The sequence below is a fragment of the Pluralibacter gergoviae ATCC 33028 = NBRC 105706 genome (assembly GCF_001598855.1).
GTDB lineage: Bacteria > Pseudomonadota > Gammaproteobacteria > Enterobacterales > Enterobacteriaceae > Pluralibacter > Pluralibacter gergoviae.
Map to the genome: position 1 here is coordinate 1 of NZ_BCZS01000017.1, position 113,333 is coordinate 113,333.

Consider the following 113,333-nt stretch of genomic DNA (forward strand, 5'->3'; position numbering starts at 1 on the left):
GGCCAACGCAGTATTAGCGCAAAAGACACAGGACAGAGCACAGGAATTTGCCTGGCGGCAACAGCGCGGTGGTCCCACCTGACCCCATGCCGAACTCAGAAGTGAAACGCCGTAGCGCCGATGGTAGTGTGGGGTCTCCCCATGTGAGAGTAGGGAACTGCCAGGCATCAAATAAACGTGAAAGCCTCATGCGAAAGCATGAGGCTTTTTCGCATTCCCGCTATTCCTTGCATGACTCCTCACTTCATTACCCGTTTCCAGTGGGTAAAATCTGTGTTATATCTCACAAATATAAGGTTAACAATTGTGTAACATGATATTTACCTGTTGTCTGTCTGCGCCTGACGATCCCTGTGCGTTCAGACAGTTCATGTCTTAAGCTGGAGCTATTATTACAATGACAGAAAATACGCTGACTTCCCGGGATTCTCTGACGGGAAGCGATACGCGTCGTCGCGTATGGGCTATCGTGGGGGCATCGTCCGGGAACCTGGTGGAATGGTTTGATTTTTACGTCTACTCTTTCTGCTCTCTCTACTTCGCCCATATCTTTTTCCCCTCTGGAAATACCACCACCCAGCTTCTGCAAACCGCGGGCGTATTTGCCGCCGGCTTTTTAATGCGCCCTATAGGCGGCTGGATCTTCGGACGCATTGCCGATCGCCACGGGCGCAAAAAATCAATGCTGATTTCGGTGTGCATGATGTGCTTTGGCTCGCTGATGATCGCCTGCCTGCCCGGCTACGCGACGATCGGGACCTGGGCGCCGGCTCTGCTGCTGCTGGCGCGCCTGTTTCAGGGGCTTTCCGTCGGCGGGGAATATGGCACCAGCGCTACCTATATGAGTGAGGTGGCGGTTGAAGGACGCAAAGGCTTCTTCGCCTCGTTTCAGTACGTCACGCTGATCGGCGGCCAGCTGATGGCTGTCCTGGTGGTGGTTATCCTTCAGCAGGTAATGAGCAGCGAGGCTCTGCACGCCTGGGGCTGGCGTATCCCGTTTGCGCTGGGCGCGGCGCTGGCGCTGGTAGCCCTCTGGCTGCGCCGCCAGCTGGATGAGACGTCGCAGAAAGAGACCCGCACGCTGAAGGAAGCCGGATCGCTTAAAGGCCTGTGGCGCAATAAAAAAGCCTTCATCATGGTGCTTGGCTTCACCGCCGGCGGCTCTCTGGTGTTTTATACCTTCACCACCTATATGCAGAAGTATCTGGTCAATACCAGCGGCATGAGCGCCGGCACCGCCAGCGTTATCATGACCGCCGCGCTGTTTGTCTATATGCTGGTACAGCCGCTGTTCGGCGCGCTTTCCGATAAGATTGGCCGCCGGAACTCCATGCTCTGCTTTAGCGGGCTGGGCACGCTGTGTACCGTGCCGATCCTGACGGCGCTGCAGTACGTGCACTCGCCGTATGCGGCTTTTGCGCTGATCATGTGTGCGCTGCTGATCGCCAGCTTCTACACCTCGATCAGCGGGATCCTCAAGGCGGAAATGTTTCCCGCGCAGGTGCGCGCGTTGGGCGTTGGCCTTTCCTACGCGGTAGCCAATGCGCTGTTCGGCGGTTCAGCGGAGTACGTGGCGCTGTCGTTTAAGTCGGCGGGATTTGAAAGTGCGTTCTTCTGGTATGTCACCGGGCTCTGCGCCCTGGCATTCGTGGTGTCGCTAATGCTGCACGGAAAAGGGAAGGGGCTACGCCTGTAGCTACTGCTGGGCCAGCTGCCACAGGCTATAGCCTGCGGCAGCGCCCGCGACATCCCAGGTAAAATCCTTCCAGCTCCAGCCGGTCCCGGCGGGGCGGCTGTCCCAGAGTTCTTTCCCGGCGCCGAGACTGACGGAAAACAGCAGTCCGTAAGCGGCGCTGCGGTCGCGGCTGATGCCCTGATGCTGTGCGTATTCATTCCCGGCCGCAGAAAGCATCGCCGAGGCGATAAAGTGCTGGGCCTTGTCCTGCCCGCTCCAGCTGTCGTTCGCCATGTGGCTGCAGCCGGCGAGCAGGAACGGGATAATCATTACTGCACAGCGCATATCGCTCCTCAATAAAGCGCGGCCCGAGCGCTAAAGAATGCGGCTAATCAGCCTGTCGATGCGGATCCGGCGCAGGCGGCGAATAAGCTTACGTACTTTGACCGGATAATCGGCAATGCTCTGCAGTTCGCGATAGTGTTTCACCACCGTCGTGTGCCTGCGGATAAGATCCAGCTCTTTGTCGCGCTTTGCGGCCAGCTGATGCAGCGGATCGTGGATCAGCACCGCATTTTCCAGATCCAGCCGCCAGGCGCGCGGATTAAGATTATTGCCGGTAAGCAGCATCCACTCGTCGTCGACCCACATGCCTTTCAGGTGGTAGCTATTATCGTCGTCTTTCCACAGGCGGACGATAAGCTGATCGTTGTTCACGTAGTACTGCAGGCGGCTCAGAAAGCGGCGCAGGTTAATTTCATAAAGATACGGCAGCGCGCCGATAATCTTAAATGGCTGATCTTCCGGGATATAGAAGTCGTTTGCCGTCTTATCGCCGACGATAATCTCAACCTGCTTGCCCTGGCGCAGCAGGTGAATGATGTTGCGCACCAGCACGGCGGGGAGATTGAAGTAGGGCGTACAGATAGTCAGCTTCTGCTCGGCGCAGGGCATAAGATGAAAAATCGTCTTATTAAGCTGGCTGGACTTGCCGAGGCCGACCAGCGGGGTGACCGCCAGGCAGTCGTTATCCGCATCGCCGTGAAAATGATAGCCGGTATCCCGCAGCTCCTGACGATAGAGGCGAATATCGTTTTTAATTTCCGGGCTTTTCGGCCGCTCGCAGTTATCGAGGCGGTTAACGCCGCGCCCCTGTACCAGGTTCTTGTCCACCCAGCTGAACATAATATCCGCCATCTGCGCATTGCGGATCCACTGATAGCGGTCGTAGCGGTATTTGTCGTGGCGGTGAAGATAGACGTCATTGAGGCTGGCGCCGCTGTAGAGCACCGCATCGTCAATGATAAAGCCTTTGTAGTGCAGGACGCCCAGCGCTTCGCGGGTGTTGATAGGCACGCCGTAAACCGGCACGTCGACGCCGGGGTTTTCAGCGGCCATCCGGCAGTACCAGTCGGCGTTAGTGTTGGAGGCGGCTGCGCCAATGCGGCCGCGCTGGGCGCGGTGCCAGTCCACCAGGATGCGAACGTCTAGCGCAGGACGCTGGCGCTTGGCGTCATAAATAGCCTGCAGCACATCTTTGCCGCCATCATCCTGCTCGAGGTAGAGGGCAATAATGCAGATGCGCCGGGTTGCGCCGGCGATTTTCGCCAGCAGCGTTTCCCGAAAATCGGCGGGAGCATAAAAGAACTCGACATCATCAACTGACTGGGAAAGCTTAGGTAGTTGAGCAAGGTGTTGTTGATGCTTGTTACGCTTGAATTTTGACAACATCACAGTGCGATCTTCTTCTGATTAATCAAATGTCCCCTGGTCGATACAGACGACAGAAGCGGGCAATAATACCATTACTCCCGGCTAATGTGGTCACATTTCCGGTAAGTTGCGGCCTCATAATCTGAGCGTCAGGCCGACGATGCCGTCCTCAAGCTGGATATCAACCTCAAAGCCGAGCTTGCGCGCCAGCGCTATCATGCCGCGATTATTGGGCATTGTAATGCCGTTCAGCTGCTGCAGACCGTGCTCGCGCGTATAATTGATGAGCTTTTCCAGCAGCCTGCCGCCGAGGCCCAGCCCCTTCAGATCCGAGCGCACCAGCACGGCAAACTCGGCGTCGATATTATCCGGATCGGAAATGGCGCGGGTGACGCCGAGGATCTCCGTCCCCTTTTCTGAGGCGTAGACGGCGACAAAAGCCATCTCCCGATCGTAGTCGATCTGGGTCATGTTTGCTAAATCATCGTGGGTGAATTCATTGATTTCACTGAAATAGCGGTAGTAGAGATCTTCTTTCGTCACCCGGGCGATAAACTGCTGCAGCAGCGGCTCGTCCTCCGGCAGGATCGGGCGGAAAAGGCAGCGCTCGCCGTTTTTCATGGTTACCCACTCCTCAAACTGCCGCGGGTAGGGGCGGATCGCAAGGCGGTTTTCGCTGCTGCCGGTAAAAGGGGCTATCTCCAGCGTTACGTCGAGGGCGATAAATTCACTGCCGGAAGCCAGCAGAGGATGAATATCCAGCCGGCGGATCTCCGGACAGTCGACGATAAGGTTAGAGACCCGCACCAGCAGCTGGCTGAGTCCGGCAACGTCCAGCGGCCTGAGCGCGCTGCGTCCGCGGATCTTTTTACGCTTAATCGCCTGAATCACCAGATAGCGGGCCAGGTTCATGTTCAGCGGCGGCAGGGCCACCGCCGCCTGGTTTTCCGCCCGCCACTCCACGCCGCCTTCGCCCAGCATGATCAGCGGACCAAACAGCGGATCGTGTTCCACCACGACCCGCAGCTCCTGCGCGCCGGCGCGGTTCGCCATGCTCTGCACCAGCAGGCCGTGGATCCTGGCCTGCGGCCAGGTCAGCTTCACGCGGTCAATAATGGCGTTCGCCGCCTGCTCAACCTCGGCGGGCGTGCGCAGATAGAGCATCACGCCCTGCACCTCGGATTTGTGAGGAATGTCCGGGGAGCGGAGCTTCAGCGCCACCGGATAGCCAATCTGCTCGGCGATGTGCACCGCTTCGGCGCTGTCGGCGGCAATCCAGGTGGGCAGCGTCTGCAGTCCATAGGCTTTGAGAATGGGCTGAACTTCGTGGGTGTCCAGGGCGCTGGCGCCCTCGGCAATCGCCTGCTGCATCAGCGCGTGCGCCTCGGCGGCGTTGGCGGCGAGGTTGTCAGGCAGCACTGGGGTCTCCCGCAGCTGCTTCTGGTTACGGCGGTACTCCACCATATGCATAAAGGCTGTGATGGTACCTTCCGGCGTGCGGTAGGTCGGGATCCCGGCGTCGCTGAACAGGCGCCGGGCCTCCTGCGAAGAGTGCTCCCCGCACCAGTTGGTCAGTACGGTCACGTACTTGCCGCGCGGATGGTCGCGCAGGGTCTGGATCAGCGCCTGCGCGCTTTCGGTCCCCGGCGCGGCGGCGCTGGGAGCGTGGATCACCAGCAGCGCATCAAAGTCGTGGCTGTCGAGCAGGATACGCAGCGCCTGCTGGTAGTCTCCGGCGCTGGCGTCATCGCGCAGGTCGAGCGGATTCGCCGCCTCTACGCTTGACGGCAGCGCCTCAGCCAGCGCCGCAAGCGTTGCCTCAGCGGGTGCGGCAAGCTTGCCGTTGCGCCGCCAAAGCTCATCCAGCGCCATGGCCGCCGGGGCGGCGCCGTTACTGACAATCATCAACTTTTCGCCGCGCAGCGGGCGCATGTGGCTCAGCGTCTCTACGGCGGAAAACAGCTCGTGGGTATCCTGTACCCGCAGCAGCCCCGCGCGCTGGATGGCGGCATCCCAGGCCGGATCGAGGCCGGCATTGACGTGCAGCAGACGCTGGGCCTCCGGGCTGCGGCCGCTTTTGATAACCAGGATCGGCTTATTGCGCGACGCGCTGCGGGCCGCAGACACGAAGCGGCGGGCGTCGCTGAGGTGCTCAAGATAGAGCAGAATAGCGCTGGTCTTACTGTCGCGGGCGAGGAAATCAAGCAGATCGTCGACGTCGATATCCAGGCTATCGCCAAGCGCGATGAAGTACGAAAAGCCCATTTCGCGCTGCTGGGCCCAGTCGAGGATGGTGTTTGACACGGCGGCAGACTGCGAGATAAACGCCAGCTTGCCCGGGCGGATCGGCACCGGCGAGAAGCTGGCGTTAAGCCCCTGCCAGGGCGCCAGCAGGCCGAGACTGTTCGGGCCGAGCAGCCGCATCTGGTAGCGCGCGGCGCAGGCCTTCAGCGCGCCGGCCTGATCCGGCGGCGAGGAGAGAATAATGCAGGTTTTGCATCCCTTCTCGCCGAGCGCCTCCAGCAGAGTCAGGTTGCGTTTAGCGTGGGTGCAGATCACCGCCAGTTCAGGGGCAAAGGGCAGGCTGGCGACATCCGGCCATGCCAGCACGCCGAGCACGGCTTTCCAGCCGGGCGTTACCGGCAGAACCGGCCCGCTAAAGCCGCCCGCCAGCAGGTTGCGCATCATCAAATAACCCGCGCGCTGGGGCTTCATCGATGCCCCGATCACGGCGATTGATTTTGGTCTCAGTAACGCTTCCAGTCCACGTTGGCTCATCGCAGTCTCCTTGAGTGCCTGCGGATGATTTTAAACGCTTTCCGCCGCCTGCGCTGTGATGCTTCCCTTATGCTGGGTTTTTCCGGCCAGATAGCGGCTGCGAAAGCGGTGAAAGTGCTCGCCCAGCGCGCTGGCCGCTTCGGCGTCGCCCGCTAAATCGAGGAGGGCGACGGCGACTTCCGCCGTGCAGTACTGCCCGTCGGCGTGCGCTTCCCGCAGGCCGTAGGCGGAGACCCGCGACAGATCGACCGAAATCACCGGCAGCGCATCCAGGTAAGGGCTTTTGCGGAACATTTTCCGCGCCTCTGTCCAGGTGCCGTCGAGCATAATAAACAGCGGCGGTTTGCCCGCCGGCGGCGCGCAGAGCACGCTGCGGGTCGCCCCGGCGTAGGAGGCGGGAAAAACCACCATCGGCTGATAGTCGGGGCTGGCGACCAGATCGAGCAGCGCCTGCGGCGGCTCGGTGCGCGACCACTGGAAGGCTTCGGTGTCCGGCAGAATATCGGCGATCAGACGCCCGGTGTTGCTGGGCTTCATCGGTTCGGTATCAAACATCACCAGGCAGAAGCGGCTATGGGCGGCGGCGGGTGAGAGCGTTGCGCAGAGGCACTGCTTAAGCGGCAGCAGGCAGCGCTGGCAGCGGCGAATGCGGTTGCCGCGGGCAAGAAAAGGGCGGGTGGCGCGGGCGAGGCGCTCGGCGCGCAGGCGCAGGACGGCGTTATCAGTCATGGAGGCTACGAAGCAAAAACGCCATTGTCGCAGAGGCTGAGAGGGCGCACAAGCGGCGCCCTCGCGCTTATCAGGCCTGAGTCGCCTCGTTCAGCCAGCTTTCAAACGGCGCTTTGGGGACAGCGCCGTTGAGCATATCGACAACCTCGCCTTTGTGGAAAATCATAATGGTCGGAATGCTGCGGATGCGGAAGCGGGCGCTGAGTTCGCGCTCTGCCTCGGTGTTCACCTTCACGAAGCGCATCTGGCTGCTGCGCGCTTCCGCCACGTCCTCGAAGACCGGCGCAAAGCTGCGGCAGGGGCCGCACCACGGCGCCCAGAAATCGACCACTACCGGCAGGTCGTCTTTCAGCAATTTATCCAGCGTCGCGCCGGTGGCGTTGATAACGTCGCCATCAAACAGATCGTGGCCGCAGCGCCCGCACTTCGCTGCCTCGTTAATGCGATCGTCCGGGATGCGGTTCAGCGCCTGACAGCTGGCACAAACGGTATTCATAGCTAACCTCTGGGTTATCGGTGTGCAATCTGGCCCGGGCGGCCAGGATGTTTCAATAATGTTACATATTATCGTTGTGATTGTTTTAAACGACAAAGTGATTTATTCGATGAATGCGATAGTCGCTGACTTTGGTATGAAATCGTGGCGAAGCCGCACTACATCGGGTAATCTTCGCGCTTCGCGCAGCGCTGGTGGAGACAAAGAATGAGCGACGAACTAAAGAATAAAAGCGGCAAGGTCAAAGTGATGTATGTCCGCAGTGATGATGACTCGGACAAACGCACGCACAACCCGCGTACCGGTAAAGGCGGCGGCCGCAGCGGCACGTCCCGCACCGAAGGAGGACGTCGTCCCGCCCGTGACGGAAAGCCCAGCGAGCGTGGCCCGCGCGACGCGAAGCCGCGCGAGAATTCGCCGTGGCGCACCATTTCCCGGGCGCCGGGCGAAGAGGCGATTGAAAAACCGGATCACGGCGGCATCAGCGGTAAGAGCTTTGTCGATCCGGAAGTGATCCGCCGCCAGCGTGCGGAAGAGACCCGCGTCTACGGCGAAAACGCCTGCCAGGCGCTGTTTCAGAGCCGCCCAGACTGCATCGTCCGCGCCTGGTTTATCCAGAGCGTGACGCCGCGCTTTAAAGAGGCGCTGCGCTGGATGGCGGCGAACCGCAAAGCCTACCACGTCGTGGATGACGCCGAGCTGACCAAAGCGTCCGGCACCGAGCACCACGGCGGCGTCTGTTTCCTGATTAAAAAACGTAATGGCACCAGCGTCCAGCAGTGGGTCAGCGAGGCGGCAGAAGAAGACTGTGTGCTGGCGCTGGAAGATGTCGGCAACCCGCACAACCTCGGCGCCATTATGCGCAGCTGCGCGCACTTCGGCGTTAAGGGCGTAATCGTTCAGGATGCCGCGGTCATGGAGTCCGGCGCCGCAATTCGCACCGCCGAGGGCGGCGCAGAACACGTGCAGCCGATTACCGGCGATAGCGTGCTCGACGCGCTGGCGCAGTTCCGTAAAGCGGGCTATGCCATCGTCACCACCTCCAGCCACGAAGGCACGCCGCTGTTTAAGGCGGAGCTGCCGAAGAAGATGGTGCTGGTGCTGGGCCAGGAGCGAGACGGCCTGTCAGACGCGGCGCTGGACAGCGCGGACCTGCGCGTTGCCATTAGCGGTACGGGTAACGTTGAAAGCCTCAACGTCTCCGTGGCGACCGGCGTCCTGCTCGCCGAGTGGTGGCGGCAGAACAAAGCCTGATCCGCAGATGAAGATGCCGGCCTCGCGCCGGCATTTTTTTTACTCGCTTTCCGCCGGCAGCACCGGCATCCAGTCAATCGGCGCCTCGCCGCGCGCCGCCAGCCATTCGTTGGCCTGCACGAAGTGGTTACTGCCGAAGAAGCCGCGGTGCGCCGACAGCGGCGACGGATGCGGCGCTTTCAGAATATGGTGGCGGTTGCGGTCAATGATTGCGCCTTTCTTCTGCGCGTGGGCGCCCCACAGCAGAAAGACCACGCCCTCGCGGTGTTCGTTAATCAGGGCAATGACTTTGTCGGTAAAGGTCTCCCAGCCGAGGCTGGCGTGCGAGTGCGCCTGGCCCGCGCGCACCGTCAGCACGGTATTGAGCAGCAGTACGCCCTGCCGCGCCCAGCTCTCCAGATAGCCGTGCGCCGGGCGGGTAAAGCCCGGTATCGTAGCCTCAAGTTCCTTGTACATATTCAGCAGCGAAGGCGGGACGGCTATCCCCGGGCGCACGGAGAATGAGAGTCCGTGCGCCTGACCCGGACCGTGATAGGGATCCTGGCCCAGGATAACCACTTTAACGTCGCCCAGCTCGGTAAAGCGAAAGGCGTTGAAAACGTCCTTCTGCGGCGGATAAATGGTGATCCCGGACTGACGCTCGCCAGCGACGGCCCGCAGTGTATTGAGGAAATAGGGCTGTTCTTTCTCTGTCGCCAGCACATCGTGCCAGGTTAACGGCGTCGTCATCGGTCTCTCCTGCGAAAAATTATCCCGGTAGCTTAACGGCTTCTTCAGCCATAATAAAATATTGCCGCAATAAGGCGGCTACCGCGTTCAAAAAAAGTTTATTATTTACAACGATATTTTCGAAAATCGGATGGTGAAAATTGATCTAAAACAACAATTGCTATGCATGGCCACGTTGCATGTGTGGTTTTTATTGATTTTGGTCAATGTTCCCGGCGTGTCTGACTGATATATATACACTCAAGCAACAATGGTTTTACCAATTGGCCAGCGCCTGGCCAGTGAAAATGAATAAGCCTTGGGAGGCATCAAATGATTACAGGTATCCAGATCACCAAAGCCGCGAACGACGATCTGCTCAACTCTTTCTGGCTGCTGGACAGCGAAAAGGGCGAAGCCCGCTGCCTGGTTGCGAAAGGCGGTTTTACTGAAGATCAGGTTGTGGCAGTGAACACGCTGGGTAAAATCGAATACCGTGAAATCCCGGTTGACGTACAGCCTGAAGTGCGCGTTGAAGGCGGCCAGCACCTGAACGTTAACGTTCTGCGTCGCGAAACGCTGGAAGACGCGGTTAAGCACCCGGAAAAATACCCGCAGCTGACTATCCGCGTATCCGGCTATGCGGTGCGCTTTAACTCTCTGACCCCGGAACAGCAGCGCGACGTTATCGCCCGTACTTTCACCGAAAGTCTGTAATTTCTCAGGGGTGGGAAATGAAAAACGCCGGATATTCCGGCGTTTTTTTTACTCTTCAGAAGGCTTCTGCTCAGCGGCAGCGGCGCTCGGCTTGCGGCGTTTGCCGATATTTTTCTTATCGCGATGGCGCTGCTTAACCCGCGGCTTGTCCTTGTCCTGCTCTTTTTTCTTCTCTTCACGCTTCGCCAGCGCTTTCTTCGACGGTTTACCCTTGAGCTTTTCGCTCGGCACGCGCGTTTTCGGGCGCAGTTCGTCGATGACGCGGGGTTTCAGCTGTTCTTCGATGTAGCGGCCGACTTTGCCCAGCAGCAGGTGGTCGTGGGCCTCGACCAGCGAAATCGCGGTACCCTTGCGGCCGGCGCGGCCGGTGCGGCCGATGCGGTGCAGGTAGGTATCGCCGCTGCGCGGCATGTCGAAGTTGAAGACGTGGCTGACGTCGGGAATGTCGATGCCGCGGGCGGCAACGTCGGTGGCAATCAGCACGTTAACCCGGCCGTCGGTCAGGCGCTTAATGGCTTCGGTGCGCTTGATCTGCACCATCTCGCCTTCGAGATAGCAGTTGCTGATGCCGAGATCGCGCAGCCAGCCCGCCAGCTCATGCACGCGCTCGCGCTTGCGCACGAAGACGATGGAGCGGGTAACATCATCCTGCTTCAGCAGGTGGGCGAGCAGGGCGGTCTTATGCTCAAGATCGTCCGCGCGGTAGTACCACTGGTGGATCTTCTTGCGCTCGCGGGTCGACGGCGTGGCGGAGACCTCAACCGGATCTTCGAGCAGGCGCTCGGCAAAATCCTTAATCGCCTCGCCTTCCAGCGTGGCGGAGAACAGCAGGGTCTGCTTGCGCCAGCGGGTTTCCCCGGCGATGGTCTCGATATCCTGGGCAAAGCCCATGTCCAGCATGCGATCCGCTTCATCGAGGATCAGCGTTTCTACCGCGCGGCAGTCAAAGTTCTCTTCTTTAATGTACTGCAGCAGGCGGCCGGTGGTGGCGACCACGATATCCTGGTTTTCGCTAAACACCTCGGCGTGGTTCATATAGGCCACGCCGCCGGTGATGGTGGCGATATCGAGATGGGTATGTTTCGCCAGCTCCCGGGCGTGCTCTGCGACCTGCATCGCCAGCTCGCGGGTGGGCGTCAGGATCAGAATGCGCGGCGGCCCCGATTTTTTGCGCGGGAAGTCGAGCAGATGCTGCAACGCCGGCAGCAGATACGCGGCCGTTTTACCGGTGCCTGTCGGCGCTGAACCGAGGACATCACGGCCTTCCAGCGCAGGCGGAATGGCGGCAGCCTGAATGGCGGTTGGGCGTGTGAAGCCTTTCTCCTGGAGCGAGTCCAGCAGGCTATCGTCGAGTTCAAGTTCGGAAAAAGTCGTTACAGTCATTGTCTACCTCAGTGTGGGGCGCTGATTATAGACGTTATGGCCGCAATCTTCATCTGTTTGTATGGCTAACTGTTCTCGGGTATTGTGCATAGCCCGGCACCTCGGGGATATTTCAGCAAAGGTTGTAGAGAATGAGCCAGTCAAAGCCCGCCCTGCGCCGCAACGGGTTTACCTTCAAGCAGTTTTTTGTCGCCCACGACCGCTGCGCGATGAAAGTCGGCACCGACGGTATCCTGCTTGGGGCGTGGGCGCCGGTCGCCAACGTAAAGCGTATTCTGGATATCGGCACCGGCAGCGGTCTGCTGGCGCTGATGCTGGCCCAGCGCACGCCGGACGCCGTTACTCTGGACGCGGTTGAGCTTGACCCCGACGCGGCGGCGCAGGCCCGCGAGAACGTCAGCGAGTCGCCCTGGGCCGCGCGCATTCAGGTGCACGCCGCCGACATCCTGACCTGGCTCCCGACGCAAAACGGCCGCTACGATCTTATCGTTTGTAATCCGCCCTACTTTGAGCAGGGCGTGGCCTGCGCCACGCCGGCGCGCGAACAGGCCCGCTATACCACCACGCTTGACCACGCGGCGCTGCTGGGCTGTGCCGCTAACGCGGTCAGCGAAGAGGGCTTTTTCTGCGTCGTTCTGCCGGAAAGCGTCGGCAGCGCCTTCACCGCTCAGGCGCTGGAAATGGGCTGGAACCTGCGGCTGCGCACCGACGTGGCGGAAACTGAACAGCGTCTGCCGCACCGGGTGCTGCTGGCCTTTTCGCCGCAGGCGGGGGAGTGCTTTAGCGACCGGCTGACGATCCGCGGGCCGGAGCAGCACTACGCCGAGGACTACACGGCGCTGACCCAGGCCTTTTACCTGTTTATGTGAGCCAGCGGCGACAGCACCGACGGTCCGCTGTTCGCCAGCGGCTCCGGATAGTCGAGGGTGTAGTGCAGGCCGCGGCTCTCTTTGCGCATCATCGCGCAGCGCACAATGAGTTCGGCCACCTGCACGAGGTTGCGTAACTCCAGCAGATTATTAGAGACCCGGAAGCGGGCATAGTATTCGTCCAGCTCCTGCTGCAGCATCTGGATACGCCGCAGGGCGCGCTCCAGGCGCTTGCTGGTGCGCACGATCCCCACGTAGTCCCACATGAACAGCCGCAGCTCGTGCCAGTTATGCTGAATGACCACCCGCTCATCGGCGTCCTCAACCCGGCTCTCGTCCCAGGCGGGCAGGGCCGTAGCCTGACGAATGAACGGCAGCCGCTTTCTGATATCTTCCGCCGCTGACCAGCCGTACACCAGACACTCCAGCAGCGAGTTAGACGCCATGCGGTTGGCGCCGTGCAGCCCGGTATAGCTCACCTCGCCGATAGCGTACAGACCGTCAACATCGGTACGGCCATCATCATCCACCATCACGCCGCCGCAGGTGTAGTGCGCGGCGGGCACGATGGGCACCGGCTCTTTCGTCAGGTCGATGCCGAGCCCCAGCAGCTTCTCGTAGATCATCGGGAAGTGCTGACGAATAAACGCTTCCGGCTTGTGGCTAATGTCCAGATACATGCAGTCGACGCCGAGGCGCTTCATTTCATGGTCGATGGCGCGGGCGACCACGTCGCGCGGCGCCAGCTCGGCGCGCTCGTCAACATCGGGCATAAAGCGCGAGCCGTCGGGGCGCCGGAGGTAAGCGCCTTCACCGCGCAGCGCTTCGGTCAGCAAAAAGTTGCGCGCCTGGGGATGAAACAGCGCCGTCGGATGAAACTGATTAAATTCGAGGTTGGCCACGCGGCAGCCGGCGCGCCAGGCCATGGCGATACCGTCGCCCGAGGAGATGTCCGGGTTGGTGGTGTACTGATAGACCTTAGACGCGCCGCCGGTTGCCAGTACCACCGAGGCCGCCGCGCAGGTTTCCACTCTCTCTTTATTGCGGTTCCAGACCCAGGCGCCGACCACCCTGCGGGTGCCCGGCAGGCCAATCTTATCCGAGACAATCAGGTCAACGGCATTGCAGCGTTCCAGAATGCGAATATTCGGGTGGCTGGTGGCTTTACCGACCAGGGTTGTTTCGACCTCTTTGCCGGTGGCATCGGCGGCGTGCAAAATGCGGCGATGGCTGTGGCCGCCCTCGCGGGTCAGGTGGTAGCTGGCCTCGCCGTTGGGCTGGATCTCTTTATCAAACAGCACGCCCTGATCGATAAGCCACTGCACGCAGTGGCGGGCATTGCTGGCAACGAAGGAGACCGCCCGGCGGTCACAGAGTCCGGCGCCGGCAATCAGGGTGTCATCGACGTGGGATTCAATGCTGTCCGTTTCATCAAACACGGCGGCAATACCGCCCTGCGCATAAAAGGTCGATCCTTCGCTCACCGGGCCTTTGCTGAGTACGATAACGGAACTGTGCTCGGCCAGCCTCAGCGCCAGCGAAAGGCCGGCAGCGCCGCTGCCAATGATGAGTACGTCACAAGAGAAGTCAGGTTTCGTCTGCATGATGTGTTTAATTTACTAAACAAGGTCTGTGAAGATTAGCACCGGGAAGCGATTTTTTGCACATGTTTTTTAAATCTGGTTGCAGAGACTAAACACAGCGGCCGCGGTAAAATAAAACAAATGCGTGAGGTAGCAAATTGTTACCGTCAGATTTTATGATGAAAAAAAAGCTATGGTACGGTACTCTGCTGGCTGATTTCAGACGTTTATTTTCAGCACGGCACTGCATAAAGGACGGGGAGACTTATAATGAGTGATAACGACCAGTCTGCCGTAATGAACTAAAAGCAAAGGCGTAACTGAACTTTACAGCAATGGCGCGCTCTAACCAGGTGCTTGCTCAGAGTGCAGTGCTGGAATGGCGTTCTGATTACGCATGGGAATTGGGTTTGAGGAGACATTACCTCGGATGAGCGAGCAGTTAACGGATCAGGTCCTTGTCGAGCGGGTCCAGAAGGGAGACCAGAAGGCCTTTAATCTGCTGGTGGTACGCTACCAGCACAAAGTGGCGAGCCTGGTTTCCCGCTATGTTCCATCAGGCGACGTGCCTGATGTTGTGCAAGAGTCTTTTATTAAGGCCTATCGCGCGCTGGATTCTTTCCGGGGAGATAGCGCTTTCTATACCTGGCTGTATCGTATCGCGGTCAATACAGCAAAGAATTATCTGGTTGCTCAGGGAAGGCGCCCACCCTCCAGTGATGTTGATGCAAACGAAGCAGAAAATTACGAAAGTGGCGGTGCGCTGAAAGAAATTTCGAACCCTGAGAACTTAATGTTGTCAGAAGAACTGAGACAAATAGTGTTCCGTACTATTGAGTCACTCCCCGAGGATTTACGTATGGCAATTACGTTGCGGGAGCTGGATGGCCTGAGCTATGAAGAGATAGCCGCTATTATGGATTGCCCGGTCGGTACGGTTCGCTCGCGCATCTTTCGGGCGCGAGAAGCTATTGATAATAAAGTTCAACCGCTTATCAGGCGTTGACGATAGCGGAATACTGAAAAGGTATTTAGGCATGCAGAAAGAGAAACTTTCCGCCTTAATGGATGGTGAAATGCTGGACAGCGAGCTGCTCAACGAGCTGACTCGTTCGCCGGAATTACAGAAAACGTGGCAGAGCTATCACCTTATTCGCGACACCCTGCGCGGTGAAACCGCACAGTCGCTGAATTTTGATATCTCGGCAAACGTCATGGCCGCCATTGAGAATGAACCTGTACGTCAGGCGACGCCTCTTATCCCTGAAGCTCAGCCAGCCCCGCAGCAGTGGCAGAAGATGCCGTTCTGGCAGAGAATGCGCCCGTGGGCCAGTTCTCTGACGCAGATGGGCGTCGCTGCGTGCGTATCGCTTGCAGTCATCGTTGGCGTCCAGCAATATAACGGACACTCCGAGGCGAGTTCCCAGCCGGAGGCACCGGTGTTCAATACCATGCCAATGATGGGTAAAGCCAGCCCGGTGAGCCTCGGCGTGCCTGCGGATGCCAACGCTGGTGTCGGCCAGCAGGCGCAGGTACAGGAGCAGCGTCGGCGCATTAATGCAATGTTGCAGGACTACGAATTGCAGCGTCGCCTGCACTCTGAACAGCTCCAGTTTGAACAGTCTCAGACTCAGCAGGCTGCCGTGCAGTCGGTGCCGGGTTATCAAACGTTAGGAACGCAATCGCAGTAATGAAGCAACTCTGGTGTGCCATGTCACTTGTGGCTGGTTGCCTGTTCTTCTCCACCAACGCCTCGGCTGATACCTCGTCCGGGGCGTTGTTGCAGCAGATGAATCTGGCAAGTCAGTCTCTTAATTATGAGCTGTCATTTGTTAGCATCAACAAGCAGGGCGTTGAATCGCTGCGCTATCGTCACGCGCGGCTTAAAAATCAGGCGCTTGCACAGCTGCTGCAGCTGGACGGTCCGCGTCGCGAGGTGGTCCAGCGCGGCAACGAAATCAGCTACTTCGAGCCTGGCCTCGATCCCTTTACGCTAAACGGCGACTACATCGTCGACTCGCTGCCCTCGCTGGTCTATACCGATTTTAAGCGCCTGTCGCCCTATTATGATTTCATCTCCGTCGGGCGTACGCGTATCGCCGACAGGCTGTGCGAAGTGATCCGCGTCGTGGCCCGTGACGGGACGCGCTTTAGCTATATTGTCTGGATGGACACCCAGACGAAACTGCCGATGCGCGTCGATCTGCTGGACCGGGACGGCGAAACCCTCGAGCAGTTTCGGGTCGTCGCCTTCGAGGTGGGTGATGAAATCAGCAGCGGGATGGAGGGGCTGGCGAAGGCTAACCTGCCGCCGCTGCTCTCCGTGCCGGCCGGCGATAGCGTGAAGTTCAACTGGGCGCCAGAGTGGCTCCCGCAGGGATTTGTCGAAGTCGCCGGCAGTCGTCGCACGCTGCCTACCATCAATACGCCGGTCGAATCGCGACTCTACTCCGACGGCCTGTTCAGTTTTTCAATCAATATTAATCGCGCTTCGGCCAACAGCGGCGAGCAGCTGCTGCGTACCGGGCGTCGCACCGTCAGTACCATCGTTCGCGATAACGCCGAAATCACCATTGTTGGCGAGCTGCCGCCGCAGACGGCGAAGCGCATCGCCGACAGCATTCAGTTCAGGGCCGCACAATGATCAAAGAGTGGGCAACCGTAGTCTCCTGGCGCGACGGTCATGCGCTGGTCAGCTGCGATGTGAAATCTTCCTGCAGCAGCTGCGCCTCGCGGGCGGGCTGCGGCAGCCGGGTGCTCAACAAGCTTGGGCCGCAGACGGAGCACACCATCAGCGTGCCGAGCCGCGAACCGCTGAGCGTCGGGCAGAAGGTTGAATTGGGCATCAGCGAGGGCAGCCTGCTGACTTCTGCGCTGCTGGTTTACATGACGCCGCTGCTCGGACTGTTCGTGATGGCCGCCGTATTTCAGCTGCTGTTCAGCAGCGATCTCGCCGCTTTTGCCGGCGGTGTGCTGGGCGGTATCGGCGGCTTTCTCATTGCCCGCGGCCTCTCTCCGCGCCTGGCTACCCGCGATACCTGGCAGCCGGTTATCTTAAGCGTTGGCCTGCCGCCCGATCTCCTGCGCACAGAGACGCCCTCCCCGGATGCCAGCCGATAGGCTTTCACCTTTTATTACATCTGCCTCGCGATCTGCATTCCACTAACCGCTATGCTTGCCGGAAGAGCATTTCCTGGCGGCGGGGTTGTAGTGTAGAATGCGGCGTTTTCGAACGCTTAATCGTCAGGCGCAGACCCGCAGCCTCCAGGAATACGTAAGGCATAACTAACGCTAACTATGAAGAATATACGTAACTTTTCGATCATTGCTCACATTGACCACGGTAAGTCGACCCTTTCGGACCGTATTATCCAGATTTGCGGTGGCCTTTCCGATCGTGAAATGGCGGCACAGGTGCTTGACTCCATGGACCTGGAGCGTGAACGCGGTATTACCATTAAAGCGCAAAGCGTCACCCTGGACTACAAAGCTTCTGACGGTGAAACCTACCAGCTGAACTTCATCGACACCCCCGGCCACGTTGACTTCTCCTATGAAGTTTCCCGCTCGCTGGCGGCCTGCGAAGGCGCGCTGCTGGTGGTGGACGCCGGGCAGGGCGTTGAAGCCCAGACCCTGGCGAACTGCTACACCGCGATGGAAATGGACCTGGAAGTGGTGCCGGTTCTCAACAAAATTGACCTGCCGGCGGCCGACCCGGAGCGCGTGGCGGAAGAGATCGAAGATATTGTCGGCATCGACGCCACCGACGCCGTGCGCTGCTCGGCGAAAACCGGCGTCGGCGTTCCCGACGTGCTGGAGCGTCTGGTGCGCGACATTCCGCCGCCGGAAGGCTCCCCGGATGCCCCGCTGCAGGCGCTGATCATCGACTCCTGGTTCGATAACTATCTCGGCGTCGTCTCGCTGGTGCGGATCAAAAACGGCACCATGCGCAAGGGTGACAAGATCAAGGTGATGAGCACCGGTCAGGTTTACAACGCCGACCGCCTCGGCATCTTTACGCCGAAGCAGGTCGATCGCACCGAGCTGAAGTGCGGCGAGGTGGGCTGGCTGGTGTGCGCCATCAAAGACATTCTCGGCGCCCCGGTCGGCGATACCCTGACCGGCGCCCGCAATCCGGCGGAAAAAGCGCTGCCGGGCTTTAAGAAAGTGAAGCCGCAGGTCTACGCCGGTCTGTTCCCGGTCAGCTCCGACGACTACGAGAACTTCCGCGACGCGCTCGGCAAGCTGAGCCTCAACGACGCCTCGCTGTTCTACGAGCCGGAAAGCTCCACGGCGCTGGGCTTCGGCTTCCGCTGCGGCTTCCTTGGCCTGCTGCACATGGAGATCATTCAGGAGCGCCTGGAGCGCGAATATGACCTCGACCTGATCACCACCGCGCCGACGGTCGTGTACGAAGTGCAGACCACCAGCAAAGAGGTGATCTACGTTGACAGCCCGTCTAAGCTGCCGCCGCTCAACAACATCGATGAGCTGCGCGAGCCGATTGCTGAATGTCATATGCTGCTGCCGCAGGAGTTTCTCGGCAACGTTATTACCCTGTGCATCGAGAAGCGCGGCGTACAGACCAACATGGTTTACCACGGCAAGCAGGTGGCGCTGACCTATGAAATCCCGATGGCGGAGGTGGTGCTCGACTTCTTCGACAGGCTGAAGTCTACCTCGCGCGGCTATGCGTCGCTGGACTACAACTTCAAGCGTTTCCAGGCCTCGAACATGGTGCGCGTTGACGTACTGATCAACGGCGAGCGCGTCGATGCGCTGGCGCTGATCACCCACAACGACAACGCCCCTTACCGCGGTCGCGAGCTGGTCGAGAAGATGAAAGACCTGATCCCGCGCCAGCAGTTTGATATCGCTATTCAGGCCGCGATTGGTAACCACATCATTGCCCGTTCAACGGTCAAGCAGCTGCGTAAAAACGTGCTGGCGAAGTGCTACGGCGGCGATGTCAGCCGTAAGAAAAAGCTGCTGCAGAAGCAGAAAGAAGGTAAGAAGCGCATGAAGCAGGTCGGTAACGTCGAGCTGCCGCAGGAAGCCTTCCTCGCGATCCTGCACGTGGGCAAAGACGGTAAATAATCAATAAGGAGTTGGCATGGCAAACATGTTTGCCCTGATCCTCGTGATCGCCACCCTGGTGACAGGGATTTTATGGTGCGTCGATAAGTTTGTATTTGCGCCGAAGCGCCGCGAAAGTCAGGCGGCTGCCCAGGCAGCAGCGGGAGAATCGCTGGATAAAAAAACGCTCAGCAAAGTCGGGCCGAAGCCCGGCTGGCTGGAAACCGGCGCATCGGTATTCCCGGTGCTGGCGATTGTGCTGGTGGTGCGCTCATTTATTTATGAGCCGTTCCAGATCCCGTCAGGTTCGATGATGCCGACGCTGCTGATCGGCGATTTTATTCTGGTAGAGAAATTTGCCTACGGAATTAAAGATCCGATTTATCAAAAAACGCTGATTGAAACCGGCCATCCGAAGCGCGGCGACATCGTGGTCTTTAAATATCCTAAAGATCCGAGCCTCGATTATATTAAGCGCGCCGTCGGTCTGCCGGGCGATAAAGTGACTTACGATCCGGTAGCCAAAGAGGTGATTATTCAGCCTAACTGCAGCTCCGGGCAGGCCTGCGGCAGCGCGCTGCCGGTGACCTACTCCAACGTCGAGCCGAGCGATTTCGTGCAGACCTTTGCCAGCCGTAACGGCGGTGAGGCGACCAGCGGCTTCTGGCAGCTGCCGCAGGGCGAACGTAAAGAGAACGGCATCCGTCTCGACCAGCGTAAAGAGACGCTGGGCGACGTCACCCACCGTATCCTGACCGTGCCAATTGCTCAGGATCAGCTCGGTGCCTACTACCAGCAGCCCGGCCAGCAGCTGGCGAGCTGGATAGTTCCGCCGGGCCAGTACTTTATGATGGGCGACAACCGCGATAACAGCGCCGACAGCCGCTACTGGGGCTTTGTTCCCGAGGCTAACCTGGTCGGTAAAGCGGTGGGTATCTGGATGAGCTTTGAGAAACAGGAAGGCGAATGGCCGACCGGCGTGCGCTTAAGCCGCATCGGCGGTATCCACTAATTTCCTGCTGCTGTACACGTCGCCGCCGCCGCGGTGGCGACGTGAATTATTTTCCGATATTAATTCCCTCAGACTAACGACATCCCCTGCCGTTGCGTATAGAATATCCCCCCGAAGTTTCAGGCTGGTCCCACAAGGGCTCCACGGCACACGAAAGCGCGTTGGCTTATTTTCAGGTCGGTTTCGTGTGCTGAATTTTTTACGCATTCATCTACTGGTAACGCATGAATCCCATCGTCATTAATCGGCTTCAGAAGAAGCTGGGCTACACTTTTCAACATCAGGATCTGTTGCAGCAGGCATTAACGCACCGCAGCGCGAGCAGCAAGCACAACGAACGCCTTGAGTTTCTCGGCGATTCGATTCTGAGCTACGTTATCGCTAATGCGCTTTATCACCGCTTCCCGCGCGTCGATGAAGGGGATATGAGCCGCATGCGCGCGACGCTGGTGCGCGGCAATACGCTGGCGGAGCTGGCCCGCGAATTTGAACTGGGCGAGTGTCTGCGCCTGGGGCCGGGCGAGCTGAAGAGCGGCGGCTTTCGCCGGGAATCGATTCTGGCGGATACCGTAGAAGCGCTGATTGGCGGTATTTTCCTCGACAGCGATATTCAGACCGTCGAGAAGATGATCCTTAACTGGTATCAGACCCGGCTGGACGAAATCAGCCCGGGCGATAAGCAAAAGGATCCGAAAACCCGCCTGCAGGAGTATTTACAGGGGCGTCACCTGCCGCTGCCATCCTATCTGGTTGTGCAGGTGCGCGGTGAGGCCCACGATCAGGAATTTACTATCCACTGCCAGGTCAGCGGCCTGAGCGAACCGGTGGTCGGCACGGGTTCCAGCCGCCGCAAGGCGGAACAGGCAGCCGCCGAACAGGCGCTGAAAAAACTGGAGCTGGAATGAGCGACGACAAAACTTACTGCGGATTTATCGCCATCGTGGGTCGTCCCAACGTTGGCAAATCCACGCTGCTGAACAACCTGCTGGGGCAGAAGGTCTCCATTACCTCGCGTAAAGCGCAGACCACCCGCCACCGCATCGTGGGTATCCATACGGAAGGCGCGTATCAGGCGATTTACGTCGATACGCCGGGCCTGCATATGGAAGAGAAGCGCGCCATCAACCGCCTGATGAATAAAGCGGCAAGCAGCTCCATCGGCGACGTTGAGCTGGTTATCTTCGTGGTGGAAGGCACCCGCTGGACGCCGGACGACGAGATGGTGCTCAACAAGCTGCGCGAAGCCCGCGCGCCGGTGATCCTCGCGGTTAACAAAGTGGACAACGTGCAGGAGAAGGCCGACCTGCTGCCCCATCTGCAGTTCCTCGGCAGCCAGATGAACTTCCTCGACATTGTGCCAATTTCAGCCGAAACCGGCCTTAACGTTGACACCGTGGCCGGGATCGTGCGCAAGCACCTGCCAGAGTCGATTCACCACTTTCCGGAAGACTACATCACCGACCGCTCCCAGCGCTTTATGGCCTCCGAGATTATCCGCGAGAAACTGATGCGCTTTCTCGGCGCCGAACTGCCGTATTCCGTCACCGTGGAAATCGAGCGCTTCCAGAGCAACGAGCGCGGCGGCTACGACATCAACGGCCTGATCCTCGTCGAGCGCGAAGGGCAGAAGAAGATGGTGATCGGCAACAAGGGTGCCAAAATCAAAACCATCGGCATCGAAGCCCGCAAGGATATGCAGGAGATGTTCGAAGCGCCCGTCCACCTTGAGCTGTGGGTGAAAGTGAAATCCGGCTGGGCCGACGACGAGCGCGCTTTGCGTAGTCTCGGCTACGTAGACGATCTCTGAGCCGAGCCGACGTGGAAGGCTGGCAGCGGGGCTTCGTCCTGCACTCTCGCCCCTGGAGCGAGACCAGCCTTATTCTTGACGTCTTCACCGAAGAGTCAGGCCGCGTCCGCCTGGTTGCCAAAGGCGCGCGCGCAAAGCGCTCAAATCTCAAAGGGGCGCTCCAGCCCTTTACTCCCTTACTGATCCGCTTCGGCGGCCGCGGCGAAGTGAAAACCCTGCGCAGCGCCGAGGCTATCTCGCTGGCGCTCCCCTTAAGCGGTATCGCCCTCTACAGCGGCCTCTACGTCAATGAACTGCTCTCACGCGTGCTGGAGAGCGAAACCCGCTTCTCTGAACTCTTCTTCGACTACCTGCACTGCATCCAGGCGCTGGCAGGCGTTGACGGCACGCCGGAGCCCGCCCTGCGCCGCTTCGAGCTGGCGCTGCTCGCCCATCTCGGCTACGGCGTGGATTACCTGCACTGCGCGGGGAGCGGCGAGCCGGTGGAGGAGGGGATGACCTACCGCTACCGCGAGGAGAAGGGCTTTATCGCCAGCGTCGTGGTGGATAACGCCACCTTTACCGGCCATCACCTGAAGGCGCTGGCCAGCCGGGAATTTCCCGATGCCGACACGCTGCGGGCGGCAAAGCGCTTTACCCGCATAGCGCTCAAGCCTTATCTTGGCGGTAAACCGCTGAAAAGCCGCGAGCTGTTCCGGCAGTTTGTGCCGAAGCGCGGCGCGGACAAAAGTGAATAATCAACATATCGAGGATTGTCATGGCTGAATTACTGTTAGGCGTCAATATTGACCATATCGCTACCCTGCGCAACGCCCGCGGCACCGCCTATCCGGACCCGGTGCAGGCGGCCTTTATCGCCGAGCAGGCCGGGGCCGACGGTATCACCGTCCACCTGCGCGAAGACCGCCGCCACATCACCGATCGCGATGTGCGCATTCTGCGCCAGACCCTCGATACCCGCATGAACCTGGAGATGGCGGTGACCGAAGAGATGATTGCCATCGCCTGCGAAACGAAGCCGCACTTCTGCTGCCTGGTGCCGGAGAAGCGCCAGGAAGTGACCACCGAAGGCGGGCTCGACGTCGCGGGCCAGCGCGACAAGATGCGCGATGCCTGTCGGCGGCTGGCGGATGCCGGCATTCTGGTGTCGCTGTTCATTGACGCCGATGATGAGCAGATCAAAGCGGCGGCGGAGGTCGGCGCGCCGTTTATCGAGATCCACACCGGCTGCTACGCCGATGCGAAAACCGACGCGGAGCAGGCGAAGGAACTGGAGCGTATTGCCCGCGCGGCGACGCTGGCGGTCAGCCTCGGGCTGAAAGTCAACGCCGGCCACGGCCTGACCTATCACAACGTCAAGCCGATTGCGGCGCTGCCGGAAATGCACGAGCTGAACATCGGCCACGCCATTATCGGCCGCGCGGTGATGAGCGGCCTGAAAGAGGCGGTGGCCGAAATGAAGCGCCTGATGCTGGAAGCGCGTCAGTAATGGCGATCGTGGGGATCGGCACCGACATCGTGGAGATCGCCCGCATTGAGGCGGCGACGGCGCGCAGCGGCGACCGGCTGGCGCGCCGCGTGCTCAGCGATAGCGAATGGAAAATCTGGGAGACGCACCAGCAGCAGGTGCGCTTTCTGGCCAAACGCTTCGCGGTCAAAGAGGCGGCGTCAAAGGCGCTGGGTACCGGTATCCGCAACGGCCTGGCGTTTGAGCAGTTTGAGGTTTACAACGATGAGCTTGGTAAGCCGAAGCTGCGCCTGCTGGGCGCCGCTGCCGAGCTGGCGCAGCGGCTTGGCGTCAGGCACATCCACGTTACGCTCGCCGACGAGCGCCACTACGCCTGCGCGACGGTGATTGCCGAAAGCTAAATCTTATCCGCGTGATGCAGCTGAACGAACTTATCCCACAGCTGCTCTTCACTCTCTGTACGTGCCGGATCTTTCGTAATGGTATTGGGGATCGGGCACACCTTCTGGCAGGTCGGGGTCTCATAGTGGCCCACGCACTCGGTGCAGCGGTCGCCGTTAATCTGATAGATGCTCTCACCCATAGAGATAGCCTCGTTGGGGCATTCGGGTTCGCACATATCGCAGTTGATGCAGCGGCGGGTGATGAGTAAAGACATTTCAGTTGTAACCAGTGAAGCTATTCATAATGACAGCACAAGGCGTTTGTGCTGATGGACACGACGAAGGCCGGTCAGGAGCGCATCTTCGTCGAGGTGGCGAACTTTAACACATTAACGAAATAGGCCCAACAGAAAAGGGGCCTTAAGCGGATCCGATGAAAAAAGCGAAAGTGCATTCAGGCAAAGATTATTTTCAGACTGCCCGGCGTTTGGCGAGGTTTGCTGACCACGATTTCGATATCGCGCCCCAGCCGCGTAAGACACTCCAGCATCTTTGCTTCGCTGATCCCGCGAAATTGACCGCGCAGCAGGTTTGACAGTTTTGGTTGCGTAAGGCCAATCAGCTTTGCGGCCTGCTCCTGAGTGAGGCCCCGACTTTTAATGATTTGGCCGATAGCCGCAGCGAGCTGGGCTTTGATCAGCATCTCTTCAGCAGATTTATCACCCAGATCGGTATACACGTTACCGCTGCTTACTTCGATATTATCGCTCATGGTGCGCTCTCCTGGCATGATCCTCTGCGGCTTTCAGTCGTTCATGAATCTTATTCAAATCGCATTTAGGTGTGGCGATCCCTGATGAGGACTTCTTCTGAAATGCGTGCAAAACATAGACCGCATCGGCAAATTTTACGGTATAGACAGCGCGATAGGTGCTGCCGAAAAATTGTTCAACCACCTCCAGCACTCCGGCGCTACCAAAACCTTTCAACACTTTGCTCTGAGAATGTTTACTGCCCGTTTGAGCGAGATACAGGGCATAGCCGAATACATCCTGCACATCATCAGGTAATGACTGGAGATCCTTTCTGCTGCTACCTACCCAGTAGAGAGATTTCTGTGTTATCCGTACACCTTTTTATATCCATATGGGTATAATTTAGCACGCGGCGCCGAGGAATGTATAGCGATGTCGGGCAGGATTTATGACTACACCAGTTTTTTCACCAGCTCCTCGCTGTGCCTGATCCTCTCCGGCGCGTGCTCGAGATCCTGTTGCACTAGCCCCATAAACAGCAGGTCCGTCAGCATCATCTGTGCGCTGGTCGAGGAGATGGCGGCGCTGCGCGTCGCCTGCTCTTCGGCGATGGTGTAGAGGCACTGGCGCGCGCGCTGCTGCAGCGTATTCGGCGAGAAGCCGGTAATGGCCAGGATATTGCCCCCCGCCCGCAGCGCTTCGTCCACGGCCAGGTTGATCTCCCGGCGCTCTCCGGAGTAGGAGATTGCCAGCAGCAGGTCGTCTGCCGACATCGCCTGCACCGTAGCCAGCAGGGCGTGCATATCCTGCTCCGCCACCGCGCTGAGGCCAATTTTGCGCAGCTTCCAGCCAAAGTTTTGCGCCACCAGCCCCGAGGCCCCAATGCCGGTGATAATGATGCGCCGGGCGCGGCGCAGCATAGCGACGCTCTCCAGCAGCTTGTCTTCACTGTTGACGTCGAGCGAGGCGTGCATCGCGGCGACGTTATCTTTTATCAGCTTCTCACCCACGGTGCGCAGCGGATCGTCGCCGCGGATGTGATTATGCACCGGCATAGAATGCGGGTTAGGGTTACTGGCCAGCGCCTCGCTGAGGGCCAGCTTCAGCGCCGGGAATCCTTTAAACCCCAGCTTCTGGGCGAACTTGACGACGCTTGACTGGCTGACGCCGGCCAGGCCAGCCAGCTGCTGCGAACTGAGGTGGCGCGCCCGATCGGGCTCGGCCAGAATAAAGTCAGCCAGCTTTTTATCGCTCTGCGCCAGATTCGGGTAGCGCTGGCGGATGCTTATCAAACAATTCATGAACTCTCCCGGGACGGTTTCCTGCGGCCAGAGGAATAATTTATTCCATTATAGAGGATTATCCCGCTCAACAACGAAGTAATAAAATAAATTGAGGGTTATTTAATCTATTAATTATGCTAATCAATAGGATACGACAGCCGTGCGGCGAGGTGAAGCCGCATCGTTAGCGGTTTTTGGAAATGAGAGGTTTGCCCTGTTACCCTGTTCAACTGGAGCCAGCGTTCGCGTTAAGGAGATAGCTTTGGTAAATGATTCGCGCCGGATCGTATTTTTTGATTTGGATGGCACGCTGCACAGGCAGGATATGTTCGGCAGCTTTATGTTCTATGCGCTGCGCCACCACCCTCTGAATGTGGTGCTGGTGCTTCTGTTACTGCCTGTTTCCCTGGTGGGATTTATGATCCGCGGCTGGGGGGCGCGCTGGCCGGTGAGCGTGCTGGTATGGGGCGTAACCTTTGGCCACAGCGAAAAGCATCTCCGGGCGCTGGAGGCAAAGTTTGTCACCTGGTTTCGCTCTCGGGTTACAACCTTTCCCGAGGTGCACGCGCGCCTGAGCGACTATCTGACCAGCGGCAGCGCCGACGTGTGGCTGATCACCGGCTCGCCAAAGCACCTGGTTGAGCTGGTCTACTTTGATTCGCCCTGGCTTTCGCAGGTGAAGCTGATTGGCAGCGCGGTGGAGCGCCGCTACGGCGGCTGGGTGCTCAGCCTGCGCTGCTTTGGCCATGAGAAGGTGACGCAGCTTACGGGCCGGATTGGCGCTCCGCTGCAGCTCTACAGCGGCTACAGCGACAGCAATCAGGATAACCCGCTGCTTCATTTTTGCGAGCACCGCTGGCGCGTTACGCCGCAGGGCGCGCTGCAGCAGCTTGAGTAACGGATGCAAATAGCCAGGACGGCGCCGGGGCGGCTGTGTATAATGCGCCGCGATTTTTAACCGGAGTAGCCGACGTGTCAGACACTGAACAGCATGAATACTGGATGCGCCACGCGCTGACCCTGGCCCGGCGCGCGTGGGACGAAGGTGAAGTGCCCGTCGGCGCCGTGCTGGTACACGAGGGTAACGTGATTGGCGAAGGCTGGAACCGGCCGATTGGCCGCCACGATCCGACCGCGCATGCGGAGATCATGGCTCTGCGCCAGGGCGGGGCGGTGCTGCAAAACTACCGGCTGATTAACGCCACGCTGTACGTGACCCTGGAGCCCTGCGTGATGTGTGCCGGGGCGATGGTGCACAGCCGCATCGCCAGGCTGGTGTTCGGCGCCCGGGACGCGAAAACCGGCGCCGCGGGATCGCTGATGGACGTATTACATCATCCGGGGATGAATCATCGGGTGGAGATAACCGAAGGCGTGCTCGGCGCAGAGTGCGCCAGTCTGCTGAGCGATTTTTTCCGCCAGCGTCGCGAGCAGAAAAAGGCCCTGAAGCGCGGCTGCTGCTAGCGGCTGCTGGTTTCCGGATGATGCATCCACCAGTACTCGCTTCCGGCATTTCCCGGCGGTGAGAGCAGGCGCAGCAGGCTGCTCTCGCTCCCTACCTTATTCGGCGCTATTTCATCCGGCGCCACCGCCGGGTAGCCTTCGGCAATCGCCAGCGTCTTTGTCGCCTGCTTCTCCTGCTCGACCAGGTAGCCGACCAGGCTTATCTCATACTTGCGAATATTTTCAACATAGGCATAGGCCTCGTGGCCGCGCGCGTAGCCGTAGGTGAGCCGGCTGTAATAAGGTTTCTGGCTGAGCAGCGGCAGGCGCTGCTTTACGTCGGTCCAGCTGTCGGGATTGCCCTTTTGTTTTGCGGTCAGGGCGCGGGCGTCGAGCATGTGCGCGTAGCCCATATTGTAGGCCGCCAGCGCAAACCAGATCCTTTCATCCTCGGGGACGCTGTCGGGCACCTTGGCCATCATATCCTGCAGATAGCGCATTCCGCCGCTGATGCTCTGTTCGGCATCGGTCCGGTCGCTCAGCCCCAGGCTCTGGGCGGTATTTTTGGTCAGCATCATCATGCCGCGCACGCCGGTTGGCGAGGTGGCCTGCGGATCCCAGTGCGACTCCTGCCAGGCGATGGCCGCCAGCAGGCGCCAGTCAATCTGCCGGGCATACTTCTGGAACAGCGGCTGCAGGCCGGGGAGCTGATTCTCAACGGCGCGCAGAAAGGTGCGGGTATCGAAATAGTCAAAGCCCTCGCCGTGGCCGAGATACTTCTCTTCCAGCCGGGCCAGGGTGCCGTCTTCATTGATGGTACTGAAGAAATCGAGCATGGCGGCGGAGAGGGTGTTGTCGCTGTCCTTCGCGCTAAACCAGGTTACCGGCTGCTCGTCGGTGAGATCGAGCGCTACCGCCAGTTCAGGATGCACCCGCTGAAACAGGCCAATCGCCACCGAGTCGGCAATGGTAAAGTCGATTTTGCCGTTTATCACGTCCTCCATCAGCTCGACGCTGCCGCGCCGGGCATCCACCGTCCAGCTCAGCGAGGGGTATTTTTTTGCCTGCAGGGCCTGTAAATCGTTGAGCGCCACGTGCCCGGGGGCGATGACCAGCTGTCCGGGACTGATGTTTTCCAGGGAGCGCGGGCGCAGGCTGCCCTTGCGGTAAACCAGCTGCTGCGATACCGAGTAGTAGGTGGGGCCGGCCTGATAGTTTTTTGTCCGCTCGCGGTTATACACCAGCCCCGCTGCCAGCATATCGGCCCGCCCGGCGTCCAGATCGTCAAACAGCTGGCTGATGTTCTGGCGAACAGTCACCTTAAGGCTGACGCCAAGATAGTCGGCAAACTGGCGGGCCAGCTCATAATCGAGACCGTTATCGCTCTCTTTAATGCTGAAGAAGGTCAGGGGCGAGACGACGGTACTGACGCGCAGCTCGCCGCGGGCCTGAATGGCCGCGATGCGGTTCTCCGGTTTCGTGTACCAGGGGACTGAGGGCCACAGCGCCGCCGCCAGCAGCAGCGTGACGATGCCAATAAACAGATAATTAATCTTTAATTTTTTCAAATAGTTAATTCTCTGTCAGCGGACCGGCCTCAGGCGTCAGTTATCACAGTAAAGGTAAGGGAAACGGCAGTTTGGCGGCATTTTGCTTAACAATGCGCCAGTTCGCAACTTATTCATGCGATTTGTCACACCAATTGATAAACGGTCCTGGCAACTTTATTTCGACGCAAACGGTTACGTCGCAGCGCGCGATGCTCTATAATGGCGCCCGTTTTCCGCCATTGCGCACACTGAAACCCAGAAGACGAGAGACTTATGATGGAAATTCTGCGTGGTTCGCCTGCACTGTCTGCATTTCGCATTACTAAACTGCTGGCACGCTTTCAGGCAGCCAACCTTCCGGTCAGCAACATTTACGCCGAATACATGCACTTCGCCGAGCTGAGCGCGCCGCTCAGCGACGAGGAGCAGACCCGGCTGGCGAGTTTGCTGACGTATGGCCCTTACCTTAGCAGCCATACCCCCGCCGGAAAATTACTGCTCGTCACTCCCCGCCCCGGCACCATCTCCCCCTGGTCTTCAAAAGCAACCGACATCGCCCACAACTGCGGCCTGCAGCAGGTGGTGCGCCTCGAGCGCGGCGTGGCGTATTACGTCGAGGCCTCGACCCTGAGTGCGGACCAGTGGCAGCGGGTGGCAGCCGAACTGCACGACAGAATGATGGAGAGCGTTTTTGGCTCCCTGCAGGAGGCGGAAAACCTCTTTGCCCACCACCAGCCCGCGCCGGTGGCCAGCGTCGATATGCTGGGGCAGGGGCGCAGCGCGCTGGAAGAGGCCAACCGGCGCCTCGGCCTGGCGCTGGCGGAAGATGAGATAGACTATCTGCTGGATGCCTTCACTACGCTTAACCGCAATCCGAACGATATCGAGCTGTACATGTTTGCGCAGGCCAACTCCGAGCACTGCCGCCACAAGATTTTCAACGCCGACTGGGTCATCGACGGCGAACAGCAGCCGAAGTCGCTGTTCAAAATGATCAAGAACACCTTCGAGAAGACCCCGGATCACGTCCTCTCCGCCTATAAAGACAACGCGGCGGTGATGGAGGGCTCTGAAGTCGGGCGCTTCTTTGCCGATCGCGACGGCGACCGCTACGGCTATCATCAGGAGCCCACCCACATTCTGATGAAAGTAGAAACCCACAACCACCCGACCGCCATCTCGCCGTGGCCGGGCGCGGCCACCGGCTCCGGCGGTGAAATTCGCGACGAAGGCGCCACCGGGCGCGGCGCGAAGCCGAAGGCCGGGCTGGTGGGCTTCTCGGTCTCCAACCTGCGCATTCCCGGCTTTGAGCAGCCGTGGGAAGAGGATTTCGGTAAGCCCGAGCGCATCGTCACCGCGCTGGACATCATGACCGATGGTCCGCTGGGCGGCGCGGCGTTTAACAACGAATTTGGCCGTCCGGCGCTGACCGGCTACTTCCGCACCTATGAAGAGCGGGTCAACAGCCACAACGGCGAAGAGCTGCGCGGCTATCACAAGCCGATCATGCTGGCGGGCGGTATCGGCAACATCCGCGCCGATCACGTGCAGAAGGGCGACATCAGCGTCGGGGCGAAGCTTATCGTCCTCGGCGGCCCGGCGATGAACATCGGCCTCGGCGGCGGGGCTGCCTCCTCCATGGCCTCCGGCCAGTCCGACGCCGACCTCGACTTTGCCTCCGTGCAGCGCGACAACCCGGAAATGGAGCGCCGCTGCCAGGAGGTCATCGACCGCTGCTGGCAGATGGGCGACGCCAACCCGATCCTGTTTATCCACGACGTGGGCGCAGGCGGTCTCTCCAACGCCATGCCGGAGCTGGTAAGCGACGGCGGGCGCGGCGGCAAATTCAACCTGCGCGACATCCTCAGCGATGAGCCGGGCATGAGCCCGCTGGAGATCTGGTGTAACGAATCCCAGGAGCGCTACGTGCTGGCGGTCGCACCTGACCAGCTGCCGCTGTTCGACGAACTCTGCCGCCGCGAGCGCGCGCCTTACGCCGTCATTGGCGAGGCGACGCAGGAGCAGCACCTCAGCCTCAGCGACAGCCATTTCGACAATCGCCCCATTGATATGCCGCTGGACGTCCTGCTCGGCAAAACGCCGAAGATGACCCGCGACGTGCAGACACTCAGCGCCGCCGGTGAAGCGCTGGACCGCCGCGACATCAGCCTCGACGAGGCGGTGAACCGCGTGCTGCACCTGCCGACCGTGGCGGAAAAAACCTTCCTCGTCACCATCGGCGATCGCTCGGTTACCGGCATGGTGGCTCGCGATCAGATGGTCGGTCCGTGGCAGATCCCGGTGGCCGACTGCGCGGTGACTACCGCCAGCCTCGACAGCTACTGCGGCGAGGCAATGTCGCTCGGCGAGCGCGCCCCGGTGGCGCTGCTGGATTTTGCCGCCTCGGCGCGGCTCGCCGTCGGCGAGGCGCTGACCAACATGGCGGGGACGCAGATTGGCGACCTTAAGCGCGTGAAGCTCTCCGCCAACTGGATGGCCGCTGCCGGTCACCCGGGGGAAGACGCGGGTCTCTACGCGGCGGTGAAGGCCGTCGGCGAAGAGCTGTGCCCGGCGCTGGGCCTGACCATTCCGGTGGGTAAAGACTCGATGTCGATGAAGACCCGCTGGCAGGAGGGCAGCGAGCAGCGCGAAATGACCTCGCCGCTGTCGCTGGTGATCACCGCCTTCGGCCGCGTCGAGGACGTGCGTCGCACCGTGACGCCGCAGCTTTCAACGGAAGATAACGCCCTGCTGCTGATCGACCTCGGTAAAGGGCACAACGCGCTGGGCGCCACGGCGCTGGCGCAGGTCTATCGCCAGCTCGGCGATAAGCCCGCCGACGTGCGCAGCCCAGAGCAATTGAAAGGTTTCTGGGAGGCGATGCAGACGCTGGTGGCTGAACGTAAGCTGCTGGCCTGGCACGACCGCTCCGACGGCGGCCTGCTGGTCACCCTGGCCGAGATGGCCTTTGCCGGCCACTGCGGCGTCGAGGTGGATATCGCCGCGCTGGGCGACGATCGCCTGGCGGCGCTGTTTAACGAAGAGCTGGGCGGCGTTATTCAGGTCCGCGCAGAAGATCGCGCCGTCGTGGAGCAGATCCTCACCGATCGCGGCCTTGCGGACTGCGTCCACTATCTGGGTAAAGCGACCGGGGGCGACCGCTTTGTTATCACCGCCGACGGCCGCCCGGTCTACAGCGAAAGCCGCACCCAGCTGCGCATGTGGTGGGCGGAAACCACCTGGCAGATGCAGCGCCTGCGCGACAACCCGGCCTGCGCCGACCAGGAGCACGAGGCGAAGCGCAACGACGGCGATCCGGGCCTCAGTGCCCGGCTTACCTTCGATCCCGCAGAGGACGTTGCCGCGCCCTTTATCGCCACCGGCGCCCGTCCGAAAGTGGCGGTGCTGCGCGAACAGGGCGTCAACTCCCACGTCGAAATGGCGGCGGCATTCCACCGCGCCGGCTTCGACGCCATCGACGTCCACATGAGCGATCTGCTGGCCGGGCGTCGCGGGCTGGAGGATTTCCAGGCGCTGGTAGCCTGCGGCGGCTTCTCCTACGGCGACGTACTGGGGGCGGGCGAAGGCTGGGCGAAGTCGATTCTGTTCAACGAACGCGTGCGCGACGAGTTCGCCACCTTCTTCCACCGCCCGCAGACCCTGGCGCTCGGCGTGTGCAACGGCTGCCAGATGATGTCCAACCTGCGCGACCTTATTCCGGGCAGCGAACTGTGGCCGCGCTTCGTGCGCAATACCTCGGACCGCTTTGAAGCGCGCTTCAGCCTGGTGGAAGTGACCCAGAGCCCGTCTCTGCTGCTGCAGGGCATGGTCGGATCGCAGATGCCGATTGCCGTGTCGCACGGCGAAGGGCGGGTGGAAGTGCGCGACGCCGCCCATCTGGCCCAGCTTGAGAGCAAAGGCCTGGTGGCGCTGCGCTACGTCGACAACGCCGGCTGCGTTACCGAAAGCTATCCGGCCAACCCGAACGGCTCGCCGAACGGCATCACGGCGGTCACCAGCGAAACCGGCCGCGTCACCGTGATGATGCCGCATCCGGAGCGCGTGTTCCGCACGGTGGCCAACTCCTGGCATCCGGAGAACTGGGGCGAAGACGGACCGTGGATGCGCATTTTCCGCAATGCGCGCAGGCAGCTCGGCTAAGTTCTGCCGCTGACAGAGGGCCCTTCATTATGAAGGGCTTTTTTTTGGCGGGGCGCGGGGAGAGGGGAGAGGTGTCTGAAAAAGGCGACAAAGGCGATAATCGCATGTCGCCATATGGCGACACATAATTCATTGTTTTTATTGCAGATGTAATCAAACTTGTTTTGTGTCGCTATTTTGCGACACTTTGATTAAAAATGCGCCCGCGTATTTTTTATCGTGTCGTCATAAATATTGATAACTTTCATTAGGTTAAATATTTATATTGCGTCATGGCACGCTTTCTGCATAATACAGCGCAGTGGCTCATTCACCCTCTTATGTCAGCCCCTTCGGGACGCGCTACATAAACTTCGAATGACGCACAACAAGGTGCCTGCCGTCCAGCTTCTGATATCAGCTCTGCTCTATCAGCCACCGGGCGAAACGTTGAGTTAGGCACCGCCTTATTGCATAACAGCGCCGGGTTTACGCCCGGCGTTGTTGTATCTGCCCCCGCTCCTCAGTTACCCTTCCGACAGGTTCTTTTTGCGGAAAATGTCCATTGAAACGCTGGTCCCTGTTTCCCCGCTCCCTGCGCCAGCTGGTGATGCTCTCTTTTGTGCTGATCCTGTTGCCCCTGCTGGTGCTTGCCTGGCAGGCGTGGCAGAGCCTGAACGCGCTCAGCGATCGGGCGGCAGTCACTAACCGCACCACGCTAGTGGAGGCCCGGCGCAGCGAGGCGATGGCCAACGCGGCGCTGGAGATGGAGCGCAGCTATCGCCAGTACTGCGTACTGGACGATGCGACCCTCGCCAGTGTCTATCAGGGACAGCGCAAGCGCTACAGCGACATGCTGCGGGCGCACGAAGGCGTGCTGCCGGATGCGCTGCTCTATCAGCAGCTGCGCCGGCATCTCGACGCGCTGGCGCAGCTGCGCTGTAAAAACAGCGGTCCGGATGCGGGCGCCGTCGCCGAACTGGATGCCTTTGCGGCCGCCAACTCCGCGATGGTGCAGGCCACGCGAACGGTGGTTTTCTCCCGGGGCCAGCAGCTGCAGCAGGAAATCGCCGAACGCGGCCAGTTTTTCGGCTGGCTGGCGCTGGTGCTGTTTCTGCTCAGCCTGACGATGATGCTGCTCTTTACGCGTATGATCATCGGCCCGGTCAAGGGTATTGAAAGCATGATTAATCGCCTGGGGGAAGGGGAGAGCCTGAGCGGCAGCGGCGTGTTTAAAGGGCCGAGGGAGCTGCGCTCCGTGGGCAAGCGCATCCTCTGGCTCAGCGAGCGCCTGACCTGGCTTGAGTCCCAGCGCCACCAGTTTTTACGCCACCTCTCTCACGAACTGAAAACGCCGCTCGCCAGTATGCGCGAAGGCACCGAACTGCTGGCGGACCGCATCGTCGGGCCGCTCACGCCGGAGCAGCAGGAGGTGGTGGCGATCCTCGACAGCAGCAGCCGCAATCTGCAAACCCTGATTGAGCAACTGCTGGACTATAACCGCAAACTTGCCGACACCGCCGCCGAACTGCAGCCGGTGGCCCTGGCCCCGCTGGTTGAAAAAATGATCGCCGCCCACAGCTTGCCGGCACGCGCTAAAATGATGAACACCCGGGTTGAGATGAACGCACCCGGCTGCCAGGCGGAGCCGACACTGTTGCTCTCTGCGATAGATAACCTCTACTCCAACGCGATACACTACGGCGATAACGCCACGGATATCCTGCTGCGCAGCCGGCAGCAGGGCAATAGCGTGATTATCGAGATCGTTAACAGCGGTCCGCCGGTACCGGAGGCGGAAAAAAATATGATTTTTGAACCTTTTTATCAGGGCAGCCGTCAACGTAAAGGGGCCGTAAAGGGAAGCGGCCTTGGACTCAGCATTGCCCGCGACTGCGTGCGGCGCATGAAGGGCTCCCTGCAGCTGGTAGACGAGCGGCCCGGCACTGTCTGTTTTCGCATCACACTGGCGCGTCCGGACGCGGGTAACCCAACTCAATGACTCAAAAACGGGTAACGATTTTGTCTCTTTTTCGACAGTTTTTCGCCAGCGCCGCCTGTCTGCTGCTGGCAGGATGCGCCTCGTCTCTTTCTGCGCACAAGACGTCCTCCGGCAGCGGCGAGAAGCTGCCTGAACAGCAGGTGGCGGATTTCCTCTCCACTGACTGCGCAGACATCTGGTCGCTGCAGGGCGAGCCGGTGGAAAAAAATCCGCTTTACTGGCTGCGGAGTATGGACTGCGCCAGCCGCCTCTCTTCATCAGAGGCCAGGCGCGAAGCCAGCCGGCATCCTCAGTCCCGCTGGCAGGAGGCGTTCCGCCGGGGGATCCTGCTGGCAAATGCCCGCATCACGCCGCCGGAGCGGCGGGAGATCGTCAGCGAGGCGGACGATTTCAGCGGGCAGATCCCCGCGCACGTGCGCCCCCTCTATCAGATCTGGCGCGACGGTCAGCTGCTGCAGCTGAGCCAGGCCGAGGCGCGGATGCGCTATAGCCAGCTGCAGCAAACATCGGACGCCGAGCTTGACGAAATGCGTAAGGAGCAGCAGACCCTGCGCAGCGAGCTTGAACTCACTACCCGCAAGCTGGAGAACCTGACCGATATTGAGCGTCAGCTCTCCAGCCGCAAGCCCTCCGGCAGCGGCCTGCTGCCGGATGCGTCGCACGGCGATGAGGAGAAGGAGAAATAATGGCTGAACGTAACAGCGCGCGACTGCTGCTGGTGGACGACGACCCTGGGCTGCTGAAGCTGCTGGGCCTGCGCCTGACCAGCGAAGGCTTTCGCGTGACTACCGCAGAGAGCGGACACGAAGCGCTGCGGCTGCTTGCCAGGGAAAAAATTGACCTGGTCATCAGCGATCTGCGGATGGATGAGATGGACGGCCTGCAGCTGTTTGCTGAGATCCAGAAGGTGCAGCCGGGGATGCCGGTGATCATTCTGACCGCCCACGGTTCGATACCGGAAGCGGTGAGCGCTACCCAGCAGGGCGTATTCAGCTTCCTCACCAAGCCGGTGGATAAAGACGCCCTCTATAAAGCGATTGATGAGGCGCTGGCGCACACCGCCGCCGCGACCGACGAGGCGTGGCGCTCGGCCATCGTCACCCGCAGCCCGGTGATGCTGCGGCTGCTGGAACAGGCCCGGATGGTCGCGCAGTCTGACGTCAGCGTGCTGATTAACGGCCAGAGCGGCACCGGCAAAGAGATTTTCGCCCAGGCCATTCATCAGGCCAGCGCCCGGCGCAGCGCGCCGTTTATCGCCATAAACTGCGGCGCCCTGCCGGAGCCACTGCTGGAATCTGAACTGTTTGGCCACGTGCGTGGCGCATTTACCGGCGCGGTCAGCAGCCGGGAAGGGCTCTTTCAGGCCGCCGGCGGCGGGACGCTGTTCCTCGATGAGATCGGCGATATGCCGCTGCCGCTGCAGGTCAAGCTGCTGCGCGTGCTGCAGGAGCGCAAGGTGCGGCCGCTCGGCAGCAACCGCGATCTGGAGATTGATGTGCGCATTATTTCCGCCACCCACCGCGATTTGCCGAAGGCGATGGCGCGCGGTGAATTTCGCGAAGATTTGTTCTACCGCCTCAACGTCGTCAGCCTGAAGATCCCGCCGCTGTCGGCGCGGGCGGAGGATATTCCGCTGCTGGCTAACCACCTGCTGCGCGAGGCCGCGAGCCGTCACAAGCCGTTCGTTCGCGCCTTCTCTACCGACGCCATGAAGCGGCTGATGGCCGCCGGCTGGCCCGGTAACGTGCGCCAACTGGTGAACGTGATAGAGCAGTGCGTGGCTCTGACCAGCTCGCCGGTGATCGGCGACGCGCTGGTTGAGCAGGCGCTGGAGGGCGAGAACACCGCGCTGCCGACCTTTGCCGATGCCCGCAGCCAGTTTGAACTCAACTACCTGCGCAAGCTGCTGCAAATCACCAAAGGCAACGTCACCCACGCGGCGAGAATGGCCGGGCGCAACCGGACGGAGTTTTATAAACTGCTGTCGCGCCACGAACTGGACGCCGGCGACTTTAAAGAGTAGCCCGCCGCGCCCTGCGACGTTATGATACCGGGCAACCGATTACGCGTTTATGATGACAGGTAACCATGAAAAAGATTGATGCGATTATTAAACCGTTCAAACTCGACGACGTGCGCGAGGCGCTGGCCGAGGTCGGCATCACGGGCATGACGGTCACGGAAGTGAAAGGCTTTGGGCGGCAGAAGGGCCACACCGAGCTTTATCGCGGCGCGGAGTATATGGTTGATTTTCTGCCGAAGGTGAAGATTGAGATTGTGGTCACCGATGATATCGTTGAGACCTGCGTGGACACCATCATTCGCACCGCCCAGACCGGTAAAATCGGCGACGGCAAAATTTTTGTCTTCGACGTGGCGCGGGTGATCCGCATCCGTACCGGCGAAGAAGACGACGCGGCTATCTGATAGCGCGGCCCGCAGCCCGGCTGCGGGCACGCCGTTACTCCTGTTCGGGCACGGTGACCGCGGTGCCGCCAAACAGACGTCGGAGCGTTATTGCCAGCACAATGGCGACAACCGCGTACAGCGTCCACTCGCCCATCTGCGAGAAGAAATGGCCATAAGCGGCAATGGCCGCCTCGCCAATCTGCGACTCGGTGGTTTGCTGCGCCACGACGCCTGCCAGCCAGTTGGCTACCGCGCCGGTGGCCAGCATATAGATCCCCGTCAGGATCCCGGTCACGCCGGGCATATTGAGGCGGGTGATCTGCGCCATCGCTACCGGATCGATAAACAGCTCGGCAAAGCCCATCAGCGCCAGGCCGGCCACCATCACGCCCATTGAGGCGTGGCCGTGCAGCTGGCCGCGCCGCGCGTTGAGCGCCAGCAGCATAAAACCGCCTCCCATCAGCGCCAGGCCAAAGGCGAACTTCAGCCACACTCGCAGGGCTGACGTAATGCCGCCTTCCGGGCTGGCCAGCCACGCCAGCACCACGCCTGCCGCCATCACCGCCACCGCGTTTACCGACTGGAAGAGGGCTGTGGGGACGTCAATACTGAACAGATGCCTGTCCACAAAGCGGTCAATAAACAGGCTGATGGTGCTGCCGCCCTGCTGGGCCAGGACCCAGAACAGCGTGCCGGTCAGCATCAGCAGGAGGATCTGTCCCAGCGCCCGGCGATGCTGAGGATGGCTAATCATCAGTCGCGCCATCATCTGCAGGGCGAAGAGGCAAACCAGCATCAGCAGCCAGCCGGAGAGATTGTTTTCCAGCAGGAAGGTAAAGAACAGCGGCGCCAGGCTCAGCATCACCAGCAGCCAGCCCCACACCGGCAGGGCGAATTTTTTTGCCCTCAGCGCGGGCGCATTCACGCCGCGCATCTCCCGGAAGTGGCGGTGGCCGCTGAGGAAAATCAGCAGGCCGATAAACATGCCGATCCCCGCCAGCGCAAAGCCGATATGCCAGCCGTACAGTTCGGCGACCAGTCCGCAGGCGATGGGCGCGGCGATGGAGCCAATGTTGCCTGCGGCATAGAGCAGCGAGAAGCCGCCGTCGCGGCGGCTGTCGTCCGGAGCATACAGTTCGCCCAGCAGACAGCTGATATTGGATTTAAACAGCCCGTAGCCGCAGATGATGATGGCCAGCGCCAGGTAGAGGCTCCACGTCGAATCAGACTCCACGCCCAGCACAACGTGTCCGAGGGTCATCAGCAGGGCGCCGGCGATCACCGCCGTGCGGTTGCCAAGCAGGCGGTCGGCAAGCCAGCCGCCGAGAATAGGGGTTACATAAACTAAAGACGCATACGCGCTGAAAAGGCTGATGGCGTGGCTGTCATCGAAGCCAAGCTGGTGGGTGAGATAGAGGATGAGCAGGGCACGCATGCCGTAAAAGCTGAAGTATTCCCAGATTTGAATCGCCACGATGTAGTAGATCGCGCGCGGTTGTGAGGGTGTTTTCATGGCATCTCCTTACAGCGAGAAAAAAGGGAAGTGGCAAAGCCACTTCCCTTCAGCGCTTAACGTTACTTAGTTTCTTTCAGCACGTTAACGGTGTAACGACCGTCTGCCTGACGATAGGCACCGTGGATATCGGTTTCGAAGCCCGGATAGTGGGCACCGATTTCGCACAGCATCTGCAGGAACTCAAGTACCGGACGGCTCTCTTCGGTCACTTTTTCACCTGGCAGGATCAGCGGTACTCCCGGCGGGTACGGAAGGATCATGTTGGCATTGACGCGGCCAACCATATCTTCCATGTACACTTCTTCAGTTTCACCGTGCAGCTCTTTCTGGAAGGCAGCGTACGGGGTGATAACCATTTCCGGCAGCACTTCGAACGCACGATACATCAGATCCGGCAGGTTGTGCTGAACAACCAGCTTGTGGATGCCTGCAGCCAGCTCCTGAATACGCATGTTTTCATAGAATTCAGGGTTTTCACGGTACAGCGACGGCAGCATGTTTTTCACGCGCAGGTTCAGGTCGAATGCGCGTTTGAAGTCGGTCAGACCGCGCAGCAGACTCAGAGCCTTGGTTTTGTCGATACCGATGCTGAACAGGAACAGCAGGTTGTAAGGACCGGTTTTCTCAACGATGATGCCGTGCTCGTCCAGATATTTCGCGACCAGGCTTGCAGGGATACCGAACTCGTCCATGGTACCGTCTTTCTTCATCCCCGGGGTCAGCAGCGTGACTTTGATCGGGTCGAGGTACATGTGCTCGTTGTCGATATCTTTGAAGCCGTGCCATGCGCTATCAGAACGCAGCGGCCAGCACTCTTTCTCATCAACCTGCTCCGGCTGCCATACGTCGAAGGACCAGCCTTCGGCTTCGGCTTTGAGACGTTTGATCTCTTTACGGAACTTGATAGCGCGGTCGATAGAGCCTTCAATCAGGCGCTTACCGGCGTTGCCTTTCATCATTGCCGCTGCGGTTTCAGTGGAAGCCACGATACCGTAGTGCGGAGACGTGGAGGTGTGCATCATGAAGGCTTCGTTGAAGGTCTCTTCGTTTACGTCACCCTTCACGTGGATCATGGACGCCTGAGAGAACGCCGCCAGCAGTTTATGCGTGGACTGGGTTTCATAGATAACCTTGCCTTCCACGCGGCCGCCGCTCATGCCGCATTTACCGGCATAGATTGGCGAGAAGTTGGTGTAAGGCACCCACGCGGAGTCGAAGTGGATGGACTTAACGTCGAGGGTTTTCTTGATGTAGTCGGTGTTGTACAGCAGACCATCGTAAGTCGAGTTGGTGATTACCGCGTGTACCGGCCAGGTGGCGTTCGGGGTCTTTTTCACGCGCTCGGCGATAGTCTCGTGCTGGAATTCGCTCTGCGGGATACCGCCGAGAATACCGTAGGCGTTACGGGTCGGGCGGAAGTAGATCGGCGTAACGTCGCTCATCATCATCAGGTGAGTCAGCGATTTGTGGCAGTTACGGTCGATCAGAATGGTGCTGCCCGCCGGCGCGGAGTACATACCGACGATTTTGTTCGCGGTAGACGTACCGTTAGTCACCATGTAGCTGCGTTCGGCGTTGAACACGCGGGCGATGTACTCTTCGGCTTCTTTATGCGGGCCGCTGTGGTCCAGCAGGGAGCCCAGCTCAGAAACGGAGATAGAGATATCGGACTTCATGGTGTTGGCACCGTAGAAGTCATAGAACAGGCTACCTACCGGGCTTTTCTGGAAAGCGGTACCGCCCATGTGGCCCGGCGTACAGAAGGTGTATTTACCTTCGCGAGCATATTTGAACAGGGCTTTGGTCAGCGGCGGCAGAATGTTGTCGATGTATTCATCGGTGCTTTGCTTGATTTTTGCCGCGATATCGTCGGCCAGGCCCAGCGCATATTCGAAGAAGCGCACCTGCATACGCAGATCGTTGAGGCTAACGTCGAGGGTGGAGTGGGTGTTGGCGAACGCGTAAACCGGCATGTGCTCGTTCAGCTTGCTGATCTCTTCGCACAGGGTCAGGTTGTAGGTATCCCAGTCGAAGATCACGCCGCACAGGCGGGGATTGTTCTCAATCAGCTTCAGCAAATCTTCGCGGTCATTCGGGTAAACAACGCGGAAGTCCAGGCGCTCAAGGGCGCTGTGCAGTTCACGGATGGGCTCTTCTTTGAAGTAGACACCCATATGGTTCATGATTGCGATAACGTTCATAGTCGTATCTCCAGGTGTAGAAAGCCCTTCCCGTCGCGATATGACAGGGCAGGAAGGGCTTCAGAAAGGGGTACTAATTAGTGCGCGTTGGCGGCGTTAGCAGAATCGCTGGTGTGCTGACGCTGGCCGAGCTTACGGCCGTAGAACATCAGGATAATCAGGCTAATGATGAAGGTACCGGTCAGCTCGAAAGAGCCGGCGCCAATCAGCGCGATAAAGCAGAAGCAGCAACCGAAGAAGGAACAAAACAGGGTTGCCAGGTTGCGCAGCGTGATACCTTCAAAGCGTACCAGGTCAACGCAGGAGTAGAAGTAAGGCAGCATGGTCAGCAGTACCGCGATACCGGTCAACTCGCCGAACAGGTCGGAGGCTTTACCGCCGTGGGAGCTAACAAAGGTCAGCAGCAGCATCAGGGCAGTCATTTTGCAGGATGCCAGCAGCAGGCCTTTTTTCGGCACGCCGTTCTTATCCATTTCGCCATACACTTTCGGGAAGTTGCCGTCTTTTGCCGCACGGGCGCCGGCCTGACCTACCAGCATCATCCAGGAACCGAGCGACGTCAGACAGGCGAAGGCGGTGAAGGCTGATACTACTGGTGCGGCCCAGCCGCCGAGCATGGTGGAGGCGCTGATAGCAAACGGTGCGCCAGAGGCAGCCATTTCAGACGCCGGGAACATACCGGAAAGCACCTGCGTTGCAGCAACGTAAACGACACCTGCCAGCGCGGTACCCATCATGGTAGCCAGCGGCACGGTACGTTTCGGGTTGTTGACCATACCGGTGCTGACCGCTGCGGATTCAACACCCACAAAGGCCCACAGGCAGAGCAGAACGCTGTTGATAATCGCGCGGGAATCTGTGGTACCGCCGGTGTTCCAGTTTGCTTTATAGGTGGCTAAATCGAACCAGTGCCAGCCGATAACCGCAGTCAGAACGACGGGAATAAGAACCAGGATCAAACCGATGGAAGTGAGTCGGCTTACCCAGGTACCGCCCAGCAGGTTGACGAAGGTAAAAATCCACAGAATCGCGATACAGGCTATACCGGCCGGAATCGGGTCGTTCAGTACCGGGAAGAAGGTAGAGAGGTAAGAGACGGCGGTGATGCCGATTGCCAGGTTACCAATCCAGTTGGCGTGATAGTAGAGCACGCCGGTCTGGAAACCGAATGCCGGAGACAATTCACCCGCGTAAGCAATCGGACCACCTTCCTGCGGATTTTTTGTCGCAAGGCGAGCATAAACATAGGCTAGTGACATCGCACCAATAATGGATATTACCCAGCCGAAGACGGAGATGGCACCAATTTTTGCCAGGTTTGCCGGTAATAAGGCAATCCCGCTCCCCATCATATTACCGGCAACGACACCGGTACAGGCTAATAGCCCGATCTTTTTCGCAGAACTCATGTTTCGTTTTCTCCTCATTTATTTTGGAGGCGCGGATCATGATGCGAAGCTCATTGTGATCCGACCGACTGGCGACAAGATTAATGCTCTCGGTCAGAGAAGTCCTAAAGATTAGGTGAAGTAATGCCAAACATCACACAAATGAGATCTTGAGGTTTTTGCATTTACATATCATGATGACAAATTGATATCATGAAAAGATAAATATCATTAATAATCATATAATTATTCAATTGGTAACGTGTTGCGTAAATGTCGTCACGGGGAGGAGGAAGGCTGCTTTTTGGCAACATCATTGATATGTTTTATTACATTGATTTAACCTGAAGGCGGCCGTTTTTCAGGCCGCCTTCAGCAAGCCTCATTCGGCGGAAAGGAAATTGTTCAGATAGGGCACTACGCGGATGACGGACGTCTGAAATAAACCGTTCTCAATCCAGTAAAGCGTGTTCTCGCCGGGACGTAAGTTAAAGGCTGTAATATAGGCGTCAGCGGCCAGACGATTTTCACCTTTCATTTCGTAGACTTTTCCCAATAGCACATAATTAAGCCACGACATCTCTTTGTTGATACCGCTATTAATTTCGTCATACGCCTCGTTCACGTGTCCCTGACTTAACTTTTCAATGGCTTTAATCTGGTAAAACACCGATGTCTGTTCAATTTGCGGCAAATGGCTGATTCTGTCTATTTCGGTATAAAGCGCCGCCAGCTGCTTATCATTGAGCGATTGCTGGGAGTGGCGCAGCGCGTCGACCAGCACCTTTTCCGCCGAGGCGTAGGCAAAGTCGGGAGACTGCTTTATCACCTCATCAAGGATTGCGCTGGCCTTACCCAACGAGTCCATATCGCCTTTCATCAGCAGCATGTGGGCCTGATAAAACTGCGCCAGCGACATGCTGCGCGAAGGCTGAAACTGGTGCAGCATCGCCTGCATGGCGTCCGGCCACGGCTGCATCAGCGACTGCGAGAGGCTGTTCATCAAATCATTCTGTATCGAGATCTGATTATCGCTGGTCACAAAGTAGCGCTTATCAAGCATCACCGAACCGTCGGCATTATCAATGAGCTTTACGGACATAAAGCACTGCTGGGCGCGGTAGTGGCGCTGGTTGACGAATTCAATGGTCAGCGTTTTCCCCGATGTGCTCGGTTCATTGACGTTATAGTCCGTTTTATCGTGAACCATAAAGGTCGAGAAGGTGTTCAGCGAGGTGGTAATCAGGCTGCCGAGTCCGACGGCGTAGGAGTGCTGAGATGCCCAGTTATTGCACGAATTACCGTTGACCAGGTGAATATCAATATCGCGGGGATTGAGCAGCAGGCGCGTTTTTGTGATGGGTGTCCTGGAATGCAGCGTGGAAAGCGCGATCAGCGCGACGCAGCTGGCGAGCGCCAGTAAAAACAGACACCACACCCAGAAGGCAGTCCGGCGGCGGACCGTTTTCTTTGTCGCGGGCGCGGGCGCACAAACGTCCGGCGCTGCGGCGGCTACTGCGGTCGGTTCGGCAGCCGCCGGGGCAGGCGAGACGGGCTGCAGCTGCGGCTCATCGCCCTCGGTACACCAGACGACCGGCGCCGTCAGCTTATAGCCGCGCTTGGGAACGGTAATAATATATTCCGGGCTGTTCTCATCGGCATCTTTCAGGGACTTACGCAGTTCGGAGATACTCTGAGTGACAACGTGATTTGTTACCACGTTGCGGGTCCAGACGTGATCAATCAGCTCGTCGCGGCTCAGCACCTCGTCAGGGTGATGGGCAAAATAGACCAGCAGGTCGATTAAGCGCGGTTCAAGCGTGAGCTGACGTCCCTGCCGGCTGATTTGGTTGATTGAAGGTGTAACCAGCCACTCACCGATGAGTACAACAGGTTGCTGCATAAAATTGGGGACTCAAGCAAAAAGGGGAAAGCGGTAATCATAACACAATTCGGTCGGGGCGTTTTTGGCAGGGGTGCGGCGCGGGCGTAAAGGCGGGTGTTCGAAGCGTGAATAATCCTGAACAGCATCAAGGGCAGGCGGCAGCCCGCCGGCCCTTGATTGCGCCATTTTACAGCACTTTATGAGGCCCAAAGCACTCATAGTGGATGCGATCGGCCCCGACACCAAGCCCGATCAGCTGTTTTGCCGCGAACTGCATAAAGCCCACCGGGCCGCAGAGATAAAACTGCATGGCGGGATCGGTAAGCTGTTCCTTATGCGGCGCCAGGTCCATCAGACCTTGCGTATCATAGCGATCGCCGGCGTCCGGCACCCGATACCAGGTATGTGAGCTGAAATGCGGCAGTCGCTGACCGCAGGCGGCGACTTCGTCGGCAAACGCGTCAACGCGGCCATTCTCGGCGGCGTGCAGCCACGTCACCTGCGTCGGGTGCCCCTGCTCCGCCAGCGTGTCCAGCATGGCAAGCATCGGCGTCTGGCCTACGCCTGCCGAGATCAGCGTGACCGGCGTTTGCGGCTCAATCTGCAGGAAGAAATCGCCTGCCGGTGCCGCCAGCTGTACAATATCGCCGACGTTCGCTTCATTATGCAGCCAGTTTGACACCTGGCCGCCCTCTTCACGCTTGACCGCAATACGGTAGCCTTTGCGGTTTGCTTTGCGGGTCAGGGAGTACTGACGGATCTCCTGATGTTCAAAACCTGCCGGCTTAAGCCAGACGGCGAGGTACTGCCCCGGCTGATAGTCGGCGACATCGCCGCCGTCGGCCGCTTCCAGTTCGAAACTGGTAATGAGATCGCTCTGCGGCTGCTTGCTGACGATGCGGAACGGACGCGTGCCGACCCAGCCGCCGTGTTTCGCCGCATTTTGCTGGTAAATCTCGCCTTCGCGCTTAATAAAGACATCGGCCAGTACGCCGTAGGCCTTGCCCCAGGCGTTGAGCACCTCCTCTCCCGGATGGAGCATCTCATCGATCGTCGCCAGGAGATGCGTGCCCACAATGGCGTACTGATCGGGCCTGATCTGAAAGCTGGTGTGCTTCTGGGCAATTTTTTCTACGGCCGGCAGCAGGGCGGGCAGGTCTTCAATATGGGTTGCATAGGCGGCAATGGCGTTAAACAGCGCCTCGCGCTGGTCGCCGTTGCGCTGGTTGCTCATATTGAAAATCTCTTTCAGCTCCGGGTTATGGGCGAACATGCGGTCATAAAAGTGGGCGGTAAGTTTAGGTCCGGTTTCGACCAGCAGGGGAATGGTGGCCTTTACTGTCGCGATGGTTTGTGCATCGAGCATAGCGTTATCCTCATACCTGTTTAATAATGTATTTTAAATGCATGTTATAGGAATACCCACATGCTGTAAATGGTTCTTTCACTATGAGAAGTATGCATCACAATCCTGAAAAGAAATCTCTTTGTAACGATGAAGCGCATTTTTGAGCAATCCCTTGTGTGGCGCGGAGGTAATCGTTTGCGTAAATTCCGTTGTCAAGACCTGTTATCGCACCACTAATCAGTTATACTGTCGGCCGTTGCCCAAAAGGGCCCTCTATTTATCGTGGTTGTAACTGTTAGCTGAGTCAGGAGATGCGGATGTTAAAGCGTGAAATGAACATTGCCGATTATGATGCCGAACTGTGGCAGGCTATGGAGCAGGAAAAAGTACGTCAGGAAGAGCACATCGAACTGATCGCCTCCGAAAACTACACCAGCCCGCGCGTGATGCAGGCTCAGGGTTCTCAGTTAACCAACAAATATGCCGAAGGCTATCCGGGCAAGCGCTACTACGGCGGCTGCGAATACGTCGATATCGTTGAGCAACTGGCAATCGATCGCGCTAAAGCCCTGTTCGGCGCCGACTACGCTAACGTCCAGCCGCACTCTGGCTCACAGGCAAACTTCGCGGTCTACACCGCGCTGCTGCAGCCCGGCGATACCGTTCTCGGCATGAACCTGGCGCAGGGCGGGCACCTGACGCACGGCTCGCCGGTTAACTTCTCCGGCAAACTGTATAACATCATTCCTTACGGTATTGATGAGTCAGGCAAAATCGACTACGAAGATATGGCGAAGCAGGCTAAAGAGCACAAGCCGAAGATGATCATCGGCGGCTTCTCGGCCTACTCCGGCATCGTTGACTGGGCAAAAATGCGCGAAATCGCCGACAGCATCGGCGCCTGGCTGTTCGTAGACATGGCGCACGTTGCCGGCCTGATTGCCGCGGGCGTTTATCCTAACCCGGTCCCGCACGCCCACGTTGTAACCACCACCACCCATAAAACCCTGGCGGGCCCGCGCGGCGGCCTGATCCTGGCGAAAGGCGGCGACGAAGAGCTTTATAAGAAACTCAACTCTGCCGTATTCCCAAGCGCCCAAGGCGGCCCGCTGATGCACGTTATCGCGGCAAAAGCCGTGGCGCTGAAAGAGGCGATGGAGCCGGAATTTAAGGTTTATCAGCAGCAGGTCGCGAAAAACGCTAAAGCGATGGTCGAGGTGTTCCTCAACCGCGGTTACAAAGTGGTGTCCGGCGGTACTGAAAACCACCTGTTCCTGCTGGACCTGGTGGATAAAAACCTGACCGGTAAAGAAGCCGACGCCGCCCTGGGCCGCGCTAACATCACCGTCAATAAAAACAGCGTACCGAACGATCCGAAAAGTCCGTTCGTCACCTCCGGCATCCGCATCGGCTCCCCGGCAATCACCCGCCGCGGCTTTAAAGAAGCGGAAGCGAAAGAGCTGGCCGGCTGGATGTGCGATGTGCTGGACAACATCAACGATGAAGCCACCATTGAGCGCGTGAAGGCGAAAGTACTGGATATCTGCGGCCGCTTCCCGGTTTACGCATAATTCTGTACTGCTGGTAGAGAAAAGGCCGCGAATGCGGCCTTTTCTCATTAGTGTCTGTTTCACTTATCCAGCCGGGAATCGGTCAGCACTCCCGTTATCCGGGCTTCATACACCAACCGCATCTTAGCGGCGATCCAGAGACCAGGCGCCCGGTCCTGCCAGTGCCAGCAGTAAAAATGCCCCCGCGATACTGATATTTTTATAAAAGTTAATCATATTCGGCGCGACGTCGGCTCCCGTCATGTTCCAGTAGTGGTGTCCGATAACGGCCGTGCCCAGCGTATAGAGCAGAAAAATCACCGCCAGCGGACGGGTAAAAAAGCCCAGAACAATGAGGATAGCGACCAGCACTTCCATCACCACGGCAATAATAGCGGACAGCATGGGCAGCGGCGCGCCGACGGCGGCCATATACTCCACGGTGCCGCTAAAGCCGGTCATCTTCGGCACGCCAAAAATAATAAACAGCGCGACGACGGCGATGCGGGCGATGAGCAGCAGCAGCGGGCGTAACGAACCAAAATCCAGATAGCGGAGGGTATTCATAGCAGTTCCATTGGTAGTATTGGTTAATCAAACCTAATACATAATGGGCCAGTCAGCTACCGTTTTGCATATATTATTCAAGCGTTAATAACGAGAGATATATAGATTTTCATAACGCTGCCAAATTTTCTCCATATCACTCAGCCGATTACGACTCAGCCCGGCGATTGTCGCTCCGCAGCGTCATGCCCACGTTGCCGCCCGGATGCACCGCCAGCAGCGTCTCCTTTGTGTAGCCACTCTCCTGCATCAGGCAGACGCAGGCGGCGTCAAAGAGCGCCAGTACCAGCACGATAGAGGTGGTCGCCAGCATATTGAGCGTATCGGCCTCCCGTCTGACGCCAACGGAGACCACCAGCATGGCGGCGGCGGCTATCGCGGAGTCAGCATTCTCGGTCACGGCAATCAGCGGTACTGCTTTCGCTGCCAGTCCGGGCAGCAATCGCGTCAGTTCATCCGAGTTGCCGCCGCGGGAAATCATAATCAGCAGGTCGTCGCTGCGCAGGAATCCCAGATCGCCGTGGGCCGCATCGGTGGCGTTGAGATAGATGGCCGGGCGCTCGACGCAGGCCAGCATATGGGCAACCTTGCGCGCCGCAATGCCGGAGGTGCCGACGCCGGTTACCACCACCTTGCCCTTACACTCGCGCAGAGCTGCCAGCAGCGACTGCCAGCGAAGATCGTCAAGATGCGCCTCAAGACCGGCCAGCGCTTCGCTATACAGCCGCCATGTGGCGCAGGCCTGCTGCCAGGTTTCGCTCATTCTCCCTCCTTCATTAGCTGGCGGTATTTCATATGATCCTTATACATTTCGTGAAATACCCGATATTTTCGATCGTAGTACTGCTTAATACGGTTAGTTTGCGGCGTGACGGTTTTGCCAATTCGGCTCATCGCCGACATCGCCTCCGGGAAAGTATCGAACACGCCTGCCGCCACGGTGCCCATCATTGCGCCGCCGAGCAGCATGGCTTCGCTCTCCTCCGGCAGCAGCATGGCGCAGCCGGTGGCGTTGGCGTGCTCCTGAACGAAGACCGGATTTTTAGTGCCGCCTCCGCTCGCCATCACGGTATCGATGGCGTAGCCGCTCTGGTTCATGGTTTCGATAATATGGCGGGTGCCTAGCGCGATGGCCTGAATGGTTGCCAGATACTGCAGGGCCATATCTTCCGGCGTCCGCGATAGCTTCAGCCCGCTGATGGCGCCGGTCAGCGTTGGGTTAGCGCGCGGTGAGCGGTTGCCGTGGAAGTAGGGCAGAATGTGAATATCGCGGGTCAGAAACGCAATATTCTCCGGTTCGCCCGCCATCTTGCGCAGCAGCGCATTCAGCGCTTCATAAATGGTTTTCCCCTGGCCTTTCGCCTGCTCAAGCAGTGTGCCGTAGCAGGGGTGTGACTGAATAATGTGATCGATAAGCGCGCCGGTCGCGGATTGACCGCCTTCGTTAAGCCAGTATCCGGGCAATACGGCCGAGTAGTAAGGGCCCCAGACGCCGCCAATAAAGCGCGCCGTTTTTGAGATAGCCATATGACCCGTTGAGGTGCCGCCAATCAGCGCAATGCGGCGATCGAAGTCCGCCAGCTCCCCGGAGACGCCGCTGGCGCCAAGCGTGCCCAGGGTACCCGCGTGGGCGTCGATAATTGAGACGCTGACCGCAGTGCCCGGAATCAGTCCCATCTCTGAGGCCGCGCGCTGGCTCAGGCCCCGGCCAAGAGGCTCGCCCATGGTTTTCACGTAGCGGCCAATTTTTTCCGCGTCGTGCTCCAGCAGATCCTCAAGCCCAATCTGGCGAAAGTAGCTGCTGTCCCACTTATCTTCATGGCCCATGTAGGTCCATTTGCAGACGGTAGAACACAGCGAGCGGGTATCGTCTCCGGTGGCGCGCCAGGTGAGGAAGTCCGGCAGATCGAAAAAGTATCCGGCGTTAGCCCAGCTATTAGGCATATGCTGCTTCAGCCACAGCAGCTTTGGCGTCTGCATCTCGGGGGAGATTATTCCGCCAACATAGTCCAGCACCCGGTGGTGCAGGGCGTTAATGCGATCGGCCTGGGCAATAGCCCGATGATCCATCCACACGATAATATTCTGTTCGCTGCGCCCGGACGGGCTGACGGTCAGCGGCTTACCCTCTTTATCCAGCACCACCAGCGAGCAGGTCGCATCGAAGCCCAGGCCCTTAACCTGAATGGGATTGATATCCGACTGATTTATCGCATCCCGCACCGCGTTGCAGACGGCCTGCCAGATATTGTCCGAGGACTGCTCAACGAAATCGGCCTGCGGCCGGTAAATCTCGATGGCCCGGCTGGCCTGGCCGACCATTCTGCCGTTTAAATCAAATACGCCAGCCCGTGCGCTTCCGGTGCCTACATCTATGCCAATGAAGTAACTCGCCATCATTTTTCTCCTGAAATCAGGCTTTACGATTCTGTAACGCGATAAAGAGGATCAGTACCGCGCCCCACAGGGCCATCGTCAGATAGCTGCTGATCCCCAGCAGATTAAAGCCGCTCTCCAGCATCTGCAGCACAATCAGCGCCAGTACCAGGCCGATAATTCGCCCGAAACCGCCGTCGGGGTTAATGCCCCCCAGCACTGAGGCCAGAATAGTGACCAGCAGGTAGGACTCGCCGTATCCGGCCTTGGCTGAGTTGAATTTTGCCATCATCAGAATGGCGGCCAGCCAGCCGAGCAGGGCGGAAATCACGTAGACGGCGATCTGCACCCGCACGGTGTTGACGCCGCTGTAGCGGGTCGCCTGCTCGTTGGAGCCCACCAGATAGAGGCTGCGCCCGAGCGTGGTGTGCTCAAGCAGTACCCACAGCAGCAGCGCAACCGCAAAGAAAAGCAGCAGCGCCACCGGGATACCGGCGACGGCGCCCGTTCCCAGAGACTGAATGATCGTCGGAAAGCCGGAGATAACCGACCCGTCAGATAGCAGGATATTCAGTCCGGAAATCAGCGTCATGGTGCCCAGCGTGGCGAGGATAGGGGAAACCCCAACCCAGGCAATCAGCATGCCGTTGAGCGCGCCGATGGCAATCGCGAGGGCGGCACCCGCCAGCAGGGCCAGCAACAGAAACAGCGGATTATCAGGATGGCTGACGATAATCGCCGCCATCAGCAGGGAGCAGGCGTTGGCGCCGGCAATAATCGACAGGTTGATGCCGCCGGTGAGCATGGTCATGCCCATACCCAGCGCCAGCATCCCGAGCACCGGCAGCTGTGAGCCGATAGACTGGAAGTTGGCGACGCTGAAAAAGCGGCTTCCTAGCAGCGCGGAGAAGACAACAGCGACGATAAGGATAATCAGGCACTGCAGGCGAACGATCGCATCGCCGGGCAGAACGTTTGCAAGCGCTTTCATCTTAGATCTCCTTCGCCAGTTTGCGTTTCTCGTTCCACGCCGTCGCGCTGATGCTTACCAGGATAATGGTGCCGCTGAACACGGTGTGCCAGTAGGATGAGATCCCCAGCAGCGTCATGCCGTTTTGTAAAAAGGCCAATAGCACCACGCCCAGCAGCGTGCCGGTGAGGGTGCCGCGCCCACCGCTCATACTGGTTCCTCCCAGAACCACGGCGGCCAGCACAGTCAGTTCGTATCCCAGCAGCGAGTTGGGGGCAACGGACTGGGTGATCTGCGCCTGCACCACGGCGGCGAAGCCTGCCAGGATCCCCATATAGCCGTAGACGCAGAAATGAAGCTTTAGCAGGTTCAGGCCCAGCCGTGAGGCTGCGTCGCGGTTGCCGCCCATGGCGTAAATCTGGCGGCCGAGGCGGGTATAGTTCATCAGCAGTGCCGTGACGATAATCACCGCCGCCAGGCACAGCAGCGGCAGCGTCAGGCCATAGTCGTAGCCGTCGGCGGCGGTGAAAGAGAACCAGTTGATGCCGTTCATAAACCAGTCCGGGAAACCGTAAAGCCAGGTACCTTTGGTGGCGTACACCAGCAGGCCGTAATAGACGTTCAGCGTGGCGATGGTGATGATAATGGCGGGCACGCGCAGCCACCAGACCAGAAAGCCGTTAATCAGCCCCAGCAGCAGGCCAACGAGCACCGCGATGGCGAGAGCGAGGGCGAAATTACCGCCGTGGGCGATGACCCAGCTTGCCATCACGTACTGGGCAATGGAGGTGGTCGCCGGAAACGAAATGTCGATCCCGCCGGAAATCAGCACCACGAACAATCCGCAGGCGAGGATCCCAAGAATGGCATAGCTGGTGGCAACGTCCGTCAGATTGCCCAGCGACAGGAATTCATCGGTCTTCATGCTGAGGCCGATTGCAAGGGCGATAACCAGCAGCCCGAGCCAGAACTCATGCTGCCCGATAAGACGTGAGAACGGATTATTCATCGATAGCCTCCACGACCCTGGCAATTTCCTCTTCGCTGCTGCGGTGAGGATTAAATTCCGCAACCAGCCTGCCGCGCCGCATTACCAGCACCCGGTGGCTGTTGTAGTACGCTTCCGGGATCTCATCGCAGATCATCAGCACTGCCATGCCCTGTTCAGCCAGGTTACGGGCGATCTGGTAGATCCCTTCTTTATTGGCGATATCCACGCCGACGGTAGGGGAGTCGAGAATGAGAATGCGCGGATTTGTCGCCACCCATTTGGCAATGGCGATACGCTGGGCGTTACCGCCTGAAAGGGTTTTCACCGGCAGCTGCGGATCGGAGACCTTAATATTCAGGTCGCGGATCAGATCGTTAACCAGCTTCTGCGCTTTGGCGTGATTGAGCAGGCCGCTGCCGGTGCGCAGCTTGTCGAAGACGGTGACGATGGTGTTGTCGTAGATGGACTGTTCTGCGATAAGCCCCTGAGTGAGCCGGTCCTCAGACACGTAGCCGATGCCGTGTTTAATGGCATCGTGGTTACTGTGCAGAGTCACCCTTTCGCCGTTGATCCATATTTCACCGCTGTCCGGGTGCGTCATACCGAACAGGCTCAGACACAGCTCCGTGCGCCCGGCACCCAGCAGGCCGACCACAGACACGATTTCGCCGCTGCGCAGGGAGAGGTTGATATCCTGATATTTCCCTTTACGGGTCAGGTGGCGCAGCTCAAGCATCGGGGCCTGCGCGGCGGGCGGTTTCTCCGGCAGCGGGCTGTAGTGAAAGCGCTGCCCGGTCATCAGGAAGGCCAGTTCGTGGCTATCCAGCTCCTGTGCGGGCCAGGTGCCCACCAGCTTGCCGTCGCGCATGACGCTGATGCGGTCAGCCACCTCCATCACTTCATCCAGCCGGTGGCTGACGAAGACCACGCAGATCCCGGCGGCTTTGAGTTCGCTCACCACCCGGAGCAGGCCGTTAACCTCCTGACGAGTGAGGGAAGCCGTTGGTTCGTCCATAATAACCAGCCGGGCTTCGGCGGCAATGGCGCGGCAAATAGCCACCAACTGCCGATCGGCAATGGACAGCTTTTCCACTTTTTTATCGGGATCGATAGAGACGCCGATACGCGTCATTGCCGCTATCGCCTGCCGCTTCATGGCTCCCCGGCGTACCCAGAGATCGCCGCCCGGCAGATAGCGGTTAACGGCGATATTTTCCGCCACGCTGAAGTTGGGGAACAGGGAGAGATCCTGGTAGATCACCTGAATCCCGTAATGGGAGGATAGCTGCGGCGTCAGGTGATGAAAGAGTTTGCCATCGAGCTGGATCTGCGCTCCCTTTTCCGGCTGATACACGCCTGAAATAACTTTAATAATGGTGCTTTTCCCACAGCCGTTTTGTCCTGCCAGGCAGTGGACTTCACCTTTGTTAAGGGTCAGGCTCACGTTATCCAGCGCCAGTACGCCCGGGAATTGCTTGCTGATATTCTCAAGAGTGATAAATGCGGTGGCGTCCGTCATCGACAATACCTCAGCGAGCGCCCCGCAGGGCGCTTAACAATAGTGGGGACGAAACGCGCCGGCCGCGGGCAGGCCGACGTGGGTTTATGCCTCAGAAGCCGAGTGACTGAGCGTTATCTTTGGTGACTTCAAGGATCTTGTTGAAGCGGATTACTTTCTTGTCCATATCGACGTCCGCCTTGCCTAAGCCGTCAATCGTAAGATCGGCGGTAACCTCTTTGCCTTTCAGCAGTTGGTCGGCAACGGTCACCAGCGCGTAGCCCGCATCTTTAGGATCCCAGAGCAGGGCCTTCTTGATATCCCCGCGCATCAGGTAAGGAGCCGCCTGGCCGGGCATGGCGATCCCGACCACGGCGATTTTGTCCTTCGCGCGCTTCTTCTGCACTGCCTGGCCTGCGCCAATTGGCCCGAGGGAGCCAAAGCCGATGATGCCCTTCATCTGCGGATAGGTTTTCATCAGATCGAGGGTGGTGGCGTAGGACTTATCGATACTCTCCGCAACCGGCAGACGGGAGGTGACCTCGAACATATCCGGGTATTTCGCTTTCTGATATTTGATAGCGTAGTCCGCCCACGCATTGTGCAGCGGCACGGTCAGGGAGCCTACATAAATAGCGTAGCCGCCTTTTCCGCCCATATCTTTTGCCAGCTCATCGACGTTGGCCTGCGCGTATTTTTCGCTGTCTATGGTCTCGATATCCCACTGGCCAATCTGCTGATCCGGCGATTCATGGGTCAGGACCACGATGCCGTTATCCCGCGCTTTCTTCAGCACCGGCTCCAGCACTTTCGCATCATTGGGTACCACGATAATGGCATTGACCTTCTTGGCGATCAGATCTTCAATCACTTTCACCTGCTGGGCAGGATCGGGCGTGGAGGGGCCCGTCTGATAAGCATTGACGTCGAGTTTTTTAGCCGCCTCGTTGACGCCGGTTTCCATGCGGTTGAACCAGGGAATACCGGTTACTTTGGCGACCACGGCAATTTCATATTTTTCCGCCGCAGCGGCCGTTTGGGACAACATGCATGCAGAAATCATGGCTGCGCTGAGCAGGGCGTATTTGAATTTCATAATTCTACCTTTATTGGGTACAGGGGCATGTCACGCTGCGAGATTAGCAATGAAGGAAAGAGGGAAAGAATCTCAGTTGCTTAGAATGTGATCGATGGCCATTTTTGTTTGTTTTGTGTTAATTTTTGGTTATATTTTTGTTTATTTTGATGTTTTTACGCAGTGTTTGCGCGGTCTTTATTGTTAAAAATAGATGTTTTTGAAACAAAAAATAAACATTTTATTATCATATCTGTTAGGGATAAGAAAAATCCCTCCCACCTGATCGTTAACGGAAAAAAGAGAAGTTGTGAACTGAGAAGTGAAGCGATTCAACGTGAACGAATGCGGAGAGTTTTCTAACGCAGGCTGGGGGAGTGTTATGAAGGATCGTCCCCAGGGGCGCGCGGCCAGAAAAATGTGACGTCTGGCGGCTTTTCTTCGGGCAAGATCATAAATCGCCCCCGAAGCTGTTAGCAGGCCGTTAAAGCATATTGCCAGCCCGCGCGTTTGCCGCCAGACTATCGCCTCTTACGGGAGGGATTCATGGCTTTGCATTCCACGCGCTGGCTGGCGCTCAGTTATTTCACCTATTTTTTTAGCTACGGTATTTTTCTGCCCTTCTGGAGCGTCTGGCTGGCGGGGGTCGGGCTGACGCCAGAATCTATCGGCATTCTGCTCGGCGTCGGGCTGGTGGCGCGCTTTCTCGGTAGCCTGCTGATCGCCCCGCGCGTGACCGATCCCTCCCGGCTTATCCGCGTCCTGCGGGTGCTCGCGCTGCTGTCGCTGCTGTTCGTGCTCGCCTTCTGGCTCGATACCCGCTTCGCCTCGCTGATGATTGTAATGATTGGCTTTAACCTCTTTTTCTCGCCGCTGGTGCCGCTCACCGACGCGCTGGCCAATACCTGGCAAAAGCAGATAACCATGGACTACGGCCGGGTCAGGCTGTGGGGCTCGGTGGCGTTTGTGATTGGTTCAGCGCTGGTGGGTAAGCTGGTCAGCCTGTATGACTATCAGGCCATTCTGGCGCTGCTCAGCCTGTCGATAGCCTCCATGCTGCTCGGTATGCTCATTACGCCGTCGGTCATGCCCCAGGGCGAGGCGCGCCAGCAGGCGTCCGCCGGCTGGCGCGCCTGGCGGGCGCTGGCCCAGGAGAACTGGCGCTTTCTCGCCTGCGTCTGCCTGCTGCAGGGGGCGCATGCCGCCTACTATGGCTTTAGCGCTATTTACTGGCAGGAGGCGGGCTATTCTGCCTCTGCGGTCGGCTATCTGTGGTCGCTCGGCGTGGTTGCCGAGGTGATTATCTTTGCGGTCAGCAAAAAAGTCTTCAGCCGCTTCAGCGCCCGGGATCTGCTGCTGCTCTCCTGCCTGTGCGGCGTGGTGCGCTGGGGGATCATGGGCTGGACCACGGCGCTGCCGTGGCTGCTGGTGGCGCAGGTTCTGCACTGCGGCACCTTTACCGTCTGCCACCTGGCGGCGATGCGCTACATCGCCTCCCGCCGGGGCAGCGAGGTTATTCGCCTGCAGGCGGTCTACTCGGCGGTGGCGATGGGCGGCAGCATCGCCATCATGACCGTCTTCGCCGGTTTCCTCTATCAGCACCTGCACCACGGCGTCTTCTGGGTGATGGCGCTGGTGGCGCTGCCCGCGATGTTCGTCCGGCCAACGGTGTCGCCTCAGTCCCGGGCCTCCAGCATCTGACAGATGTGCTGCCGCTGCCTGACGCTGAGCGGTTCGGCGGCGTGGATAAACGGCGGTGAAAACAGCGGCAGCGGCACGGCGTAGGGCGTGACCACCAGCGCGGCCCCCTTCGGCACGCCCTCTTTATTAAAAGCGTGCAGGGGCTGCAATTTAATATTCAGCGGCAGCAGCGTCAGCTCCCTCAGCTGCTGCTCCAGCGCCTGTTCGAGGGCGGTATTGTCGCCGGTGAGCAGCACCACCTGCTTTTCCTGCAGATCGCTCTCCTGCATCAGCCAGGCGCCGAAAATAATCGCGATAAGCCCCAGCTCGTCGCTGGAGAAGCGCAGCCCGTAGTAGGCCTCAAACGGGGCCATCGCCGCCTGGGTCGTACGCATCAGGCGCGGGTAGAGGCGCTGGATCTCCTCCGGCAGATTGGCGTCAATGCCTATTCCGTACAGGGAGCGGTTAATCGCCTGGGCAATGTGCACGTACAGCTGGTCGCGCAGGCGGCAGCGGTTGCTGAACGGCTGGCCCGACAGCTGCTGGAAGCGATCGATAAGCTGATTGACGGCCCGGTAGAGGCGCACCTCCTGGGTATGGCTATCCCGCTGCGGATCCGGCACCTTCAGCAGCATGAACAGCAGGGCGAGAAACAGATGCTCATCGGGATGGGCCTCACGCAGGGTGCGGCGCTGCCAGTGGCGGGCTATCTCTGCGGCCACCTGATACTCGGCGCTGCCCTGCACCCAGCGCCGCTGTTCCGGGCTGAATGCCGGGGCGTTCTGCGGCTCCTGCTGCAGCAGACAGTACTGCAGAAAGAGCAGCAGGAAGGTGACGTCGCGGCTGTCAAACTGGCGAAAAAGCGTGCGCGCGCAGCGGTTGACCAGCGCCCGCAGGTTGGTATCGTCATAGAGCGTGCGCGATATCCCGGCCTGCCTGAGGCGCATTTTCAGCGATGGGGCGAAAGATTGGTTGATGAACTGCGGGCAGACGCGCAGGCTGCGCCGTAGCCAGTGCAGCAGGCAGAGACGCTGATTGAGGGCGCTGCCTTCAATCCGCAGGCGGCCATCGCCGGTTGTCACGATCTCCAGCCGGTGGGTGCGCTGAAGTTCCTCATGGGTTTCGGCGAGATCCTGATGCGCCATCGCCGCATCGACGTTATTCATCCGGCAGATGCTTTCCGCCGTGACGTCCTGCCCGGGCTGGTAGAGCGTTAGCAGGAGCTGGCAGCGGCGCTGCGGACTGGAAAGCGCAGATGGGGTTTCAGTTACGGTCATCATCTGTCATATTCCAGAGTGTTTTTTGATAAGAATAGCTAAAGGATCCTGATACGGCAGGCGCTGCGGCGGCATTTACGCAAGGATTGCGGGCGCGGGTCACAGAATTTTTCACTGAGGAATTGATGACGAGAGTGAAACAGATTACGGCGCTGGCGTTTCTCACGCTTTTATCGGGAAAAGCGCAGTCGCACCCGCACAGCTTCATCGCCATGCAGGGCGAGCTAATCGCCAGCGCGGGCAGCCTCACCGCCGTGAATATGCGCTGGACCATGGATGAAATCACCTCGGCGGACCTGCTCTACGATGCCGGAAATGCCAAACCCGGCGATGAGGTCTGGAAGAAGCTGGCGGCGGAGGTGATGGCGAACGTTCTCGGCCAGCACTACTTCACCGAATTCTGGCACGGCAAGCAGAAGGTGAAATTTGCCAACCGCCCCACGGCCTACGGCCTGTCGCGGGACGGTCACAAGGCGGTGCTCACCTTTACGCTGCCGCTGGCCGAGCCGCAGCCGCTTGCCGGGCAGCGCTACACCTTTTCAACCTTCGATCCCAGCTACTTTGTCGATATGCACTACGACCGCGATGCCGACGTAAAGCTAGGCGCAGACTTTCCGCCGGGCTGCGCGCTGAAGGTTTTCACCCCGCAGCCCAGTGATTCTCTCACCGCCTACGCGCTGTCGCTGGATAAGGCCGACGCCCCGCCGGAGGATATGGATTTGGGTAAACAATTTGCACAGCAGGTCACTCTGTCATGTCAGTAATATCATCTGCGCGCCCGGCGCCCCGCCGCTGGCTCCAGCTTTGGCCGCTGGCGCTGTTTCTACTGCTGGCGCTGGCGGGCGGCCTTTGGCTGCTTCACGTCTGGCCGCAGCTGATGCTCAAAAGCGTGGTCTGGCAACGGGAGGTCAATCAGCAGATGAGCGCCCTACTGCAGGCGGTGGCGGCCGATCCCGGCCGGGCGGGCGGCTCGCTGCTGGCATTTAGCTTTATCTACGGCGTGCTGCACGCGCTCGGGCCGGGGCACGGCAAGGTTGTGATTGCCACCTGGCTTGCGACGCATCCTTCAAAGCTGAAGTCGGGCATTCGCCTGACCCTGGCGGCGTCGCTGCTGCAGGGGCTGGTGGCGATTGCGCTGGTGGTGGTGGTGCTCACGCTGCTGGCGCTGCCCGCCCGCCAGATGCACCTCAGCAGTTTCTGGCTGGAGAAGGGCAGCTATGCCCTCGTGGGGCTGCTGGGCGTGATGCTCTGCTGGCGGGCGCTGAAAAAGCTGCGCGACGTGCTGCGCAGGCCGACATTCAAATCCTTCACCCCGCACCACGTCCACCATGCAAACTGCGGCTGCGGCCATCAGCATATGCCCGCGCCGGACAGCCTGGCGGCAGAGGGCGACTGGCGGGCCAGGCTGGCTATCGTGCTCTCAATGGGGATGCGGCCCTGTTCGGGCGCCATTATGGTGCTGCTGTTCAGTAAAGTGGTCGGCGTCTTCGGCTGGGGCGTCGCCTCGGCGCTGGCGATGGCGGCGGGAACCTCGATAACGATTTCGCTGCTGGCGCTGCTGGTGCACAGCTTCCGCCGGCTGGCGGTGCGGCTGAGTGCCAACAGGACGCCGGCGCTGTGGCGGCAGGTAGGCTGGACGACGCTCGCCTTTGCGGGCGGGGCGATCCTGGTGATTGCGGCAGTGGTGATGTGGGTCAGTGCGGTCCCGGCCGCGCGGGGGCTGCGGCCGTTCTGATTGCCGCCCGGCCAGCGGGCGGCGGGGCGATTAACGCTTCAGGGCTTCGCTCAGCTCGTCGCGCATGTTCGCCAGCATCGCTTTCACCACGCGCGGGTTGCCCGCCACGATGTTGCCGCTCAGCATATAGTTGTGGCCGCCGGTGAAGTCGCACACCAGGGCGCCGGCTTCGCGGGCGATCAGCTCGCCGGCGGCGAAGTCCCACGGCTTAAGGGCCAGTTCGAAGTAACCGTCAACGCGGCCTGCGGCGACGTAGCACAGATCCAGCGCGGCAGAGCCGGTGCGGCGGAAGTCGGCGCACTCGGTGAACAGCTTGCCGAGAATGTTCATATAGGTTGCGGCGTGCTGCTTCGCCTTAAACGGGAAGCCGGTGGCCAGAATGGTGCCGTCCAGGTCGCGGGCGGTGCTGCCGCGCAGGCGGTAGCCGTTCAGCTGTGCGCCCTGGCCGCGGGTGGCGGTGAACAGCTCATTACGCATCGGATCGTAAACCACGGCCACTTCAGTACGGCCTTTAATGCGTACAGCGATGGAAACGGAGAAATGGGGAAGGCGCTTAACAAAGTTGGTGGTGCCATCCAGCGGATCGATAACCCACTGCACATCCTGATCTTCGCCTGCGTGCTCACCGCTCTCTTCGGTAATGATGGTGTGCTGCGGGTAAGATTTGCGGATAGTTTCGATAATCATCGCTTCTGCGGCTTTATCGACGTTGGTCACGAAATCATTGCTGCCTTTCTGGCTGGTCTCTACGGTGTCCGGCGTCTCGTAGTGCTTGGCAATAATATTACCCGCCTTGCGCGCTGCGCGCACGGCGATGGTCAACATAGGATGTTGCATCGGTTACTCTCACTGGATGTTAAAGAACGGGGAAAAACGGCGCATATCATAGCAGCGAATTCGGCATCTGTCCTGGCTTTATGCTACTATCGGCCAATTATCTTTCTTCGATGAAAAAACATGCTGCAAAATATTCGGATAGTCCTGGTAGAAACCTCCCACACCGGCAACATGGGCTCTGTCGCCCGCGCGATGAAAACCATGGGGTTAACCAACCTCTGGCTGGTCAATCCCCTCGTTGAGCCCGACTCTCAGGCCATTGCCCTCGCGGCAGGCGCCAGCGACGTCATCGGCAATGCGCAGATTGTTGACACCCTTGATGAGGCGCTCGCCGGCTGCAGCCTGGTGGTCGGGACCAGCGCCCGCTCCAGAACGCTGCCGTGGCCGATGCTCGATCCGCGCGAGTGCGGCCTTAAAAGCGTGGCGGAAGCCGCCCACGCTCCGGTGGCGCTGGTCTTTGGCCGCGAGCGTGTTGGCCTGACCAACGACGAACTGCAGAAGTGCCACTACCACGTGGCGATCGCCGCCAATCCGGAGTACAGCTCTCTGAACCTCGCCATGGCGGTGCAGGTTATCGCCTACGAAGTGCGGATGGCGTGGCTGGCGGCCCAGGAGAGCGGCGAGCAGCCCGAAGAGGCTGAGGCGCCGTACCCGCTGGTAGACGATCTTGAGCGTTTTTACGACCACCTTGAGCAGACGCTGCTCAGCACCGGCTTTATTCGCGCCAGTCACCCGGGGCAGGTGATGAACAAGCTGCGCCGGCTGTTCACCCGCGCGCGCCCCGAGAGCCAGGAGCTGAACATCCTGCGCGGCATGCTGGCCTCAATCGAGCAGTCAAATAAACAGCAATAGCGCGCGCCCGGCCTATACTCAGCTGCCAGCAGGTAGCTGAGAGCATCTGTTTATGCCATTTCGGAAGTTGCTCATGACACTAAATGCTAAATACCTGAGTAAAACGGTCAAGTAAATAGTTGACCAATTTACTCGGGAATGTCAGACTGACCTCGCTATGCAAAAGCTACATTTTAATAACAACCCCGGACAGGGGCGATTTGAGGCTAAGTAAGATATGAGACTGACATCTAAAGGGCGTTATGCCGTGACCGCAATGCTTGACGTTGCGCTCAACTCCGAATCGGGGCCGGTGCCGTTGGCTGATATTTCTGAACGTCAGGGAATTTCGCTTTCCTATCTGGAGCAGCTGTTCTCCCGCCTGCGCAAAAATGGACTGGTTTCCAGCGTACGCGGACCGGGCGGCGGCTACCTGCTAGGAAAGGATGCCGGAAGTATTGCAGTTGGCGAAGTTATCAGCGCCGTTGACGAATCTGTTGATGCAACACGTTGCCAGGGGAAAGCCGGCTGTCAGGGGGGCGATAAGTGCCTGACTCACGCGCTGTGGCGCGATCTGAGTGACCGCCTGACCGGCTTTTTAAACAATATCACCCTCGGTGAGTTGGTGAATAATCAGGAAGTTCTGGACGTTTCCGACCGCCAGCACATTCACGAAACTCAGCGTAGCACCCGTTCGCAGGACGCCATTGACGTTAAACTGCGTGCGTAACAAAAAAGAAGCGTAATATTCTTCGGGCTGGACTACCAGGGCAGCCCGAAGAGTTAAGCGTAAAAAAAGATTTAAGAATCAGGCCGGGCATTTGCTGTCCGTCGACACGGTCGTACATCCAGCCGGTTGCCTGGTTCCTTGCATTGAGTGATGTACGGAGTTAAAGAGCAATGAAATTACCGATTTACCTCGATTACTCCGCAACCACGCCGGTGGACCCGCGTGTTGCCGAGAAAATGATGCAGTACCTGACGCTGGACGGGACCTTTGGCAACCCGGCCTCCCGCTCACACCGCTTTGGCTGGCAGGCTGAAGAGGCGGTTGATATCGCCCGCAATCAGATTGCCGAGCTGGTCGGTGCCGACCCGCGCGAAATCGTCTTTACGTCTGGCGCGACCGAATCTGATAACCTGGCGATTAAAGGTGCAGCCAACTTCTATCAGAAAAAAGGCAAGCACATTATCACCAGCAAAACCGAGCATAAAGCCGTGCTCGACACCTGCCGTCAGCTGGAACGCGAAGGGTTTGAAGTGACCTACCTCGCGCCGCAGCGCAACGGCATCATCGATCTCAAAGAGCTCGAAGCCGCGATGCGTGACGACACTATCCTCGTCTCTATCATGCACGTGAACAACGAAATCGGCGTGGTGCAGGATATCGCTACCATCGGCGAACTGTGCCGCGCACGCGGTATCATTTACCACGTAGACGCCACCCAGAGCGTGGGTAAACTGCCTATCGATCTCAGCCAGCTGAAAGTGGACCTGATGTCCTTCTCCGGCCACAAAATCTATGGCCCGAAAGGCATTGGCGCCCTCTACGTGCGCCGCAAGCCGCGTATCCGCATCGAAGCGCAGATGCACGGCGGCGGTCACGAGCGCGGCATGCGCTCCGGTACGCTGCCGGTGCACCAGATTGTCGGCATGGGCGAAGCCTACCGTATCGCTAAAGAAGAGATGACCACCGAGATGGCCCGCCTGCGCGGCCTGCGTGACCGTCTCTGGAACGGCATTAAGGATATGGAAGAGGTTTACCTCAACGGCGACCTTGAGCAGGGCGCGCCGAATATCCTCAACGTCAGCTTCAACTACGTTGAAGGCGAGTCGCTGATCATGGCCCTGAAAGACCTGGCCGTCTCTTCCGGCTCCGCCTGTACCTCCGCAAGCCTCGAACCGTCCTACGTGCTGCGCGCGCTGGGCATGAACGATGAGCTGGCGCACAGTTCTATCCGTTTCTCTTTAGGTCGTTTCACTACCGAAGAAGAGATCGACTACACCATCGCTCTGGTGCAGAAGTCCATCGGCCGCCTGCGCGACCTCTCTCCGCTGTGGGAGATGTTCAAGCAGGGCGTGGATCTGAACACTATCGAATGGTCGCATCACTAATCGGAACCGACAGGAGAATACATCATGGCTTACAGCGAAAAAGTAATCGATCACTACGAAAATCCGCGTAACGTGGGTTCCTTTGACAACAGCGACGACAGCGTCGGCAGCGGCATGGTGGGTGCACCGGCTTGCGGCGATGTGATGAAGCTACAGATTAAAGTCAACGATAGCGGTATTATTGAAGACGCGCGTTTCAAAACTTACGGCTGCGGCTCCGCGATTGCCTCCAGCTCGCTCATCACCGAGTGGGTTAAAGGCAAGTCGCTCGACGAAGCACAGGCTATCAAGAACACCGATATCGCCGAGGAGCTTGAGCTGCCGCCGGTTAAGATTCACTGCTCAATCCTTGCAGAGGACGCGATCAAAGCCGCCATTGCGGACTATAAAAGCAAACGTGAAGCAAAATAATTAAGAGTTGAGGTTTTTTTATGTCGATTACCTTAAGCGACACTGCAGCAGCGCGGGTCAACACCTTCCTGGCAAACCGCGGTAAAGGGTTTGGCCTTCGTCTGGGGGTCAGAACCTCCGGCTGTTCCGGTATGGCCTATGTTCTGGAGTTTGTTGACGAGCCGGCGGCAGAAGACACCGTGTTTGAAGACAAGGGCGTAAAGGTGGTTATCGACGGCAAGAGCCTGCAATTTCTTGACGGCACTCAGCTGGACTTCGTCAAAGAAGGCCTTAACGAAGGGTTTAAATTCACCAACCCCAACGTTAAAGACGAGTGCGGCTGCGGCGAAAGCTTCAACGTCTAATCACGCCTAAGATAACCCCACTGCGGCCCGCCGCCGTGGGGTTTGCCTTTTCAGAGAACGCTATGGATTACTTCACTCTCTTCGGTCTGCCGGTCTCCTATCACCTGGATATGCCGCTGCTGACCACCCGTTTTCAGGATCTCCAGCGCCAGTACCATCCGGACAAATTTGCCAGCCAGCCTGCGGCTGAACAGCTTGCCGCCGTTCAGCAGTCGGCCACCATCAATCAGGCCTGGCAGACGCTGCGCCACCCGCTGACCCGCGCGGAGTACATGCTCTCCCTGCACGGCTTTGACCTGGCAAGCGAGCAGCACACGGTGCGCGACACGGCGTTCCTGATGGAGCAGCTGGAGCTGCGCGAAGAGCTCGACGAGATCGAAAAGGCAAAAGCGGGCGACCGTCTCGACGGCTTTATGCAGCGCGTGAAAAAAATGTATGACGTCCGTCTGCAGCAGATGGTGGGCGAGCTCGACAATGAAGCGTGGGACGCGGCGGCGGATACCGTGCGCAAACTGCGCTTTCTCGATAAACTGCGGGCGACGGCAGAACAACTCGAAGAAAAGCTGCTCGATTTCTGACTTTCTGGAAGCATAACCAACATGGCCTTATTACAAATCAGCGAGCCGGGGCTGAGCGCCGCGCCGCACCAGCGCAGGCTGGCGGCGGGTATTGACCTCGGCACTACCAACTCCCTGGTCGCGACCGTACGCAGCGGCCAGGCGGAGACCCTGGCGGACGCGCAGGGGCGGCACCTGCTGCCCTCCGTCGTGCACTACCGGGCAGACGGCCTGCGCGTCGGCTATGATGCCCGCGCCAACGCCGCCCAGGATCCGGTAAACACCATCAGCTCCGTTAAGCGTCTGATGGGGCGCTCGCTTGCCGACGTGCAGGCGCGCTACCCGCACCTGCCGTATCAGCTGCAGGCCAGTGAAAACGGCCTGCCGATGCTGGCGACCGCCGCCGGGCTGCTTAATCCGGTGCGCATCTCCGCCGATATTCTCAAAGCCCTTGCCGCCCGCGCCAGCGAAGCGCTGGCGGGCGAACTGGACGGGGTGGTGATCACCGTTCCCGCCTACTTCGACGACGCCCAGCGTCAGGGCACCAAAGACGCCGCCCGCCTGGCCGGGCTGCACGTGCTGCGCCTGCTCAACGAGCCGACCGCGGCGGCCATCGCCTACGGCCTCGACTCCGGCCAGGAGGGCGTGATTGCCGTCTACGATCTCGGCGGCGGCACCTTTGATATCTCCATCCTGCGCCTCAGCCGCGGCGTGTTTGAAGTGCTGGCTACCGGCGGCGATTCAGCGCTGGGCGGCGACGACTTCGACCACCTTTTGGCGGATTTGATCCGCGAGCAGGCGGGCTTCACCGACCGCAGCGACAACCGCCTGCAGCGCGCGCTGCTGGATGCCGCTATTGCCGCTAAAATCGCCCTCAGCGATGCCGACAGCGCTACCGTTGAAGTGGCTGGCTGGAAAGGCGAGGTCACGCGCGCGCAGTTTAATGACCTGATCTCCGCGCTGGTTAAGCGCACGCTGCTCTCCTGCCGTCGGGCGCTGAAGGACGCAGGCGTGGACGCCAGCGAAGTGCTGGAAGTGGTGATGGTCGGCGGCTCGACCCGCGTACCGCTGGTGCGCGAGCGGGTGGGCGAGTTCTTTGGCCGCGCGCCGCTGACCGCCATTGACCCGGATAAAGTGGTCGCCATCGGGGCCGCTATTCAGGCCGATATCCTCGTCGGCAACAAGCCGGACAGCGAAATGCTGCTGCTCGACGTGCTGCCGCTCTCGCTGGGTCTTGAGACCATGGGCGGACTGGTGGAGAAGGTTATTCCGCGCAACACCACCATTCCGGTGGCCCGCGCCCAGGAGTTCACCACCTTCAAAGACGGCCAGACCGCGATGTCCATCCACGTGATGCAGGGCGAGCGCGAGCTGGTGCAGGACTGCCGCTCGCTGGCGCGCTTTGCGCTGCGCGGTATTCCGGCGCTGCCGGCGGGCGGGGCGCATATCCGCGTCACCTTCCAGGTGGACGCCGACGGCCTGCTGAGCGTCACGGCAATGGAGAAATCCACCGGCGTTGAGTCCTCGATTCAGGTGAAGCCTTCCTACGGCCTGACCGATACTGAAATCGCCTCCATGATTCAGGATTCGATGAGCTACGCCGACCAGGACGTGCGGGCGCGGATGCTGGCCGAGCAGAAGGTCGAGGCAGCCCGGGTGCTGGAGAGCCTTAACGGCGCGCTGGCGGCCGATGCCGGCCTGTTAAGTCAGCAAGAACGTGAGCACATTGACGCCGCGGCTGCCGCCCTGCAGACCGCAGCATCAGGCGAAGATGCCGACGCCATAAAAGAAGCCATTAAAAATATCGACACACAAACCCAGGACTTTGCCGCACGCCGCATGGACCAGTCCGTCCGCAAGGCGCTGAAAGGCCAGTCCGTCGACGAGGTTTAATATGCCTAAGATTGTTTTTCTGCCTCATCAGGACCTCTGTCCCGATGGCGCAGTTCTGGAAGCAAAGCGCGGTGAAACCATTCTTGACGTTGCCCTGCGCAACGGTATCGAGATTGAACACGCCTGCGAAATGTCCTGCGCCTGCACCACCTGCCACTGCATCGTGCGTGAAGGCTTTGATTCGCTGCCCGAGAGCAGCGAAAACGAAGATGACATGCTGGACAAGGCCTGGGGGCTGGAACCCGAGAGCCGCCTGAGCTGCCAGGCGCGGGTCACCGATGAAGATCTGGTGGTCGAAATGCCGCGCTATACCATCAACCACGCACGCGAGCACTGATATGGCACTGAAATGGACCGACAGCCGCGAGATCGGCGAAGCGCTCTACGATGCGTACCCGGATACCGATCCGAAAACGGTGCGCTTCACGGATCTGCACCAGTGGATTTGCGAGCTGGAGGATTTTGAGGATGATCCGAACGCATCCAATGAAAAAATTCTCGAAGCGATTCTGCTAATCTGGCTGGACGAATACGCTTAACAGAACATTAACTTGGGCTACCTTCGGGTGGCCCATTTTGACTGCAAGGATAATGACCATGACCGACGCGATGAAGATAACGCTCTCCACCCAGCCTGCGGATGCGCGCTGGGGCGAGAAGGCGGCATACAGCATTAACAACGATGGTATTACGCTGCACCTGAAGGGCGAGGACGACCTCGGCCTGATCCAGCGCGCGGCGCGCAAAATCGACGGCCTGGGCATCAAGCACGTCGCGCTCAGCGGCGAAGGCTGGGACGCGGACCGCAGCTGGGCCTTCTGGGCGGGCTACAAAGGGCCGAAGGGCAAGCGTGAAGTAGAGTGGGCCGGGCTGGACGACGCCCAGCGCAGCGAGCTGGACAATCGCCTTACCATTATCGACTGGGTGCGCGACACCATTAACGCCCCGGCAGAAGATCTGGGTCCGGAGCAGTTGGCGCAGCGCGCGGTGGATCTGCTGCACCTGGTGGCCGCCGACAAGGTCAGCTACCGCATCACCAAGGGCGAAGATCTGCGCGATCAGAACTACATGGGCCTGCACACCGTCGGCCGCGGCTCCGAGCGCCCGCCGGTGCTGCTGGCGCTGGACTACAATCCGTCCGGCGATGAAAATGCGCCCGTGTATGCCTGCCTCGTTGGCAAGGGCATCACTTTTGACTCCGGCGGCTACAGCCTTAAGCAGTCCGCATTCATGGACTCGATGAAGTCCGATATGGGCGGCGCGGCGACGGTGACCGGCGCGCTGGCCTTTGCCATCACCCGCGGGCTCAATAAGCGCGTCAAGCTGTTCCTCTGCTGCGCGGATAACATGGTCAGCGGCAATGCCTTCAAGCTCGGCGACATTATCCACTATCGCAACGGCAAAAACGTTGAGGTGATGAATACCGACGCGGAAGGACGCCTGGTGCTGGCCGACGGCCTGATCGACGCCTCGGCCCAGAAGCCGGAACTGATCATCGACGCCGCGACCCTGACCGGGGCGGCGAAAACGGCGCTGGGCAACGACTATCACGCCTTGTTTAGCTTTGACGACAAGCTGGCCGCCCGCCTGCTGGCGAGCGCCAGCGCCGAGAACGAGCCGTTCTGGCGCCTGCCGCTGGCGGAGTTCCACCGCAGCCAGCTGCCGTCTAACTTTGCCGAGCTGAACAACACCGGTAGCGCCGCCTATCCGGCGGGCGCCAGCACGGCAGCGGGCTTCCTGTCGCACTTCGTGGAGAACTACCGCGAGGGCTGGCTGCACATCGACTGCTCGGCGACCTACCGCAAAGCGGCGGTGGAGCAGTGGTCCGCCGGGGCGACCGGGCTGGGCGTGCGTACTATTGCGAATCTGCTCACCGCAGAGTAAGACGTCAATTTGCCGGCCGGGCAGGCGCTCGCCGCCCGGCCGCTTTTAGTGTGAAAATCATGTCCGAAAATAAAAACGAACTGGAAACCCTGCTCGAGCAGGCCGCCACCGAGCCCGCCCACCGCCCGGCCTTTTTCCGCACCCTGCTGGCGTCCACCGTCTGGGTCCCCGGCGCGGCGGCGGAAGGCGAGCAGATTGTTGAAGATAGCGCGGTCGATCTCCAGCACTGGGAGAAGGATGACGGCAGCTCCGTCATTCCCTTTTTTACCTCTCTGGACGCCCTGCAGCAGGCGGTCAGCGGCGAGCAGCCCTTCGTGGTGATGCCGGCGCGCACCCTGTTTGAAATGACGCTCGGCGAGACGCTGTTTCTCAACGCCCGCCTGCCGACCGGCAAAGAGTTCACCCCCCGGGAAATCAGCCACCTGATCGGCGAAGAGGGCAACCCGCTCAGCACGCAGACCGTGCTGGAAGGCGGCGCGGCGCTGCTGCTCTCCGAAGTCGCCGAACCGCCCGCGCAGATGGTGGACTCGCTGACCGCGCTGTTTAAATCGCTGAAAACGGTCAGGCGCGCGTTTCTGTGCTCGATTAAAGAGCAGGCCGACGCCGCCCCGAATCTGCTGATCGGCATTGAAGTGGAGGGCGATATCGACGAGGCGATCCAGGCTACCGGCAGCGTAGCGATGGATACCCTGCCCGGCGACGAGCCGGTTGACGTCTGCCTGGTGGCAGAGGGCGAGCAGGGCATCAGCCATTTTATGCTGGCGCACATTACGCCGTTCTATGAAAAGCGCTGGGGCAGCTTTTTGCGGGATTTTAAGCAGAACAGGATTATTTGATGTATTCCGACGGCGCGCCAGCGCCGCCGGAAGAGACGTCAGGCCGGTTCGACCGGTAAATCGCTCCTCGCCCCCCATTCGCTCCACGACCCGTCATACAGCGTGACGTCCGGCGCGCCCAGCGTTGCCAGGGCCAGAACCACCACTGCGGCAGTCACGCCGGACCCGCAGCTGGCGACGATCGGCTGCTGCAGATCAATGCCCTGGCGGTGGAAGATGGCCGCCAGCTCATCGGTGGTTTTCAGCTCGCCGTTGACCACCAGATCGCCCCAGGGCACGTTCTTCGCGCCCGGAATATGCCCGCGGCGCAGGCCGGGGCGCGGCTCGTCGGCCTGGGCCAGAAAGCGCGGCGCCGGGCGGGCGTCAACCAGCTGCGGGCTGCCTTCATGGCTGGCGACCAGCACGTCGGTCAGACGCTTAACGTTACCGGCGGCAAACTTCGCCTCAAACTCGCCTTCCGGCAGCTCAACGTCGCCGGTCTCCAGCCGCAGCTCGTCCCGCTGCCAGCCGGCCAGACCGCCCGCAAGAATCGAGACATTCTCCACGCCGAAGGTGCGCAGCATCCACCACGCGCGCGGGGCCGAGAAGAGGTTGCCCTCATCGTAAACCACCAGGTGCTTATCGCCGCTGACCCCCAGTTCACGCATCGCTACAGCGAACGCCTCCGGGCGCGGCATCGTGTGCGGCAGCGGACTGGTGCGATCGGAGAGGGCCTCAATATCGAAAAATACCGCGCCCGGCAGGTGGCCCGCGCGATACTCGGCGGCCATATCGCGCTGCGCCTCCTGTCCCGGCGGGGCCATGCGGGCGTCAATCACCTGAATCTGCGGATCGTTGATACGTTCGGCCAGCCAGTCGGCGGCAACAAAAAAGGAGGTGGTCATTGTGCTCTCCGTTTACCTGTAGATAGAGTGATTGTCGGCGTTTTTAGCGCGAGCGCAAGGCGCGAAATGACCAACTGCGAACGAACGCGGACTTTTAATACTATTGGTAAAAAATACTATTACGCCTACTATTGCGTCACGATAAATAAGCGGCCCCGGGGCCGGAGGTTACAGGATGAAACCCTTTCGTTTGGCGGCGCTATCCCTGGCGCTGATCGCAGCATTCACGCTGTCCGGCTGTGACAACGCCGATAAGCCCACGGCGGCGGCCCCTGCGGCGTCCGCGGATGCCGCCGCAGCACCCGCGGCGAAGAAACCCGATGCCGCACAGCTGAAAACGCTGGCGGAGAAAAGCCGGGGCAAGGCGCTGACGCTGCTTGATGCTTCGGAAGTGCAGCTCGACGGCGCGGCGACGCTGGTGCTCACCTTCTCAATCCCACTCGATCCGGATCAGGATTTTGCCAAAGCTATCCACCTGGTGGATAAAAAGAGCGGCAAAGTGGACGGCGGCTGGGAGCTGGCCCCGAACCTGAAAGAACTGCGCCTGCGCCACCTGGAGCCGAAGCGTAATCTGGTGCTGACCGTGGAGCCCACGCTCGTTGCGCTGAACAAAAGTACGCTGCAGCAGGGCGCGGAAAAAGAGATCGATACCCGCGACGTCGAGCCCAGCGTCGGCTTTGCCAGCCGCGGCTCCCTGCTGCCGGGGAAAGTGGTTTCCGGCCTGCCGGTCATGGCCCTCAATGTCAATAATGTCGATGTTAACTTCTACCGCGTGAAGCCTGAATCGCTGGCGTCGTTCGTCAGCGAGTGGCAGTACCGCAGTTCGGTCAGCAACTGGGAGTCTGAGCAGCTGCTGAAGATGGCGGACCTGGTCTATACCGGCCGTTTCGATCTTAACCCGCAGCGCAACACCCGCGAAAAGCTGCTCCTGCCGCTCGGCGATATTAAGCCGCTGCAGCAGGCGGGCGTTTACGTGGCGGTGATGAATCCCGCCGGGCACTACAGCTACAGCAATGCCGCGACGCTGTTTACCCTAAGCGACCTCGGCGTCTCGGCCCACCGCTACCATAATCGCCTCGACGTCTTTACCCAGAGCCTGGAAAACGGCGCGGCGCAGTCCGGCATCGACGTACAGCTCCTCAATGATAAGGGGCAGACTCTCGCGCAGGCCACCAGCGACGGGCAGGGCCACGTCACCCTGGAAACGGATAAAGAGGCCGCGCTGCTGCTGGCGCGCAAGGACGGCCAGACCACGCTGCTGGATCTCAAGCTGCCGGCGCTCGACCTGGCGGAGTTCGATATCGCCGGCGCGCCGGGCTACAGCAAACAGTTCTTTATGTTTGGCCCGCGCGATCTCTATCGCCCCGGCGAGACGGTTATCGTCAACGGCCTGCTGCGCGACAGCGACGGCCGACCGCTGGCCGAGCAGCCGGTGAAGCTGGAGGTCGTCCAGCCCGATGGCCAGGTGGTGCGCACCGTGATGAGCAGTGCGGTGAACGGTCTCTATCAGCTGACCTTCCCGCTGGGCGCCGGCTCGGCGACCGGGATGTGGCACGTCCGCGCCAGCGTTGGGGATAACCAGAAGCGCGAGTGGGATTTCCACGTCGAAGATTTTATGCCCGAGCGCATGGCGCTGAAGCTGACCCCGGACAGCGCGCCGCTCGCACCGGATGCCGGAGTACGCTTTGCGGTGGCCGGTGACTACCTCTACGGCGCGCCCGCCAGCGGCAACGCCCTGCAGGGCAAGCTGTTCCTGCGCCCGCTGCGCGACGCCGTCGCGGCGCTGCCCGGCTTCCAGTTTGGCGATATCGCCGGCGAGAATCAGTCCCGCACGCTCGATGAGGTTGAACTGACCCTCGATGAGCAGGGGCGCGGAGAGGTGACGGCCGAAAGCCAGTGGCAGGAGACCCACTCGCCGCTGCAGGTGATCCTCCAGGCGAGTCTGCTGGAGTCCGGCGGACGTCCGGTGACCCGCCGCGCCGTGCAGGCCATCTGGCCGGCGGAGGCGCTGCCGGGTATCCGCCCGCAGTTCGCCAGCAAGGCGGTCTACGACTACCGCACCGATACCACCGTCCAGCGGCCGATGGTGGACGCCGACGGCAACGCCGGTTTTGATATTGTTTATGCCGACGCGAAGGGCAATAAAAAGGCGGTTGATGGCCTGCAGGTGCGGCTGATCCGCGAGCGCCGGGACTACTACTGGAACTGGTCCGACAGCGAAGGCTGGCAGTCGCAGTTTGACCAAAAAGATCTGACCGAGGGCGAAGAGACCCTGAACCTTAAAGCCGACGAAACCGGTAAAATCAGCTTCCCGGTCGAGTGGGGCTCCTATCGCCTGGAGGTGAAAGCTCCGGACGATACCGTCAGCAGCGTGCGCTTCTGGGCGGGCTACAGCTGGCAGGACAACAGCGACGGCAGCGGTGCGGCGCGTCCCGACCGCGTGACCATGAAGCTCGACAAACCCTCCTACAAGCCGGGCGATACCATTAAGCTGCATCTGACCGCCCCGGCGGCGGGCAAGGGCTACGCGATGGTGGAGTCCAGCGAAGGGCCGCTGTGGTGGCAGGAGATTGACGTTCCCGTCGACGGTATGGATCTGTCGATCCCGGTCGATCAAAAGTGGAATCGCCACGATCTCTACCTCAGCGCGCTGGTGGTTCGCCCCGGCGATAAGTCGAAGTCCGCCACGCCGAAGCGCGCGGTGGGTCTGCTGCATCTGCCGCTGGGCGACGAGGGGCGCCGCCTTGAACTGGCGCTCGATGCGCCGGCGAAAATGCGCCCTAACCAGCCGCTGACGGTGAAAATTAAGGCCAGCAGCAAAGCGGGCGCGGTACCGAAGCAGGTCAACGTGCTGGTTTCCGCCGTCGACAGCGGCGTGCTGAACATTACCGACTACGCCACGCCGGATCCGTGGAACGCCTTCTTTGGCCAGAAGCGCTACGGCGCGGATATTTACGATATCTACGGCCAGGTAATTGAAGGGCAGGGGCGTCTGGCCAGCCTGCGCTTCGGCGGCGACGGCGATGAGCTCAAGCGCGGCGGCAAGCCGCCGGTTAATCACGTCACTATTGTCGCCCAGCAGGCGCAGCCGGTGCAGCTGAATGAGAACGGTGAGGGTAGCGTGACGCTGCCCATCGGCGACTTCAACGGCGAACTGCGGGTGATGGCCCAGGCCTGGACCGCCGACGATTTTGGCAGCAGCGACGATAAAGTGGTGGTGGCCGCCCCGGTTATCGCCGAGCTTAACGCCCCGCGCTTCCTCGCGGGCGGCGACAGCAGCCGCCTGGCGCTGGATCTCACCAACCTTACCGACCGGCCGCAGACCCTGAGCGTGGCGCTCGGCAGCAGCGGGCTGGTGCAGGTGCAGGGCGGGCAGCCGCAGCCGGTCACCCTGGCGGCGGGCCAACGCACGACGCTGTTCGTGCCGGTCAGCGCGAAGCCGGGCTTCGGCGACGGCGAGGTGACGGCCACCGTCGGCGGCCTGAGCCTGCCGGGAGAGAACATCGCCCCGCTGCAGAAAAACTGGAAGATTGGCGTCCGTCCGCCGTTCCCGGCGCAGACCGTCAATGCCGGTGTTGCCCTGCAGCCGGGCGAGAGCTGGCGCGCCCCGGCCGCCAGCGTCGAGGGCTTCTCGCCGGCGACCCTCGAAGGCCGTCTGCTGTTCAGCGGCAGGCCGCCGCTGAACATCGCCCGCTATATCAGCGAGCTGCGCGCCTATCCCTACGGCTGCCTGGAGCAGACCACCAGCGGCCTGTTCCCGCAGCTCTACACCAACGCCGCGCAGCTGAAGGCGCTGGGTATTAAGGGCGACAGCGATGAGAAACGCCGGGCGGCGGTGGATCTCGGCATCGCCCGCCTGCTGCAGATGCAGCGCGACGACGGCGGCTTCGGGCTGTGGAGCAAAGAGGGGCCGGAAGAGTACTGGCTCACCGCCTACGTGATGGACTTCCTGACCCGCGCCGGCGAGCAGGGCTACAGCGTGCCGGCCGACAGTCTGACGAAGGGCAACAACCGCCTGCTGCGCTATCTCCAGCAGCCGTCGCTGATGACGATTCGCTACAGCGACGACGGCGACGCCAGCCGCTTCGCGGTGCAGGCCTACGCCGCGCTGGTGCTGGCTCGCCAGCAGAAGGCGCCGCTGGGGATGCTGCGCGAGGTGTGGGAGCGCCGCGCCCGGGCGAAAGCCGGGCTGCCGCTGGTGCAGTTGGGTCTGGCGCTGAAGCTGATGGGCGACGCGCCGCGCGCGGAGCAGGCTATCGGCCTGGGGCTGAACACCGCGCGGGTCGATAAGCGCAGCTGGCTGGCGGACTACGGCAGCACGCTTCGCGACAACGCGCTGGTGCTGAATCTGCTCGAGGAGAATAAGCTGCTGCCGGACGCGCAGAACAGGCTGCTCTCTGACCTGTCGCAGGAGGCCTTCGGCCAGCGCTGGCTCTCCACTCAGGAGATGAACGCCCTGTTCCTCGCCGCGAAGGGGCTGCAGGATAATCCGGGCAACTGGCAGGCGCAGACCTCTCTGCAGGACGAGACCCTGGGCGGCAATAAGGCGCAGTCGCGCAGCCTGACCGCCGACCAGCTTGCCGCCCTGAGCGTGACCAATACCGGCCAAAGCCCGCTGTGGCTGCGTCTCGACAGCAGCGGCTATCCGCAGTCGGCGCCGCAGCCCTTCAGCAACGTGCTGCAGATCGAGCGCACGTTCCTCGACGCCAGCGGCCGGGAGCGCCCGCTCTCTTCGCTGCGCAGCGGCGAACTGGTGCTGGTGCATCTCCAGGTGCGCGCCAGCCAGAACGTGCCCGATGCGCTGGTGGTGGACCTGCTGCCTGCCGGACTTGAGCTGGAGAACCAGAATCTCGCCAGCAGCAGCGCCGGGCTGCAGGAGAACGGCGCCGGCGTGCAGGATCTGCTGAGCCAGATGCAGCAGGCGGATATTCAGCACGTCGAATTCCGCGATGACCGCTTCGTTGCCGCCGTGGCGGTGCGCGCCGGACAGCCGGTGACCCTGGTCTACCTGGCCCGCGCCGTGACGCCGGGCACCTACGAGGTGCCGGTGCCGCAGGTCGAGTCGATGTACGTGCCGCAGTGGCGGGCCACCGGCGCCGCCAGCGGGCCGCTGATCGTTAAGCCGTAGCGTGCCGGCGCGCGGGCTAAAAAAATCCCGCTGGCGCTGGCCGGCGGGATTTGTTGTTTTGAGCGTCCTGCTGCTGGCGGTCGCCGACCGGCTCTGGCCGCTGCCGCTTCACGAGGTGGCGCCCGCCAGAGTGGTGGTCGCCGAAGACGGCGCCCCGCTGTGGCGCTTCGCCGATGCCGACGGCATCTGGCGCTATCCGGTGACGATTAACGAGGTTTCACCGCGCTACCTTGAGGCGCTGATCCAGTATGAAGACCGCTGGTTCTGGGACCATCCCGGCGTTAACCCGCTCTCCGTCGCCCGCGCCGCCTGGCAGGATCTGCGCGCCGGGCGCGTGATCTCCGGCGGCAGCACCCTGACGATGCAGGTCGCGCGCCTGCTCGATCCCCATCCCCGCACCTTCGGCGGCAAGCTGCGCCAGTTGTGGCGCGCCCTGCAGCTGGAGTGGCACCTCGACAAGCGCCAGATCCTGACGCTCTATCTCAACCGCGCGCCGTTCGGCGGCACGCTGCAGGGCATCGGCGCCGCCAGCTGGGCCTACCTCGGTAAGCCGCCCGCAGAGCTGAGCTACGCCGAGGCGGCGCTGCTGGCGGTGCTGCCCCAGGCCCCGAGCCGCCTGCGGCCGGACCGCTGGCCGCAGCGGGCGCAGGCGGCGCGCGATAAAGTGCTGTCGCGGATGCAGGCCCGGGGCGTCTGGCCGGCGCGGGCGGTGAAGGAGGCCAAAGAGGAACCGGTGTGGCTCTTCCCGCGCCAGATGCCGCAGCTGGCGCCGCTGTTTGCCCGCCGGGTGCTGGCCGCCAGTCGGGAAGAAAAAATCGTCACCACCCTCGATGCCGGGCTGCAGCGCCAGCTGGAGGAGATGGCGCTTAACTGGAAATCGCGGCTGCCGCCCCGCAGTTCGCTGGCGATACTGGTGGTCGATCATACCAGTATGAAGGTGCGCGGCTGGGTAGGATCGGCGGATCTCGCCGACGACAGCCGCTTCGGCCACGTTGATATGGTCACGGCGGTGCGCTCCCCCGGTTCGCTGCTGAAGCCGTTTATCTACGGCCTGGCGATGGACGACGGGCTTATCCACCCGGCCTCGCTGCTGCAGGACGTGCCCCGGCGCTTCAGCGATTACCGGCCGGGCAACTTCGACAGCGGCTTTCACGGCCCGGTGAGCATGAGCGATGCCCTGCAGCGCTCTCTCAACCTGCCCGCGGTGCAGGTGCTGGAAGCCTACGGGCCGAAACAGTTTGCCGCCCGCCTGCGCAACGCCGGACTGCCGCTCAGCCTGCCCGCCGGCGCGGAGCCGAATCTCTCCCTGAGCCTCGGCGGCGCCGGGGCGCGCTTAGCGGATATTGTCGCCGCCTACAGCGCCCTGGCGCGGCACGGGCGGGCAGGGCGGCTGCGGCTGCTCCCCGGCGATCCGCTGGTTGAGCGGCCGCTGCTGTCGCCGGGCGCGGCGTGGATTATCCGCCGCATTCTGGCGGGCGAGGATCAGCCGCTGCCCGATAGCGCGCTGCCGCAGGTGGTGCCCCTGGCCACCAAGACCGGCACCAGCTACGGCTACCGCGATGCCTGGGCGGTCGGCGTCAACGCCCGCTACGTCATCGGCATCTGGACCGGGCGCCCCGACGGCACGCCGGTAGTAGGGCAGTTCGGCTTTATCAGCGCGGTGCCGCTACTCAACCAGGTCAGCAATCTTACGCTATCGCGGGCTACGGGCGGGCTGCCCGCCGATCCGCGTCCCGCCTCGGTCAGCGGCGGCACTGTCTGCTGGCCGGGCGGCCAGAGCCTGCCCGCCGGCGACGGCAACTGCCGCCGCCGCCTCTCCGGCTGGCTGCTCGACAACAGCCAGCCGCCGACGCTGCTGCTGCCGGGCCAGGAGGGGATGCGCGGCATCCGTTTTCCCATCTGGGTGAATGCCGCAGGCGAGCGGGTGGCGGCCGACTGCCCCGGCGCGCAGGAGCAGATGCTCAGCGTCTGGCCGCTGCCGCTGGAGCCCTGGCTGCCGGCGGGCGAGCGCCGCGCGGCGCGCATCCCCGCCGCGTCCGGGACCTGTCCGCCGCTGGGGGCGCAGGATCCGGCGCCGCTGACGCTCGCCGGCGTGCGCGACGGGGCGGTGATCCGGCGGCTGCCCGGCGAAAACCGGGCGTCGCTGGTGCTGCAAACCAGCGGCGGCGAGGGGCGGCGCTGGTGGTTTGTTAACGGCGAACCGCAGCAGGCGGAAGGCCCGGCCCTGACGCTTGAGCTGCAGCAGGCGGGAGAGTATCAGTTGGTGGTGATGGACGATGGCGGGCAGACCGCCGCCGCGCGGTTTACGCTGCAGTAGATAATAACACTACCTTTTGTAAGTGAATGTTGCCGTGCATGGTTTTATTTTAAAAAAATGTTATCTCAGTCCGTAGGCAAGGCGGAGATTGCTCATTATAATGCGCGCCAGATACGAGACCGCGTCGCAGGATGCGTCATTCACCAGAACATCTTATTAGATTCAGAGGTTATCAATGGCTATTGAACGTACTTTTTCCATCATCAAGCCCAACGCGGTGGCAAAAAACGTTATTGGCAGCATCTTTACCCGCTTTGAAGCAGCAGGGTTCAAAATCGTCGGCACCAAAATGCTGCACCTGACCGTTGAGCAGGCGCGCGGCTTCTATGCCGAGCACGAAGGTCGCCCGTTCTTTGACGGCCTGGTTGAATTCATGACCTCCGGCCCGATCGTGGTCTCCGTGCTGGAAGGCGAAAACGCCGTACAGCGTCACCGCGATCTGCTGGGCGCCACCAACCCGGATAACGCCCTGGCCGGCACCCTGCGCGCCGATTACGCCGACAGCTTCACCGAAAACGGCACCCACGGTTCCGACTCCGTTGAGTCCGCGAAGCGTGAAATCGCCTACTTCTTCGCAGAAGGCGAAGTCTGCCCGCGCACCCGCTAATCCTCGCCGCTTTTTAGGCCACCTTCCGGTGGTCAGAAATCATAGAGGATTCTGAAACGCGGCAAGATTGTGTCTTTGCCGCGTGCAGGCGTGGCAATCATGCGCCAGAATTTGTACAATGCGACGCCCCGGAAGAGCCTGGCTCTCACCGGGGCGTCCTTTTTAACCCACCTGGGGCCATAACGTGTAATAACGAGGCCGGAAGCGAATATGTCTGAACAAATTGTCACGCCTGATAGCGCCTGTCTGACGGTGCCGAATAAAGAAATTAAAACCAACCTGCTGGATTTAAACCGTCAGCAAATGCGGGAGTTCTTTAAGAACTTAGGCGAAAAGCCGTTCCGCGCCGATCAGGTGATGAAGTGGCTCTACCACTACTGCTGCGACGACTTTGATGAAATGACCGACATCAATAAGGTGCTGCGCGGCAAACTCAAAGAAGTGGCCGAAATCCGCGCGCCGGAAGTGGTTGAGGAGCAGCGCTCCTCCGACGGCACCATCAAGTGGGCCATCGCCGTGGGCGATCAGCGCGTCGAAACGGTCTATATCCCGGAAGACGATCGCGCCACGCTCTGCGTCTCCTCTCAGGTCGGCTGCGCGCTGGAGTGCAAGTTCTGCTCCACGGCCCAGCAGGGCTTTAACCGCAACCTGCGGGTTTCCGAAATTATCGGCCAGGTGTGGCGGGCGGCAAAAATCGTCGGCGCGCAGAAAAAGACCGGCGTGCGTCCTATCACCAACGTGGTGATGATGGGCATGGGCGAGCCGCTGCTCAACCTGACCAACGTCGTCCCGGCCATGGAGATCATGCTCGACGACTTCGGCTTTGGCCTCTCCAAGCGCCGCGTCACGCTCTCGACCTCCGGCGTCGTTCCGGCGCTGGATAAGCTCGGCGACATGATTGACGTCGCGCTGGCGATCTCCCTGCACGCGCCGAACGATGAGATCCGCGACGAGATTGTGCCGATCAATAAGAAGTACAATATTGAGACGTTCCTCGGCGCCGTTCGCCGCTACCTGGAGAAGTCCAACGCCAACCAGGGCCGCGTCACCATCGAGTATGTGATGCTGGATCACGTCAATGACGGCACCGAGCACGCCCATCAGCTGGCGGAGCTGCTGAAGGATACGCCGTGCAAGATTAACCTGATCCCGTGGAACCCCTTCCCGGGCGCGCCCTACGGCCGCAGCTCTAACAGCCGCATCGACCGCTTCTCCAAGGTGCTGATGAGCTACGGCTTCACCACCATCGTACGTAAAACACGCGGTGACGATATCGACGCCGCCTGCGGTCAGCTGGCCGGAGACGTTATCGACAGGACCAAGCGCACCATGCGTAAGCGTATGCAGGGTGAACCGATCGCCGTAAAAGCAGTCTGACGGAAAGGACGCCGCGCGCAAATTTGTGCGCGGTGTCAGGTATGTTTAAGGAATAATCGAAACGTACTGATACATTTAAGAATTACGGTGCGTTTCTGCCAGGATTGAGGCAGTATGTACCGGGCCAACAATACGTTAGCCATACGTGCTTATACTGACAGTTCGACGATTGACAATCGGATGCTTCGCGGTGCTGGCTCCAGCGGCACCAGAACCCTAAATTTACGTACCAGCAGCTGTAGCGAATGAATACTGAAGCCACTCAAGACCCACAAGCAGCACAGACCACGGGAACGCGCCTGCGCAATGCCCGTGAACAACTCGGACTTAGCCAGCAAGCGGTTGCTGAACGCTTGTGCCTGAAAGTTTCCACGGTTCGTGATATTGAGGACGATAAGGCGCCAGCAGAACTCGCGGCGACCTTTCTTCGCGGCTATATCCGCTCCTACGCCCGTCTCGTGCACGTTCCGGAAGAAGAACTGCTGCCGATGATGGCCAAGCAGGTGCCGATCAAGGCCGCCAGGATGCAGCCGGTGCAGAATATTTCGCTCGGCAAGCGGCGTAAAAAGCGCGACGGCTGGCTGATGACCTTTACCTGGCTGGTGCTGTTCGTTGTCGTCGGCCTCACCGGCGCCTGGTGGTGGCAAAACCACAAGGCCCAGCAGGAAGAGATTAGCACTATGGCGGATCAGTCCTCCGCCGAGCTGAGCGCAAGCGATAGTAGCAGCAGCCAGAGTATTCCGCTGGACACCAGCGGTGCGCAGAGCCAGGCGCCTGATGCAGCGGCGACGGCCAGCGCGCCGGCCAACAGCGCTACCGCTTCCGACAGCGCGACGTCTACGCCGGCGGCGGCCCAGGACACGCAGAGTAACAGCGTGGTGCCCCCTTCTCAGGCGAACGTTGATACCGCATCCGGGCAGACTGCGCCTGCCAGCGGCACGGCGGACGCCGCGCTGCCTACCGACCAGGCGGCAGTGACGCCCGCCGCCGATGCCAACGCGCTGGTAATGAATTTTACCGCCGACTGCTGGCTGGAAGTCACCGATGCCAGCGGCAAAAAGCTGTTCAGCGGCATGCAGCGTAAAGACGGTACCCTTAACTTAACAGGCCAGCTGCCGTATAAATTAAAAATCGGCGCCCCTGCGGCGGTGCAGATCCAGTTCCAGGGTAAACCTGTCGATCTGAGCCGCTTTATCAGAACTAACCAGGTTGCACGTCTGTCCCTGAAGGGCGAAGAAACGCCGGCTCAGGCGCAGTAACGGACGCGCAGCGCGGGAGAATTTTTACATGCATAACCAGGCTCCGATTCAACGTAGAAAATCTAAGCGTATTTACGTTGGGAACGTGCCAGTCGGCGATGGGGCTCCCATCGCCGTCCAGTCGATGACCAATACCCGTACCACCGACGTGGAAGCGACGGTCAATCAGATCAAATCCCTTGAGCGCGTTGGCGCGGACATCGTCCGCGTCTCCGTGCCGACCATGGACGCGGCCGAAGCTTTCAAGCTGATTAAGCAGCAGGTGAGCGTCCCGCTGGTAGCCGATATCCACTTCGATTACCGCATCGCGCTGAAAGTGGCCGAGTACGGCGTCGACTGCCTGCGCATCAACCCCGGCAACATCGGTAACGAAGAGCGCATTCGTCAGGTGGTTGACTGCGCGCGGGACCACAATATCCCTATCCGCATCGGCGTCAACGCCGGTTCGCTTGAGAAAGATCTGCAGGAAAAATACGGTGAACCGACGCCGCAGGCGCTCTACGAGTCCGCCATGCGCCACGTCGATCATCTTGACCGGCTCAATTTCGACCAGTTCAAGGTCAGCGTGAAGGCCTCAGACGTATTCCTCGCGGTTGAGTCCTATCGCCTGCTGGCGAAGCACATCGAGCAGCCGCTGCACCTCGGCATCACCGAGGCGGGCGGCGCGCGCGCGGGGGCCGTTAAGTCGGCCATCGGCCTTGGGCTGCTGCTGTCTGAAGGGATCGGCGATACGCTGCGCATTTCGCTGGCCGCCGATCCGGTTGAAGAGATCAAAGTCGGCTTCGATATCCTCAAGTCCCTGCGCATCCGCTCGCGCGGCATTAACTTCATCGCCTGCCCGACCTGTTCGCGCCAGGAGTTTGACGTTATCGGCACCGTTAACGCTCTCGAAGAGCGGCTAGAAGATATCATCACGCCGATGGACGTATCGATCATCGGCTGCGTGGTGAACGGCCCCGGCGAGGCGCTGGTCTCCACCCTCGGCGTTACCGGCGGCAATAAGAAAAGCGGCCTGTACGAAGACGGCGTGCGTAAAGACCGGCTCGATAACAACGACATGATTAGCCAGCTCGAAGCGCGCATTCGCGCCAAGGCCAGTATGCTCGACGAGTCGCAGCGCATCGACATACAACAGGTTGACGCCAAATAACGTATTGGGAAGCGGCACGCTTCCCGTGTATGATTGAACCCGTCGGCGCACAGGCGTCAGGGTTCATTTTTGTATCTATAAAGAGAAAAAACGTGGCAAAAAACATTCAAGCCATTCGCGGCATGAACGATTATCTGCCGGGCGAAACCGCTCTCTGGCAGCGCATTGAAGGCTCCCTGAAGCAGGTTCTTGGCAGCTACGGCTACAGCGAAATTCGGTTGCCGATTGTAGAGCAGACCCCGTTATTCAAGCGCGCTATCGGTGAAGTGACCGACGTGGTTGAAAAAGAGATGTATACCTTCGAGGACCGCAACGGCGACAGCCTGACTCTGCGTCCGGAAGGGACTGCGGGCTGCGTACGCGCCGGCATTGAGCATGGTCTTCTGTACAATCAGGAACAGCGTCTGTGGTATATCGGTCCGATGTTCCGCCACGAGCGTCCGCAGAAGGGGCGCTATCGCCAGTTCCATCAGCTGGGCTGCGAAGTCTTTGGCCTGCAGGGGCCGGACATCGACGCCGAGCTGATTATGCTTACCGCCCGCTGGTGGCGCGTGCTGGGCATCAGCGAGCACGTCCGCCTGGAGCTGAACTCAATCGGCTCTCTGGAAGCCCGCGCGAAATACCGCGAGGCGCTGGTAGCCTACCTCGAGCAGTATAAAGAGAAGCTGGACGAAGACAGCCAGCGCCGCATGTACAGCAATCCGCTGCGCGTGCTGGACTCGAAGAACCCGGAGGTGCAGGCGCTGCTCGACGACGCGCCGGCGTTGTCAGATTATCTCGATGACGACTCCCGGGAGCACTTTGCCGGCCTGTGCGCGCTGCTCGATGCCGCCGGCATTGCTTATACCGTTAACCAGCGCCTGGTTCGCGGTCTCGACTACTACAACCGCACCGTGTTCGAATGGGTTACCAACAGCCTCGGCGCGCAGGGCACTGTCTGCGCGGGCGGCCGTTACGATGGCCTCGTTGAACAGCTGGGCGGGCGCGCGGCGCCGGGCGTCGGTTTCGCCATGGGCCTTGAGCGATTAGTTTTACTGGTTCAGGCGGTGAATCCGGAATTTAAAGCCGATCCTGTTGTCGATATATACCTGGTCGCAGCGGGTAACGACACGCAGTCCGCGGCAATGCGCCTGGCGGAAGCGCTGCGCGACCAGATGCCGGACGTGAAGCTGATGACCAACCACGGCGGCGGCAACTTCAAGAAGCAGTTTGCCCGCGCCGACAAGTGGGGCGCCCGCGTGGCGCTGGTGCTCGGCGAGTCCGAAATTGCCGCCAATAGCGTGGTGGTGAAAGATTTACGCTCCGGTGAGCAGACGACAGTAACGCAGGATAGCGTTGCCGCACATTTGCGCGCGCTGCTGGGCTAAAAGGCCCGGAAACATTTTTCAGGAGAGGTACTGGGTGGAAGTCTACAGTAACGAGAACGAACAGGTTGACGCGCTGAAGCGCTTTTTTGCCGAAAACGGCAAAGCGCTGGCCGTGGGCGTGATCCTGGGCATTGGGGCGCTGGTGGGCTGGCGCTACTGGAATTCGCATCAGGAAGACGGCGCACGCGAAACGTCTCAGGGTTATCAGGCCGCCCTGGCCCAGGTAAAGGCCGGCGATCCGGCGACCTATACCGCAGCGGAAAAATTTGCCGCCGGTGAAAAAAATACCTACGGCGCGTTTGCGGCGATGGAACTGGCGCAGAAGTTTGTTGACGCCAACCAGCTGGACAAAGCCGAACAGCAGCTGCAGACCGCGCTGTCTGCGGCCTCTGACAGCAATCTCAAATCCGTGGTTAGTCTGCGCCTGGCCCGCGTCCAGCTGCAGATGAAGCAGCCGGACGCCGCCCTGAAAAGCCTTGATGGTATTAAAGGCGAAGGCTGGACCGCTATTGTCGCCGACCTGCGCGGCGATATTCTGCTCAGCAAAGGCGACAAGCAGGGGGCTAAAGCCGCCTGGCAAGCCGGCGTGAAGAGCGATGCTTCATCGGCGCTCAGCGAAACGATGCGCATGAAAATGAATAATTTGTCCATCTGAGAGGGACCCGATGCAATTGCGTAAACTACTTTTGCCAGGACTGCTATCCGTTACCTTACTGAGCGGCTGCTCGCTGTTCAGCAGCGAAGAGGACGTGGTTAAAATGTCCCCGCTGCCGACGGTTGAAAACCAGTTCTCGCCGTCCACCTCCTGGAGCACTTCCGTAGGAAGCGGTATTGGCGATTTCTACTCCAACCTCCACCCGGCCATTGCCGACGGCGTCGTCTATGCGGCTGACCGTAAGGGCACCGTCAAAGCGGTCAACGCCAGCGACGGCAAAGAAGTCTGGTCCGTCAACGTAGCCGAAAAAGACGGCTGGTTCTCGCGCGTTCCGGCTCTGCTCTCCGGCGGTCTGACCGTTTCCGGCGGCCACGTCTACGTCGGCTCCGAAAAAGCGCAGGTTTATGCGCTGAACACCAGCGACGGTTCGGTTGCCTGGCAGACCCGCGTGGCGGGTGAGGCGCTGTCCCGTCCGGTGGTCAGCGACGGTATGGTGCTGATCCACACCAGCAACGGTCAGCTGCAGGCGCTGAACGAAACCGACGGTGCCGTTAAGTGGACCGTTAACCTGGATATGCCATCCCTGTCGCTGCGCGGCGAGTCGGCGCCGTCCACCGCGTTTGGCGCTGCCATTGTCGGCGGCGATAACGGCCGCGTCAGCGCCGTGCTGATGCAGCAGGGCCAGCTTATCTGGCAGCAGCGCATTTCGCAGGCCACTGGCCCGACCGAAATCGATCGCCTGAACGACGTGGACACCACGCCGGTCATCGTCAACGGCATCGTATATGCGCTGGCCTACAACGGTAACCTGACAGCGCTGGATCTGCGCAGCGGCCAGATTATGTGGAAGCGCGAGCTGGGCTCGGTGAATAACTTCATCGTTGACGGCAACCGCATCTACATGGTCGATCAGACCGACCGCGTGCTGGCGCTCAGCACCGAGGGCGGCGTAACGCTGTGGACCCAGACCGCACTGCTGCACCGCCTGCTTACCGCGCCTGCGCTGTATAATGGCAGCCTGGTGGTTGGCGACAGCGAAGGCTACATGCACTGGATGAATCCGCAGGATGGCCAGTTCGTTGCCCAGCAGAAGGTGGACAGCTCCGGTTTACTGACCGATCCTGTAGTGGCTGACGGTCAATTGCTGATCCAGGCGAAAGACGGCACGCTGTACTCCATTACGCGTTAAGTCTTTTCGCGGTATGCATTGCAAACGGCCCCTGTTCAGCAGGGGCCGTTTTACTGTTTTTAGAATTTAAGAGGCATTTAACATGGTACCTGTGGTCGCGCTTGTCGGGCGCCCTAACGTTGGGAAATCCACGCTGTTCAACCGTCTTACGCGCACTCGCGATGCGCTGGTCGCGGATTTCCCGGGTCTGACTCGTGACCGTAAGTACGGTCGTGCTGAAGTGGAAGGCCGCGAGTTTATCTGTATCGATACCGGCGGTATCGACGGTACGGAAGAGGGCGTCGAAACCCGCATGGCGGAGCAGTCGCTGCTGGCGATTGAAGAAGCCGACGTCGTGCTGTTTATGGTCGATGCCCGCGCCGGGCTGATGCCCGCCGATGAAGGCATCGCAAAGCACCTGCGCTCCCGCGAGAAGCCGACCTTCCTCGTCGCCAATAAAACCGACGGCATCGATCCCGATCAGGCGGTCGCCGACTTCTGGTCGCTGGGGCTGGGCGATATTCACCCGATCGCCGCCTCCCACGGCCGCGGCGTAACCACGCTGCTTGAGCACGTGCTGATGCCGTTTATGGATGATATTGCACCGCCGGAAGAGGTGGACGAAGACGCCGAGTACTGGGCGCAGTTTGAAGCGGCGCAGAACGGCGAGGCGGCTGAGGAGCCGGAAGATGATTTCGATCCGCAGAGCCTGCCGATTAAGCTCGCTATCGTCGGCCGCCCCAACGTCGGTAAGTCAACGCTGACTAACCGCATTCTCGGCGAAGACCGCGTGGTGGTTTACGATATGCCGGGCACCACCCGCGACAGCATCTATATTCCGATGGAGCGCGACGAGCGCGAATACGTTCTGATCGACACCGCCGGGGTGCGCAAGCGCGGTAAAATTACCGACACCGTTGAGAAGTTTTCGGTCATCAAGACGCTGCAGGCTATCGAAGATGCCAACGTTGTGCTGCTGGTGATTGACGCCCGGGAAGGGATCTCCGATCAGGATCTCTCTCTGCTCGGCTTTATCCTCAACAGCGGCCGCTCGCTGGTGATCGTCGTCAACAAGTGGGACGGCCTGAGCCAGGAAGTCAAGGAGCAGGTTAAAGAGACCCTCGACTATCGTCTGGGCTTTATCGACTTTGCCCGCGTGCACTTTATCTCCGCCCTGCACGGCAGCGGCGTCGGCAACCTGTTCGAGTCCGTACGCGAAGCCTACGACAGCTCCACCCGCCGCGTCAGCACCGCGCTGCTGACCCGCATCATGACCATGGCGGTCGATGACCACCAGCCGCCGCTGGTGCGCGGCCGCCGCGTGAAGCTCAAGTATGCCCACGCCGGCGGCTACAACCCGCCTATCGTGGTTATCCACGGTAATCAGGTCAAAGACCTGCCGGACTCCTACAAGCGCTATCTGATGAACTACTTCCGCAAATCGCTGGAAGTGATGGGGACGCCTATCCGTATTCAGTTCAAGGAAGGCGAAAACCCGTACGCCAATAAGCGCAATACCCTGACGCCAAATCAGATGCGCAAGCGTAAGCGTTTGATTAAGCATATTAAGAAAGGTAAGTAAAATTAATAAGAAGCCCGGATATCTCCGGGCTTCTTATTATCTCTGGTCTAATACTCTTAAGCAGCCTTTTTGTTTGCAATCCTTGTACTTCACGTTATTTACAGTTTATTCCTAATGGCAAATTAAACACGTTGTGCCACACTTATCACCACTGTTATCACAGCGAATCAAGGAATTATGATGAAGAAGACAATTATTGCACTTTCTGCATTTATGCTGGCTGCTCCGGTATTTGCTGCCAACACGATGACGCACGCAACAGATGAAACCGTCCAGCAGGCTCACGAAGGCGCCGACACGGCGAAAGAGAAGCTGCACAAGGCTGAGCACCGCGGTGAAGAGCTGAAGCAGAAGTCTGAGCATGCTGCCAAAGGCGAAAGCGATACCACCAGCAGCAAGGTCAGCGAAGGCTCGAAAAAAGCCTGGAACAAAACTAAAGAAGGCTCAGAAAAGGCCTGGGATAAAACCAAGCAGGGTTCTGAGAAAGCCTGGAACAGCACCAAAGAAGGTGCTGAAAACCTGAAAGATAAAGTCAGTAATTAACGTTTAACCAACGTTAACCCTCATTATTTTGCGGGCCAGATTTCTGGCCCGCTTTTTTATTTTCCTGACTCATGATCCTGTTGCCGCGTGCCGTTACGCTGAATGCGTCGAGAGAATACGGTGTCCGCTATTACGTGAATTAATATTGTCCTCGTGTCAGATTCAGCCGCCGCTTTATGGTGCTGCGGAAATTCGCCGGCGGCGGCGGAGCATCCCCTCGTCGGCTCTGAGCAGACCGGCGGCGCCAGATCCGCAACGGCCGGGTGGTGGATAGTCGGCGATTCGGGTAAGGTAGCGTTTTTTCTGTGGGAATATGACGATGGAATTAACCTGCCCGGATTGCGGCGGCGCGCTTGAGCTGCGCAGCGGCATGGCGCACTGCGGCGCCTGCCAGCGCGATTTTAGCGTGATTGCGCGCTGCCCCGACTGCCAGCAGCCGCTGGAGGTGCTTAAGGCCTGCGGGGCGGTGGATTACTTCTGCCAGCACGGCCACGGCCTTATCTCGAAAAAGCGCGCGCTGTTCAGCTTCGCCTGAAGCCGTCAGGGAGCCTTACGCGCCCGGCTTTTCTTCAGCGGCGTAATTTTTACCACCTCACTTTCGACCACGCCGTCGCTCAGGCGGGTGGTCAGGCTGTCGCCCGCCTTCAGCTGCTTCGCCTGCTTCACCAGCCTGCCTTCGGCGGTGGTCGAGACGCTGTAGCCCCGCGCCAGCGTCGAGAGCGGGCTGACGGCCTCAAGGTGGGTCGCCGCGTTGCCGAAGCGCTCGCGGGCGTCGCTCAGCCGGGCGCGGACGCTCTGCGCCAGACGATACTCCAGCTGCTGGATGCGGGCCGATGCCTGATAGATGCGCGGCTGCGGGCTGCGCTGGTTTAGCCGCTGGATCAACTGCTGCTGGCGGCGCGCGGCGCGGCGGAGCTGGCCGTCGAGGGCGGTATTCATGCGCTGGCGGAGTTTATCGAGCACCGCCTGCTGGCGGGCCAGGCGCAGCTCAGGGTGCTGCTGCTGCAGGCGGTGCTGCAGCTGGCTGAATCGGCGGCTGCGGTTGGCGAGATAGTAGTCCATCGCCATCTCCAGCCGCTGGCGGGCCGACTGCACCTGGCGCAGCAGCTCAAGCTGGTTGCGGCTGACCATCTCCGCCGCCGCCGAGGGCGTCGGCGCGCGCAGGTCGGCGACAAAGTCGGCGATGGTGACGTCGGTTTCGTGGCCGACGGCGCTAACCACCGGAATGCGGCTGGCAAAAATGGCCCGCGCGACGCGCTCGTCGTTAAAGCTCCACAGATCTTCCAGCGATCCGCCGCCGCGCCCGACGATCAGCACATCGCACTCTTCGCGCAGGTTGGCAAGCTCAATCGCGCGGACGATCTGCGCCGGGGCATCGTCGCCCTGCACCGCCGTGGGATAAATCACCACCGGCAGGGCCGGATCGCGCCGCCTGAGAACGTGGAGAATGTCGTGGAGGGCGGCGCCGGTTCTCGAGGTGACTACGCCGATGCAGCTGGCCGGGGAGGGCAGGGGCTGCTTGAACTGCGGGTCGAACAGGCCTTCCGCCGACAGCTTCTCTTTAAGCTGCTCATACTTCTGCTGCAGCAGGCCTTCGCCCGCGGGCTGCATACTCTCGGCGATAATCTGGTAATCACCGCGCGGCTCGTACAGCGTGATGTTGGCCCGGACCAGCACCTGCTGGCCGTGCTGCGGGCGAAAGGTGACCCGCCGGTTGCTGTTGCGAAACATCGCGCAGCGCACCTGGGCGTTGTCATCCTTGAGGGTGAAGTACCAGTGGCCGGACGACGGCTGGCTGAAGTTGGAGATCTCGCCGCTGATCCACACCTGGCCCATCTCCTGCTCCAGCAGCAGACGCACCGTCTGGTTGAGGCGGCTTACGGTAAAAATTGCGGGGGACTGGGTGGGTAACATGTGAGCGAGATCAAAATTTAAATCAGCAGGTTATTCAGTCGATAGTAACCTGCATGGAGGGGATCGCAAGTATTATTTTTAAAAAAGTGTGGAAGCAAGCGATTCCGCTCTGTATAATGCCACGGCAATATTTATTAACCACCCAGGTAGAGATATTGCCCATGCTACGCATCGCCAAAGAAGCCCTGACGTTTGACGACGTCCTCCTCGTTCCCGCTCACTCCACCGTTTTGCCGAATACGGCTGACCTCAGCACGCAGCTGACCAAAACCATTCGCCTGAATATTCCGATGCTCTCCGCAGCAATGGATACCGTGACGGAAGCGCGCCTGGCCATTGCCCTGGCTCAGGAAGGCGGTATCGGCTTTATCCACAAAAATATGTCTATCGAACGCCAGGCCGAAGAAGTGCAGCGCGTGAAGAAGTACGAATCCGGCATTGTCACTGCGCCGCAGACCGTGCTGCCGACCACCACGCTGCATGAAGTGAAGGCCCTGACCGAGCGTAACGGCTTCGCCGGCTACCCGGTGGTCACCGAAGAGAACGAACTGGTGGGCATTATCACCGGCCGCGACGTGCGCTTTGTCACCGACCTGAACCAGCCGGTCAGCGTCTATATGACGCCGAAAGAGCGCCTGGTGACTGTACGCGAAGGCGAAGCCCGCGAAGCGGTGTTTGCCAAAATGCATGAGAAGCGCGTTGAAAAAGCGCTGGTGGTTGACGATAGCTTCCACCTGCTGGGCATGATCACCGTGAAAGATTTCAAAAAAGCCGAGCGTAAGCCGAACGCCTGTAAAGACGAACACGGCCGCCTGCGCGTTGGCGCTGCGGTTGGCGCCGGCGCCGGTAACGAAGAGCGCATCGACGCGCTGGTTGCCGCCGGCGTTGACGTCCTGCTGATTGACTCCTCTCACGGCCACTCCGAAGGCGTGCTGCAGCGCATCCGCGAGACCCGCGCGAAATATCCCGATCTGCAGATTATCGGCGGTAACGTCGCGACGGCCGCAGGCGCCCGCGCGCTGGCCGACGCTGGCGTCAGCGCGGTGAAGGTCGGCATCGGCCCGGGTTCCATCTGCACCACCCGTATCGTCACCGGCGTGGGCGTACCGCAGATCACCGCCGTTTCTGACGCGGTTGAAGCGCTGGAAGGCACCGGCATTCCAGTTATCGCCGACGGCGGTATCCGCTTCTCCGGCGACATCGCTAAGGCGATTGCCGCCGGCGCTTCCGCCGTGATGGTAGGCTCGATGCTGGCCGGTACCGAAGAGTCCCCGGGCGAAATCGAACTCTACCAGGGCCGCTCTTACAAATCTTATCGCGGCATGGGCTCGCTGGGCGCGATGTCTAAAGGCTCCTCCGACCGCTACTTCCAGAGCGATAACGCCGCTGACAAGTTGGTGCCGGAAGGTATCGAAGGCCGCGTTGCCTATAAAGGCCGCCTGAAAGAGATTATCCACCAGCAGATGGGCGGCCTGCGCTCCTGTATGGGCCTCACCGGCTGTGGTACTATCGACACGCTGCGTACCAAGGCGGAGTTCGTACGCATTAGCGGTGCGGGTATCCAGGAGAGCCACGTTCACGACGTGACCATCACCAAGGAATCCCCGAATTACCGTCTGGGCTCCTGATTATTACCGCGCCCGGCTTAAGCCGGGCGCTCTGTTTTTGTTTCACTTGCCTCGGAATTATCGTCAATGACGGACAACATCCATAAACATCGCATCCTGATCCTCGACTTCGGTTCTCAGTACACTCAGCTGGTCGCGCGCCGCGTCCGTGAACTGGGCGTTTACTGCGAACTGTGGGCATGGGATGTGACGGAAGCACAGATTCGTGAGTTCAACCCAAGCGGCATCATTCTCTCCGGCGGCCCGGAAAGCACTACCGAAGAGAACAGCCCGCGCGCCCCTGAGTACGTCTTTAACGCCGGTGTGCCGGTGCTGGGCGTATGCTACGGCATGCAGACCATGGCGATGCAGCTCGGCGGCCACGTTGAAGGCTCCAGCGAGCGCGAATTCGGCTACGCGCAGGTTGAAGTTAAAACCGACAGCGCGCTGGTGCGCGGTATCGAAGACGCCCTGACCGCAGACGGCAAGCCGCTGCTGGACGTGTGGATGAGCCACGGCGACAAGGTCACCGCGATCCCGGCGGGCTTTGAAACCGTCGCCAGCACCGAAACCTGCCCGTTCGCCATTATGGCCAACGAAGAGAAGCGTTTCTACGGCGTGCAGTTCCACCCGGAAGTGACCCACACCCGCCAGGGCCTGCGCATGCTGGAGCGCTTCGTGCGCGATATCTGCCAGTGCGACGCCCTGTGGACCCCGGCCAAAATCATCGACGACGCCGTGGCCCGCATCCGCGAGCAGGTGGGCGACGATAAAGTGATCCTCGGCCTCTCCGGCGGCGTGGACTCCTCCGTCACCGCCATGCTGCTGCACCGCGCCATCGGTAAAAACCTGACCTGCGTCTTCGTGGATAACGGCCTGCTGCGCCTCAACGAAGCCCAGCAGGTAATGGACATGTTCGGCGACCACTTCGGCCTCAACATCGTTCACGTGGAAGGCGAGCAGCGCTTCCTCGACGCGCTGGCCGGCGAAAACGATCCGGAAGCCAAGCGTAAAATCATCGGCCGCGTCTTCGTGGAAGTGTTCGACGAAGAAGCGCTCAAGCTGGAAGACGTCAAGTGGCTGGCGCAGGGCACCATCTACCCTGACGTTATCGAATCCGCCGCCTCCGCAACCGGCAAAGCCCACGTCATCAAGTCTCACCACAACGTCGGCGGCCTGCCGAAAGAGATGAAGATGGGCCTCGTCGAGCCGCTGCGCGAGCTGTTCAAAGACGAAGTGCGCAAGATTGGCCTCGAGCTTGGCCTGCCGTACGACATGCTGTTCCGCCACCCGTTCCCGGGCCCGGGCCTCGGCGTGCGCGTGCTGGGCGAAGTGAAGAAAGAGTACTGCGACCTGCTGCGCCGCGCCGACGCTATCTTCATCGAAGAGCTGCGCAAGGCCGACCTGTACGACAAAGTCAGCCAGGCATTCACCGTCTTCCTGCCGGTGCGCTCCGTCGGCGTGATGGGCGACGGCCGCAAGTACGACTGGGTCGTCTCCCTGCGCGCGGTGGAAACCATCGACTTTATGACCGCCCACTGGGCGCACCTGCCGTACGATTTCCTTGGGCGCGTGTCCAACCGCATCATCAATGAAGTGAACGGCATCTCCCGCGTGGTGTACGATATCAGCGGCAAGCCGCCGGCAACGATTGAATGGGAATGATTTCGCGTCTGGCAACAGCCTGAGCGTTAACCCAGTAAAATAGTGCTAAGCCCGCGTAAATGCGGGCTTTTTTATTCAATGACTGTTTAAGTTTCACGAGTACCAGTCTTATTTTATCTATTCCGGCCGCATACTTTGCATGTCTGGCTGGTATTCTGGGCCGGCCAGGGCGTCATAAACGGGGCCGGGCAGACCCAGCTGATGGCGGGGGAAATCCTTTCGCAGGCCGGGCCCACCAGCGGCAGGAGATAGGACGACAGCTCCAGTCCTCGGGCTTTGGCTTCCTCGCTGTATTCAAATACAATTTGCGGGCGGCCGGTGAGGGCGGTCGCACAGCCAGCGCTCACCCCAGCCTTCGTAGAAGACGTTAACCGGTTCAGGCATTGCGGCTTTTCCTCTTAATACGCTGACGTTGGCTGCTCTCTTCGTAGCGGCGAATATCGTCAATGCTCTCAAGTTTCGGCATAAACAGCGCCTCGAGTTCGCCGGCGCGGCCGAGCACCATGGCCACGCGCACCAGGTTTTCGAAGCCAACATTGCGTCCGGACTCCAGGTTTGAGACGGTATTAGTACCGATACCGGCGCGGGCGGCGACGTCGGCCTGGGTCATCTGCTGCGCAAGGCGCTCCGTGCGCAGGCGTTCGCAGAGTCGTTTTACGATCTCGCCGGGTTTGCTGAGGCTTAGGTCCAGCATAGATAAGTGTACTGCCGTGCTGAAAACGGATGATGCATAAAGGTATAGCGTTAACCAAACCACCCTCAAGGCATATAAATCCAAAATAACGAGTTTTATGTCCATTAAATCAGGTTAAGCCACCATATATGGGATTTATGATGGACTGCCTGAACTTCGGAGCACTACGCTACGCGTCTCCAGCGTTCGATGGCAATCCTCGCCTCAGCGTTCAACCGGTCGCATTCTCAGGCTCTGTTCTGCTTACCAGATACATATATCATTTAAAATTATAAGTCTCATAATTAGTTCCCTTTTGAGTTATTTATATGTCGGATTAAATTGTCTGAAAATACTGCCTTCAGTCTGTTTAAATAAAGTAAAAATACAGGTTTTTTGCGCTGCGGATAACCGAATTTTCAGCCGTGGATAAAGTGGCGCCATAGCGCTGAAACAGGCATCATACTCGCCAATATCTTATTGAAATAAAATGTTACATTTGTACTAACTATGACTAAATGCCGCCCCTGGATTGAACGCAGAGTAAACCCCGGTAAACTTAATCATGTGGTTAATACCACAAAGGTAGTATTCATCAATATCGTATCTACGACAGGAGTTGAATATGCGTGAACTTAACAACAGTGAATTAAACGAAGTGTCCGGCGCCGGTTTTATTGCCGATGCGGGGACTGCGCTGGGCCGCGGTATCGGTGCTATCATCGAAGCTGCCGGCGGTAAGGGCGGTATGGAGGCCGGCACTTCTCTGGGCACCGGCATTGGCCAGGTTGTTGAGGCCGGTCTGGGGGTTCTCTCTTCCATCGTTGGCGGCCTGTTTGGCAGTATTTTTGGCAGGAAATAATCGCTAATTTACAGGTTGATTTATTTGACATAGCCATAAGCAAAGCGCTTATGGCTATTTCTGAAAGGAGTGAGGTTATGCGTGAATTAACTTTGGCTGAAGTGAAGTTGGTAAGCGGTGCGGGCGTTATTCAGGATACGCTGAACTCAGCGGGTAAAGCCATTGGTGGCACCGTGGGCGGTATTCTTGGATTAACATTGGGTTCTGTCGTTGGGTCGGTTATTCCTGTCCTGGGAACGACCATTGTCGGTAATATTGCTTCCGGTATCGGTAATGCCATTGGCGGTCTTCTGGGTTCCGGCATCGGTAATGCCGTTGGCGGACTGTTTGAGCGCATATTTAAAAATTGATGCTGTCGTTTGATTTTTTGCCAGGGATTTTTTATCAGATATTTCTTCTATTTTAACGCTGCTTAGCGGGGTGCGCCGCACCTGCATTTTAACAACGACGCCCTTTTCATCTCACGCAAAATGGTCTGAAGAGTATGGATGAACGCAATTTGTTTCGTCAGGAAGCGATCGATCATTTAAAAACGCGCTGGCTCGGGCAGGCGCTGTTAGTCGGCCGCTACCCGCTCTGGGCGATCGTCAGCGCCACGGCGTTTTTTATCGCTGTACTGCTGACGGTGATCGTGTTCTGCGACTATACGCGCAGGATTAGCGTTTTTGGCGAGGTGACCTCCCTGCCGCGGGCGGTCAATATCTTCTCGCCGGGGCAGGGATTTATCAGCCGCGCCTGGAAACAGGCCGGCGACAGCGTTAAAAAAGGCGATGTGCTTTACCAGATTGATGTCAGCCGTCTGACCCGTTCGGGCAACGTCAGCGAAAATATGATTCAGGCAACCCGCGAGCAGACGCTGATTATCGAAGGGATCATCAATAAGCTGGAGCATAACAAAGCGACGGCGCTGGCGCAGATGCAGGAGCAACTGGCGCAGTACCAGAGCGCTTACCAGCAGTCGAAGGTATCGGTCGACGGCGCCCGCCGGGGCATGGAGGAGATGCTCGCCACCGTGCGGGAGTACGGCGACTACAAAAAGCGCGGGCTTATCAACAACGATCAGCTCACCAATCAGCGCTATCTCTACTACCAGCAGCAGAGCGTCTATCAGAATCTCAACGCCCAGCTGATCCAGCAGGGGCTGCAGATAACCACTCTCAAGGGCGATATCATCACCCGCGCGGCGGACTTTGATAATCAGATCTCGACCCACCGCTACGAGCTGAGCGACCTGCAGCGGCGGCTGGCGGAGATGGACGCCGCCGGCGCGCTGCTGATAAGCGCCCCGGCGGACGGCAGCGTCGAGTCGATGAGCGTCACCCAGGGGCAGATGGTTAACTCCGGCGACAGCCTGGCGCAAATTGTGCCGGCAGAGAGCCGGGGCTATTTTCTGATCCTCTGGTTGCCTAACAGCAGCATTCCCTACGTTAAGCCCGGCGATACGATTAACATTCGCTACGACGCTTACCCCTACGAAAAATTCGGCCAGTTTGCCGGCAAAATCGTGTCGGTTTCCAGCGTGCCGGTTTCGCCCCAGGAGCTGAGCTCCTACAGCAATTCGCCAAAGGTACAGCAGAGCGGCACCGCCGAGCCTTTCTACAAGGCAATTATCAATATCCGCCAGGACCCGCGCGGCGCAGCGCTTGCGCTTACCACCGGCATGAAGGCGCAGGCCACGGTCTTTATGGAAAAGCGTCCGCTCTATCAGTGGATGCTGTCGCCGTTTTATGACATCTACAACAGCCTGACGGGGCCGATACATGACTAATTCCCTGCACAACTACCTCCGCGATCGCCTCCACTTTGGCTTTATCCGCAGGGTACCGCAGATCCTGCAAACCGAGAGCGCAGAGTGCGGCCTGGCGTGCCTGGCGATGATCTGCCGCTACTACGGCATGGACGTGGACCTGTTCAGTCTTCGCCACCGCTTCGGCATCTCTTCCCACGGCGCAACCCTCGGGCTGCTGGTAGACGTGGCGGAAAAGGTCAACCTGAAAACCCGGCCGCTGTCGCTCGATCTCAACGAGGTCCGTCAGCTGAAAACGCCCTGCATACTGCACTGGGACATGTGCCACTTCGTGGTGCTTATCTCGGCGAGCCGGGGCCGCTGCGTGATCCACGATCCGGCCTTTGGTCGCCGGGTTATCGGCATTGCCGAGCTGTCGCGCCACTTTACCGGCGTGGCGCTGGAGCTGTGGCCGGATAAAGGCTTCGCGCAGGAAACGTCGCGCAGCAAAATGCGCCTGCGCCAGATGATGAAAAATATCCACGGCCTGGGCGGCTTTCTTGGCAAAATTCTCTGCTTCAGCCTGCTGATCGAGGCCATCAATCTGCTGATCCCGGTAGGGACGCAGCTGGTGATGGACCACGCGATCGTCGCTAAGGATCGTGACCTGCTGTCGCTTATCTGCATCGGTCTGTTCTGCTTTATTCTCTGCCGGACCTTTATCGGCACTCTGCGGGCCTGGGCATCGCTGGTGATGAGCTCGCTGATTGACGTGCAGTGGAAGACCGGCATCTTTGACCATCTGCTCAGGCTACCGCTGGACTACTTTGAGAAGCGGCGGCTGGGGGACATTCAGTCGCGGCTCGGCTCGCTCGACGTCATCCGCAGCACGCTTACCGAAAGCCTGGTGACCTTTATCATCGATGCTATTGTGGCGATCGGGGTCTTTATCATGATGCTGCTGTACGGCGGCTGGCTGGTGGCGGTGGTCTGCGCCTTCACGCTCCTCTACGCCCTGCTGCGGGTGACGACCTACGGCCGCTACCGCCAGGCCTCTGAGGAGCACATCGTCAAGCAGGCGCGGGCCAGCTCGCACTTTATGGAGACGCTGTACGGCGTCGGCACCCTGAAGGCGCTGGGCATCACCGGCCTGCGCGCCAAGTTCTGGCTCAATCTCAATATTGATACCGCTAACGCCCGCATTCGCACCACGAAGCTCGATATGCTGTTCGGCGGCCTCGCCAACTTTATTGCCGCCGTCGACCAGATAGTCATTCTCTGGCTCGGTGCCTCGATGGTGATCGACGGCGGCATGACGCTGGGCATGTTCGTCGCCTTCAACGCCTACCGCAGCCAGTTCTCTGACCGCACCGCCAGTCTGATTAATATCCTGCTGCAGATGCGCCTGCTGTCGCTGCACAACGAGCGCGTGGCCGATATTGTGCTGTCGGAGCCGGAGCGCGAGGCGCCCGAGCGCAGCGTGGGCGACGCCGGAACCGCCGCCGATTTCAGGACCCGGGGCATTGCGTTTCAGTATGACCGCCTGTCGCGGCCGCTGTTTAGTGAGCTCAGCATCAGCGTTGCGCCCGGCGAGAGCGTGGCCATCGTGGGGCCGTCCGGCATTGGCAAAACGACGCTGATGAAGGTCATGTGCGGCCTGCTTCAGCCGACAGAAGGCAGCGTCTGCGTCAACGGCGTCGACATCAGCTGCCTGGGCCTGAACAACTACCGCCGCAGCATTGCCTGCGTGCTGCAGGACGACAAGCTGTTTGCCGGCTCGATCGCCGAGAACATCTGCAGTTTTGAGGAGAACAGGGACTACGAGCGCATCGCCGACTGCGCGCGGCGCTGCAATATTCACGACGAGATTGTCCGCATGCCAATGGGCTACGAGACGCTGATCGGCGAACTGGGAGGCAATCTTTCCGGCGGCCAGAAGCAGCGCCTGCTGATCGCCCGGGCGCTGTATCGCCAGCCCTCGCTGCTGTTTCTTGATGAGGCGACGAGCCATCTCGATCTGGAAAATGAAGCGGCGATTAACCGGGCCATTCGCGAGCTTAAGATAACCCGCATCTTTATCGCCCACCGGCCGTCGACCATCGCCAGCGCCGACCGCGTCATTAATCTGGCGGAGGGCACGGCGGGGGAGGGCGGCTAACGGCGGCGAATATTTTCCGGTTCGACGTTAAAGGCGTAAAGTACCTGGGCGAGATAAAGCGAGAAGTACGTGCGGAACATATTTATAAATTTATCTGATAATTCGATAAAAAGGTTATTTTCCACATGAATAAATCCGGCGTTCTGCGCTTCTCTTAACAGGCTGCAGATATGCGATCGCGACACGTGGCTGTAGCTGGCAATTTTCTTCGATGACAGGATAATGCGCCGCGTGCCCTGCAGAATATACTCTTTATATAGGATCAGCATTATCATATGGCCGCCGTCCCGTTCAATAAATAGCTCGCTTTCCGGCAGGATACCTTTGATCGTGATGTGATGAAAAACAAAGTCGCCGTAGCGTGAGAAGAACTGCGGTAAAAAGTTTTTTGCATGACAGCGGTAACGGCTGCCGCTACTGGAATAGTAGGTACGCCAGGGAATAAGCATACTTCTGATTAAATCAGATATCTCTTGCTGCACGCTCTCCGACGGGCGGAACAGCATGTCGCGAGCGTTCTCCTCACTCCGGTAGACAATCAGCCGCCCGGAGACCATCAGCAGCGTAAACAGCGAGTTCAGCGTATTGATGCTGATTGATTTTTCCTGTGCGGCAATAAACTCTTTTGTGAACTTTAAAGAGGCCGAAGGCTGACAATAATAGATGCTGAAGGCGGCCGACGCGATATAAAACCGGAAGCTTTTAAACAGCATTTTGTAAAACAGCGGCTTTTTAGCATAAAAGTCACTGAGCAGCTTTTCATGAATTAAAATCATTTCATTAATTTCAGGCAGGCTGCTGATGCTGTGAGCATAATCTATAAGCGATGAAATAAGCGCATCGCGCTGCGAGAGTTTCAATGAGATTCCTTTTCCGGTGCAGTACCAACTTACATTCCATTGTTTAAGAATAGCATCGTAATATAAAAAATAAAAATGGCGAAACAATCAGGGCTTTTCACCGGCGACGGGCCGCCAGGATGCACTATTATCTGCGATGAAATCCGCTGTATAGGGTGTGCCGGCGCGGAAATCGCCGCGCCGGCGGGTCAGCTACGGCATACCGGCGCGTTTCTCTTCTTCCCCGGCATCGCGGCTATCTCCGTCATTTTCGTCGTCCTCGTCCTCGCTCTCGTCATCCGCGAGATCCCCGTCGTTATCGACCATCACCTCCTGAATCGCCTCTTCATCAACGGTGGGATTGAGCACTACCGCCAGCGGCGAGGTGGCCAGGCTGTCGGGCATCACCACGTGGGGGAGCGGGGCATCGACGACAATGGCCGGCTTGCGTTTCCTTATCCAGGTGATCACCGCAATGACGCAGCCGCAGAGGGCGAAGAAGAAGTAGAGCACGCTGCCCCCGAGCGGCTGCATGACGGCGCCGGTGATCAGGGGGCCGATACAGGCGCCAATGCCGAAGGCCATCAGCAGGCAGGCGGTCAGCGAGACGCGTCGCTCGGCCTCGACGTGGTCATTAGCGATGGCCACGCCAAGCGGATAGAGCGAAAACATCGCCATGCTGGAGACAAAGGCAATCGCCAGCAGCACGTAGAAATCCGGATGCGGCAGAACGGCAAGCGCCAGCGACGCGACGGTAAACAGAATTGAGACGCAAAACAGCAGCAGCTGACGATCGTAGCGGTCCGACAGCCAGCTCAGCGGAAACTGCGACACCATGCCGGCGAAAATGGTCACGCCCATGAACATCCCGGTTTGCCGGGTGGAGAGCTCCATCGCCAGCGCATACACCGGCGCCAGGCCGTAAAATGCGCCCGCGGCCATGCCCATCACCAGCGTTGCCATCAGCAGTTTAGGAATGGCTTTAAAGAAATAGCCAAGCTCCATCGGCGCGGGCGACATGGGCTGCGCCGTGGTCCGGGTGGTGAGCGCAATGGGCACCAGGCAAAGTGCGAAGCACAGGGCGACTACCAGCAGCAGCGTGGCCCCCATGCCTGCTGCCATCATGATAATCACCTGTCCGCCGCACAGTCCGAGATAGGTAGCCACCATGTAGAGGCCAAAAATCGCGCCCCGCTGCGACGACTCGGCGCGGTCGTTGAGCCAGCTCTCCAGCACCATGTACTGGCACATCATGCACAGACCGATAATCAGGCGCAGCACGATCCACAGCGGAATATAGTCGCTCAGACCGTGGCCGACCACCGACGCGGTAATGATCCCCGCGCAGGAGACGTAGGCGCGAATATGCCCGACGCGGGCAATCAGGTTATGGCCCACTTTGCCGCCAATCACCAGTCCCAGGTAGTTAGCGGCAGTAATAGAACCAATCAGCGTACCGCTCACGTGCTCGCTGGCGAGACGCAGGGAGATATAGGTGGTCAGAAGGCCTGAACCGAGCAGCATCAGCAGCGTGGTGGTATACAGCGGTAGAAAAGTATTTAACACTTTTTTCATACTATTCCCTGTATCGGAAATGCAGAGCGAATGAACCGTTATCGTGCTTGGTTTTGTCGCAGGATGCAAACTCCGTTACATATTTAACGTATGTTAAACATTGCTGATATCCCGCACGTGCGGCGCAGGGCTGTGGGGGCTTTAGCGCTGCCCGGTTGTCGAGGAAACCGGCGTCGTGAGGCTGGACTGCTGGGCGGCTTTTTTATCCTGGTGATGATACCAGGCGCCCACAGAGGAGTAGATGAAGCGGCCAAAGAAGAAGATGAAGCTGATGAGCAGAATGATCCGGGTCATGCGACCGTTAAACCGATGTCGTTTTCGCATAGTAGTGACCTGACTCACTGAACGTTCCTTAAAAAATACCCGCGGCGGGGCGATGGCCCCTATTAAGTCACAGAGCGGAGGCAGGGTCAATTAACGTGTGCGCAAAAAATAATCACCACACGGGGGAAAAGCTGCGCTGCCCGCGATATCCAAAAATTGGACCGCTTTCGGATGAAAAAGTGGCCACCTTTCTTGATTTAAATCAAACGATACCCCTGAGTGACTATTACAATCACTGCTCTTTGCCGCGTACAGGCTGCGGCGCTTCAAAGTCAGGTTGGATGCCTGTCCGATTGTGCCCACAGGATCCGGGATATCCTCAGAGCATCTATGGCGTTAATGACATTTTATAAAAAAAGTCGTGATAAATGGTGGGGCCTGCCCCTGCTGCTTCCTCTTGTTCTGCTACCGCTCACCCGCTTTGCCAATACCTTTTCTCAGTTTGAAGGCGGCACGGCGACCCTTTACTATCTGCCGCTGGCCTTTATGCTGAGCATGATCTTCTTTTTCGGCTGGCAGGCGTTACCGGGCATGATCCTCGGTGCCTGGGTGGTGATGGGACACGGGATGACCACAGGCGAAAAGATGTTTGTGATCATTCACTTTCTCGTGCCGTCGATCCTGAGCTGGGGGGGCTACCGGGCCTTTGTTACGCGCCGGCACCAGATATCCTACAGCACCACCTGGCTGATGCCCCAGCGCATGTTCTGGCAGGTTTTTTTTCCGGCATCCCTGTTCCAGCTGCTGCTGATGTTCGCCATTTTTCTCGGCATGCTGCCGGAAGATGTCCCCCTCACGGGGGCCGGGGCGTTGACCCTGAATAGCCTGGTGAACTATCAGGCGCTGCTGGTAGGGTGTATGACCGGCGTACCGATAAGCTACCTGGCTATCCGGATTATTCGCCATCCGCAGCACCTGCGCGCCTACTGTTCGCAGCTCCGTCATCAGATTGACAGCAAGGTGAGCAGGAGCGAGATGGCGTGCTGGGCGCTGGCGCTGCTGTTTATTCTGCTGCTGCTGCTGGCGCCGTCCAACGGCTCCGGCTCCATTTTTATGACCAACTACACGCTCTCGCTGCTGCTGCCGGTGATGCTGTGGGGGGCGATGCGCTTTGGCTACCGGCTGATTTCCGTGATCTGGACGCTGGTGCTGATTGTGGCGGTCCACTTCTACTATCGCTACATACCCTTTTACCCCAACTACAGCAACCAGCTGGCGATCACCTCCTCCAGCTATCTGATTTTCTCCTTTATCATCGCCTACATGGCGCTGCTGGCAACGCAGCAGCGGGTCAGCCATGCCAGGGCACAGCGCATGGCCTTCATCGATCCTGTGGTACATCTGCCTAATCTCTGGGCGCTGAGTCGCCATATTGCCGCCACGCCGTGGTCGATTCTCGGCTTTATTCGGGTGCCGGAGCTTGAGGTTTTAGGGCGAAATTACGGCATGATGTTTCGCATTCAGTACAAGCAGGCGCTGGCAAAGTGGCTTGAGCCGCAGCTGCAGGCCGGGGAGCAGATCTATCACCTCTCCGGTCACGATCTGGCGATTCGCCTCAATACCGAGGCGCACGATACGCGTATTGATATGCTCTATTCGCGCCTGAAGCGCTTTCGCTTTATGTGGGACGGGATGCCGCAGCAGCCGAACATCGGCGTCAGCTACTGCCACGTGCGCTCGCCGGTGCAGCACCTGCCGATGCTGCTGGGGGAGCTGAGCACCATCGCTAACCTCTCGCTGGTGACGGGCGTCGTGGAGAGTCTGCAGCACCGCAACGCGATGCATTTACAGCAGCGGCAGCGTATCAAGGTCAACATTATGAACCGCATTCAGATGGCGCTTGATAATGACGGCTTCTGCCTGATGGCGCAGCCGGTATCGGGGATCCGCGGGGATAATTTTTATGAGGTGCTGCTGCGCCTCAAGGGCGATGACGGAGAGACGATCATGCCCGATGATTTCTTCCCTATCGCCCACGAATTTGGCCTCGCGTCGCGCATCGATCTCTGGGTGCTGGAAAACACGCTGCGCTTTATGGACGGTGCCCGGGAGGCGCTGCCCGGCCTGCAGCTGTCGGTCAATATCTCACCGGCGTCCGCCTGCGGCGCGCGCTTTCCCGATACCGTCACCGGGATGCTCGCGCGCTACGGCATCGAACCCTGGCAGCTGATTATTGAAATCACCGAAAACCAGTCGATGACCTACCCAGAACAGGCGCTGGATAACATCGAGATACTGCGGGAAGCCGGCTGCCGGATTGCCATCGACGACTTTGGATCCGGCTACGCCAGCTACGCGCGGCTTAAAAAGCTCAGCGCCGATATCCTCAAGATTGACGGCAGTTTTATTCAGAACCTGCTGAAGTGCAGCCTCGATTACCAGATTGTGTCGTCCATCTGCCATCTGGCGAGGATGAAGCGAATGCGGGTGGTGGCCGAATACGTGGAGTCGGAAGAGATATGCGATGCGGTCGTTGCGCTCGGAATTGACTATCTGCAGGGGTACTACATCGGCAAACCAGCGCCGCTTCAGTCGCTGGTTGCCGATAGTTCAGACGTGCCCTAAGCGGCGGGCGTCTCCCCGGCCTGCGGCGCTTCGCTGATTTTCAGCATCCAGCCGGTCACGTCTTCCCAGTACTGCTGCTCTTTCTCAAGATCGAGCAGCACCAGCGCGTTCTGGCTGAACCAGTCGTGGGGGAAGCACAGCGTCCAGTGGTTGGCCTCGGTGGTCAGCGTCAGGGTCGGCGGCGTGGTGGTCGCCTGGCGCTGATTGTTGAGCAGTACCCCAAGGCGCAGCAGCTGGATCATCGGCAGGAACTGCTTTTTGCGAAACAGCGTGAAGCGCGGCAGCTCGTCGAGGCGAATAGCCTTGCGGTGGAAGCGCACCAGGGTGGTGATCAGCAGCTGCTGCTCCTGGTTGAAGCCCGGCAGATCGCTGTGCTGCAGAATGTAGGCCGAATGGCGGTGCAGACCGCTGTGGTTGATGTTAAGCCCCACCTCATGAAGAATGACCGCCCACTTGAGCAGCGCTGCCAGCTGCGGATTAGCGTGTTTCGGATTCTGCTCAGCCCACTGCTGGTACATCCAGGTGGTGGTCTCCAGCACCCGATGCGCCTGATCGCGGTCGATATTGTACTGATTCGCCAGGCTCTGGGCGGTGCGGCTGCGGATATCATCGTGGCGGAAGCGGCCCTCCATCTCGTAGAGCACGCCTTCGCGCAGCGCGCCGTCGGAGAGCTTCAGCTCCTTGATTGCCAGGGCGTCGAACACGCCGCAGAGGATGGCCAGGCCGGGAATAAATACCGCCTGCCGGTCCTCAGAGAGCCCGGGCAGGCTCAGCGCGCTGAAGCTCTTATACTTCAGCACTTCCGCCACCAGTTTCTCCAGCCGCTCCGGCGTAATGATGCCGTCTTTTTCGCCCATCTCAATCAGCACTTCATGCACCGCTTTAATGGTGCCGGAGGCGCCCATGGCTACGCTCCAGCCCTGGATGCGGAACTGCCAGGCCAGGGTTTCCAGTTTCTGTACCGCCGCGAGGCGGGCGCGCTGAAAGCGCTCCTTGTTCACCGTGCCGCCGGGGAAAAACAGCTGACCGAAGCTGACGCAGCCCATCCGGCGGCTCTCGACCAGCTTTGGCGTGAAGTCCTCGCCGATCACCAGCTCCGTCGAGCCGCCGCCGATGTCGATCACCAGCTTGCGCCCCTTCTCCGGCTGGGTGTGCTCGACGCCCATAAAAATCAGCCGCGCCTCTTCGTTGCCGGAGATTATCTCGATAGGGTAGGGGATCACTTTCTCCGCCCGCTCAAGAAACTCCGCCGCGTTGAGCGCCTGGCGCAGCGAGTGGGTGCCGACGATGCAGACGTTAGCCGGCGCGAAGCCCTGCAGGCGTTCGGCGAACAGCGACAGGCAGTTCAGGCCGCGCTCCATCGCCTCTTCGCTGAGCATATTGTCCTCGCCCAGCCCGTCGGCCAGGTGTACGCGCTGCTTCAGGCGGCCTATTATCTGCATCGCGCCGTCCACGACGCGCGCGATGACCATATGAAAACTGTTCGACCCCAGGTCGACCGCCGCAAACTCCTGCGGCCGGGACGGTTTGGTTTTAATGGGCATAGATTAATCGGGTTGCTCAAGTGATTTGATGTAGTCGTAAATGGCCAGCTGCGAGCGCACCTTGCGGCGGTTACCGCGCGGCACGTAGCGGTTGCTCAGCTCTTTGTCGATATAGCGGGCCTTAACGGTGTCGCTAAACAGGATCTCAATAATGTCCAGAATACGCTGCTTCAGGCGCGGATCGAGCAGCGGGGTTGCCACCTCAATGCGGTAGTCGATATTGCGGGTCATCCAGTCGGCGGAGGAGAGCCAAACCCGCTTGTCGCCACCGTTCTCAAAGATATAGATTCGGTCGTGCTCAAGATAGCGGTCAACGATGCTGATGACGTTAATATTGTCGCTGATCCCCTCAAGCTGCGGGATCAGCGAGCACATGCCGCGGATCAGCAGGTTAACCGGCACGCCCGAGCTGGAGGCGGCGTACAATCTGTCGACCAGTCCTTTGTCCACCAGGTTATTGAGCTTCAGGGTAATACCCGACGGCAGGCCGTTCTGGGCGCTGGCTATCTCTTTGTCGATCATCTCGTACAACAGGCGGCGCGAGTTCTGCGGCGAGACCATCAGATAGTCGAAGCTCACCGGCCGGTAGGGATTTTCGATAAAGCTGAACACCCGGCGCACTTCGTTGGTGATGCGGGCATCGGCGGTCAGCAGCGAGTAGTCGGTATAGGTGCGGGCGGTCTTCTCGTTGAAGTTGCCGGTGCCGATGTGGGCGTAGCGCACCACATCGTCGCCCTCTTTGCGCGAAATGAGGAACAGCTTGGCGTGGATCTTCAGCCCCGGCGCCGAGAAGATCACGTGTACGCCCGCTTCGGTCAGGCGCCGCGCCCAGTGGATGTTGGCCTCTTCGTCGAAGCGCGCCTGCAGCTCCACCACCACGGTCACTTTTTTGCCGTTGTGGGCGGCGTGGATCATCGAATCGATAATCCTCGAATCTTTCGCCACGCGGTAGATGTTGATTTTGATCGCCAGTACGCTCGGGTCGAAGGAGGCCTGGCGCAGCAGTTCCAGCACGTGCTCGAAGGTGTGGTACGGATAGTAGAGCAGCACGTCGCGCTCGCGCACGGCGTCAAAGCCGTTGCGGAACTTATCGAACCAGACGTGGCGCAGGCGCGGCAGCGGCTTGTTGACCAGATTGGCCTTGCCGACGTTGGGGAACTTAATAAAGTCCTTGAAGTTGTGATAGCGCCCGCCGGGAACGATAGAGTCGTAGCGGGAGATAGCAAACTTCTGGCGCAGCATCTCGACCATCGCATCGGGCATATCGCGCTGGTAAACAAAGCGCACCGGCTCGGCGGTCAGACGCTGCTTGAGGCTCGACGACATCAGCTCCATCAGGCTGGATTCCATCTCGTGGACCAGGTCGTATTCGGCGTCGCGGGTCATCTTCATCGAGTAGGCATTTAGCGCGTCGTAATCGAAGAAGCCCTTGAAGATGTCGTCCAGGCAGTAGCGCAGGATGTTATCCAGCAGGATCATCGGCTTGCGGCGGCGCGGCGTCTCCGGCGGCAGGTTGACGAAGCGCGGCACCTTGTCGGAGGGGATCTCCAGCAGGGCGTAGTTGATTTCATCCCCGCGAATGATCTCCACCGCCAGATAGGTGTAGTCATCTTTCAGGAACTGCACCAGATCGGTTTCCCGGTTGATAAGCGTCGGCGTGATGTGCGGGCGCAGGTACTGCTTAAAGTAGTTGCGCAGCCACACCTGCTGATTGGCCGACAGCTGGCGCTCGTTGATAAGAAAAATTTGGTTGCGGGCCATCTCCAGCAGCAGCTCGTTATAGAGACTGTCAAACTCCTGGTCGGCCTTCAGTACCCTTGATTGGATCTTGCCCAGCAGATGGCGGGAGTGGGCGGTGCTGCCCTGTTCTTCGCTGATGATGATGCGGCGCTTGAGCTCCGCGAAGCGCACTTTGTAGAACTCATCGAGGTTATTGGAGTAAATCCCCAGGAAACGCATACGCTCGATTAACGGGTTGCTTTTATCCGCCGCTTCCTGAAGAACTCGCTCGTTAAATGATAACCAGCTGAGCTCTTTTTCAATATAAAGCTTATCCTGACCCATTACGACTCATACTCCGGTTGATTGACGCGGAAAGCGCCCTATTATGGCGAGCTTTGCGCCGCTATGTCCAACTGTGCCAGATGAGTATGACATTAATCAGTTTATCCTGAACTTTCACAGATTTTTTTTATTGGCGGGAAGGGAAGTCGCGCGCCCGCCGGGCGGCGGGCGCGGAAAGCTTACTCCTCGGCGGCATAGCCCTGGGCGGGCAGGCGCGCGCCGTCAAGCCAGGCGGCGTTATCCTTCATGGTAAGGCGGCCGTCAACGAACCAGCCCACCACCAGCGGATAGATAGCGTGCTCCTGATGCTGCACCCGGGCGGTGATGACCTCTTCGTCATCGCCGGCAAACACAGGCACCTTCGCCTGTAAAATCACCGGCCCGCCGTCCAGCTCGTCGGTGACGAAGTGCACGGAGGTGCCGTGCTCCTCGTCGCCGTTGTCCAGCGCCTGGCGGTGGGTGTGCAGACCCGGGTATTTCGGCAGCAGGGAAGGGTGAATATTCAGCAGCCGCCCGCTGTAGTGGGCGACGAACGCCGGGCTCAGGATGCGCATATAGCCCGCTAGGACCACCACGTCCGGGGCGTAGGCATCTATCTCCTGCATCAGCGCTCTGTCGAAAGCCTCGCGGCTGGCGAACTGACCGGCGGTCAGCGCGTGGGCCGGAATACCGGCCTCCCGCGCCCGCTCAAGGCCGTAGGCCTCCGCCTTGTTGCTGAAAACCGCCCGCAGAACGCCGTTAATACGCTGCTGCGCGCAGGCGTCGATAATCGCCTGCAGGTTGCTGCCATTGCCGGAGATCAGCACTACGATGTTCTTCATTATTCAATGACCACGCGCTGTTCCGCATCTGAGGCCTTGATGTAGCCGATTTTCCACGCCTGTTCGCCTTTGTCGTTCAGGAACTGAACCGCCTTGTCCGCTTCGGCTGCAGGCAGGGCGATCACCATACCGACGCCGCAGTTGAAGGTGCGGTACATCTCGTGGCGGCTGACGTTGCCCGCCTGCTGCAGCCAGCTGAACACGGAAGGCCACTGCCAGGAGGATTCGTCGATAACGGCCTGGGTGTTGTCCGGCAGCACGCGCGGAATGTTCTCCCAGAAGCCGCCGCCGGTCAGGTGGGCAATGGCGTGGACCTCGACGTTTTCAATCAGCGCCAGCACGTTCTTCACGTAGATGCGGGTCGGGGCCAGCAGGCTATCCGCCAGCGGCTTGCCGTCCAGCTCGACGGTTTCCGGGTTGCTGCCGCTCACTTCGAGAATTTTGCGCACCAGCGAGTAGCCGTTGGAGTGCGGGCCGCTGGAGGCCAGCGCTACCAGCACGTCGCCGTCGGCGACTTTGCTGCCGTCGATGATTTCTGATTTTTCCACTACGCCGACGCAGAACCCGGCGACGTCATAATCTTCGCCGTGGTACATGCCCGGCATTTCGGCGGTTTCGCCGCCTACCAGCGCGCAGCCGGACTGCAGGCAGCCCTCGGCGATGCCGGTGATGACGCTGGCGGCAGTGTCAACGTCCAGTTTGCCGGTGGCGTAGTAGTCGAGGAAGAACAGCGGCTCGGCGCCCTGAACCACCAGATCGTTTACGCACATCGCCACCAGATCGATACCGATCGCGTCGTGGCGCTTAAGATCCATCGCCAGGCGCAGCTTGGTGCCCACGCCGTCGGTGCCGGACACCAGCACCGGTTCGCGGTATTTTTGCGGCAGCGCGCAGAGTGCGCCGAAGCCGCCCAGGCCGCCCATCACTTCCGGACGGCGGGTCTTCTTCACCACACCTTTGATTCGATCAACCAGAGCGTTACCCGCGTCGATATCAACACCGGCATCTTTATAGCTGAGAGAGGTTTTATCGGTCACTGCAAAGTCTCCACGCGATGGCGTTAGCAAATAAAATCGGCGCCATTCTAACAGCCAGAGCAAACGTTTGCGAGGCCTGCGGCGGATATCTTTTTTGCCCGCAATGTTGAAAGCGACGGTTGCGTTATCGCCGAAATGTGAACCCCGTTCACGAAAATGAAACCGGGTACATTTTTGCGCTTGCAGGCGGCCGCCGTAGCCCACACACTCGGAATGAAACCGGTTTCTGAATCAGAGAGAGGAAGGGGCATGTCAGGATTTAAACGCGATTTTCTGTGGGGCGGCGCGGTGGCGGCGCATCAGCTTGAGGGCGGCTGGAAAGAGGGCGGTAAGGGCGTGAGCGTGGCCGACGTGATGACCGCAGGCGCCAACGGCGTGCCGCGCGAAATCACCGACGGCGTGCTGCCGGGCAAGAACTACCCGAACCACGAGGCGATTGATTTTTATCACCGCTATAAAGAAGACATCAGGCTCTTCGCCGAGATGGGCTTTAAGTGTTTCCGCACCTCGATTGCCTGGACCCGCATCTTCCCGCTGGGCGACGAGTCGGAGCCGAACGAAGCCGGGCTGCGGTTCTACGACGATCTGTTCGACGAGTGTCTGAAGTACGGCATCGAGCCGGTGATCACGCTTTCGCACTTCGAGATGCCTTATCACCTGGTGACCGAATACGGCGGCTGGCGCAGCCGGAAAGTGATCGACTTCTTCGTCCGCTTTGCCAAAGCGGTCTTTAGCCGCTATCAGCACAAAGTGAAGTACTGGATGACCTTCAACGAGATCAACAACCAGGCCAACTTCCACCGGGACTTCGCGCCCTTCACCAACTCCGGCCTCAGGTACCGGCCCGGCGAGGACCGCGAGCCGGTGATGTTCCAGGCCGCCCACTACGAGCTGGTGGCCAGCGCCCTGGCGGTGAAGGCCGCTCGCGACATCAATCCTGAGCTGAAGATCGGCTGCATGATCGCCATGTGCCCCATCTATCCGCTGACCTGCGCGCCGGATGACGTGATGATGGCGATGAACGCCATGCACCGCCGCTACTGGTTTACCGACGTTCACGTGCGCGGCAAATACCCGCAGCACCTGCTGAACTACTTCGCCCGCCGCGGCTTCGCGCTCGATATCACCGACGCCGACCGCGCCGCGCTGGCCGAAGGCTGCGTCGACTACATTGGCTTTAGCTACTACATGTCCTTTACCACCAAGGCGACCGACGACAACCCCGGGCTGGATTACGATGAATCGAAAAGCCTGGTCTCAAATCCGTACGTGAAAAAGTCGGACTGGGGCTGGCAGATTGACCCGGTGGGTCTGCGCTACTCCCTGAACTGGTTCTGGGACCACTACCAGCTGCCGCTGTTTATCGTCGAGAACGGCTTCGGCGCGATTGACGTGCTGGAGAGCGATGGCAGCGTCAACGACCAGTACCGCATTGACTACCTTGCGGCGCACATCGCCGAAATGAAGAAGGCGGTGGTGGAGGACGGCGTGGATCTGATGGGCTATACGCCCTGGGGCTGCATCGACCTGGTCTCCGCCGGCACCGGCGAGATGAAAAAGCGCTACGGCTTTATCTACGTGGATAAAGACAACGACGGCAACGGCACCCTGGCCCGCAGCCGCAAGCGCTCCTTCAGCTGGTATCAAAAGGTGATAAGCAGCAACGGCGAATCCCTCTGATTTTCTCCTGCCAACGCCCTGCACCCGCCGGGCGTTTTTGGCTACGCTATATCTGATCCCTCGCCAATTTGATCTTCGTCAACCCCATAAGTGTTGTGCGGGTAGCAAAAAGCGGTATAATCCGGCGATTTTTTTGGCCGCCCCCCACAGAGGAGAAAGAGAATGAAGATTGTGGAAGTCAAACATCCACTGGTCAAACACAAGCTGGGACTGATGCGCGAGAACGACATCAGCACTAAACGCTTCCGTGAACTCGCCTCTGAGGTTGGTAGCTTGCTGACCTATGAAGCCACCGCCGATCTGGAAACCGAGAAGGTGACCATCGAAGGCTGGAACGGTCCGGTCGAAGTGGACCAGATCAAGGGTAAAAAAATTACCGTGGTACCGATCCTGCGCGCCGGTCTCGGCATGATGGAAGGCGTACTGGAGCACGTGCCGAGCGCGCGCATCTCCGTTGTCGGCATCTACCGCAACGAAGAGACCCTCGAGCCGGTTCCCTACTTCCAGAAGCTGGTCTCCAACATCGACGAGCGCATGGCGCTGGTCGTGGACCCGATGCTGGCTACCGGCGGCTCGATGATTGCCACCATCGACCTGCTGAAAAACGCCGGCTGCAGCAGCATTAAGGTGCTGGTGCTGGTGGCGGCGCCGGAAGGCATCGCCGCGCTGGAAAAAGCTCACCCGGATGTTGAGCTGTATACCGCTTCGGTGGATCAGGGACTGAACGAGCACGGATACATTATTCCGGGCCTCGGCGACGCCGGCGACAAGATCTTTGGTACCAAGTAAGCGAATAAGCAAAAGCAGCCGACTTTAAGAGTCGGCTTTTTTTTGAGTAAAACAGATGACATCCACTATTTTCAGAGGAATAACGCTATGACGCGCCGCGCCATTGGGGTGAGCGAACGCCCGCCGCTGTTGCAAACTATCCCCCTCAGCCTGCAGCACCTGTTTGCCATGTTTGGCTCAACGGTGCTGGTGCCCGTGTTGTTCCACATTAATCCGGCGACCGTGCTGCTGTTCAACGGCATCGGTACGCTGTTCTACCTTTTCTTCTGCAAAGGCAAAATCCCCGCCTACCTCGGGTCGAGCTTTGCCTTTATCTCGCCGGTACTGCTGCTGCTGCCGCTGGGCTACGAAGTAGCGCTTGGCGGCTTTATTATGTGCGGCGTGCTGTTCTGCCTGGTCTCCTTCGTCGTCAAAATCGCCGGCACCGGCTGGATTAACATCATGTTCCCGCCTGCGGCGATGGGCGCTATCGTGGCGGTTATCGGCCTGGAGCTGGCGGGCGTGGCGGCCAACATGGCCGGGCTGCTGCCCGCCGAAGGGCACGCCCCGGACAGCAAGGTTATCCTCGTGTCGATGGCGACGCTGGCGGTCACGGTGTTTGGCTCGGTGCTGTTCCGCGGCTTTCTCGCCATTATCCCGATCCTGATCGGCGTCCTGTTTGGCTACGCGCTGTCCTTTGCGATGGGGATGGTGGACACCGCGCCAATTGCCGAAGCGCACTGGTTCGCGCTGCCGACCTTCTACACCCCGCGCTTTGAGTGGTTTGCGGTCTTTACCATTCTGCCCGCCGCGCTGGTGGTGATTGCCGAGCACGTTGGTCACCTGGTGGTCACCGGCAACATCGTCAAAAAAGACCTGGTGCGCGATCCGGGCCTGCACCGCTCCATGTTCGCCAACGGCCTCTCGACCGTCTTCTCCGGCTTCTTCGGCTCCACGCCGAACACCACCTACGGCGAAAACATCGGCGTCCTGGCAATCACCCGCGTGTACAGCACCTGGGTTATCGGCGGCGCAGCCATCTTTGCGATCCTGCTCTCCTGCGTCGGCAAGCTGGCGGCGGCCATCCAGATCATCCCGGTGCCGGTAATGGGCGGCGTGTCTCTGCTGCTGTACGGGGTGATCGGCACCTCCGGTATCCGCGTGCTGATCGAGTCGAAAGTGGACTACAGCAAGGCGCAGAACCTGATCCTGACCTCGGTCATCCTGATCATCGGCATCAGCGGCGCCAAGATCCACATCGGCGCCGCCGAGCTGAAGGGTATGGCGCTGGCGACCGTCGTTGGCGTCTGCCTGAGCCTCATCTTCAAGCTTATCTCCGTCCTGCGCCCGGAAGAGGTGGTACTCGACGCTGAAGAGGACGAAACGCCCGCTCACTGATCGTTTTCCGGGCGGCGGGATCCGCCCGGTTCTCTCTTACGCGCGTTATGTGGTACACTCAGCGCGTTTTTGTGTCAGTTCATGTTGAGGTCACTCTGAACGCGCCGGCTCAGCTCTCTTTGCCACTCTATCTCCCCGACGACGAAACGTTCGCCAGTTTCTGGCCGGGCGATAACCCCTCTCTTCTTGCGGCCCTCCAGACCATGCTGCGTCAGGATCACAGCGGATACGTCTATATCTGGTCGCGGGAGGGCGCCGGGCGCAGCCACCTGCTGCACGCCGCCTGCGCCGAACTCTCCCAGCGCGGCGACGCCGTGGGCTACGTGCCGCTGGATAAGCGCACCTGGTTCGTCCCGGAAGTGCTGGACGGCATGGAGCACCTGGCGCTGGTGTGCATCGACAACATCGAGTGCGTCGCCGGCGACGAGCCGTGGGAGATGGCGATCTTCAACCTCTACAACCGCATTCTGGAGTCGGGCCGCACCCGGCTGCTGATCACCGGCGATCGCCCGCCGCGCCAGCTTAACCTCGGGCTGCCGGATCTGGCCTCCCGCCTCGACTGGGGGCAAATCTACAAGCTGCAGCCGCTCTCCGACGAGGACAAGCTGCAGGCCCTGCAGCTGCGGGCCAAAATGCGCGGCTTCGAGATGCCGGAAGACGTCTGCCGCTTCCTGATGAAGCGCCTCGATCGCGAGATGCGCACGCTGTTTATGACCCTCGATCAGCTGGACCGGGCGTCGATCACCGCCCAGCGCAAGCTGACCATTCCGTTTGTGAAAGAGATCCTCAGGCTGTAGGGGTTGCCCCTCACCCTAACTCTTTCCTGTCTCTTATACATAAATCTTCGGTTAATCATGTCAGTCAGACGCTTATTCTGACTGAGGGTTTTAAACTCCGGCTTAAAATCGCCTCAGATTCTGACGTCCGGCCGGGGCAGTCAGCAGGGATGCTGGCTGAGGCGAAACGAGGCATGGATGCCGAGTCGAGCCGTACCCGAAAGCCGTACGGCAGAATCTGAGGTTCCGCGCAGCGGCGATTTTTGTTGCCGGGAGCCGGGATTGTCAAGGGAGCGGCGGCT

At 59.7% G+C, this 113,333-nt stretch carries 98 protein-coding genes, 1 rRNA gene and 2 pseudogenes; 63 read left to right on the forward strand and 38 right to left on the reverse strand.

Features of this window, described 5'->3' with window-relative positions:
- Window positions 1–50 precede the first annotated feature (50 nt).
- A 5S ribosomal RNA gene (gene rrf / locus ENGE1_RS16660) occupies window positions 51–166 on the forward strand.
- A gap of 231 nt (window positions 167–397) precedes the next feature.
- A complete protein-coding gene (locus ENGE1_RS16665) occupies window positions 398–1,696 on the forward strand; it encodes an MFS family transporter (RefSeq protein ID WP_045287238.1) in 1,299 nt (432 codons plus the stop codon).
- On the opposite strand, the gene ENGE1_RS16670 is transcribed toward ENGE1_RS16665, so the two are convergent.
- The 5 genes from ENGE1_RS16670 to trxC form a co-directional block, all read right to left on the reverse strand.
- Entirely contained in the window at window positions 1,697–2,020 is a 324-nt protein-coding gene (locus ENGE1_RS16670; protein ID WP_043082476.1) for a YfiM family lipoprotein, read from the reverse strand. It abuts the gene before it with no gap.
- Between the two features lie 30 nt (window positions 2,021–2,050).
- Complete coding sequence (pssA, locus tag ENGE1_RS16675) at window positions 2,051–3,406, reverse strand: CDP-diacylglycerol--serine O-phosphatidyltransferase (protein ID WP_048254434.1); 1,356 nt, start codon at window positions 3,404–3,406, stop codon at window positions 2,051–2,053.
- A 117-nt stretch (window positions 3,407–3,523) separates the two neighbouring features.
- Window positions 3,524–6,166 (reverse strand): bifunctional acetate--CoA ligase family protein/GNAT family N-acetyltransferase, encoded by a 2,643-nt coding sequence (locus ENGE1_RS16680; protein WP_043082478.1) that lies wholly within the window; start codon window positions 6,164–6,166, stop codon window positions 3,524–3,526.
- A gap of 30 nt (window positions 6,167–6,196) precedes the next feature.
- Window positions 6,197–6,895 (reverse strand): tRNA-uridine aminocarboxypropyltransferase, encoded by a 699-nt coding sequence (gene tapT / locus ENGE1_RS16685; protein WP_048273260.1) that lies wholly within the window; start codon window positions 6,893–6,895, stop codon window positions 6,197–6,199.
- 70 nt (window positions 6,896–6,965) lie between these two features.
- Window positions 6,966–7,391: a thioredoxin TrxC gene (trxC, locus tag ENGE1_RS16690; RefSeq protein WP_043082480.1), complete on the reverse strand. Its 426-nt coding sequence runs from the start codon at window positions 7,389–7,391 to the stop codon at window positions 6,966–6,968.
- Window positions 7,392–7,449: 58 nt separating this feature from the next.
- On the opposite strand from trxC, the gene ENGE1_RS28525 reads away from it, so the two are divergent.
- Together ENGE1_RS28525 and ENGE1_RS16695 are read left to right on the forward strand one after the other, a co-directional pair.
- Entirely contained in the window at window positions 7,450–7,602 is a 153-nt protein-coding gene (locus tag ENGE1_RS28525; protein WP_086498968.1) for a hypothetical protein, read from the forward strand.
- Entirely contained in the window at window positions 7,599–8,645 is a 1,047-nt protein-coding gene (locus tag ENGE1_RS16695) for a tRNA/rRNA methyltransferase (protein WP_043082481.1), read from the forward strand. The genes ENGE1_RS28525 and ENGE1_RS16695 overlap by 4 nt, the downstream gene beginning before the upstream one ends.
- 39 nt (window positions 8,646–8,684) lie before the next feature.
- Here ENGE1_RS16695 and ung read toward each other — a convergent pair whose 3' ends face one another.
- Window positions 8,685–9,374: a uracil-DNA glycosylase gene (ung, locus tag ENGE1_RS16700; RefSeq protein WP_043082483.1), complete on the reverse strand. Its 690-nt coding sequence runs from the start codon at window positions 9,372–9,374 to the stop codon at window positions 8,685–8,687.
- Window positions 9,375–9,686: 312 nt separating this feature from the next.
- Here ung and grcA point away from each other — a divergent pair, with 312 nt between their 5' ends.
- Window positions 9,687–10,070, forward strand: coding sequence for an autonomous glycyl radical cofactor GrcA (grcA, locus tag ENGE1_RS16705; protein WP_043082484.1), 384 nt, complete (start codon window positions 9,687–9,689; stop codon window positions 10,068–10,070).
- 48 nt (window positions 10,071–10,118) lie between these two features.
- Here the strand turns inward: grcA and srmB are convergent, their stop codons facing one another.
- Entirely contained in the window at window positions 10,119–11,453 is a 1,335-nt protein-coding gene (gene srmB / locus ENGE1_RS16710) for an ATP-dependent RNA helicase SrmB (protein ID WP_043082485.1), read from the reverse strand.
- A 131-nt stretch (window positions 11,454–11,584) separates the two neighbouring features.
- On the opposite strand from srmB, the gene trmN reads away from it, so the two are divergent.
- Window positions 11,585–12,322, forward strand: coding sequence for a tRNA(1)(Val) (adenine(37)-N(6))-methyltransferase TrmN (gene trmN / locus ENGE1_RS16715; protein ID WP_045287232.1), 738 nt, complete (start codon window positions 11,585–11,587; stop codon window positions 12,320–12,322).
- Here the strand turns inward: trmN and nadB are convergent.
- A complete protein-coding gene (nadB, locus tag ENGE1_RS16720) occupies window positions 12,307–13,926 on the reverse strand; it encodes an L-aspartate oxidase (RefSeq protein WP_045287231.1) in 1,620 nt (539 codons plus the stop codon). The genes trmN and nadB overlap by 16 nt on opposite strands.
- 314 nt (window positions 13,927–14,240) lie before the next feature.
- Between nadB and rseD the strand changes: the two genes are divergently transcribed.
- From rseD to acpS, 12 genes are all read left to right on the forward strand, one after another.
- Window positions 14,241–14,339, forward strand: a complete 99-nt coding sequence (rseD, locus tag ENGE1_RS29505; RefSeq protein ID WP_122984333.1) for a rpoE leader peptide RseD — start codon at window positions 14,241–14,243, stop codon at window positions 14,337–14,339.
- Window positions 14,336–14,911, forward strand: coding sequence for an RNA polymerase sigma factor RpoE (gene rpoE / locus ENGE1_RS16725; protein WP_043086451.1), 576 nt, complete (start codon window positions 14,336–14,338; stop codon window positions 14,909–14,911). The genes rseD and rpoE overlap by 4 nt, the downstream gene beginning before the upstream one ends.
- Window positions 14,912–14,942: 31 nt before the next feature.
- Window positions 14,943–15,596 (forward strand): anti-sigma-E factor RseA, encoded by a 654-nt coding sequence (gene rseA / locus ENGE1_RS16730; protein ID WP_043082488.1) that lies wholly within the window; start codon window positions 14,943–14,945, stop codon window positions 15,594–15,596.
- Window positions 15,596–16,549 carry a sigma-E factor regulatory protein RseB gene (gene rseB / locus ENGE1_RS16735; RefSeq protein ID WP_043082489.1) on the forward strand — a complete coding sequence of 318 codons (954 nt, stop codon included), beginning with the start codon at window positions 15,596–15,598 and terminating at the stop codon, window positions 16,547–16,549. The genes rseA and rseB overlap by 1 nt, the downstream gene beginning before the upstream one ends.
- On the forward strand, window positions 16,546–17,025 hold the full coding sequence (rseC, locus tag ENGE1_RS16740; protein ID WP_048254438.1) for a SoxR-reducing system protein RseC: 480 nt from the start codon (window positions 16,546–16,548) through the stop codon (window positions 17,023–17,025). Before rseB ends, rseC begins: the two co-directional genes overlap by 4 nt.
- A gap of 177 nt (window positions 17,026–17,202) precedes the next feature.
- Entirely contained in the window at window positions 17,203–19,002 is a 1,800-nt protein-coding gene (gene lepA / locus ENGE1_RS16745; RefSeq protein WP_043082491.1) for a translation elongation factor 4, read from the forward strand.
- A gap of 16 nt (window positions 19,003–19,018) precedes the next feature.
- A complete protein-coding gene (gene lepB / locus ENGE1_RS16750; protein WP_043082492.1) occupies window positions 19,019–19,993 on the forward strand; it encodes a signal peptidase I in 975 nt (324 codons plus the stop codon).
- Between the two features lie 224 nt (window positions 19,994–20,217).
- Entirely contained in the window at window positions 20,218–20,898 is a 681-nt protein-coding gene (rnc, locus tag ENGE1_RS16755) for a ribonuclease III (RefSeq protein WP_043082493.1), read from the forward strand.
- A complete protein-coding gene (era, locus tag ENGE1_RS16760; RefSeq protein WP_045287229.1) occupies window positions 20,895–21,800 on the forward strand; it encodes a GTPase Era in 906 nt (301 codons plus the stop codon). The genes rnc and era overlap by 4 nt, the downstream gene beginning before the upstream one ends.
- A gap of 11 nt (window positions 21,801–21,811) precedes the next feature.
- Window positions 21,812–22,537: a DNA repair protein RecO gene (gene recO, locus ENGE1_RS16765; protein ID WP_043082495.1), complete on the forward strand. Its 726-nt coding sequence runs from the start codon at window positions 21,812–21,814 to the stop codon at window positions 22,535–22,537.
- Between the two features lie 20 nt (window positions 22,538–22,557).
- Window positions 22,558–23,289, forward strand: coding sequence for a pyridoxine 5'-phosphate synthase (gene pdxJ, locus ENGE1_RS16770; protein ID WP_043082496.1), 732 nt, complete (start codon window positions 22,558–22,560; stop codon window positions 23,287–23,289).
- Window positions 23,289–23,669: a holo-ACP synthase gene (gene acpS / locus ENGE1_RS16775; RefSeq protein WP_043082497.1), complete on the forward strand. Its 381-nt coding sequence runs from the start codon at window positions 23,289–23,291 to the stop codon at window positions 23,667–23,669. Before pdxJ ends, acpS begins: the two co-directional genes overlap by 1 nt.
- Here the strand turns inward: acpS and ENGE1_RS16780 are convergent.
- The 4 genes from ENGE1_RS16780 to ENGE1_RS16795 form a co-directional block, all read right to left on the reverse strand.
- Complete coding sequence (locus ENGE1_RS16780; protein ID WP_048254441.1) at window positions 23,666–23,926, reverse strand: YfhL family 4Fe-4S dicluster ferredoxin; 261 nt, start codon at window positions 23,924–23,926, stop codon at window positions 23,666–23,668. The two genes, acpS and ENGE1_RS16780, sit on opposite strands and share 4 nt — an antisense overlap.
- 179 nt (window positions 23,927–24,105) lie before the next feature.
- Window positions 24,106–24,423, reverse strand: coding sequence for a helix-turn-helix domain-containing protein (locus ENGE1_RS16785; RefSeq protein ID WP_043082499.1), 318 nt, complete (start codon window positions 24,421–24,423; stop codon window positions 24,106–24,108).
- Window positions 24,413–24,709: a type II toxin-antitoxin system RelE/ParE family toxin gene (locus ENGE1_RS27090; RefSeq protein ID WP_240533045.1), complete on the reverse strand. Its 297-nt coding sequence runs from the start codon at window positions 24,707–24,709 to the stop codon at window positions 24,413–24,415. Before ENGE1_RS27090 ends, ENGE1_RS16785 begins: the two co-directional genes overlap by 11 nt.
- A gap of 149 nt (window positions 24,710–24,858) precedes the next feature.
- Window positions 24,859–25,707, reverse strand: a complete 849-nt coding sequence (locus ENGE1_RS16795; protein ID WP_043082501.1) for a MurR/RpiR family transcriptional regulator — start codon at window positions 25,705–25,707, stop codon at window positions 24,859–24,861.
- A gap of 244 nt (window positions 25,708–25,951) precedes the next feature.
- Here ENGE1_RS16795 and yfhb point away from each other — a divergent pair, with 244 nt between their 5' ends.
- Window positions 25,952–26,587, forward strand: a complete 636-nt coding sequence (gene yfhb / locus ENGE1_RS16800; RefSeq protein ID WP_048254444.1) for a phosphatidylglycerophosphatase C — start codon at window positions 25,952–25,954, stop codon at window positions 26,585–26,587.
- Between the two features lie 35 nt (window positions 26,588–26,622).
- Window positions 26,623–27,153, forward strand: coding sequence for a tRNA adenosine(34) deaminase TadA (gene tadA / locus ENGE1_RS16805; protein ID WP_071883349.1), 531 nt, complete (start codon window positions 26,623–26,625; stop codon window positions 27,151–27,153).
- Between the two features lie 107 nt (window positions 27,154–27,260).
- Here the strand turns inward: tadA and mltF are convergent.
- Window positions 27,261–28,715, reverse strand: a pseudogene (gene mltF, locus ENGE1_RS16810) (membrane-bound lytic murein transglycosylase MltF); the annotation flags it as partial.
- Between the two features lie 240 nt (window positions 28,716–28,955).
- Here mltF and purL point away from each other — a divergent pair.
- The 5 genes from purL (at window position 28,956) to glnB (ending at window position 37,251) form a co-directional block, all read left to right on the forward strand.
- The gene (gene purL, locus ENGE1_RS16815) at window positions 28,956–32,843 is read left to right on the forward strand and encodes a phosphoribosylformylglycinamidine synthase (RefSeq protein ID WP_064360658.1); all 3,888 of its coding nucleotides are present in this window, start codon (window positions 28,956–28,958) and stop codon (window positions 32,841–32,843) included.
- 544 nt (window positions 32,844–33,387) lie between these two features.
- Window positions 33,388–34,824: a sensor histidine kinase gene (locus tag ENGE1_RS16820; RefSeq protein ID WP_048254448.1), complete on the forward strand. Its 1,437-nt coding sequence runs from the start codon at window positions 33,388–33,390 to the stop codon at window positions 34,822–34,824.
- On the forward strand, window positions 34,821–35,510 hold the full coding sequence (qseG, locus tag ENGE1_RS16825) for a two-component system QseEF-associated lipoprotein QseG (RefSeq protein ID WP_048254449.1): 690 nt from the start codon (window positions 34,821–34,823) through the stop codon (window positions 35,508–35,510). The genes ENGE1_RS16820 and qseG overlap by 4 nt, the downstream gene beginning before the upstream one ends.
- Window positions 35,510–36,847 carry a two-component system response regulator GlrR gene (gene glrR / locus ENGE1_RS16830; protein WP_043082507.1) on the forward strand — a complete coding sequence of 446 codons (1,338 nt, stop codon included), beginning with the start codon at window positions 35,510–35,512 and terminating at the stop codon, window positions 36,845–36,847. Before qseG ends, glrR begins: the two co-directional genes overlap by 1 nt.
- Before the next feature lie 65 nt (window positions 36,848–36,912).
- The gene (gene glnB, locus ENGE1_RS16835) at window positions 36,913–37,251 is read left to right on the forward strand and encodes a nitrogen regulatory protein P-II (protein WP_043082508.1); all 339 of its coding nucleotides are present in this window, start codon (window positions 36,913–36,915) and stop codon (window positions 37,249–37,251) included.
- A 34-nt stretch (window positions 37,252–37,285) separates the two neighbouring features.
- Here the strand turns inward: glnB and dtpD are convergent, their stop codons facing one another.
- The 5 genes from dtpD to hmpA all read right to left on the reverse strand — a co-directional run bounded on the left by dtpD (window position 37,286) and on the right by hmpA (window position 45,589).
- The gene (gene dtpD, locus ENGE1_RS16840; protein WP_043082509.1) at window positions 37,286–38,746 is read right to left on the reverse strand and encodes a dipeptide permease DtpD; all 1,461 of its coding nucleotides are present in this window, start codon (window positions 38,744–38,746) and stop codon (window positions 37,286–37,288) included.
- A gap of 62 nt (window positions 38,747–38,808) precedes the next feature.
- A complete protein-coding gene (locus ENGE1_RS16845; protein WP_043082510.1) occupies window positions 38,809–40,950 on the reverse strand; it encodes a lysine decarboxylase CadA in 2,142 nt (713 codons plus the stop codon).
- A 77-nt stretch (window positions 40,951–41,027) separates the two neighbouring features.
- Entirely contained in the window at window positions 41,028–42,359 is a 1,332-nt protein-coding gene (gene cadB / locus ENGE1_RS16850) for a cadaverine/lysine antiporter (protein WP_043082511.1), read from the reverse strand.
- A 361-nt stretch (window positions 42,360–42,720) separates the two neighbouring features.
- Window positions 42,721–44,241 carry a lysine decarboxylation/transport transcriptional activator CadC gene (cadC, locus tag ENGE1_RS16855; RefSeq protein WP_048273262.1) on the reverse strand — a complete coding sequence of 507 codons (1,521 nt, stop codon included), beginning with the start codon at window positions 44,239–44,241 and terminating at the stop codon, window positions 42,721–42,723.
- Window positions 44,242–44,410: 169 nt separating this feature from the next.
- The gene (hmpA, locus tag ENGE1_RS16860; RefSeq protein WP_048254453.1) at window positions 44,411–45,589 is read right to left on the reverse strand and encodes an NO-inducible flavohemoprotein; all 1,179 of its coding nucleotides are present in this window, start codon (window positions 45,587–45,589) and stop codon (window positions 44,411–44,413) included.
- Between the two features lie 299 nt (window positions 45,590–45,888).
- Here hmpA and glyA point away from each other — a divergent pair, with 299 nt between their 5' ends.
- Window positions 45,889–47,142, forward strand: coding sequence for a serine hydroxymethyltransferase (gene glyA, locus ENGE1_RS16865; protein ID WP_043082514.1), 1,254 nt, complete (start codon window positions 45,889–45,891; stop codon window positions 47,140–47,142).
- Window positions 47,143–47,265: 123 nt separating this feature from the next.
- Here the strand turns inward: glyA and ENGE1_RS16870 are convergent, their stop codons facing one another.
- The 7 genes from ENGE1_RS16870 to ENGE1_RS16900 form a co-directional block, all read right to left on the reverse strand.
- A complete protein-coding gene (locus ENGE1_RS16870) occupies window positions 47,266–47,688 on the reverse strand; it encodes a DoxX family protein (protein WP_043082515.1) in 423 nt (140 codons plus the stop codon).
- Between the two features lie 148 nt (window positions 47,689–47,836).
- Entirely contained in the window at window positions 47,837–48,451 is a 615-nt protein-coding gene (locus ENGE1_RS16875) for a KpsF/GutQ family sugar-phosphate isomerase (RefSeq protein ID WP_043082516.1), read from the reverse strand.
- Window positions 48,448–50,085 carry an FGGY-family carbohydrate kinase gene (locus ENGE1_RS16880; protein ID WP_043082517.1) on the reverse strand — a complete coding sequence of 546 codons (1,638 nt, stop codon included), beginning with the start codon at window positions 50,083–50,085 and terminating at the stop codon, window positions 48,448–48,450. The genes ENGE1_RS16875 and ENGE1_RS16880 overlap by 4 nt, the downstream gene beginning before the upstream one ends.
- Before the next feature lie 16 nt (window positions 50,086–50,101).
- Complete coding sequence (locus tag ENGE1_RS16885) at window positions 50,102–51,055, reverse strand: ABC transporter permease (protein ID WP_048254457.1); 954 nt, start codon at window positions 51,053–51,055, stop codon at window positions 50,102–50,104.
- Window position 51,056: 1 nt separating this feature from the next.
- Entirely contained in the window at window positions 51,057–52,043 is a 987-nt protein-coding gene (locus tag ENGE1_RS16890) for an ABC transporter permease (RefSeq protein ID WP_048254458.1), read from the reverse strand.
- Window positions 52,036–53,544, reverse strand: a complete 1,509-nt coding sequence (locus ENGE1_RS16895; protein WP_043082520.1) for a sugar ABC transporter ATP-binding protein — start codon at window positions 53,542–53,544, stop codon at window positions 52,036–52,038. The genes ENGE1_RS16890 and ENGE1_RS16895 overlap by 8 nt, the downstream gene beginning before the upstream one ends.
- Window positions 53,545–53,635: 91 nt before the next feature.
- Complete coding sequence (locus ENGE1_RS16900; protein WP_043082521.1) at window positions 53,636–54,619, reverse strand: autoinducer 2 ABC transporter substrate-binding protein; 984 nt, start codon at window positions 54,617–54,619, stop codon at window positions 53,636–53,638.
- Between the two features lie 525 nt (window positions 54,620–55,144).
- Here ENGE1_RS16900 and ENGE1_RS16905 point away from each other — a divergent pair.
- Window positions 55,145–56,299, forward strand: coding sequence for a 3-phenylpropionate MFS transporter (locus tag ENGE1_RS16905; protein WP_064360659.1), 1,155 nt, complete (start codon window positions 55,145–55,147; stop codon window positions 56,297–56,299).
- Here ENGE1_RS16905 and csiE read toward each other — a convergent pair.
- Complete coding sequence (csiE, locus tag ENGE1_RS16910) at window positions 56,275–57,558, reverse strand: stationary phase inducible protein CsiE (RefSeq protein ID WP_048254459.1); 1,284 nt, start codon at window positions 57,556–57,558, stop codon at window positions 56,275–56,277. The two genes, ENGE1_RS16905 and csiE, sit on opposite strands and share 25 nt — an antisense overlap.
- A gap of 122 nt (window positions 57,559–57,680) precedes the next feature.
- On the opposite strand from csiE, the gene ENGE1_RS16915 reads away from it, so the two are divergent.
- Together ENGE1_RS16915 and ENGE1_RS16920 are read left to right on the forward strand one after the other, a co-directional pair.
- Window positions 57,681–58,319, forward strand: coding sequence for a DUF1007 family protein (locus ENGE1_RS16915; protein ID WP_048254460.1), 639 nt, complete (start codon window positions 57,681–57,683; stop codon window positions 58,317–58,319).
- Complete coding sequence (locus ENGE1_RS16920) at window positions 58,310–59,290, forward strand: nickel/cobalt transporter (RefSeq protein WP_048254462.1); 981 nt, start codon at window positions 58,310–58,312, stop codon at window positions 59,288–59,290. Before ENGE1_RS16915 ends, ENGE1_RS16920 begins: the two co-directional genes overlap by 10 nt.
- A gap of 30 nt (window positions 59,291–59,320) precedes the next feature.
- Here the strand turns inward: ENGE1_RS16920 and suhB are convergent, their stop codons facing one another.
- A complete protein-coding gene (gene suhB, locus ENGE1_RS16925) occupies window positions 59,321–60,127 on the reverse strand; it encodes an inositol-1-monophosphatase (RefSeq protein WP_086498954.1) in 807 nt (268 codons plus the stop codon).
- A 120-nt stretch (window positions 60,128–60,247) separates the two neighbouring features.
- On the opposite strand from suhB, the gene trmJ reads away from it, so the two are divergent.
- The 11 genes from trmJ (at window position 60,248) to sseB (ending at window position 68,998) form a co-directional block, all read left to right on the forward strand.
- Window positions 60,248–60,979, forward strand: coding sequence for a tRNA (cytosine(32)/uridine(32)-2'-O)-methyltransferase TrmJ (gene trmJ, locus ENGE1_RS16930; protein WP_045287207.1), 732 nt, complete (start codon window positions 60,248–60,250; stop codon window positions 60,977–60,979).
- Window positions 60,980–61,196: 217 nt separating this feature from the next.
- Window positions 61,197–61,688: a Fe-S cluster assembly transcriptional regulator IscR gene (iscR, locus tag ENGE1_RS16935; RefSeq protein WP_043082528.1), complete on the forward strand. Its 492-nt coding sequence runs from the start codon at window positions 61,197–61,199 to the stop codon at window positions 61,686–61,688.
- Between the two features lie 170 nt (window positions 61,689–61,858).
- Entirely contained in the window at window positions 61,859–63,073 is a 1,215-nt protein-coding gene (iscS, locus tag ENGE1_RS16940; RefSeq protein ID WP_043082529.1) for a cysteine desulfurase, read from the forward strand.
- Between the two features lie 24 nt (window positions 63,074–63,097).
- A complete protein-coding gene (gene iscU / locus ENGE1_RS16945; protein WP_043082530.1) occupies window positions 63,098–63,484 on the forward strand; it encodes a Fe-S cluster assembly scaffold IscU in 387 nt (128 codons plus the stop codon).
- Window positions 63,485–63,504: 20 nt separating this feature from the next.
- Entirely contained in the window at window positions 63,505–63,828 is a 324-nt protein-coding gene (gene iscA, locus ENGE1_RS16950; RefSeq protein WP_043082531.1) for an iron-sulfur cluster assembly protein IscA, read from the forward strand.
- Window positions 63,829–63,890: 62 nt separating this feature from the next.
- The gene (hscB, locus tag ENGE1_RS16955) at window positions 63,891–64,406 is read left to right on the forward strand and encodes a co-chaperone HscB (RefSeq protein WP_043082532.1); all 516 of its coding nucleotides are present in this window, start codon (window positions 63,891–63,893) and stop codon (window positions 64,404–64,406) included.
- A 21-nt stretch (window positions 64,407–64,427) separates the two neighbouring features.
- The gene (gene hscA, locus ENGE1_RS16960; RefSeq protein ID WP_043082533.1) at window positions 64,428–66,278 is read left to right on the forward strand and encodes a Fe-S protein assembly chaperone HscA; all 1,851 of its coding nucleotides are present in this window, start codon (window positions 64,428–64,430) and stop codon (window positions 66,276–66,278) included.
- A gap of 1 nt (window position 66,279) precedes the next feature.
- Window positions 66,280–66,615, forward strand: coding sequence for an ISC system 2Fe-2S type ferredoxin (fdx, locus tag ENGE1_RS16965; RefSeq protein WP_043082534.1), 336 nt, complete (start codon window positions 66,280–66,282; stop codon window positions 66,613–66,615).
- A gap of 1 nt (window position 66,616) precedes the next feature.
- The gene (iscX, locus tag ENGE1_RS16970; RefSeq protein ID WP_045287205.1) at window positions 66,617–66,817 is read left to right on the forward strand and encodes a Fe-S cluster assembly protein IscX; all 201 of its coding nucleotides are present in this window, start codon (window positions 66,617–66,619) and stop codon (window positions 66,815–66,817) included.
- A gap of 58 nt (window positions 66,818–66,875) precedes the next feature.
- Window positions 66,876–68,162, forward strand: a complete 1,287-nt coding sequence (gene pepB, locus ENGE1_RS16975; RefSeq protein WP_048254465.1) for an aminopeptidase PepB — start codon at window positions 66,876–66,878, stop codon at window positions 68,160–68,162.
- Between the two features lie 59 nt (window positions 68,163–68,221).
- On the forward strand, window positions 68,222–68,998 hold the full coding sequence (sseB, locus tag ENGE1_RS16980; RefSeq protein ID WP_045287203.1) for an enhanced serine sensitivity protein SseB: 777 nt from the start codon (window positions 68,222–68,224) through the stop codon (window positions 68,996–68,998).
- 38 nt (window positions 68,999–69,036) lie between these two features.
- On the opposite strand, the gene sseA is transcribed toward sseB, so the two are convergent.
- Complete coding sequence (gene sseA / locus ENGE1_RS16985; protein ID WP_043082538.1) at window positions 69,037–69,882, reverse strand: 3-mercaptopyruvate sulfurtransferase; 846 nt, start codon at window positions 69,880–69,882, stop codon at window positions 69,037–69,039.
- Between the two features lie 175 nt (window positions 69,883–70,057).
- On the opposite strand from sseA, the gene ENGE1_RS16990 reads away from it, so the two are divergent.
- The 12 genes from ENGE1_RS16990 to ENGE1_RS17045 all read left to right on the forward strand — a co-directional run bounded on the left by ENGE1_RS16990 (window position 70,058) and on the right by ENGE1_RS17045 (window position 87,570).
- The gene (locus ENGE1_RS16990; protein WP_048254467.1) at window positions 70,058–75,010 is read left to right on the forward strand and encodes an alpha-2-macroglobulin family protein; all 4,953 of its coding nucleotides are present in this window, start codon (window positions 70,058–70,060) and stop codon (window positions 75,008–75,010) included.
- A gap of 1 nt (window position 75,011) precedes the next feature.
- Window positions 75,012–77,327, forward strand: a complete 2,316-nt coding sequence (pbpC, locus tag ENGE1_RS16995) for a peptidoglycan glycosyltransferase PbpC (protein WP_048254468.1) — start codon at window positions 75,012–75,014, stop codon at window positions 77,325–77,327.
- Window positions 77,328–77,502: 175 nt separating this feature from the next.
- On the forward strand, window positions 77,503–77,934 hold the full coding sequence (ndk, locus tag ENGE1_RS17000) for a nucleoside-diphosphate kinase (protein ID WP_048254470.1): 432 nt from the start codon (window positions 77,503–77,505) through the stop codon (window positions 77,932–77,934).
- Between the two features lie 210 nt (window positions 77,935–78,144).
- The gene (locus ENGE1_RS17005; RefSeq protein WP_043082542.1) at window positions 78,145–79,311 is read left to right on the forward strand and encodes a bifunctional tRNA (adenosine(37)-C2)-methyltransferase TrmG/ribosomal RNA large subunit methyltransferase RlmN; all 1,167 of its coding nucleotides are present in this window, start codon (window positions 78,145–78,147) and stop codon (window positions 79,309–79,311) included.
- 245 nt (window positions 79,312–79,556) lie between these two features.
- Window positions 79,557–80,570 (forward strand): cytoskeleton protein RodZ, encoded by a 1,014-nt coding sequence (rodZ, locus tag ENGE1_RS17010; protein ID WP_048254472.1) that lies wholly within the window; start codon window positions 79,557–79,559, stop codon window positions 80,568–80,570.
- 28 nt (window positions 80,571–80,598) lie between these two features.
- Window positions 80,599–81,720, forward strand: coding sequence for a flavodoxin-dependent (E)-4-hydroxy-3-methylbut-2-enyl-diphosphate synthase (gene ispG, locus ENGE1_RS17015; protein ID WP_043082544.1), 1,122 nt, complete (start codon window positions 80,599–80,601; stop codon window positions 81,718–81,720).
- A gap of 92 nt (window positions 81,721–81,812) precedes the next feature.
- Window positions 81,813–83,087, forward strand: coding sequence for a histidine--tRNA ligase (gene hisS, locus ENGE1_RS17020; protein ID WP_048254473.1), 1,275 nt, complete (start codon window positions 81,813–81,815; stop codon window positions 83,085–83,087).
- Window positions 83,088–83,121: 34 nt separating this feature from the next.
- Window positions 83,122–83,742: a YfgM family protein gene (locus tag ENGE1_RS17025; RefSeq protein ID WP_048254475.1), complete on the forward strand. Its 621-nt coding sequence runs from the start codon at window positions 83,122–83,124 to the stop codon at window positions 83,740–83,742.
- A 10-nt stretch (window positions 83,743–83,752) separates the two neighbouring features.
- On the forward strand, window positions 83,753–84,931 hold the full coding sequence (bamB, locus tag ENGE1_RS17030) for an outer membrane protein assembly factor BamB (protein WP_043082546.1): 1,179 nt from the start codon (window positions 83,753–83,755) through the stop codon (window positions 84,929–84,931).
- A gap of 82 nt (window positions 84,932–85,013) precedes the next feature.
- A complete protein-coding gene (gene der, locus ENGE1_RS17035) occupies window positions 85,014–86,492 on the forward strand; it encodes a ribosome biogenesis GTPase Der (protein ID WP_043082547.1) in 1,479 nt (492 codons plus the stop codon).
- A 180-nt stretch (window positions 86,493–86,672) separates the two neighbouring features.
- Window positions 86,673–87,035, forward strand: coding sequence for a hypothetical protein (locus ENGE1_RS17040; protein ID WP_043082548.1), 363 nt, complete (start codon window positions 86,673–86,675; stop codon window positions 87,033–87,035).
- A gap of 319 nt (window positions 87,036–87,354) precedes the next feature.
- The gene (locus tag ENGE1_RS17045; RefSeq protein WP_045287197.1) at window positions 87,355–87,570 is read left to right on the forward strand and encodes a zinc ribbon domain-containing protein; all 216 of its coding nucleotides are present in this window, start codon (window positions 87,355–87,357) and stop codon (window positions 87,568–87,570) included.
- Window positions 87,571–87,575: 5 nt separating this feature from the next.
- On the opposite strand, the gene xseA is transcribed toward ENGE1_RS17045, so the two are convergent.
- Entirely contained in the window at window positions 87,576–88,949 is a 1,374-nt protein-coding gene (gene xseA, locus ENGE1_RS17050; protein ID WP_048254477.1) for an exodeoxyribonuclease VII large subunit, read from the reverse strand.
- A gap of 161 nt (window positions 88,950–89,110) precedes the next feature.
- On the opposite strand from xseA, the gene guaB reads away from it, so the two are divergent.
- Window positions 89,111–90,577, forward strand: a complete 1,467-nt coding sequence (gene guaB, locus ENGE1_RS17055; protein WP_043082551.1) for an IMP dehydrogenase — start codon at window positions 89,111–89,113, stop codon at window positions 90,575–90,577.
- A 66-nt stretch (window positions 90,578–90,643) separates the two neighbouring features.
- Entirely contained in the window at window positions 90,644–92,221 is a 1,578-nt protein-coding gene (gene guaA / locus ENGE1_RS17060) for a glutamine-hydrolyzing GMP synthase (RefSeq protein ID WP_048254479.1), read from the forward strand.
- Window positions 92,222–92,386: 165 nt separating this feature from the next.
- Here the strand turns inward: guaA and ENGE1_RS29245 are convergent.
- Window positions 92,387–92,605 (reverse strand): annotated as a pseudogene (locus tag ENGE1_RS29245) (type II toxin-antitoxin system HipA family toxin); the annotation flags it as partial.
- Window positions 92,598–92,915 carry a helix-turn-helix domain-containing protein gene (locus ENGE1_RS17070; RefSeq protein WP_048254481.1) on the reverse strand — a complete coding sequence of 106 codons (318 nt, stop codon included), beginning with the start codon at window positions 92,913–92,915 and terminating at the stop codon, window positions 92,598–92,600. The pseudogene ENGE1_RS29245 and the gene ENGE1_RS17070, both read right to left, overlap by 8 nt.
- A 604-nt stretch (window positions 92,916–93,519) precedes the next feature.
- Here ENGE1_RS17070 and ENGE1_RS17075 point away from each other — a divergent pair.
- The 4 genes from ENGE1_RS17075 to ENGE1_RS17090 all read left to right on the forward strand — a co-directional run bounded on the left by ENGE1_RS17075 (window position 93,520) and on the right by ENGE1_RS17090 (window position 97,640).
- A complete protein-coding gene (locus tag ENGE1_RS17075) occupies window positions 93,520–93,756 on the forward strand; it encodes a hypothetical protein (RefSeq protein ID WP_043082554.1) in 237 nt (78 codons plus the stop codon).
- A gap of 77 nt (window positions 93,757–93,833) precedes the next feature.
- The gene (locus tag ENGE1_RS17080) at window positions 93,834–94,106 is read left to right on the forward strand and encodes a hypothetical protein (protein ID WP_048254483.1); all 273 of its coding nucleotides are present in this window, start codon (window positions 93,834–93,836) and stop codon (window positions 94,104–94,106) included.
- 134 nt (window positions 94,107–94,240) lie between these two features.
- A complete protein-coding gene (locus tag ENGE1_RS17085) occupies window positions 94,241–95,524 on the forward strand; it encodes an HlyD family secretion protein (protein ID WP_043082556.1) in 1,284 nt (427 codons plus the stop codon).
- A complete protein-coding gene (locus tag ENGE1_RS17090; protein ID WP_048254485.1) occupies window positions 95,517–97,640 on the forward strand; it encodes a peptidase domain-containing ABC transporter in 2,124 nt (707 codons plus the stop codon). The genes ENGE1_RS17085 and ENGE1_RS17090 overlap by 8 nt, the downstream gene beginning before the upstream one ends.
- Here the strand turns inward: ENGE1_RS17090 and ENGE1_RS17095 are convergent.
- The 3 genes from ENGE1_RS17095 to ENGE1_RS17105 form a co-directional block, all read right to left on the reverse strand.
- Window positions 97,637–98,587 (reverse strand): hypothetical protein, encoded by a 951-nt coding sequence (locus ENGE1_RS17095; RefSeq protein WP_146144457.1) that lies wholly within the window; start codon window positions 98,585–98,587, stop codon window positions 97,637–97,639. The two genes, ENGE1_RS17090 and ENGE1_RS17095, sit on opposite strands and share 4 nt — an antisense overlap.
- 105 nt (window positions 98,588–98,692) lie before the next feature.
- Window positions 98,693–100,054, reverse strand: a complete 1,362-nt coding sequence (locus ENGE1_RS17100; RefSeq protein ID WP_048254488.1) for an MFS transporter — start codon at window positions 100,052–100,054, stop codon at window positions 98,693–98,695.
- Between the two features lie 141 nt (window positions 100,055–100,195).
- Window positions 100,196–100,396, reverse strand: coding sequence for a YfgG family protein (locus ENGE1_RS17105; protein ID WP_071883350.1), 201 nt, complete (start codon window positions 100,394–100,396; stop codon window positions 100,196–100,198).
- A gap of 312 nt (window positions 100,397–100,708) precedes the next feature.
- Between ENGE1_RS17105 and ENGE1_RS17110 the strand changes: the two genes are divergently transcribed.
- The gene (locus tag ENGE1_RS17110) at window positions 100,709–102,943 is read left to right on the forward strand and encodes an EAL domain-containing protein (RefSeq protein WP_048254491.1); all 2,235 of its coding nucleotides are present in this window, start codon (window positions 100,709–100,711) and stop codon (window positions 102,941–102,943) included.
- Here the strand turns inward: ENGE1_RS17110 and ppx are convergent.
- The 4 genes from ppx to purM form a co-directional block, all read right to left on the reverse strand.
- Complete coding sequence (gene ppx / locus ENGE1_RS17115; protein ID WP_043082562.1) at window positions 102,940–104,487, reverse strand: exopolyphosphatase; 1,548 nt, start codon at window positions 104,485–104,487, stop codon at window positions 102,940–102,942. The genes ENGE1_RS17110 and ppx overlap by 4 nt on opposite strands.
- A 3-nt stretch (window positions 104,488–104,490) precedes the next feature.
- Window positions 104,491–106,551 carry a polyphosphate kinase 1 gene (gene ppk1 / locus ENGE1_RS17120; RefSeq protein WP_048254493.1) on the reverse strand — a complete coding sequence of 687 codons (2,061 nt, stop codon included), beginning with the start codon at window positions 106,549–106,551 and terminating at the stop codon, window positions 104,491–104,493.
- A 179-nt stretch (window positions 106,552–106,730) separates the two neighbouring features.
- Window positions 106,731–107,372: a phosphoribosylglycinamide formyltransferase gene (purN, locus tag ENGE1_RS17125; protein ID WP_045287187.1), complete on the reverse strand. Its 642-nt coding sequence runs from the start codon at window positions 107,370–107,372 to the stop codon at window positions 106,731–106,733.
- The gene (gene purM / locus ENGE1_RS17130; RefSeq protein ID WP_043082565.1) at window positions 107,372–108,409 is read right to left on the reverse strand and encodes a phosphoribosylformylglycinamidine cyclo-ligase; all 1,038 of its coding nucleotides are present in this window, start codon (window positions 108,407–108,409) and stop codon (window positions 107,372–107,374) included. Before purM ends, purN begins: the two co-directional genes overlap by 1 nt.
- 249 nt (window positions 108,410–108,658) lie before the next feature.
- Here purM and ENGE1_RS17135 point away from each other — a divergent pair, with 249 nt between their 5' ends.
- From ENGE1_RS17135 to ENGE1_RS17150, 4 genes are all read left to right on the forward strand, one after another.
- Entirely contained in the window at window positions 108,659–110,089 is a 1,431-nt protein-coding gene (locus ENGE1_RS17135) for a 6-phospho-beta-glucosidase (protein WP_045287185.1), read from the forward strand.
- A gap of 162 nt (window positions 110,090–110,251) precedes the next feature.
- Complete coding sequence (upp, locus tag ENGE1_RS17140; RefSeq protein ID WP_043082567.1) at window positions 110,252–110,878, forward strand: uracil phosphoribosyltransferase; 627 nt, start codon at window positions 110,252–110,254, stop codon at window positions 110,876–110,878.
- Between the two features lie 87 nt (window positions 110,879–110,965).
- Window positions 110,966–112,255: a uracil permease gene (gene uraA / locus ENGE1_RS17145; RefSeq protein ID WP_045287184.1), complete on the forward strand. Its 1,290-nt coding sequence runs from the start codon at window positions 110,966–110,968 to the stop codon at window positions 112,253–112,255.
- A 95-nt stretch (window positions 112,256–112,350) separates the two neighbouring features.
- Complete coding sequence (locus ENGE1_RS17150) at window positions 112,351–113,052, forward strand: DnaA inactivator Hda (RefSeq protein ID WP_218016958.1); 702 nt, start codon at window positions 112,351–112,353, stop codon at window positions 113,050–113,052.
- The last annotated feature ends 281 nt before the right edge of the window (window positions 113,053–113,333 follow it).

Coding starts and splice junctions, on each gene's coding strand:
- ENGE1_RS17085 (WP_043082556.1), top strand. CDS start 94,241: ATGGATGAACGCAATTTGTTTCGTCAGGAAGCGATCGATCATTTAAAA.
- ENGE1_RS16795 (WP_043082501.1), bottom strand. CDS start 25,707: ATGAATTGTTTGATAAGCATCCGCCAGCGCTACCCGAATCTGGCGCAG.
- cadC (WP_048273262.1), bottom strand. CDS start 44,241: ATGCAGCAACCTGTTGTACTCATCGGTGAGTGGCTGGTTACACCTTCA.
- pdxJ (WP_043082496.1), top strand. CDS start 22,558: ATGGCTGAATTACTGTTAGGCGTCAATATTGACCATATCGCTACCCTG.
- ENGE1_RS16845 (WP_043082510.1), bottom strand. CDS start 40,950: ATGAACGTTATCGCAATCATGAACCATATGGGTGTCTACTTCAAAGAA.
- rseC (WP_048254438.1), top strand. CDS start 16,546: ATGATCAAAGAGTGGGCAACCGTAGTCTCCTGGCGCGACGGTCATGCG.
- iscX (WP_045287205.1), top strand. CDS start 66,617: ATGGCACTGAAATGGACCGACAGCCGCGAGATCGGCGAAGCGCTCTAC.
- ENGE1_RS16885 (WP_048254457.1), bottom strand. CDS start 51,055: ATGAAAGCGCTTGCAAACGTTCTGCCCGGCGATGCGATCGTTCGCCTG.
- ENGE1_RS16785 (WP_043082499.1), bottom strand. CDS start 24,423: ATGAGCGATAATATCGAAGTAAGCAGCGGTAACGTGTATACCGATCTG.
- glnB (WP_043082508.1), top strand. CDS start 36,913: ATGAAAAAGATTGATGCGATTATTAAACCGTTCAAACTCGACGACGTG.
- ENGE1_RS16900 (WP_043082521.1), bottom strand. CDS start 54,619: ATGAAATTCAAATACGCCCTGCTCAGCGCAGCCATGATTTCTGCATGC.
- uraA (WP_045287184.1), top strand. CDS start 110,966: ATGACGCGCCGCGCCATTGGGGTGAGCGAACGCCCGCCGCTGTTGCAA.
- tapT (WP_048273260.1), bottom strand. CDS start 6,895: ATGACTGATAACGCCGTCCTGCGCCTGCGCGCCGAGCGCCTCGCCCGC.
- purL (WP_064360658.1), top strand. CDS start 28,956: ATGATGGAAATTCTGCGTGGTTCGCCTGCACTGTCTGCATTTCGCATT.
- ENGE1_RS16875 (WP_043082516.1), bottom strand. CDS start 48,451: ATGAGCGAAACCTGGCAGCAGGCCTGCGCCACATGGCGGCTGTATAGC.
- ENGE1_RS17070 (WP_048254481.1), bottom strand. CDS start 92,915: ATGCTGGACCTAAGCCTCAGCAAACCCGGCGAGATCGTAAAACGACTC.
- der (WP_043082547.1), top strand. CDS start 85,014: ATGGTACCTGTGGTCGCGCTTGTCGGGCGCCCTAACGTTGGGAAATCC.
- glrR (WP_043082507.1), top strand. CDS start 35,510: ATGGCTGAACGTAACAGCGCGCGACTGCTGCTGGTGGACGACGACCCT.
- ENGE1_RS16880 (WP_043082517.1), bottom strand. CDS start 50,085: ATGGCGAGTTACTTCATTGGCATAGATGTAGGCACCGGAAGCGCACGG.
- ENGE1_RS17100 (WP_048254488.1), bottom strand. CDS start 100,054: ATGAAAAAAGTGTTAAATACTTTTCTACCGCTGTATACCACCACGCTG.
- ENGE1_RS16665 (WP_045287238.1), top strand. CDS start 398: ATGACAGAAAATACGCTGACTTCCCGGGATTCTCTGACGGGAAGCGAT.
- ndk (WP_048254470.1), top strand. CDS start 77,503: ATGGCTATTGAACGTACTTTTTCCATCATCAAGCCCAACGCGGTGGCA.
- ppk1 (WP_048254493.1), bottom strand. CDS start 106,551: ATGGGTCAGGATAAGCTTTATATTGAAAAAGAGCTCAGCTGGTTATCA.
- csiE (WP_048254459.1), bottom strand. CDS start 57,558: ATGATGACCGTAACTGAAACCCCATCTGCGCTTTCCAGTCCGCAGCGC.
- suhB (WP_086498954.1), bottom strand. CDS start 60,127: ATGCAACATCCTATGTTGACCATCGCCGTGCGCGCAGCGCGCAAGGCG.
- iscR (WP_043082528.1), top strand. CDS start 61,197: ATGAGACTGACATCTAAAGGGCGTTATGCCGTGACCGCAATGCTTGAC.
- qseG (WP_048254449.1), top strand. CDS start 34,821: ATGACTCAAAAACGGGTAACGATTTTGTCTCTTTTTCGACAGTTTTTC.
- hscA (WP_043082533.1), top strand. CDS start 64,428: ATGGCCTTATTACAAATCAGCGAGCCGGGGCTGAGCGCCGCGCCGCAC.
- ung (WP_043082483.1), bottom strand. CDS start 9,374: ATGACGACGCCGTTAACCTGGCACGATGTGCTGGCGACAGAGAAAGAA.
- guaB (WP_043082551.1), top strand. CDS start 89,111: ATGCTACGCATCGCCAAAGAAGCCCTGACGTTTGACGACGTCCTCCTC.
- acpS (WP_043082497.1), top strand. CDS start 23,289: ATGGCGATCGTGGGGATCGGCACCGACATCGTGGAGATCGCCCGCATT.
- glyA (WP_043082514.1), top strand. CDS start 45,889: ATGTTAAAGCGTGAAATGAACATTGCCGATTATGATGCCGAACTGTGG.
- bamB (WP_043082546.1), top strand. CDS start 83,753: ATGCAATTGCGTAAACTACTTTTGCCAGGACTGCTATCCGTTACCTTA.
- srmB (WP_043082485.1), bottom strand. CDS start 11,453: ATGACTGTAACGACTTTTTCCGAACTTGAACTCGACGATAGCCTGCTG.
- guaA (WP_048254479.1), top strand. CDS start 90,644: ATGACGGACAACATCCATAAACATCGCATCCTGATCCTCGACTTCGGT.
- ENGE1_RS16915 (WP_048254460.1), top strand. CDS start 57,681: ATGACGAGAGTGAAACAGATTACGGCGCTGGCGTTTCTCACGCTTTTA.
- ENGE1_RS17005 (WP_043082542.1), top strand. CDS start 78,145: ATGTCTGAACAAATTGTCACGCCTGATAGCGCCTGTCTGACGGTGCCG.
- xseA (WP_048254477.1), bottom strand. CDS start 88,949: ATGTTACCCACCCAGTCCCCCGCAATTTTTACCGTAAGCCGCCTCAAC.
- iscU (WP_043082530.1), top strand. CDS start 63,098: ATGGCTTACAGCGAAAAAGTAATCGATCACTACGAAAATCCGCGTAAC.
- trmN (WP_045287232.1), top strand. CDS start 11,585: ATGAGCCAGTCAAAGCCCGCCCTGCGCCGCAACGGGTTTACCTTCAAG.
- ENGE1_RS28525 (WP_086498968.1), top strand. CDS start 7,450: ATGTTACATATTATCGTTGTGATTGTTTTAAACGACAAAGTGATTTAT.
- grcA (WP_043082484.1), top strand. CDS start 9,687: ATGATTACAGGTATCCAGATCACCAAAGCCGCGAACGACGATCTGCTC.
- lepA (WP_043082491.1), top strand. CDS start 17,203: ATGAAGAATATACGTAACTTTTCGATCATTGCTCACATTGACCACGGT.
- nadB (WP_045287231.1), bottom strand. CDS start 13,926: ATGCAGACGAAACCTGACTTCTCTTGTGACGTACTCATCATTGGCAGC.
- ENGE1_RS16870 (WP_043082515.1), bottom strand. CDS start 47,688: ATGAATACCCTCCGCTATCTGGATTTTGGTTCGTTACGCCCGCTGCTG.
- ENGE1_RS16905 (WP_064360659.1), top strand. CDS start 55,145: ATGGCTTTGCATTCCACGCGCTGGCTGGCGCTCAGTTATTTCACCTAT.
- ENGE1_RS16695 (WP_043082481.1), top strand. CDS start 7,599: ATGAGCGACGAACTAAAGAATAAAAGCGGCAAGGTCAAAGTGATGTAT.
- fdx (WP_043082534.1), top strand. CDS start 66,280: ATGCCTAAGATTGTTTTTCTGCCTCATCAGGACCTCTGTCCCGATGGC.
- ENGE1_RS16920 (WP_048254462.1), top strand. CDS start 58,310: ATGTCAGTAATATCATCTGCGCGCCCGGCGCCCCGCCGCTGGCTCCAG.
- dtpD (WP_043082509.1), bottom strand. CDS start 38,746: ATGAAAACACCCTCACAACCGCGCGCGATCTACTACATCGTGGCGATT.
- pssA (WP_048254434.1), bottom strand. CDS start 3,406: ATGTTGTCAAAATTCAAGCGTAACAAGCATCAACAACACCTTGCTCAA.
- rseD (WP_122984333.1), top strand. CDS start 14,241: ATGGCGCGCTCTAACCAGGTGCTTGCTCAGAGTGCAGTGCTGGAATGG.
- era (WP_045287229.1), top strand. CDS start 20,895: ATGAGCGACGACAAAACTTACTGCGGATTTATCGCCATCGTGGGTCGT.
- cadB (WP_043082511.1), bottom strand. CDS start 42,359: ATGAGTTCTGCGAAAAAGATCGGGCTATTAGCCTGTACCGGTGTCGTT.
- sseA (WP_043082538.1), bottom strand. CDS start 69,882: ATGACCACCTCCTTTTTTGTTGCCGCCGACTGGCTGGCCGAACGTATC.
- hscB (WP_043082532.1), top strand. CDS start 63,891: ATGGATTACTTCACTCTCTTCGGTCTGCCGGTCTCCTATCACCTGGAT.
- ENGE1_RS17075 (WP_043082554.1), top strand. CDS start 93,520: ATGCGTGAACTTAACAACAGTGAATTAAACGAAGTGTCCGGCGCCGGT.
- ENGE1_RS16895 (WP_043082520.1), bottom strand. CDS start 53,544: ATGACGGACGCCACCGCATTTATCACTCTTGAGAATATCAGCAAGCAA.
- hmpA (WP_048254453.1), bottom strand. CDS start 45,589: ATGCTCGATGCACAAACCATCGCGACAGTAAAGGCCACCATTCCCCTG.
- iscA (WP_043082531.1), top strand. CDS start 63,505: ATGTCGATTACCTTAAGCGACACTGCAGCAGCGCGGGTCAACACCTTC.
- rodZ (WP_048254472.1), top strand. CDS start 79,557: ATGAATACTGAAGCCACTCAAGACCCACAAGCAGCACAGACCACGGGA.
- iscS (WP_043082529.1), top strand. CDS start 61,859: ATGAAATTACCGATTTACCTCGATTACTCCGCAACCACGCCGGTGGAC.
- ENGE1_RS16890 (WP_048254458.1), bottom strand. CDS start 52,043: ATGAATAATCCGTTCTCACGTCTTATCGGGCAGCATGAGTTCTGGCTC.
- ispG (WP_043082544.1), top strand. CDS start 80,599: ATGCATAACCAGGCTCCGATTCAACGTAGAAAATCTAAGCGTATTTAC.
- ENGE1_RS16680 (WP_043082478.1), bottom strand. CDS start 6,166: ATGAGCCAACGTGGACTGGAAGCGTTACTGAGACCAAAATCAATCGCC.
- ENGE1_RS17040 (WP_043082548.1), top strand. CDS start 86,673: ATGAAGAAGACAATTATTGCACTTTCTGCATTTATGCTGGCTGCTCCG.
- ppx (WP_043082562.1), bottom strand. CDS start 104,487: ATGCCCATTAAAACCAAACCGTCCCGGCCGCAGGAGTTTGCGGCGGTC.
- trxC (WP_043082480.1), bottom strand. CDS start 7,391: ATGAATACCGTTTGTGCCAGCTGTCAGGCGCTGAACCGCATCCCGGAC.
- rseA (WP_043082488.1), top strand. CDS start 14,943: ATGCAGAAAGAGAAACTTTCCGCCTTAATGGATGGTGAAATGCTGGAC.
- rpoE (WP_043086451.1), top strand. CDS start 14,336: ATGAGCGAGCAGTTAACGGATCAGGTCCTTGTCGAGCGGGTCCAGAAG.
- ENGE1_RS17135 (WP_045287185.1), top strand. CDS start 108,659: ATGTCAGGATTTAAACGCGATTTTCTGTGGGGCGGCGCGGTGGCGGCG.
- lepB (WP_043082492.1), top strand. CDS start 19,019: ATGGCAAACATGTTTGCCCTGATCCTCGTGATCGCCACCCTGGTGACA.
- rseB (WP_043082489.1), top strand. CDS start 15,596: ATGAAGCAACTCTGGTGTGCCATGTCACTTGTGGCTGGTTGCCTGTTC.
- ENGE1_RS16990 (WP_048254467.1), top strand. CDS start 70,058: ATGAAACCCTTTCGTTTGGCGGCGCTATCCCTGGCGCTGATCGCAGCA.
- ENGE1_RS17080 (WP_048254483.1), top strand. CDS start 93,834: ATGCGTGAATTAACTTTGGCTGAAGTGAAGTTGGTAAGCGGTGCGGGC.
- ENGE1_RS17045 (WP_045287197.1), top strand. CDS start 87,355: ATGGAATTAACCTGCCCGGATTGCGGCGGCGCGCTTGAGCTGCGCAGC.
- rnc (WP_043082493.1), top strand. CDS start 20,218: ATGAATCCCATCGTCATTAATCGGCTTCAGAAGAAGCTGGGCTACACT.
- trmJ (WP_045287207.1), top strand. CDS start 60,248: ATGCTGCAAAATATTCGGATAGTCCTGGTAGAAACCTCCCACACCGGC.
- purN (WP_045287187.1), bottom strand. CDS start 107,372: ATGAAGAACATCGTAGTGCTGATCTCCGGCAATGGCAGCAACCTGCAG.
- sseB (WP_045287203.1), top strand. CDS start 68,222: ATGTCCGAAAATAAAAACGAACTGGAAACCCTGCTCGAGCAGGCCGCC.
- pepB (WP_048254465.1), top strand. CDS start 66,876: ATGACCGACGCGATGAAGATAACGCTCTCCACCCAGCCTGCGGATGCG.
- ENGE1_RS16780 (WP_048254441.1), bottom strand. CDS start 23,926: ATGTCTTTACTCATCACCCGCCGCTGCATCAACTGCGATATGTGCGAA.
- ENGE1_RS17110 (WP_048254491.1), top strand. CDS start 100,709: ATGGCGTTAATGACATTTTATAAAAAAAGTCGTGATAAATGGTGGGGC.
- ENGE1_RS16670 (WP_043082476.1), bottom strand. CDS start 2,020: ATGCGCTGTGCAGTAATGATTATCCCGTTCCTGCTCGCCGGCTGCAGC.
- upp (WP_043082567.1), top strand. CDS start 110,252: ATGAAGATTGTGGAAGTCAAACATCCACTGGTCAAACACAAGCTGGGA.
- ENGE1_RS17090 (WP_048254485.1), top strand. CDS start 95,517: ATGACTAATTCCCTGCACAACTACCTCCGCGATCGCCTCCACTTTGGC.